Annotated in this window: 97 protein-coding genes, 7 pseudogenes and 1 riboswitch (1 of these 105 running past the window's edge); of the genes and pseudogenes, 44 read left to right on the plus strand and 60 right to left on the minus strand. The window is 71.9% G+C overall.

Features of this window, described 5'->3' with window-relative positions; all coding sequences use genetic code 11:
- A protein-coding gene (locus tag EV284_RS04885; protein WP_130330547.1) for a cytochrome ubiquinol oxidase subunit I crosses the window boundary here: on the minus strand, positions 1-1,314 show its 5' portion. It extends 222 nt beyond the left edge of the window; only the first 1,314 of its 1,536 coding nucleotides appear in the window; its start codon is at positions 1,312-1,314; its stop codon lies beyond the left edge, outside the window.
- A gap of 188 nt (positions 1,315-1,502) precedes the next feature.
- Here EV284_RS04885 and EV284_RS04890 point away from each other — a divergent pair, with 188 nt between their 5' ends.
- The gene (locus tag EV284_RS04890) at positions 1,503-2,957 is read left to right on the plus strand and encodes an NAD(P)/FAD-dependent oxidoreductase (RefSeq protein ID WP_130330549.1); all 1,455 of its coding nucleotides are present in this window, start codon (positions 1,503-1,505) and stop codon (positions 2,955-2,957) included.
- Here the strand turns inward: EV284_RS04890 and EV284_RS04895 are convergent.
- The 3 genes from EV284_RS04895 to EV284_RS04905 all read right to left on the minus strand — a co-directional run bounded on the left by EV284_RS04895 (position 2,942) and on the right by EV284_RS04905 (position 5,626).
- Positions 2,942-3,526, minus strand: coding sequence for a hypothetical protein (locus EV284_RS04895; protein WP_130330551.1), 585 nt, complete (start codon positions 3,524-3,526; stop codon positions 2,942-2,944). The genes EV284_RS04890 and EV284_RS04895 overlap by 16 nt on opposite strands.
- A 53-nt stretch (positions 3,527-3,579) precedes the next feature.
- Positions 3,580-4,575 (minus strand): type I glyceraldehyde-3-phosphate dehydrogenase, encoded by a 996-nt coding sequence (gene gap / locus EV284_RS04900; RefSeq protein WP_130330553.1) that lies wholly within the window; start codon positions 4,573-4,575, stop codon positions 3,580-3,582.
- 94 nt (positions 4,576-4,669) lie between these two features.
- A complete protein-coding gene (locus EV284_RS04905; RefSeq protein ID WP_130330555.1) occupies positions 4,670-5,626 on the minus strand; it encodes a helix-turn-helix domain-containing protein in 957 nt (318 codons plus the stop codon).
- 108 nt (positions 5,627-5,734) lie between these two features.
- Here EV284_RS04905 and EV284_RS04910 point away from each other — a divergent pair, with 108 nt between their 5' ends.
- The 5 genes from EV284_RS04910 to EV284_RS04930 all read left to right on the plus strand — a co-directional run bounded on the left by EV284_RS04910 (position 5,735) and on the right by EV284_RS04930 (position 10,966).
- Positions 5,735-8,497 (plus strand): BTAD domain-containing putative transcriptional regulator, encoded by a 2,763-nt coding sequence (locus EV284_RS04910; RefSeq protein ID WP_130330557.1) that lies wholly within the window; start codon positions 5,735-5,737, stop codon positions 8,495-8,497.
- 25 nt (positions 8,498-8,522) lie between these two features.
- On the plus strand, positions 8,523-8,909 hold the full coding sequence (locus EV284_RS04915) for a hypothetical protein (protein ID WP_130330559.1): 387 nt from the start codon (positions 8,523-8,525) through the stop codon (positions 8,907-8,909).
- A gap of 118 nt (positions 8,910-9,027) precedes the next feature.
- Positions 9,028-9,720 carry a DUF4232 domain-containing protein gene (locus EV284_RS04920; RefSeq protein WP_130330561.1) on the plus strand — a complete coding sequence of 231 codons (693 nt, stop codon included), beginning with the start codon at positions 9,028-9,030 and terminating at the stop codon, positions 9,718-9,720.
- Positions 9,721-9,796: 76 nt separating this feature from the next.
- Positions 9,797-9,929: riboswitch (cobalamin riboswitch) on the plus strand.
- 38 nt (positions 9,930-9,967) lie between these two features.
- Positions 9,968-10,189 carry a CbtB-domain containing protein gene (locus tag EV284_RS04925; protein ID WP_130330563.1) on the plus strand — a complete coding sequence of 74 codons (222 nt, stop codon included), beginning with the start codon at positions 9,968-9,970 and terminating at the stop codon, positions 10,187-10,189.
- 21 nt (positions 10,190-10,210) lie between these two features.
- Positions 10,211-10,966 carry a CbtA family protein gene (locus EV284_RS04930; protein ID WP_130330565.1) on the plus strand — a complete coding sequence of 252 codons (756 nt, stop codon included), beginning with the start codon at positions 10,211-10,213 and terminating at the stop codon, positions 10,964-10,966.
- 49 nt (positions 10,967-11,015) lie between these two features.
- On the opposite strand, the gene EV284_RS04935 is transcribed toward EV284_RS04930, so the two are convergent.
- The 3 genes and pseudogenes from EV284_RS04935 to EV284_RS04945 form a co-directional block, all read right to left on the minus strand.
- Entirely contained in the window at positions 11,016-11,585 is a 570-nt protein-coding gene (locus EV284_RS04935; RefSeq protein WP_130330567.1) for a histidine phosphatase family protein, read from the minus strand.
- A gap of 76 nt (positions 11,586-11,661) precedes the next feature.
- A pseudogene (locus EV284_RS04940) lies at positions 11,662-11,940 on the minus strand (5-methyltetrahydropteroyltriglutamate--homocysteine S-methyltransferase); the annotation flags it as partial.
- Positions 11,941-12,054: 114 nt separating this feature from the next.
- Positions 12,055-13,383 (minus strand): amidohydrolase, encoded by a 1,329-nt coding sequence (locus tag EV284_RS04945; RefSeq protein ID WP_242625567.1) that lies wholly within the window; start codon positions 13,381-13,383, stop codon positions 12,055-12,057.
- Positions 13,384-13,568: 185 nt separating this feature from the next.
- Between EV284_RS04945 and EV284_RS04950 the strand changes: the two genes are divergently transcribed.
- Positions 13,569-13,742 carry a thiazolylpeptide-type bacteriocin gene (locus tag EV284_RS04950; protein ID WP_031179489.1) on the plus strand — a complete coding sequence of 58 codons (174 nt, stop codon included), beginning with the start codon at positions 13,569-13,571 and terminating at the stop codon, positions 13,740-13,742.
- Positions 13,743-13,852: 110 nt separating this feature from the next.
- Here EV284_RS04950 and EV284_RS04955 read toward each other — a convergent pair whose 3' ends face one another.
- From EV284_RS04955 to EV284_RS04995, 9 genes are all read right to left on the minus strand, one after another.
- The gene (locus EV284_RS04955; protein WP_207228910.1) at positions 13,853-15,790 is read right to left on the minus strand and encodes a TOMM precursor leader peptide-binding protein; all 1,938 of its coding nucleotides are present in this window, start codon (positions 15,788-15,790) and stop codon (positions 13,853-13,855) included.
- Positions 15,787-16,539, minus strand: a complete 753-nt coding sequence (locus EV284_RS04960; protein ID WP_130330569.1) for an ABC transporter permease — start codon at positions 16,537-16,539, stop codon at positions 15,787-15,789. The genes EV284_RS04955 and EV284_RS04960 overlap by 4 nt, the downstream gene beginning before the upstream one ends.
- Positions 16,536-17,492 carry an ABC transporter ATP-binding protein gene (locus EV284_RS04965; protein ID WP_130331120.1) on the minus strand — a complete coding sequence of 319 codons (957 nt, stop codon included), beginning with the start codon at positions 17,490-17,492 and terminating at the stop codon, positions 16,536-16,538. The genes EV284_RS04960 and EV284_RS04965 overlap by 4 nt, the downstream gene beginning before the upstream one ends.
- A gap of 1,301 nt (positions 17,493-18,793) precedes the next feature.
- Positions 18,794-19,912 carry a lantibiotic dehydratase C-terminal domain-containing protein gene (locus tag EV284_RS04970; RefSeq protein WP_130330571.1) on the minus strand — a complete coding sequence of 373 codons (1,119 nt, stop codon included), beginning with the start codon at positions 19,910-19,912 and terminating at the stop codon, positions 18,794-18,796.
- Entirely contained in the window at positions 19,909-22,641 is a 2,733-nt protein-coding gene (locus EV284_RS04975) for a lantibiotic dehydratase (protein ID WP_130330573.1), read from the minus strand. Before EV284_RS04975 ends, EV284_RS04970 begins: the two co-directional genes overlap by 4 nt.
- Before the next feature lie 64 nt (positions 22,642-22,705).
- Positions 22,706-24,292, minus strand: coding sequence for a nitroreductase family protein (locus EV284_RS04980; protein WP_130330575.1), 1,587 nt, complete (start codon positions 24,290-24,292; stop codon positions 22,706-22,708).
- A gap of 92 nt (positions 24,293-24,384) precedes the next feature.
- Positions 24,385-26,301: a TOMM precursor leader peptide-binding protein gene (locus tag EV284_RS04985; RefSeq protein WP_130330577.1), complete on the minus strand. Its 1,917-nt coding sequence runs from the start codon at positions 26,299-26,301 to the stop codon at positions 24,385-24,387.
- Entirely contained in the window at positions 26,291-28,522 is a 2,232-nt protein-coding gene (locus EV284_RS04990; RefSeq protein WP_130330579.1) for a TOMM precursor leader peptide-binding protein, read from the minus strand. The genes EV284_RS04985 and EV284_RS04990 overlap by 11 nt, the downstream gene beginning before the upstream one ends.
- A gap of 30 nt (positions 28,523-28,552) precedes the next feature.
- On the minus strand, positions 28,553-29,641 hold the full coding sequence (locus tag EV284_RS04995; protein WP_130330581.1) for an AfsR/SARP family transcriptional regulator: 1,089 nt from the start codon (positions 29,639-29,641) through the stop codon (positions 28,553-28,555).
- Between the two features lie 269 nt (positions 29,642-29,910).
- On the opposite strand from EV284_RS04995, the gene EV284_RS05000 reads away from it, so the two are divergent.
- On the plus strand, positions 29,911-30,102 hold the full coding sequence (locus EV284_RS05000; RefSeq protein ID WP_130330583.1) for a hypothetical protein: 192 nt from the start codon (positions 29,911-29,913) through the stop codon (positions 30,100-30,102).
- A 21-nt stretch (positions 30,103-30,123) separates the two neighbouring features.
- Here the strand turns inward: EV284_RS05000 and EV284_RS05005 are convergent, their stop codons facing one another.
- Positions 30,124-31,101, minus strand: coding sequence for a DUF5996 family protein (locus EV284_RS05005; RefSeq protein ID WP_130330585.1), 978 nt, complete (start codon positions 31,099-31,101; stop codon positions 30,124-30,126).
- A gap of 278 nt (positions 31,102-31,379) precedes the next feature.
- On the opposite strand from EV284_RS05005, the gene EV284_RS05010 reads away from it, so the two are divergent.
- From EV284_RS05010 to EV284_RS05025, 4 genes are all read left to right on the plus strand, one after another.
- Positions 31,380-32,486 carry an LLM class flavin-dependent oxidoreductase gene (locus tag EV284_RS05010; RefSeq protein WP_130331122.1) on the plus strand — a complete coding sequence of 369 codons (1,107 nt, stop codon included), beginning with the start codon at positions 31,380-31,382 and terminating at the stop codon, positions 32,484-32,486.
- A complete protein-coding gene (locus EV284_RS05015; RefSeq protein ID WP_130330587.1) occupies positions 32,483-33,088 on the plus strand; it encodes a CE1759 family FMN reductase in 606 nt (201 codons plus the stop codon). Before EV284_RS05010 ends, EV284_RS05015 begins: the two co-directional genes overlap by 4 nt.
- 163 nt (positions 33,089-33,251) lie before the next feature.
- A complete protein-coding gene (locus EV284_RS05020; protein ID WP_130330588.1) occupies positions 33,252-35,111 on the plus strand; it encodes an arabinofuranosidase catalytic domain-containing protein in 1,860 nt (619 codons plus the stop codon).
- Positions 35,112-35,428: 317 nt separating this feature from the next.
- Positions 35,429-36,223, plus strand: a complete 795-nt coding sequence (locus EV284_RS05025) for an SDR family oxidoreductase (RefSeq protein WP_130330590.1) — start codon at positions 35,429-35,431, stop codon at positions 36,221-36,223.
- Here the strand turns inward: EV284_RS05025 and EV284_RS05030 are convergent.
- Positions 36,199-36,762 (minus strand): GNAT family N-acetyltransferase, encoded by a 564-nt coding sequence (locus EV284_RS05030; protein WP_242625568.1) that lies wholly within the window; start codon positions 36,760-36,762, stop codon positions 36,199-36,201. The two genes, EV284_RS05025 and EV284_RS05030, sit on opposite strands and share 25 nt — an antisense overlap.
- Before the next feature lie 214 nt (positions 36,763-36,976).
- On the opposite strand from EV284_RS05030, the gene pgm reads away from it, so the two are divergent.
- Positions 36,977-38,617 carry a phosphoglucomutase (alpha-D-glucose-1,6-bisphosphate-dependent) gene (gene pgm / locus EV284_RS05035; RefSeq protein WP_130330597.1) on the plus strand — a complete coding sequence of 547 codons (1,641 nt, stop codon included), beginning with the start codon at positions 36,977-36,979 and terminating at the stop codon, positions 38,615-38,617.
- A gap of 26 nt (positions 38,618-38,643) precedes the next feature.
- Here pgm and EV284_RS05040 read toward each other — a convergent pair whose 3' ends face one another.
- Positions 38,644-39,543, minus strand: a complete 900-nt coding sequence (locus EV284_RS05040) for an SGNH/GDSL hydrolase family protein (protein ID WP_130330599.1) — start codon at positions 39,541-39,543, stop codon at positions 38,644-38,646.
- Positions 39,544-39,731: 188 nt separating this feature from the next.
- On the opposite strand from EV284_RS05040, the gene EV284_RS05045 reads away from it, so the two are divergent.
- The 4 genes from EV284_RS05045 to EV284_RS05060 all read left to right on the plus strand — a co-directional run bounded on the left by EV284_RS05045 (position 39,732) and on the right by EV284_RS05060 (position 44,175).
- Positions 39,732-40,388 (plus strand): 1,4-alpha-glucan branching protein, encoded by a 657-nt coding sequence (locus EV284_RS05045; protein WP_130330601.1) that lies wholly within the window; start codon positions 39,732-39,734, stop codon positions 40,386-40,388.
- A 214-nt stretch (positions 40,389-40,602) separates the two neighbouring features.
- Positions 40,603-42,456, plus strand: coding sequence for a M1 family metallopeptidase (locus tag EV284_RS05050; RefSeq protein ID WP_130330603.1), 1,854 nt, complete (start codon positions 40,603-40,605; stop codon positions 42,454-42,456).
- A 116-nt stretch (positions 42,457-42,572) separates the two neighbouring features.
- Entirely contained in the window at positions 42,573-43,424 is an 852-nt protein-coding gene (locus EV284_RS05055; RefSeq protein ID WP_130330605.1) for a lysozyme, read from the plus strand.
- A gap of 151 nt (positions 43,425-43,575) precedes the next feature.
- Entirely contained in the window at positions 43,576-44,175 is a 600-nt protein-coding gene (locus tag EV284_RS05060) for a hypothetical protein (RefSeq protein WP_130330607.1), read from the plus strand.
- A gap of 82 nt (positions 44,176-44,257) precedes the next feature.
- Here the strand turns inward: EV284_RS05060 and EV284_RS05065 are convergent, their stop codons facing one another.
- On the minus strand, positions 44,258-45,304 hold the full coding sequence (locus EV284_RS05065; RefSeq protein WP_242625569.1) for an AI-2E family transporter: 1,047 nt from the start codon (positions 45,302-45,304) through the stop codon (positions 44,258-44,260).
- A 246-nt stretch (positions 45,305-45,550) separates the two neighbouring features.
- Positions 45,551-46,975, minus strand: a complete 1,425-nt coding sequence (locus EV284_RS05070; RefSeq protein WP_130330611.1) for a carotenoid oxygenase family protein — start codon at positions 46,973-46,975, stop codon at positions 45,551-45,553.
- Between the two features lie 213 nt (positions 46,976-47,188).
- Between EV284_RS05070 and EV284_RS05075 the strand changes: the two genes are divergently transcribed.
- The 7 genes from EV284_RS05075 (at position 47,189) to hypE (ending at position 55,186) form a co-directional block, all read left to right on the plus strand.
- Positions 47,189-48,898 (plus strand): hydrogenase maturation protein, encoded by a 1,710-nt coding sequence (locus EV284_RS05075; RefSeq protein WP_130330613.1) that lies wholly within the window; start codon positions 47,189-47,191, stop codon positions 48,896-48,898.
- Positions 48,895-49,482 carry a hydrogenase maturation protease gene (locus tag EV284_RS05080; protein ID WP_130330615.1) on the plus strand — a complete coding sequence of 196 codons (588 nt, stop codon included), beginning with the start codon at positions 48,895-48,897 and terminating at the stop codon, positions 49,480-49,482. The genes EV284_RS05075 and EV284_RS05080 overlap by 4 nt, the downstream gene beginning before the upstream one ends.
- Positions 49,483-49,543: 61 nt before the next feature.
- A complete protein-coding gene (gene hypB, locus EV284_RS05085) occupies positions 49,544-50,293 on the plus strand; it encodes a hydrogenase nickel incorporation protein HypB (protein WP_130330617.1) in 750 nt (249 codons plus the stop codon).
- Positions 50,290-52,641: a carbamoyltransferase HypF gene (gene hypF / locus EV284_RS05090; protein ID WP_130330619.1), complete on the plus strand. Its 2,352-nt coding sequence runs from the start codon at positions 50,290-50,292 to the stop codon at positions 52,639-52,641. Before hypB ends, hypF begins: the two co-directional genes overlap by 4 nt.
- Positions 52,642-52,687: 46 nt before the next feature.
- Complete coding sequence (locus EV284_RS05095) at positions 52,688-52,978, plus strand: HypC/HybG/HupF family hydrogenase formation chaperone (protein WP_130330621.1); 291 nt, start codon at positions 52,688-52,690, stop codon at positions 52,976-52,978.
- Positions 52,975-54,120, plus strand: a complete 1,146-nt coding sequence (gene hypD / locus EV284_RS05100) for a hydrogenase formation protein HypD (protein ID WP_130330623.1) — start codon at positions 52,975-52,977, stop codon at positions 54,118-54,120. Before EV284_RS05095 ends, hypD begins: the two co-directional genes overlap by 4 nt.
- Positions 54,113-55,186 (plus strand): hydrogenase expression/formation protein HypE, encoded by a 1,074-nt coding sequence (hypE, locus tag EV284_RS05105; RefSeq protein WP_130330625.1) that lies wholly within the window; start codon positions 54,113-54,115, stop codon positions 55,184-55,186. The genes hypD and hypE overlap by 8 nt, the downstream gene beginning before the upstream one ends.
- Positions 55,187-55,241: 55 nt before the next feature.
- On the opposite strand, the gene hypA is transcribed toward hypE, so the two are convergent.
- From hypA to EV284_RS05150, 9 genes are all read right to left on the minus strand, one after another.
- The gene (gene hypA, locus EV284_RS05110; protein ID WP_130330627.1) at positions 55,242-55,589 is read right to left on the minus strand and encodes a hydrogenase maturation nickel metallochaperone HypA; all 348 of its coding nucleotides are present in this window, start codon (positions 55,587-55,589) and stop codon (positions 55,242-55,244) included.
- A 7-nt stretch (positions 55,590-55,596) separates the two neighbouring features.
- Positions 55,597-55,797 (minus strand): hypothetical protein, encoded by a 201-nt coding sequence (locus EV284_RS05115; RefSeq protein WP_130330629.1) that lies wholly within the window; start codon positions 55,795-55,797, stop codon positions 55,597-55,599.
- A 20-nt stretch (positions 55,798-55,817) separates the two neighbouring features.
- Entirely contained in the window at positions 55,818-56,024 is a 207-nt protein-coding gene (locus tag EV284_RS05120) for a hypothetical protein (protein ID WP_130330631.1), read from the minus strand.
- 37 nt (positions 56,025-56,061) lie between these two features.
- Positions 56,062-56,646, minus strand: coding sequence for a DUF5947 family protein (locus tag EV284_RS05125; protein ID WP_130330633.1), 585 nt, complete (start codon positions 56,644-56,646; stop codon positions 56,062-56,064).
- On the minus strand, positions 56,643-57,215 hold the full coding sequence (locus EV284_RS05130; RefSeq protein WP_130330635.1) for a NifU family protein: 573 nt from the start codon (positions 57,213-57,215) through the stop codon (positions 56,643-56,645). The genes EV284_RS05125 and EV284_RS05130 overlap by 4 nt, the downstream gene beginning before the upstream one ends.
- Entirely contained in the window at positions 57,208-59,001 is a 1,794-nt protein-coding gene (locus tag EV284_RS05135) for a nickel-dependent hydrogenase large subunit (RefSeq protein WP_130330637.1), read from the minus strand. The genes EV284_RS05130 and EV284_RS05135 overlap by 8 nt, the downstream gene beginning before the upstream one ends.
- A 68-nt stretch (positions 59,002-59,069) precedes the next feature.
- Complete coding sequence (locus EV284_RS05140; RefSeq protein ID WP_130330639.1) at positions 59,070-60,161, minus strand: hydrogenase expression protein HypE; 1,092 nt, start codon at positions 60,159-60,161, stop codon at positions 59,070-59,072.
- An 84-nt stretch (positions 60,162-60,245) separates the two neighbouring features.
- Positions 60,246-61,709 carry a hypothetical protein gene (locus tag EV284_RS05145; protein ID WP_207228914.1) on the minus strand — a complete coding sequence of 488 codons (1,464 nt, stop codon included), beginning with the start codon at positions 61,707-61,709 and terminating at the stop codon, positions 60,246-60,248.
- Between the two features lie 128 nt (positions 61,710-61,837).
- The gene (locus EV284_RS05150; protein ID WP_130330641.1) at positions 61,838-62,494 is read right to left on the minus strand and encodes a DedA family protein; all 657 of its coding nucleotides are present in this window, start codon (positions 62,492-62,494) and stop codon (positions 61,838-61,840) included.
- A 195-nt stretch (positions 62,495-62,689) separates the two neighbouring features.
- On the opposite strand from EV284_RS05150, the gene EV284_RS05155 reads away from it, so the two are divergent.
- On the plus strand, positions 62,690-64,249 hold the full coding sequence (locus EV284_RS05155) for a hypothetical protein (protein WP_130330643.1): 1,560 nt from the start codon (positions 62,690-62,692) through the stop codon (positions 64,247-64,249).
- On the opposite strand, the gene EV284_RS05160 is transcribed toward EV284_RS05155, so the two are convergent.
- Complete coding sequence (locus tag EV284_RS05160) at positions 64,216-65,244, minus strand: LysR family transcriptional regulator (protein WP_130330645.1); 1,029 nt, start codon at positions 65,242-65,244, stop codon at positions 64,216-64,218. The two genes, EV284_RS05155 and EV284_RS05160, sit on opposite strands and share 34 nt — an antisense overlap.
- A gap of 208 nt (positions 65,245-65,452) precedes the next feature.
- Here EV284_RS05160 and snpA (EV284_RS05165) point away from each other — a divergent pair, with 208 nt between their 5' ends.
- Complete coding sequence (gene snpA, locus EV284_RS05165) at positions 65,453-66,124, plus strand: snapalysin (RefSeq protein ID WP_130330647.1); 672 nt, start codon at positions 65,453-65,455, stop codon at positions 66,122-66,124.
- Positions 66,125-66,347: 223 nt separating this feature from the next.
- A complete protein-coding gene (snpA, locus tag EV284_RS05170; protein WP_130330649.1) occupies positions 66,348-67,019 on the plus strand; it encodes a snapalysin in 672 nt (223 codons plus the stop codon).
- A 64-nt stretch (positions 67,020-67,083) separates the two neighbouring features.
- Here the strand turns inward: snpA (EV284_RS05170) and EV284_RS05175 are convergent, their stop codons facing one another.
- Positions 67,084-67,953, minus strand: coding sequence for a DMT family transporter (locus EV284_RS05175; RefSeq protein ID WP_130330651.1), 870 nt, complete (start codon positions 67,951-67,953; stop codon positions 67,084-67,086).
- A gap of 198 nt (positions 67,954-68,151) precedes the next feature.
- Here EV284_RS05175 and EV284_RS05180 point away from each other — a divergent pair, with 198 nt between their 5' ends.
- On the plus strand, positions 68,152-68,928 hold the full coding sequence (locus EV284_RS05180) for a family 16 glycosylhydrolase (protein ID WP_130330653.1): 777 nt from the start codon (positions 68,152-68,154) through the stop codon (positions 68,926-68,928).
- 91 nt (positions 68,929-69,019) lie between these two features.
- Here the strand turns inward: EV284_RS05180 and EV284_RS05185 are convergent, their stop codons facing one another.
- The 3 genes from EV284_RS05185 to EV284_RS05195 are packed head-to-tail and all read right to left on the minus strand — an operon-like array spanning position 69,020 to position 73,766.
- The gene (locus EV284_RS05185) at positions 69,020-70,387 is read right to left on the minus strand and encodes an MFS transporter (RefSeq protein ID WP_130330655.1); all 1,368 of its coding nucleotides are present in this window, start codon (positions 70,385-70,387) and stop codon (positions 69,020-69,022) included.
- Entirely contained in the window at positions 70,384-72,396 is a 2,013-nt protein-coding gene (locus tag EV284_RS05190; protein WP_130330657.1) for a PEP/pyruvate-binding domain-containing protein, read from the minus strand. Before EV284_RS05190 ends, EV284_RS05185 begins: the two co-directional genes overlap by 4 nt.
- Positions 72,393-73,766, minus strand: coding sequence for an ATP-grasp domain-containing protein (locus EV284_RS05195; RefSeq protein WP_130330659.1), 1,374 nt, complete (start codon positions 73,764-73,766; stop codon positions 72,393-72,395). Before EV284_RS05195 ends, EV284_RS05190 begins: the two co-directional genes overlap by 4 nt.
- A 299-nt stretch (positions 73,767-74,065) precedes the next feature.
- Here EV284_RS05195 and EV284_RS05200 point away from each other — a divergent pair, with 299 nt between their 5' ends.
- Positions 74,066-75,103, plus strand: coding sequence for a PAS domain S-box protein (locus EV284_RS05200; protein WP_130330661.1), 1,038 nt, complete (start codon positions 74,066-74,068; stop codon positions 75,101-75,103).
- Between the two features lie 35 nt (positions 75,104-75,138).
- Here EV284_RS05200 and EV284_RS32610 read toward each other — a convergent pair whose 3' ends face one another.
- Positions 75,139-75,282: a hypothetical protein gene (locus EV284_RS32610; RefSeq protein ID WP_165425457.1), complete on the minus strand. Its 144-nt coding sequence runs from the start codon at positions 75,280-75,282 to the stop codon at positions 75,139-75,141.
- A gap of 334 nt (positions 75,283-75,616) precedes the next feature.
- Between EV284_RS32610 and EV284_RS05205 the strand changes: the two genes are divergently transcribed.
- Both EV284_RS05205 and EV284_RS05215 read left to right on the plus strand, forming a co-directional pair.
- Positions 75,617-76,723, plus strand: a complete 1,107-nt coding sequence (locus tag EV284_RS05205; RefSeq protein ID WP_130330663.1) for a hypothetical protein — start codon at positions 75,617-75,619, stop codon at positions 76,721-76,723.
- 563 nt (positions 76,724-77,286) lie between these two features.
- Positions 77,287-78,048 (plus strand): hypothetical protein, encoded by a 762-nt coding sequence (locus tag EV284_RS05215; protein WP_130330665.1) that lies wholly within the window; start codon positions 77,287-77,289, stop codon positions 78,046-78,048.
- A gap of 139 nt (positions 78,049-78,187) precedes the next feature.
- On the opposite strand, the gene EV284_RS05220 is transcribed toward EV284_RS05215, so the two are convergent.
- The 3 genes and pseudogenes from EV284_RS05220 to EV284_RS05230 form a co-directional block, all read right to left on the minus strand.
- Entirely contained in the window at positions 78,188-78,790 is a 603-nt protein-coding gene (locus EV284_RS05220; protein ID WP_242625570.1) for a DJ-1/PfpI family protein, read from the minus strand.
- A 144-nt stretch (positions 78,791-78,934) separates the two neighbouring features.
- Positions 78,935-79,018 (minus strand): annotated as a pseudogene (locus EV284_RS33135) (AAA family ATPase); the annotation flags it as partial.
- A 2-nt stretch (positions 79,019-79,020) separates the two neighbouring features.
- Positions 79,021-79,364, minus strand: a pseudogene (locus EV284_RS05230) (transposase family protein); the annotation flags it as partial.
- 126 nt (positions 79,365-79,490) lie between these two features.
- Here EV284_RS05230 and EV284_RS05235 point away from each other — a divergent pair.
- From EV284_RS05235 to EV284_RS05250, 4 genes are all read left to right on the plus strand, one after another.
- Positions 79,491-80,231, plus strand: coding sequence for an HAD family hydrolase (locus EV284_RS05235; protein ID WP_130330667.1), 741 nt, complete (start codon positions 79,491-79,493; stop codon positions 80,229-80,231).
- The gene (locus EV284_RS05240) at positions 80,228-80,704 is read left to right on the plus strand and encodes a GNAT family N-acetyltransferase (protein ID WP_130330669.1); all 477 of its coding nucleotides are present in this window, start codon (positions 80,228-80,230) and stop codon (positions 80,702-80,704) included. The genes EV284_RS05235 and EV284_RS05240 overlap by 4 nt, the downstream gene beginning before the upstream one ends.
- Before the next feature lie 105 nt (positions 80,705-80,809).
- Positions 80,810-81,391, plus strand: coding sequence for a transposase family protein (locus tag EV284_RS32930; RefSeq protein ID WP_207228918.1), 582 nt, complete (start codon positions 80,810-80,812; stop codon positions 81,389-81,391).
- A gap of 9 nt (positions 81,392-81,400) precedes the next feature.
- Positions 81,401-82,003, plus strand: coding sequence for a hypothetical protein (locus tag EV284_RS05250; protein WP_130330671.1), 603 nt, complete (start codon positions 81,401-81,403; stop codon positions 82,001-82,003).
- Between the two features lie 45 nt (positions 82,004-82,048).
- On the opposite strand, the gene EV284_RS05255 is transcribed toward EV284_RS05250, so the two are convergent.
- From EV284_RS05255 to EV284_RS05260, 3 genes are all read right to left on the minus strand, one after another.
- A complete protein-coding gene (locus tag EV284_RS05255; RefSeq protein ID WP_130330673.1) occupies positions 82,049-82,285 on the minus strand; it encodes a hypothetical protein in 237 nt (78 codons plus the stop codon).
- 280 nt (positions 82,286-82,565) lie between these two features.
- Entirely contained in the window at positions 82,566-82,748 is a 183-nt protein-coding gene (locus tag EV284_RS33140; protein ID WP_242625571.1) for a helix-turn-helix domain-containing protein, read from the minus strand.
- A 38-nt stretch (positions 82,749-82,786) separates the two neighbouring features.
- Entirely contained in the window at positions 82,787-83,797 is a 1,011-nt protein-coding gene (locus EV284_RS05260; RefSeq protein WP_242625572.1) for a hypothetical protein, read from the minus strand.
- Positions 83,798-84,017: 220 nt separating this feature from the next.
- On the opposite strand from EV284_RS05260, the gene EV284_RS05265 reads away from it, so the two are divergent.
- From EV284_RS05265 to EV284_RS05285, 5 genes are all read left to right on the plus strand, one after another.
- A complete protein-coding gene (locus EV284_RS05265; protein WP_130330675.1) occupies positions 84,018-85,478 on the plus strand; it encodes an AMP-binding protein in 1,461 nt (486 codons plus the stop codon).
- Positions 85,479-85,543: 65 nt separating this feature from the next.
- The gene (locus EV284_RS05270; RefSeq protein ID WP_130330677.1) at positions 85,544-87,358 is read left to right on the plus strand and encodes a DUF3556 domain-containing protein; all 1,815 of its coding nucleotides are present in this window, start codon (positions 85,544-85,546) and stop codon (positions 87,356-87,358) included.
- Positions 87,359-87,386: 28 nt separating this feature from the next.
- Positions 87,387-88,850, plus strand: coding sequence for an NAD(P)/FAD-dependent oxidoreductase (locus tag EV284_RS05275; RefSeq protein WP_130330679.1), 1,464 nt, complete (start codon positions 87,387-87,389; stop codon positions 88,848-88,850).
- Between the two features lie 91 nt (positions 88,851-88,941).
- The gene (locus tag EV284_RS05280) at positions 88,942-89,268 is read left to right on the plus strand and encodes a hypothetical protein (RefSeq protein WP_130330681.1); all 327 of its coding nucleotides are present in this window, start codon (positions 88,942-88,944) and stop codon (positions 89,266-89,268) included.
- Between the two features lie 39 nt (positions 89,269-89,307).
- Positions 89,308-89,625, plus strand: a complete 318-nt coding sequence (locus tag EV284_RS05285) for a putative quinol monooxygenase (protein ID WP_130330683.1) — start codon at positions 89,308-89,310, stop codon at positions 89,623-89,625.
- A gap of 156 nt (positions 89,626-89,781) precedes the next feature.
- Here EV284_RS05285 and EV284_RS05290 read toward each other — a convergent pair whose 3' ends face one another.
- From EV284_RS05290 to EV284_RS05325, 9 genes and pseudogenes are all read right to left on the minus strand, one after another.
- Positions 89,782-90,216, minus strand: coding sequence for a VOC family protein (locus EV284_RS05290; protein ID WP_130330685.1), 435 nt, complete (start codon positions 90,214-90,216; stop codon positions 89,782-89,784).
- 308 nt (positions 90,217-90,524) lie between these two features.
- Complete coding sequence (locus tag EV284_RS05295; protein ID WP_130331128.1) at positions 90,525-91,934, minus strand: NAD(P)/FAD-dependent oxidoreductase; 1,410 nt, start codon at positions 91,932-91,934, stop codon at positions 90,525-90,527.
- 45 nt (positions 91,935-91,979) lie between these two features.
- Positions 91,980-92,965 (minus strand): annotated as a pseudogene (gene cydB, locus EV284_RS05300) (cytochrome d ubiquinol oxidase subunit II); the annotation flags it as partial.
- A 23-nt stretch (positions 92,966-92,988) separates the two neighbouring features.
- The gene (locus EV284_RS05305) at positions 92,989-94,566 is read right to left on the minus strand and encodes a cytochrome ubiquinol oxidase subunit I (RefSeq protein WP_130330687.1); all 1,578 of its coding nucleotides are present in this window, start codon (positions 94,564-94,566) and stop codon (positions 92,989-92,991) included.
- A 100-nt stretch (positions 94,567-94,666) separates the two neighbouring features.
- Positions 94,667-95,827 carry a hypothetical protein gene (locus tag EV284_RS05310; RefSeq protein WP_207228920.1) on the minus strand — a complete coding sequence of 387 codons (1,161 nt, stop codon included), beginning with the start codon at positions 95,825-95,827 and terminating at the stop codon, positions 94,667-94,669.
- 205 nt (positions 95,828-96,032) lie between these two features.
- Positions 96,033-97,535 (minus strand): CoA transferase, encoded by a 1,503-nt coding sequence (locus EV284_RS05315; RefSeq protein ID WP_130330689.1) that lies wholly within the window; start codon positions 97,533-97,535, stop codon positions 96,033-96,035.
- A 49-nt stretch (positions 97,536-97,584) separates the two neighbouring features.
- Positions 97,585-98,004 (minus strand): 3-hydroxyacyl-CoA dehydrogenase family protein, encoded by a 420-nt coding sequence (locus EV284_RS33660; protein WP_347402178.1) that lies wholly within the window; start codon positions 98,002-98,004, stop codon positions 97,585-97,587.
- A gap of 9 nt (positions 98,005-98,013) precedes the next feature.
- Positions 98,014-98,562 (minus strand): annotated as a pseudogene (locus EV284_RS33665) (3-hydroxyacyl-CoA dehydrogenase NAD-binding domain-containing protein); the annotation flags it as partial.
- Positions 98,563-98,619: 57 nt separating this feature from the next.
- Positions 98,620-99,357 (minus strand): acetoacetate decarboxylase, encoded by a 738-nt coding sequence (locus tag EV284_RS05325; protein ID WP_130330691.1) that lies wholly within the window; start codon positions 99,355-99,357, stop codon positions 98,620-98,622.
- 179 nt (positions 99,358-99,536) lie between these two features.
- On the opposite strand from EV284_RS05325, the gene EV284_RS05330 reads away from it, so the two are divergent.
- Positions 99,537-100,454: a LysR substrate-binding domain-containing protein gene (locus EV284_RS05330; RefSeq protein ID WP_242625573.1), complete on the plus strand. Its 918-nt coding sequence runs from the start codon at positions 99,537-99,539 to the stop codon at positions 100,452-100,454.
- A 19-nt stretch (positions 100,455-100,473) separates the two neighbouring features.
- Here the strand turns inward: EV284_RS05330 and EV284_RS05335 are convergent, their stop codons facing one another.
- Together EV284_RS05335 and EV284_RS05340 are read right to left on the minus strand one after the other, a co-directional pair.
- On the minus strand, positions 100,474-101,016 hold the full coding sequence (locus EV284_RS05335; protein ID WP_130330693.1) for a DUF6328 family protein: 543 nt from the start codon (positions 101,014-101,016) through the stop codon (positions 100,474-100,476).
- An 84-nt stretch (positions 101,017-101,100) separates the two neighbouring features.
- Positions 101,101-101,790, minus strand: coding sequence for a PAS domain-containing protein (locus EV284_RS05340; protein WP_130330695.1), 690 nt, complete (start codon positions 101,788-101,790; stop codon positions 101,101-101,103).
- A gap of 201 nt (positions 101,791-101,991) precedes the next feature.
- Between EV284_RS05340 and EV284_RS05345 the strand changes: the two genes are divergently transcribed.
- Together EV284_RS05345 and EV284_RS05350 are read left to right on the plus strand one after the other, a co-directional pair.
- Entirely contained in the window at positions 101,992-105,216 is a 3,225-nt protein-coding gene (locus tag EV284_RS05345) for a cytochrome P450 (protein WP_130330697.1), read from the plus strand.
- Between the two features lie 39 nt (positions 105,217-105,255).
- A complete protein-coding gene (locus tag EV284_RS05350; RefSeq protein ID WP_130330699.1) occupies positions 105,256-106,302 on the plus strand; it encodes a zinc-binding dehydrogenase in 1,047 nt (348 codons plus the stop codon).
- Between the two features lie 23 nt (positions 106,303-106,325).
- Here EV284_RS05350 and EV284_RS05355 read toward each other — a convergent pair whose 3' ends face one another.
- The 3 genes from EV284_RS05355 to EV284_RS05365 form a co-directional block, all read right to left on the minus strand.
- Complete coding sequence (locus EV284_RS05355; RefSeq protein ID WP_130330701.1) at positions 106,326-107,243, minus strand: hypothetical protein; 918 nt, start codon at positions 107,241-107,243, stop codon at positions 106,326-106,328.
- Between the two features lie 51 nt (positions 107,244-107,294).
- Complete coding sequence (locus EV284_RS05360) at positions 107,295-108,185, minus strand: 3-hydroxyacyl-CoA dehydrogenase NAD-binding domain-containing protein (protein WP_130330703.1); 891 nt, start codon at positions 108,183-108,185, stop codon at positions 107,295-107,297.
- 78 nt (positions 108,186-108,263) lie between these two features.
- Positions 108,264-109,763: a CoA transferase gene (locus EV284_RS05365; protein WP_130330705.1), complete on the minus strand. Its 1,500-nt coding sequence runs from the start codon at positions 109,761-109,763 to the stop codon at positions 108,264-108,266.
- 383 nt (positions 109,764-110,146) lie between these two features.
- Between EV284_RS05365 and EV284_RS05370 the strand changes: the two are divergent.
- A pseudogene (locus EV284_RS05370) lies at positions 110,147-110,650 on the plus strand (transposase); the annotation flags it as partial.
- Positions 110,651-110,665: 15 nt separating this feature from the next.
- On the opposite strand, the gene EV284_RS05375 reads toward EV284_RS05370, so the two are convergent.
- The 4 genes and pseudogenes from EV284_RS05375 to EV284_RS33145 form a co-directional block, all read right to left on the minus strand.
- On the minus strand, positions 110,666-111,217 hold the full coding sequence (locus EV284_RS05375; RefSeq protein ID WP_165425458.1) for a hypothetical protein: 552 nt from the start codon (positions 111,215-111,217) through the stop codon (positions 110,666-110,668).
- 197 nt (positions 111,218-111,414) lie between these two features.
- Positions 111,415-111,612, minus strand: a complete 198-nt coding sequence (locus EV284_RS05380; RefSeq protein ID WP_130330709.1) for a hypothetical protein — start codon at positions 111,610-111,612, stop codon at positions 111,415-111,417.
- Positions 111,613-111,896: 284 nt separating this feature from the next.
- On the minus strand, positions 111,897-112,829 hold the full coding sequence (locus EV284_RS05385; protein ID WP_242625574.1) for an IS256 family transposase: 933 nt from the start codon (positions 112,827-112,829) through the stop codon (positions 111,897-111,899).
- Positions 112,830-112,948: 119 nt separating this feature from the next.
- A pseudogene (locus EV284_RS33145) lies at positions 112,949-113,056 on the minus strand (hypothetical protein); the annotation flags it as partial.
- Positions 113,057-113,068: the final 12 nt, after the last annotated feature.

Raw genomic sequence — 113,068 nt, forward strand, 5'->3', positions numbered from 1 at the left:
CTTCAGGTGGAACACCACCCACGGCTGACGGCCCATCTCGGTGAAGATCCAGCCGAAGCTGTTGGCGAGCAGCGGGAAACCGAGGGTCAGCACGACGATCCGCCAGCTCCACCTGGTGAAGAAGTCGTTCATCCGGATCCTGTCGGTGATCATCAGGTTCGGCGGCTCGTCCTCGCCCGTGCGGAACCTGGGTCTGACCCAGAGCTTCCTGCGGGTGAGGTACAGGCCGAGCAGGCCGATGGTGAAGCTGGTCATGCCGAAGAAGATCATCAGCCGGAATCCCCAGTACGTCATGAAGATGTTGGGGATGTAGTCGGCGCGGGTGCCGCCGAAGAGCCGTACCTGCTCGTCGGCCCGGTCGTTGATGCCGGGGACGGGGGAGTGGAAGTTGCTCTTGGCCAGGAAGGAGAGCGCGCCGGGGACCTCCAGCGCGACGTCGTTGCGCCCCTTGCCGACGTTGCCCACCGAGAAGATCGAGAAGGGTGCCGGCCCTTGGGTGTCCCACAGGGCCTCGGCCGCCGCCATCTTCATGGGCTGCTGCTGGAACATGACCTTGGCCAGGCGGTCGCCGCTGAGCGCGGTGAGGAGGCCGGCGATCGTGCAGACGACCAGGGCCAGCTTGAGCGAGCTGCGCATGGCCGCGATCCGCTTGCGGTTGGTGTCCTTGCCGCGCTTGGCCCGCCACAGGTGGTAGGCGGAGATGCCCATGACGAAGGCGGCGCCCGTGATGAACGCCGCCGTCAGGGTGTGGAAGACCTGCACCAGGGTGGTGTCCTGGAACAGGACCCGCCAGATGTTGGTGAGCCGGGCCTTGCCGTTCGCCGGGTCGATCCGGTAGCCGACCGGGTGCTGCATGAAGGAGTTCGCGGCCAGGATGAAGTACGCGGAGAGAAGGCTGCCGATGGTCACGACCCAGATCGTCGCCAGGTGGACCTTCTTCGGGAGCCGGTTCCAGCCGAAGATCCAGAGCCCGATGAACACGGACTCGAAGAAGAAGGCGATCAGCGCTTCCATCGCCAGCGGGGCGCCGAAGACGTCACCGACGAAGCGGGAGTAGCTCGACCAGTTCATGCCGAACTGGAACTCCTGGAAGATGCCCGTGACCACGCCCAGCGCGAGGTTGATCAGCAGGAGCTTTCCCCAGAACTTGGTGGCGTGGAAGTACTTCTCCTTCCCTGTCCGCACCCAGGCCGTCTCCAGACCGGCGACGATGCCTCCCAGGCCGATGCTGAGCGGGACGAAGAGGAAGTGGTAGACGGTCGTGACACCGAACTGCCACCGGGCGATGGTCTCCTGAGCGATTGCTAGTTCCACTACGTCCTTCTCCCGCTCGATCCGGCCGCAATCTGGATAAAAGGTATCTCCGGTGCATAGTCGCGTCGACTTGGGGAAAGGCGCCCGGCCCAACCTAACGAGCCTGAACAGATGCGTGTTTCCTGATTGCCCCGGGCGCCGATCCGGAGGGAAGCCGGGGCACGCGCCGGTAGGGCAGACTCGGCACCATGACATCCACGACGCGGCCGCGGGCCACGGCCGTAGTCGTCGGCGGCGGGCCCAACGGGCTGGCCGGCGCCGCGCTGCTCGCCAAGGCGGGGCTCGACGTCACGCTGCTGGAGGCCGCCGACGAGGTCGGGGGCGGCACCCGCAGCTACGAGGGCCTGCTGCCCGGCCTGCTGCACGACCACTGCTCCGCCATCCACCCCATGGCCGTCGGCTCACCGGCCCTGCGCGAACTGGAGCTGGAGCGGCACGGACTGCGCTGGCTCCTGCCCGAGGTCGACTGCGTCCATCCCCTCGACGACGGCACGGGGGGCGTACTGATGCGCTCCGTCGCGGAGACCGCCCGCCTGCTCGGCCCCGACGGGGACCGCTACCGGGCGCTGGTCGAGCCCTCGGTACGGCACTGGGGCACGCTCGCCGGCGAGGTGATGGGCCCCTTGCTGCGCGTTCCCTCCCACCCGCTGCTGCTCGCCCGCTTCGGCCTGCCGACCACCCTGCCCGCCGCCGCTCTCGCCCGCCTCTTCCGTACCCCGCGGGCCCGCGCGCTCTGGGCCGGGATCGCCGCCCACGCCTACCGCCCGCTGGGCCGCCCGCTCACCTCGGCCATCGGCCTCGGCATCCTGGTCTCCGGGCACGCGGCCGGCTGGGCCGTGGCCGAGGGGGGCTCGCAGTCCATCGCCCGCGCGCTGGAGAAGGCGCTGCGCGAGTACGGCGGGCGCGTCGAGACGAACGTGCGGATCACCGACCACCGCCAGATCCCGGCCGCCGACGTGACACTGCTCGACCTCGACCCCGGCCAGGCCGCGGCCGTCTACGGCGACCGGCTGCCCGCGCGGACCCGGTCCGCCTACCGGCGGTTCCGCCGGGGTCCCGGCGCCTTCAAGATCGACCTGGCGGTGGAGGGCGGATTGCCGTGGACCCATGAGAAGGCGCGGCGCGCCGGGACCGTCCACCTGGGCGGCACGTTCGACGAGATCGCGCGGGCCGAGCGGGACGTGGCGGCCGGACGCATGCCCGAGCGGCCGTTCGTCCTGGTCGGCCAGCAGTACCTCGCCGACCCCGGGCGCTCGGTCGGCGACGTGCACCCGGTCTGGGCCTATGCGCACGTCCCGTACGGCTACACCGGGGACGCCACGGAGGCGATCCTGCGGCAGCTCGAACGGTTCGCCCCCGGCGCCCGCGACCGGATCGTGGGCCTGAGCGCCACCACCCCGGCCGGCTTCGCCGCCGCCAACGCCAACTTCGCGGGCGGCGACATCCTCACCGGCGCGAAGACGGTCCCGCAGCTGATCCTGGGCCCCCGCCCCACCCTCGACCCCTACTCGACCGGCCTGCCCGGCGTCTACCTCTGCTCGGCGTCCACCCCACCGGGGCCGGGCGCCCACGGGATGTGCGGAGCGGGCGCGGCGGCCTCGGCGCTGCGGTACCTGGGCGCCGCCGCTCACCAGCCGAGCTGAGCCTCGCCCAGGACCTCGCCGCCTGTGTGGGCGGCGAGCTTTCGTGCTCTGGGCAGGTCGCCCCGGTTGCTGACGTGGACGAAGACCGTGTGGTGCTCGGTCCAGCGGTCCGCCTGCGCCTGGTCGCCGTGGAACACGACCTGGACGCCGTCGTACTTCGCCGAGCCGTGCTGGTCCGCGTCCGGGTCCTCCGGCCACGAGCCCGACCACTGGACGGAGGCGGTGCCCTCACCCAGAGCCGTCAGGAAGCGCTGGTCCGCGCTCCTGGCAGGGTAGAACTCCCCGATGTGCAGCGGCAGACGCGGCTGGAGTTCGGAGTCGGCCGCCGTCGTGAGATCGAGGTCGGCCCAGACGGACCCACCCGAGGGGTCCGTCCGCACCTTCACGCAGACCTTCGTGCCGGGCAGGGCGGCGGCCATCTGCCGGACGTCCGCGACCGTCAGCAGATCGGCGGTGAGGTAGACCTCGTCGTCCCGCCTCGCCAGCAGCGCGCACAGGCGCACGGCCTGTGCGAACGCCGCCGGCTTGTCGGTGGTCCGGAACACGGGGTACGCCCTGGAGTTGCCCATGCGCCGAACCATCACACGTACCCGTCGGCCCAGGCGAGGAAGTTTCCCCGGGGTCAGCGCGCGAGCAGCTCCAGCGTGTCGATGACGCGGTGGGAGAAGCCCCACTCGTTGTCGTACCAGGCGACCACCTTGACGTGGCGGCCGTCGACACGGGTGAGGGCGGAGTCGAAGACGGAGGAGGCCGGGTTGCCGACGATGTCGGAGGAGACGAGCGGGTCCTCGGAGTACTCCAGGACACCGGCGAGCGGGCCCTCGGCGGCCGTGCGGTAGGCGGCGAGCACCTCCTCCCGGGTGACGTCGCGGGCGACCGTGGTGTTCAGCTCGACGATCGAGCCGACCGGCACCGGGACCCGGATCGAGTCGCCCGACAGCTTGCCGTCGAGGTTCGGCAGCACCAGGCCGATCGCCTTGGCCGCGCCCGTGGTCGTCGGCACGATGTTCACCCCGGCCGCGCGCGCCCGGCGGGGATCGCGGTGCGGGCCGTCCTGGAGGTTCTGCTCCTGGGTGTAGGCGTGCACGGTCGTCATGAACCCGTGCTCGATGCCCGCCAGCTCGTCCAGCACGGCGGCCAGTGGGGCCAGCGCGTTGGTCGTGCAGGAGGCGTTAGACACGATGGTGTGCAGCGCCGGGTCGTAGGTGTCGCTGTTCACCCCGTACGCCAGCGTCACGTCGGCGCCGTCCGAGGGGGCGCTCACCAGCACCCGCCCCGCGCCCGCGTCGAGGTGGGCGCGGGCTGCCTTCGCCGAGGTGAAGCGGCCGGTCGCCTCCAGCACGATGTCGACGTCCAGCTCGCCCCAGGGGAGCTGGGCCGGCTCCCGCTCGGCGAGGACCTTGATACGGCGGCCGTCGACCACGAGGGTGTCGCCGTCCACCTCCACCGGACGGCCGAGCCGCCCGGCCGTCGAGTCGAAGGCCAGCAGCCGGGCCAGCCCCGCGGGTTCGGTGAGGTCGTTCACCGCGACGACCTCGAGGTCACTGTCGCGTTCGAGCAGAGCCCGCAGCACGTTGCGTCCGATGCGGCCGAATCCGTTGATGGCGATGCGCGTCATGAATGGTGTCCCTTCCGTCCGCCCCCAGGTTCGCGGACGGGGGCCGGGCGCGGCAGTGGCAGGAGCGCCATGGTGCGCAAGGATCACGCCAGGGTCACTCGCCCCGCGCGAACGTCTGCCGGTACTCGCTCGGCGTGGTCCCGAGCACGCGCTGGAAGTGCAGCCGGAGGTTGGTGCCGGTGCCGAGCCCGACCTCGTGGGCGATTCTCTGCACGCTGTGCTCCGACCGTTCCAGCAGCTCGCGCGCCAGGTCGACCCGCGCCCGGGTCACCCACTGCATCGGCGTGTACCCGGTGTCCTCCGCGAACCGCCGGGAGAAGGTACGCGGCGACACCGCGGCGTGCCGGGCCAGCGCCTCGAGGCTCAGCGGCTCACCGAGCCGGTGCAGCGCCCACTCCCGGGTCGCGGCGAACCGCTCGCCCAGCGGCTCCGGCACACTGCGCGGCACGTACTGCGCCTGACCTCCACTGCGGTAGGGGGCCGCGACCAGCCGCCGGGCCGCGTGGTTGGAGGCGGCCACTCCCAGCTCGCCGCGCAGCATGTGCAGACACAGGTCGATGCCGGAGGCCGCCCCGGCCGACGTGAGCACGCTGCCCTCGTCCACGAACAGCACGTTCTCGTCCACCCGGATCAGGGGATGCCTGGCCGCCAGGGCGCGCGCGTAGTGCCAGTGCGTGGTGGCCCGTCTGCCGTCCAGCAGACCGGTGGCCGCCAGCGCGAACGCCCCCGTCGAGATCGCCGCCAGCCGAGCACCCCGTCCGTGCGCCGCGACCAGCGCCGCCACCACCGGCTCCGGCGGCTCCTCCCGGTCCGGGAACCGGTAGCCCGGCACGAACACCACGTCCGCCCACTCCAGCGCCTCCAGGCCGTGCGCCACGTGGTACGACAGGCCGTCGCCGCCCGTCACCAGACCCGGCGCGGCCCCGCACACCCGCACCTCGTAGGGCATGCTCGCGCGGGTCGTGAACACCTGCGCCGGGATACCCACGTCGAGCGGCTTGGCGCCCTCCAGGACGAGGACGGCGACACGGCGGAAACGGGAGGACGGCACGGGCAGCAGGGTACGCACAGGTCGGCGTGAATCCCCCGCAGGGCACCGGGCAACCCCCCGATATGCTGCTGTTTTCTCCAGTACCGGCCGCCTCGGAAGGAATGCCCCGTGGAGTTCCGGCTGCTCGGCACCGTCTCCGTCGACACCCGCCGGGGACCGCTGCCGCTCGGCCCCGCCAAGCGCCGCAGCCTGCTCGCGGCGCTGCTGCTGTCGGCCAACACCCCGGTGCCGATGGGCCGGCTGACGGCGTGCCTGTGGGACGACGAGCCGCCGAGCCAGGCGCGCGGAGTCATCCAGGGCCATGTGTCCCGGCTGCGCGCCCTGCTCACCGAGGGCGACGCGGAGGCGTACGGCGTCGAACTCCTCACCGCCGGGGACGCGTACGCGCTGCGGCTGCCGGAAACCCTGCTCGACGCCCAGCGGTTCGAGGAGCTGCTCACCCTCGCCCGCGAACAGCGCGACCCCGCCGACGCGGTGCTCATGCTCGGCGACGCCCTCGCGCTGTGGCGCGGACCCGCGCTCGGCGGCGCCTTCGCCGGACCGCCGCTCCAGGCCGCCGCGCACTCGCTGGAGGAGTCCCGGCTCTCCGCCGTGGAACAACTGGCGCTCGCCTACGGCAGGCTGGGCGAGCATCACCGGGCCGCCGCCGTCCTGCGCACCGAGGCCGTCGCGCATCCGCTGCGCGAATCGCTGTCCGCCGCGCTGATGACCGCCCTGTACCAGGCGGGTCGGCAGTCGGAGGCGCTCGACTGGTTCCACCGCACCCGCAGGCTTCTCGCGGACGAACTCGGCATCGACCCCGGCCGCGAACTCGCCGACGCCTACGGGCTGATCCTGCGCGGCGACCCCGTACCCGAGCTGCTGGCCGCGCGTCCCAAGCCCACGCCCAAGCCCGAGGCCGACCCCGTCCGGCCGCCCGTACCGCCCCGCCCCGCTCTCGTGCCCGCCGAGGCGCACGCCGACCTGCTGCCCCGCGCGCCCCGCGGCTTCCACGGCCGGGGCGCGGAACTCGCCGCGCTCGGCCGGGCCGCCGCCGGGGAGGCGCCGGTGTGCCTGGTGACCGGGCCCGCCGGCGTCGGCAAGACCGCCCTCGCGCTGTGGTGGGCGCACCGCAACGCCGACGCCTTCCCCGACGGGCGGCTCTTCGCCGACCTGCACGGCTTCAGCGACACCGGCGAGCCCTCGGTGACCGAGGTGCTGCGCGAGTTCCTGCTCGCCCTCGGGGTGCCGCCGCGCCGGATACCGGAATCGGCCCCGGCCGCCGCCGCGCTGTTCCGCACCCTCACCGACCGGCTGCGGCTGCTGGTCGTCCTCGACAACGCGCGTGACTCCGCCACCGTCCGCACCCTGCTGCCCGGCGGCGCCGACTGCGTCACCGTCGTCACCAGCCGCCACCGCCTGGAGGGGCTCATCGCCTCCGACGCGGCCCGGCCCGTCCCCGTCGGCACGCTGGACGCGCAGGACGGTACGGCACTGCTCGCGGGCGTCCTCGGGGAGGAACGGGTGCTCGGGGAGCCGGTGGCCGCGCGCAGACTCGCCGAACTCTGCGGAGGGCTCCCGCTGGCCCTCAGGGTCACGGCGGCCCGGCTCGCGGGCCGCCCGCAGTGGAGCCTCGCCCACCTCGCGGACGAACTGGCGGACGAGCGCGGCCGGCTGGCCCACCTCGCCGTGGACGACACCGGGGTCCCGGCCGCCCTCCGCCTGACCGTGCAGCACCTTCCCGGCGAGGCCGCGCACCACTTCGGCCGGCTCGGCCACCACCCCGGTACCCACTTCGACCCCTACACCGCGGCCGCCCTCGCCGGCACCGACCCGCCGGCCGCCGCCCGCGCCCTCGAACGCCTGGGCGCCGCCCACCTCGTCACCGAGACCGCGCCGGGCCGCTGGGAGCTGCACGACCTCGTACGTCTCTACGCCCGCGACCTCGACCCCGCGACCGGGCCCACGGCGCTCACGGGCGCCCTGGACCACTACATCGCCACCGCCCTCGCCGCCGCGGAGACGGCCCAGCCGGGCGGCGAGCCCTGTTTCGCACTGCCCGAGGACTTCCGGCGCCCCTCTGCCGTACGGGACTTCGCCGATCGCGCGGAGGCCATGGACTGGCTGGCCGCCGAGCGGGAGGACCTGGCACGGGCGGTGACCGCCGCGCGGGCCGCCGGGCTGGACGACCGTGCCTGGCGGATCATCCTCCTGCAGTGGCCCCAGGTGGTCTGGCGCTCGCGGGACAACTGGGTGCCGCTGCTGTACACGGCCCTGGAGTGCGCCCAGGCCGTGGACGACCCGTACGCCGAGTCCCGGGTCCGCACCCTGCTCGGCTGGGTCCTGAGCGAGGAGGGCCGCCTCGTGGACGCCCTCACCCTCCTCGAACCCTCACCCGCCCTGGCCCGTCGGACCGCCGACCGCCTGGGCGAGGCCACCGCCCTCGTCAACCTGGCCGTGGTCCAGTCCGCCCAGGGCGACCTCAACGCGGCCCTGGCCAACTGCGCCCGAGCCGCCACCCTGGCCCGCGAGGAGGGCAACCCCCACACGGAGATGCTCGCCCTGCTCCACCTCTCCCGCACCCACCTCTCCTCGGGCGACCCGGACCGCGCCCTCCACGTCGCCCGAACGGCCCTGGACCTCGGCCCCGAACACGAGGAAGCCGCCCGCACCTCCCTCCTCCACACCGTCTCCGGCGAGGCGCATCTGGCCCTCGGCAACAAGACCGAGGCCCTCCACCTCCTGGAACGCGCCGCCGACGAGGCGGAGTCCACGGGCTACGACGAAGGCGCGGTACGCGCCCTGGAGGCCCTGCTCCGGGTGAGCGGCCGCGCGGACCACCGCAAGCGCCACGAGGAGGCGGTACGGAGGCTGGCGGGGGAGGACCGGTAGGACTGGCTGTCGCTACGGTGGCCCCATGTGCCGCTACGCCGTGACCCCCTACAAGCTCCACTACGCGTGCCTCCCGTGCCGGGTCAGCTTCAAGCGGCACGCGGATCGGGAGCACGCGTGCCCGAACTGCGCCCGGCCGCTCGTGTGTGCCGGGCGGGACTTCGCTCCGCCGCGTCGGCGGGATGTCGCGGGGTGGTCGGTGGTCGCCGCGGTGCTGGGGGAGGGGCTGCGCTTCGACGGGCGGTCGGGGTGTGGGTGCGCGAAGGAGCCGAAGTACCGGCCCCGGACGCGGGCGGAGCTGCGGGTGCGGCGGATCGTCGCCCTGCGGGAGGGGGTGCCGCCGGCCGAGGTGCTGGGGCGGGTCGATCCGCTGGACGGCGGCGGCCCCGGCCCGGCGTCAGAAGGACGTTAGCCGGACGTCAGCGGGACGGCAGCGGGGGCGGTGAGAGTAGGGGTGTCAGCAGGTCAGTGGCTGGCCGGCGGTTCGGAAGGGCCGTCGTCGACGTTTCACCTCTCGGGGGAAAATCATCATGAACGCCTCGCGCCGTACGGCACTCTTCTCCGTCGCCGCTTCCGCCGCGCTCGCCCTGTCCCTGACCGCCTGCCAGAGCGGCGAGGGGACCAAGGCCGAGGGAGCGGCGCCGGTCGCCGGGGACACGGTCTCCGCCTCCGCCTCCGCCGCTGCCTCCGCGCCCGCCGCCGGTGCGGGCACCGGCGGCGACACCGGCTCGGGCACCGGCACCGCCGTGGGGACCGCGCACAAGTCCGGCGCCACGTCCTCCGGGGCCAAGAAGGGCACCGCCACCCCCCTCTGCCGGGCCCAGGACGTCAAGGTCAGCTCCGAGCGTCAGGACGGGCCGCCCTACACCCACATCATCCTGACCGCGCGGAACACCTCGGGCCACCGTTGCGAGATGGCCGGGTTCCCGCACATCCAGTTCCTGGAGAGCCACAAGCAGGACGTGCCGTCCGTGGCGAAGAGCAAGCCGGCCGTCCCGACCGTGCTGAACCCCGGTGACCCGGCGTTCGTCCTGGTCAAGCTGTCCGACGGCGGGGTGGACGAGGACAACGAGGTGGTGAACGCGTTCCAGTTGGTGCTTGAGGGCGACTCCGCCGTCATCGCGGTGGACTCCTCGGCCGGCGGCGGCCTCGCCGTCGACCCCGCGAAGACGCTCACCGGGTACTGGACGACCGAACTGCGCAACGGGGCCGACGACTTCTGACCCGTACCGCCGTGAGACCGCCCCCTCGGGAGAGGAAGATCACCCGTGGGGGCGCGGTCTTGGCCAGGCAGGGCGCACGCGGTACCGTCGGGGCGATATCGACGACGGCGAAACGGAAGCCGGTGAGAAACCGGCACGGTCGCGCCACTGTGTGCGTGGTCCCGCGAGGGGCCGCGCGAGTCAGACCCGTGGCCGTCGTCCTGTGCACCACCGAGATGGGACGCGAACTCCCAGAGGAGGTACTGCCATGGCGCAGACCGTCGCTCAGCCGACCGCCGGAAACCCCGCCGCTCCCGCCACCCTGCCGCTGAAGGAGATAGCGCCCTGGGCGGTCTTCTTCGGCGTCCTCATGCTGGTCCTGCTGTACTTCGTCGGCGCCGAGCAGGGCGCCACCTCCGTGTTCAACGGCACGGACGTCCACGAGTGGGTGCACGACGCCCGTCACCTGCTCGGCTTCCCCTGCCACTGACGCGAGGGACGCCGCACACCCATGAACTCCGCAACCGTGAGAAACCTCCTCGTGCGGGGCATGCTCGCCGGCCTCGGCGCCGGAGTGCTCGCCCTCGTCGCCGCGTACTTCCTCGGCGAGCCCAACGTGGACAGCGCCATCAGCTTCGAGGGCCACCACGCCCACGAGCACGAGGTCGAAGTCGTCTCCCGCTCGCTCCAGTCCACCGCCGGACTGGCCACCGGCGTCCTCGTCTACGGGGTCGCCTTCGGCGGCATCGCCGCGCTCGCCTACTGCTTCGCGCTCGGCCGCGTCGGCCGCTTCGGCCCCCGCGCGAGCGCCCTGCTGCTCTCCGGCACCGCGCTGCTCGCCGTGTACGTCGTGCCGTTCCTGAAGTACCCGGCCAACCCGCCCTCGGTCGGCGACCCGGACACCATCGGCAAGCGGACCACGCTGTACTTCCTGATGATGCTGCTCAGCGTGCTCCTGGCGATCGGCGCCACCCTGCTCGGCAAACGCCTCGCCCCCCGCCTGGGCAACTGGTACGCGACCCTGGTCGCGGTGGCCGCCTTCGCCCTGCTGACCGGTCTGGCGTACGCCTTCCTGCCCGTCGTCAACGAGGTGCCGGAACACTTCCCGGCCACCCTGCTGTGGCGGTTCCGTCTCTCCGCGCTGGCCATCCAGACGGTGCTCTGGGCCGGATTCGGTCTGCTCTTCGGCGAGTTGGCCGAGCGGCTGCTGAATCCGCGCCCCGCGGCGGCACGCGGCACGGGCCAGGCGGTCGCCGCCTCCCACTGAGCCGGTGACCTGACGCCGAAAGGGGCCCCGGAGATCTCCGGGGCCCCTCTCACCCACCCCCGACCGCGTGCCCCAGCCGCAGGTTCCAGCGTCCGGCCCGCCCGGACAGTTCCGTCGCGGTGAGCGGTGCCACGTCCAGCCGCCAGAAGGCTCCGGTGGGCAGCCCCAGCGCGTGGACCACGGCCGCGCGCACCACCTCGGGTTCCACGACGGCGACCGTGCGGCCCTCGGGCACCGACTCCAGCCAGCGCCCCACCCGTGCGCACACCTGGCGCACCGACTCGCCGCCCGGTGCCGGATACTCCGGGTCTCTCAGCCACCGGGCCAGCGCCTCCCCCTCCGCCGCGCCGACCTCGGCCAGCGCGCGCCCGCGCCACCGCCCGGCGTCCAGCGGCGCGAGCTCCGCCGCCACCGCGCCCCGCAGCCCCAGCGCCTCGGCCGTGTCCCGGCACCGCGCACCGGGCGACACCATCACCCGCGCCGCCTCCGGCAACGCCTTGGCCGCCGCCCGCGCCCGAGCGGCTCCCCCCTGGTCGACGGACGAGGAACCGTCGTAGAACCGGGCCTCACGCAGCGCGGGCCCGATGGCGGGCGACACGAGCACCAGCCGACTGCTCACCCGGGAAACCTCCTGATCACAAGGGTCCGTCCCGTCTCGCGGCCGGGCCGGAGGGTGGGACGAACGGTCGCTCGAACTAACGCAGTTCACCCCGCACGGTACGGGCCGCCGCCACCAGGTTCCCCAGCGACGCCCGCGTCTCCGGCCAGGCGCGGGTCTTCAGGCCACAGTCCGGGTTCACCCACAGTCGCTCGGCCGGGATCGCCTTCAGCCCCGTCCGCAGCAGCTCGGCCGCCTCCTCCGCGCTCGGCACGCCCGGGGAGTGGATGTCGTACACGCCCGGACCCCCCTCGCGGGGGTAGCCGTGCACGGCCAGTTCGCGGGCCACCCGCATGTGGGAGCGGGCGGCCTCCAGGCCGACACCCCGCCTGGCGGACGGGGCGAACCAGCTGCGGGGCTCAGCCTACGGGCCGTGACCGCGCGCCGCCGGTGCCGTCCGGCATCCGGAGGGTGATCCGGGCCACGCCCGTCACGCGGCCGCCGGGTCCAGCTGGGCCAGCGCGGCCGTGACCAGGGCCGCCGTGCCGGTGCCCAGGGTGAGGCGGACGCTGGGGAGGTAGCGGGGGGAGTGGTTGTGGGGGAGGCCGCGGAACTTCTCGGCGGGCCCGTCGCCGGGAGCGGCCGCCCACTGGGTGGGGCCGACCGAGCCGAGCATCCAGTAGGCGCCCCGGATGCCGGGGCGCCCGTGCAGATGGCCGCCCGCGCCGGTGAGCAGCGGGAAGTCCTCCGTCGCCGACGACGCGGGCCAGCCGGTGACGCGGGCGGCGCCGAAGGCCGCCTGGTGGGCGGCGCGTACGGCCGCGGTGACACCGGGGTCGGGCCGGGTGACCCCGGAGCGGGCCAGCTCGCGCACGGTGACCCGCGGCGCCGTCGCGGCCGAGGCCGCCTCCGCGCGCACCACCCGCTCCACCGCCGCCGCGCCCCGCACCAGCGCCGCCTCCGACAGGGCGCGGACGGTGACCCGCAGCTCGGCGCGGGTGGCTATGACGTTCCCGGTGCGCCCGGTGTCCCCGGCGCGCAGCGAGGACGCGGTGACCAGCAGCCGTTCGGCCGGGTCCGTCTCGCGGGCGGCGACGGCCGGGAACCGGGTCACCGCCCCGGCCGCCGCCAGCAGCGGATCGGCCGTCAGATGCGGGGTGGCCGCGTGCCCTCCGTCGCCCTCGAAGACCACCTCCAGCGTCACGCTGCCCGCCATCAGCGGCCCGTCGGCGTGCGCCACCATCCCGGCCGGGAACGCTGCGGTGTGCTGGGCGAGGACCACGTCCGGCGCGGTGATCCGGTCGTACAGACCGTCCTCCAGCATGGCGCGGGCACCGCTCAGCGTCTCCTCGGCGGGCTGCCCGACGACCAGCAGGGTGCCACGCCAGCGGTCCCGGTGCTCCGCGAGCCAGCGGGCCGCGGCCGCCGCGCACGCCAGGTGGGCGTCGTGCCCGCAGGCGTGCATCACCGGCACCGGCCGCCCGTCCGGGCCCGGTGCGGTCGCGGTGCTGGCGTACGGCACGCCGGTCTCCTCGGCCACCGGCAGCGCGTCCAGCTCGGCACGCAGCAGCACGGCCGGGCCGTCGCCGTTGGGCAGTTCGGCGGCGACCCCGTGGCCGCCGACCCCGCGCAGCACGCGGAAGCCGTCGGTCGTGAGCCGGTCCGCGAACCGGGCGGCGGTGCGCTCCTCGGCGCCGGACAGCTCGGGGTGCCGGTGCAGGTCGAGATACAGCTCGGCGGTGGACGGCAGCAGGGCGTCCAGACCGGGCGGCGCACCACCGGCCGCGGTCACGGACGGACGGGACTGGTCGCTGCTCACAGCGGGGGCTCCAAGGGTTCGGCGTACGGGGGTGTCAGCGAAGTGACAGCCATCGGTCAGGGAGTTGGTGCCGGACGCGCGTAGAAAGGAGATGTCGGGGGGCGCGCTCCTCCGGCTGGTTCAGCGCACCACCGGACGGGGCGGTCCCGGCCGGCCGCAGCTCACCTGACCCGGAAGGAGCCACCATGGCTGACAACACCCTCGCCTCCCTCGCCCAGGAGATCCTGGACCTGGAGTCGGAGACCTTCGAGATCACCGACTACTCGGACGCCAGCGAGGTCATGCTCGGTTCGTCCACGAGCTGTTCCTCCACCAGCACCTGCTCCAGCACCACCAGCACCACCTCCTGCACCGCCTGACGCAGGCGTTCGCACCCACGGTCCCCGGTCCGCCTCGGCGCGCCGGGGACCGCCGGTGTGCGCGGGCCCCTTCACGGCCCGCGCGCCGACGAGCGGAACGCCTGCCCCGCTCACGGGAACGGATGCGGCACCCGCCGCAACTCCTCCTCCCCGAGCGGCGCCGGGACCATGCCCGCCCGGTACGGCGCGGTACGCAGCCTCGGCAGGGTCAGGGCCCGCTGCCGCAGCCACCCGAAGTCGATCGGCAGCAGCCCCGGAGCCAGCGTGGCCACCGTGCGCAGCCCCATCCGGCGCTGCTCGGGCGTGGTCTGGTCGACGGCGATCACCTCGCAGCCCGCCTCGCCCAACAGGTCCCGCACCAGCAGCAGATCGTCGCGGAGGTCCCCGGTGCGCGGCCGCCGCTCCTCCCACCCGGCGAACAGCTCGTCCAGCGGAGCCGTGCGGGGCGGCTTCAGATAGCCGGTGGCGTGGACGCGCATCGCGGGCAGTCCGAACAGCGCCGCGTGGTCCGGAAGACGCTTCACCAGGTCGAAGTCCTCCGCCATGGCGGCGAGTTCGGTGGGCCGCTCGGCCACCTGGCCGGGCAGGTGCGGGATGTAGGTGAGGATCTCGGAGACCGCGGACTCCACCGCCGTCTCCGGGTCGAAGGAGGCGCCCGCCGCGAAGGCCAGGGAACCCGGCGCGTCGTCGCGGCGGACCGCGAGCCCCGTGACGACGGGCACCGGGAGGTCCACCCGGTTGTCGAAGACGTGCACGTCGTAGCCCTGGAGCGCGGCCCGTGCCACCATCGCCCGCACGCCCGGCGAGCGCACCGAGTCCAGGTCGATCTCGGGGAGCGGGAGATCGCCGTACCAGCCGAGCAGGAAGGCGTCCCGCTCGATCAGTTCGAGCAGGCCGAAGAAGACCGCTTCCTCCCAACTGCTGCCGGTGGCGCAGCCGTTGGAGCACTCGAAGACGAAGTTGTCGGCGGCCGTGCCCGCGCTGTAGTAGACGAGGCGGGCCGGGACCAGCACCGGGCGGCCGTCCCGCAGCGACCAGCCGGTGACCCACGGGATCGGCCGGGCCGGGTCGAAGGGCTCGACCATGGGGTCCTCGGCGTAGGTGCGCGGCCCGTACAGCCCGCAGGCGCGCGGATCGAGGGCGCGGTCGCCCAGTTCCTCCAGCGACGCCGTCACCACCGGCGCGCGGTGCCGGCGGTGGGTGCCCGCGTACCGCTCCAGGCCCTCCAGGAAGGCCAGGTCGCGGCTGTCCGCGAAGGAGTTGGCCTGGCCGCTCCAGGTGACGTCGGTGAGACCGGCGTACCCCCGCATGAAGACGCTGCCCGCGACCGGCGCGGTGGTGGGGGAGGTGACGTCGATCCAGGTGCCGCCGCCGAGCACCCCGCACACCGGGTTGGCCAGCGCCTTCACCGGCAGCGGGTGGTCCGACGCCCGGCGCAGCCGGTACGAGTCCGGGCGCGGCTTGGGCAGCGGGGCCGGGGCGGGCAGGGTGGCCTCCGCGGCCGCGCGCGAGGCCGCCTCCTCGGTGAAGGGACGGCAGCGCGGGCACGTCGGCTCCGGCAGCAGCGGGAACGTCCGTACCCGGAGCGTCTCCAGGTCCACCTCCGTGACCCGGGGCAGCTCGGCGTCCGGGCCCTCGGCGGTGTGCCGGGCGGCGCCGGAGGCGATCAGCCGGTGCAGCGACCACACCGCGTCCACCGTGTGGTCCGGCAGTACCGGCCAGGCCCCGGCCGCCGTCGTCCCCGTACCGGTCTCCAGCGCCTCCCGCTCGGTGCGGGTGCGCAGCCGCTGGCGGCGCATCGCCAGACAGGTCCCGCAGGCCGGGCCGGCCGCCGGGGTGCCGCCCCAGGGGCCGAGCAGCACGGCCTGCGCGGTCAGGTGCACGGTGGCCGGTTCGGCGGGGAGCCCGCTCCCGCCCTCGCCGAGCACGTTGGTGTCGCCGATCCGGGAGACGGCGGGCGTGTGCAGCCCGGCGGCGGTGGCACGCGCCGCCAGCCGGGAGTGGAGGTCGGCCCGCGCGGCCTCCAGTGGCGTCGTCGTGGTCGTCATGTCCGGTTGCTCCAGCGGAAGATCCGGGTGGCGACGACCCCGAAGACCAGGGCGAACACGGCGAGGCCCGCGCAGTCCAGCGCGATGTCCCCCAGGTCGCCCCGGCCGCCCATCGCGTCGGTGAGACCGTCGTTGAGATAGTGCAGCGGCAGTACCTTGGCGGCGGTGCGCAGCCAGCTCGGCATCAGGTCGTCCGGGAAGAACGAGCCGGACAGGAACGCCATCGGCACCATCACCAGGTTGGCGATGGCCGCGACCGCCTCCGGGGTGTCCGCCAGGCTGCCGACCACCAGCCCCATGGCGAGGAACGCGGTCACCCCCAGCACCAGCAGCGGCAGCGCCGCCCACCAGGGGCCCATCAGCCTCAGCCCGAAGAACGGCAGCAGCGCGACGGCGGTGAAGAGCACGGTCTGCGTCAGCGCCACGCCCATCGCCACCGTCCAGCGCGAGGCCAGCAGGGTGCGCAGCGGGGTCGGGGTGCGCCAGATCAGCCGGAGCAGGTCGTCCCGGCGCCACTGCATCAGCGCGAACCCCACCGAGAACACGGCCGCGTTGCCCACGCCCCAGGACAGCACGCCCGGCGCGATGTAGTTGATGGAGGCCAGTCCGCCGTCGACCTTGTCGCCCTGGAAGATCAGGCCGAACAGCACCAGGAAGGCGAGCGGGAAGGCGAAGGTGAAGAAGAGGGTGGTCTTGTCGCGCACGCTCGCGACATAGGTGGCCCTGGTCAGTGCGGCGTAGGCGCTCAACGGTGGTGCTCCGATCCGGTGCCGGTCAGTGAGAGGTAGGCGTCTTCGAGGGTGGGGGTGCGCACCGACACCGCGTCGATGTCCACCAGGTCGCCGAGTGCGGGGAGCACCCGGTTGGGTACCGCCGTCTCGATGACCAGGTCGGCGCCCCGCACGGTGGCCCGGTCCACGCCCGCCAGTGCGAGCGCCGCCTTGGGGGACACCTTGTCGGCGGGCACCAGCAGGCGGGTCGGCGCGGCCAGGGCGCGGATCAGGCTGCGGGGCGAGTCCAGCGCGACGACCCGGCCTCCGGCGATGATCGCCACCCGGTCGCACAGCGCCTCGGCCTCGTCCAGGTAGTGGGTGGTGCAGATGATCGTCCGCCCCTCCGAGCGCAACGACCGCAGCAGCTCCCACAGTTCGCGGCGAGCCTCGGGGTCGAGGGCGGCCGTCGGCTCGTCCAGGAAGATCAGCTCCGGCTCGTTGAGCAGCGCGGTGGCCACCGCGAGCCGCTGCCGCTGGCCGCCGGAGAGATGGTCGATCCGGGCGTCCGCCTTCTCGGTCAGGCCGACCCGCTCCAGCGCGGTCCTCGCGGCCTCCGGCGCCATGCCGTACAGCGCGGCCACCGTGCGCAGGTGCTCGGCGGCCGTCAGCCGGGCGAAGAACGCAGACGCCTGGGTCTGCACGCCGATCCGGGCCAGCAGCGCGATGTCGCGCGGCCAGGGACTCTGCCCGAAGACGGTGACGGTGCCGGAGTCGGCCTCCCGCATGCCCTCCACGATCTCCACCAGGGTGGTCTTCCCCGCGCCGTTCGGCCCGAGGATGCCGAAGAACTCACCGTGGCGCACCTCCAGGGAGACGCCGTCCAGCGCCGTCACCTCCCCGTAGCGCTTGCTGACGCCGTCCAGGGCGACGACGGTCTCGGTGGTGGTGCCGCGCGGGGCGGCCTCCGTCCTGCTCTCGGGTGCGCTCATCTCGCCTTTCCTCAACTGTGCTACCGCGGAGGCGACGTGCCGCCCCGGTTCGGACGTGGGGGAGGCGGCCGGGACCGCCCCGGTGGTACGACGGTCCCGCAGGCGCCGGCCGAGGCCGCCCAGCACCCACAGCAGCAGGACGGCGGCGAGCAGCGCGGGCGGCAGCGACCAGGCGAGCACCGCCGCGCCGTCGGGCAGCATCGCTCGCAGCGCCGCCCCGCACAGCACCAGCAGCGCCGCGCTCTGCACCGCCGTCAGCAGCGCGAACCCGCCGTACAGCAGCCGCAGGCGCGCCGGGTACGCGGCGAGGCCGGGACCGCGCCGGAACAGCGCCCGCACCGCGAGGCCGGTGAAGGTACGGGCGCCCTCGGACAGGCCGGTGACGCCGAGCGCGTGGCCGAGCGCCTTGTAGCCGTCCAGCGGAGGCAGCGGGAGGAGGTTGGCCACGCCGAGGACGGTGCCGAGCAGCAGCAGCGCGCCCAACGCGGGCCGGGCCTCGGCGCCGGCCGGGAGCAGCGCCCACACCGCGTAGAACGGCACCAGGAACAGGAGGTTGGCGAAGACGCCCGCGCACGCCGTGGCCACCTTCCGGCGCCGGCCGCCGAGGAACTGGACGTCCTCCACCTCGCAGTACAGATAGCTGGCGAAGCAGATCCAGCGCAGCCCGATCTCCGTGACCCGCCCGCCCCAGGCCCGCGCGAACAGCCCGTGCGCCAGTTCGTGCAGGGCCAGTCCGCACCAGAGCACACAGCCGATCGCGAACAGCAGCACCGGCTGGCGCGCCGTCTCCTCCGTCTGCCGCCACAGCGTCCCGGCCCGCACCACGACGGCGACGAGCACACCGGTCGCCAGTGCCGTCAGCACCGCGAGGACGGCCGGCCGGCGCGCCGGCGCGGTGAGCCGGTGCAGCCGGTCCATCAGCGCGGGCGCGTCGGCCACCATCCGGGTCCGCCCGGCCAGAATGCCGTTCGGCGGCCGCTCGGGCCCGGCCGGCGGTGCCGCGGCCGGGGCGGGGGAGCCCTCCAGCAGGCCCCGGCCGTGCAGCAGCCGGAGCAACTGCCCCCACTGCGCCTCCCCGAGCCGGGCACCGAACGCGCCCGCGTACTCCCCGCCGATCTCCTCCAGGGTGCGGGAGCCGTCCAGCCGGGTGATCAGGAAGTGCTCCTTCGGCCCCAGCTCCAGCCGCCGCCCCGTACGCGGGTCCTTCAGCAGATGGATGCGGGCCGTCCCGCGCACCAGCCGGGGCCCCTCGACCAGGTCGGGGCGCATCCGGGGGCGACTGGCGAGGAACGTCCCGGTGGTCACCCCTCACCCCCGGGGCGCCAGCCCGCGAGCGAGTCACCCGCGCCGGCCCCGGCGCCCCGCGCGCCGCCGTCCCTGAGGGCGCGGGCGAGCACGTACGACAGGAACGCCTCGTCGCGCACGGTCGTGCTGAGCCGGTTGTTGGTCATGTGCAGGTACGGCGAGAGCAGCATCGGCAGCGACTGGGCCGGGTCGGTGGGGCGCAGGTCGCGGGTGCCGTCCCAGGAGCGGAAGACCAGCTCGCCGTCCCGGGTCAGCGCGGTCGCCCGGTCGCGCAGCTCGGCGCAGTGCCCGGCCCAGCCGCGCAGGAACGCCGGGAGCCGCCCGGTCCCGCCCGCCGCGACCGCCGCCCGGATGTCCCGGAACCGGCCCGGCAGGCTCGTGCCCATGGCGGAGTAGGCGCGGTCGTAGCCGTCGTCGGCGGTGTAGTTGGTGGTGGAGAACGCCCGGTTCCAGAAGGTGTGGTAGCGGTCCAGGAAGGACAGCAGGGCCTCGTCGTCCCGCAGGAAGGTGCCGGCCATCACCGTCATCAACTGGGCCGACAGCCCGAGCAGTACGGTGCGCAGGTGGAGGTTCATCGAGCGGGCGGCCTCGATGACCAGGTCGCTGGAGTGCTGGAAGTGCCACTCCGCCAGCTCGGTCCCGGCCGGACCGCCGTACTTGCCGTACTCCGGCTCGTACGGGCGGTCCTCGAAGGAGTTGTTGGGGCGCAGCACCATCCGGCCGTCCGGGCCCAGGTACCCGGCGCGCTCCTCCTCGCCGAACTCCAGGGCGAACAGGGTCTCGTAGAGGTCGGCGAAGAAGCCGTCCTTCACCTCGTACAGCGCGGGCCGCTCGCGCAGGAACGTCTCCAGCGCGGCGTGCGCCCGCTCCCGGACCACGGGGGCGTCGGCGGCGCGGACCGGTTTCAGGCGCAGGCGCAGGTGCGGGCCCTCCAGCCAGTAGTTGATGAAGAAGTACCCGGCGAGCAGGCCCTCCTCGGTGAGGGCGTCGACCAGCGGGCGGACGCACTGGACGAGCAGCGGGCGGGGGCTGGCCGCGTAGAAGACGTGCACGGCCAGCCACTCGCCGGGCGCCCGGCCGGGCAGTGCCGAGGCTTCGGTGGGAGCGGTCGTCATCGGGTGGCGTCCTCTTCGGTCCGGGCGGCCGCTACGGGCAGCAGTTCGACGGCGAGTTCGGCCACGTGCCGTCCGCGCGGTGAGGTGACGTGCAGCTCGTCCTCGGCGGGGAGCATCTCCTCGAAGACGGTCCGGGCCTGTTTCCCGGCGAGGAGTCCTTCCAGGGCGGTGAGCGAGAGCGGGCTCTCGAAGTCGACGTACTGAGGCTTGGACCCGCCGGACCAGGCCGCGCCCCGGTCGCCCCCCGTCTCCTCGTGGACGGTGGCGAAGACACGGGCGGGCAGGCCGTGCCGGACCCGCCAGCGGTGCCAGGCGAGATACCAGTCGGCGTCCGTGGTGCCGGGCGCCCGCAGCGGGAGGTGGCCGTCGGCGACGGTCCAGGAGCGGCGCTGGAGCACCAGCGCGTGGTGGCGGACACGGGGGCGCCGGGTGACGCCGTCCGTCGCCTCGCCGGCCGGCACCCCGCGCCACACGTCCGGCACCGAGCGGGAGGTGGGCGAGAACAGCAGCAGGGTGCGCGGGATCTCGGGCAGCACCATCGGCACCAGATAGCCGAGGTACACCGGGACGACCTCGCGGTCCAGGCGCCGGGAACGCAGCAGCAGCCGGTCCTCGGTCTCGTCGTGCACGGCGTACAGGTCGTCCAGATGGAGGCGGGCCTGTCCGGGGGCGGTGCTGTTCTCGCCCGGGCAGACGATCTCGTAGTCGGTCAGCCGGCCGTGCAGGTTGAGGTTGGTGGTCGCGGCACCGGCCGTCACCTCCGCGAGGACCGCACCGGGCGGCAGCACCGAACGCAGGCCGTCGCGCAGCGTGTCGGTGAGCCCAGGTCCCCCCGCGCCGTCGAAGCAGTGCGTGAAGCGGGTGAAGGGGAAGCAGAGGCCGCCGTAGGAGTTGTTCAGCACGGCCAGCGGGCCGTCCGCGCGACGGGCGAGCTGGACGAAGTGGCTCTGCGGGCGGAACGCGGGCGCGGCCGTGCCGAGCGCCTCGGCCATCTCGTCCACGGTCGCGTCGTCGAGCACGAACTCCACCGCATCCGGCGGTAGTTCGGCCCAGCGCTTGCGCATCCGGGCCGTCAGCGTGGCGCGGGCACGGTCGATGGAGGTGATCTCCGGGACGCCGAGCCAGTTCTCCTCCGGGGCGTGGCTGCCGTCCGGGAGGTGGCCGTCCTTGGCCGCGGTGAACTGGAGGTACTGGCGGAAGATGTCCTCGTGGAAGTCGTGCACCAGCCGCAGCAGGTCCTCGCAGCGGCCGCCGCGCCCGTACCGGGCGACGAAGAAGCCCTTGAGGGTGAGCCGCTGGGGCAGCGCCACGTCGAAGGCGGGCAGCACCCGGCCGATCGACCGCAGCGGCGCGGCGACCGGCTCGGCCCACTCGGCGAGCGGCGCGCCGGTGGTGCCGGCCGACACGTCCTCGTAGAGCAAGGTCCGCGGCAGGACGGCTCGTTCGGCACCCAGCTCGGCCTGGAGAGCGGTGAGGTCGGTACGGAGTCCGGCCAGCAGGGCGCGCCGGGTGGGCACATCGGCGTCCCCGTACCGCGCGACCGCCTCGGCCGGGCCGTCCAGCCGGGCGGCGACGGTGTCCGCCCACTCCACTCCCAGGCTCCGCAAGGCCCGCTGGAAGGCGCGCAGCGGGTCGGGGCTGTGCACGCCGGTGTCGAGCAACGGAAGCTGGAGCATGCCCAGTTCACGCAGCGCCGTCAGATAGTGCCCTGCCTCCTCCTCGCCGGCACCCGTGGTGGCGCCCAGCCAGCGGGCCAGGTCGCCGTGGGTCAGGGTGCCGCCGGTGTCGCGCAGCAGCGTCAGCATCCCGTCGAGGGCGCCCTGCCGGCGCAGGAAGAACAGCCGGTCCTGGGCGGCGTCGAAACTGACCGGCGCGCTGTCGTCCCCGGCCGTCACCGCCCGCCGGACAAAGCGCACCCGGTCGTCGTCCCGCGTCCAGCCCGAGGCCGGTGCCACCGGCAGGTCGGCCCGGCGGGCCGGGTCGGCCACGATCAGCTCGGCGAGCCGGGTGAGGACGACCACGTTGAGCCGGGGGTGGCTCGTCCAGCCGTCACCCACCTCCGTCAGGTCGCCGCCCTCCCCGAAACCGCCCAGCGCCACCCCGGTCAGCGTGCTGAAGGGGCTGGTCTTGCAGGCGGTCCGGTACAGGTACGACAGCAGCGAGCGCTCCATCTTCCGGGCCCGCTTGCCCGGCGCCGGGGACCGGTCGGCGGCGAACGCGTCGAGCCGCTCCTCCAGCGTGGGCGAGGCCAGCAGCAGACCCCGGCGCAGCCGGTCGTCCAGCGCCAGCCCGCGCAGCGCGGCACGGGTGCGGGCGAGCGCGCCACCGAGCACGGTCTCGCCCTCGGCGCGCAGTTCCTCCCAGCGCCGGCGTGCGTTAAGCCAGGCGGTGAGGTCCGCGCCGGTGCCACCGCCCAGCCCCGAGGCCAGGGCGCGGGCGGCGGGGAGGTCGGCGGGGAGGCGGTTGTTGAAGACCTGGCGGCGCAGCGCGAGCAGGCGGCGGCGCAGGGCCGCGTCCTCGGTGGCGCCGACGGCGGCGGAGAGCGGGTCGCTCAGCCGGGCCCCCAGCGCGCGCAGCCTGTCCTCCTCGGCGGCCGCGCGGGCGGCCCAGTCGGCGGTCTCGGGGGCGCGCAGCGCCGAGACGGTCTCGGCCGGGAGGCCGGCCACGCGCAGCATGAAACGGCGGTGCAGGGTCACAGTGGTGTCGGCGGCTGTGGTGGCCGGGCTCATACCGTGCTGCCCCTCTCGTGTCGGGACTCCCGCGGACCGGGCAGGAGGCGGTCGGTCGGGCGGGTCATGGGGCGACGATGTCGTAGCGGTAATCGGCGGGCCGGGGCCGTTCCTCGCCGATCATCATGATCAGCAGCGGCACCTCTCCCCGGCCGGCCACCCCGAACTCCTCCGCGTACGACACGCAGTCGAAGCCGAGCGCCACCCCGCAGCCGGTCCCGGCGGCGGAGGCGGCGGTGTAGACGGCCTGGGCGATGGCGCCCACGGCGGCGTTGACCAGCCGCAGCCCCCGGTCGCCCACGGCGTCCAGCACCGCGTACGTCCGGGCCACCGGTACCAGCACGGCGGCCGCCTGCTCCAGGTTGTAGTTGGCGAGGAAGTAGTTCTCCTGGAGGAACGCCCCGAACCCGCCCGGCTTCAGCAGCACCAGGCCGCCGGTGTCCCGGTCGTACTCGTACAGCCCCGGCGGTACGTCACGTACGTGGTTGACGAAGACGTGGAACCGGGTCAGCGGCGGGGCGCCCGGGGTCTCCACGTCGCTGTCCAGGGTGGCGGCCGTGACGGCGGCGGCCAGTGTCACCGACAGCTTCGCCGGGTCCAGCGGCTCCCCCGCGCTGAACCGGCCGAAGCTGCTGCGCCGCTCCCGCAGCGCCCGTCGCACGGTGGTGTCCAGCGGCGCCGGGTCCGGCAGCGGCACCCGCTCGCCGTCCCCCGCCGCAGCCGCGAGCGCCGGGTCCAGCCGGCCGGGGGCGGGCCGGTCGGCGGCACCCTCCAGCGTGGCCTCGTGCACCCGGGCCAGCGTGGGGAAGGCCAGCGTCCGGCGCGAACGCTCGTCCGGCACCCGCCGCACCGCCGCTCCCGGCGTCTCGGGGGCGGCCGCTTCCGGCGCGGGCGCGTCCCAGCGCAGCGGCACCACGGCGAACACCCCGTCCTCGGCGGGGTCCAGCCCCAGCAGGCGCCCGACGCGCGGTTCGTCGAACCACAGGGCGGTGTCCAGCCGCAGCCCGTGCGCCCGCGCCCACATCCGCCAGGTCTCCAGCAGGGCGCCGATGTCCATCGTCACGGCGTGGTAGGAGAAGCTGTTGTACTTGAAGGCGTTCTGCCAGAAGGTCACGCCCAGCACCAGGAACTGGTCGGTGTCGGCCTCCGCCAAGTCGCCCAGCGCTGACCGGACTTCACCGGTCACGTCACCGGACAGCAGCCGGTTCAGCCGGTGGTGCGGGGTGTCGTAGTAGTAGACGCCCGGTGTGAGCGGGCCGCTCGCGCCGCTCACCCAGTGCACGCCGATCGGGTACAGGCCGCCGCCCGAGGCGGTGCCGCGCGACCAGTTGGCGTGGGTGTGGAACGGCAGCGAACCCAGGTCCGTGTTGGCCTGCACGGCCAGCCGGCGTCCGGTCAACCCGTAGGAGTCCCGGAGCATCGCACCCAGCAGGGGCAGCGTGAACGCGCCGGTGCCCGGCTCGCCGAACAGGCCCCGGCCCAGCGTGGCGTCGTCCGCGCAGCCGCCGTCGGGCAGCGGGAAGGAGGGCACGCCGGGGAAGTACTTGCCCTTGCGGGGCCGGTCGGCCCAGTCCGGCACGAAGTCGGCCGGCTCCATGGGGGTCCTGCCCCGCCGCATCACCGCGGTCGCGTACTCATGGGCGTATCCCATGGTCACTCCCTAGTCAGCTCGTCTGTGGCGGGCGCCCGGCGGTTCGGGCCGGGCGCCCGGGATGTCGTTGGTGCGGACAGCCGCGGGGGCGGTCAGGGGAAGGGGTGGGGCGCCGGATTGCATTCGTCCGGCGGCAGATCCGCCGTACGCAGCCCGGCCTCCCGCAGCGCTGTGCGGGTACGGGGCAGCCACGGGCCGCGCTGGCGGCTCCACCCGAAGTCGATCGGGAGGAGACCGGGCACCAGCACCTTGGCCGTGCTGAGCCCCAACCCCCGCTGCTCCGGGGCGGTCTGGTCGACCACCACCACGTCGAAACCGCGTGCGGTCACCTCCGCCACGACCGCCTCCACGTCCGCGCGCAGATCCGCCGGGCGGGACCGGGGGCGGTCGGGGGCGAGCGAGGCGAGCGGGACGCGGTCACCGTCGTCCCGGCCGCGCAGCAGGAAGTCGGTGTACCGGCCCATCTCCGGCAGCCCGTACAGCAGCGGATGATCGTGCAGTACCCGCACCTCGTCGAAGTCGGCCGCCATCCGGCGCAGCCGCCGCTCCTCGCGGGCGGTACGGCGGCGCAGGTTGACCGCGTCGGTGGCGATCTCGCACAGCCCGCCCGCGAGCGCGTCCTCCGGGTCGGGCGAGGCGCCCGCGCCGAAGCACAGCAGCCCCGGCCCGCCGTCCACCCGCTCGGCCACCGCGGTCACCACCGGCACGGGGAAGCTGACCCGGGTGTCGAAGAACCGCGCCCGGTACCCGTACATCGCCAGCCGGTCCACCATCGCGCGGGTCGCCGGCCGGGTACTGCTCGCGGGGTCGATCTCGGGCAGCCTGGCCCGGCCGAACCAGGCCAGCAGGAAGGCGTCGCGCTCGATGGTCTCCATCAGCCCGTGATGCACGGCCTCGGCCGGACTTCCGCCCGAGGCACAGCCGTTGGAGCTCTCCTGCACGAACCGGCGCCGGATACCGCCCGGCGCGTGGTAGTAGGCCACCACCTCGGGGACGAGGACCGGCCGGTCGTCCCGCAGCGACCAGCCCCACACCCACCGCACGGGCCGGTCCGGGGCGAACCGGGGCGCGCCGACCGCCTCCGCGTCGAAGGTGTCCGGGTACAGCCCGCTGATCCGGGGGTCGACCGCCGTGTCGCCCAGCTCCTCCAGCGTGGCCGTGACGACCGGGCGCCGGGCACGCGCCCGCATCCCCGCGTACCGCTCCAGCCCCTCCAGCAGCCCGACCCGCACACTCGTGCCGTACGCCCCGGTGTGGCCGCCCCAGTAGCACTCGCGCAGATAGGCGCCGGAACGGGTGGTGAAGGCGCCGACCGCCGACGAGGTGGACGCGGACGTCAGATCGGGCGCCACCAAGGGCCCGAGCATCCCGGTCACCGGGTTGGCGAACGCCTCCAGCGGGAGGTCGTACGCGGACAGGGGCCGGGTACGGAAGCTGCCCGGCGCGTGCTCCGGGGCGGGCTCCAGGGCGATCCGGGCGCCCTCGGCCGTGTCGTCCGGCCGGTCCGCGCAGGCCGGGCACTCACCGTCCGGCACCAGCGGGAACCTGGCGACCCGCAACGTCTCCAGGTCCAGCAGCCACACCCACGGATGCCGCGGGGCACGCGGGTGCGCGTCGGCCGCCGAGACCAGCGCGGCCAGCGCGTCCACCACGAAGCCGGCCTCCCACGGCGGGGTTCCGGTCGCGAGGGTGGGCCCGCCCTGCTCCAGCGCGTCCCGCAGGAACCCGGCCCGCACCGCCTGCCAGCGCCGGGCCAGACAGCCCGGACACCCGCGCCCGCCCACGGGGGCCACCGGGCCGACCACGGCGTGATGCCCGTAGAGACCCACCGGGATCACGCCGGGCGGGAACTCCACCACGGCATCACCGAGTTGGTCGCGCACGCCCAGTGCCCTCACCGCGGCGGCCCGGCCGGGGACCCGGCAGGCGAGCGCCGAGGTCAGCTCTTCGCACACGCGGTCCCAGGGCGCGTCGACGGCGGCCGGCGCCGCCTCCGTCTCAGTGGGCACCGGGTCCGCCACGGGTGAGCAGCACGCGCACGGCGTGGATCTCGCCCGCCGCCAGGTCCGGCGCGGCCACCGGCACCGCGAAGGCGTCCCGCCCGGCCGCGGCCAGCGCGTCCAGCACCTCGGCCCAGCCCGTCCCGTCGGCCCGCAGGGACACCGGCTCGCCCTCGGGGACCAGCGCCGCCGCCTCCAGGTCGGCCCACAGCGGGTCGCCGAGGTCCGGCTCGGCACCGGCCCGCCGCATCTGCTCCGCCCCGAGCAGATCGCGCAGCGCCTCCAGCACCGCCTCGCGCGGACGCAGACCGCTGCCCGGCGCCCACCGCACCGCCCCGCTCTCCGGGTCCGTGCTGCGGGCCAGGGCCACGGGCAGTGCGGTGGCCCCCGCCCCGGTCAGGTCCAGCACCTCCACCGTGACGCCCAGGTTCTCCGCCGAGCGCAGCAGGAACAGCAACTCGGCGTCAGCGGTGAGGGAGTCGAGGTCCACCAGTCGTGCGGGGGCCGCCCTGCGGACCACCCGGCGCAGGGCGTCGTGGGCGAGGGCGGAGCGCAGGGCGCGGGCGAGGGCGGCGCGGGGGGTGCCCGCCGCGCCCGTACCCGCCGAGGAGCGCTCGAACAGGCCCTGGTCGTTCCAGCCACTCAGGGTGCGCACCGCGCCGGTGGGCACCAGCACGGTACGCCCGTCCAGCAGCGAGGTCGCCTCCGACCAGGCGGAGACCCGGTCCACCGGCACCTGAAGCCCACTGGACAGGGCGAGTTCGGCCGGCGCGATCCGGCTCCCCTCGCCGCCCACCCGAGGCGGCACCACCTGCTCGGCGTACACCTCCGCGCCCCGGAACAGCGCGGCGAGCCGGGCCCCGGCCACATGGTGCACGTCGATCGCGGAGACCTCGCGCACCCGGCCGGGAGAGACGCCCAGGCGTACGGTGCTCACCTTGAGCGGGGTCTGCTCCCAGTCGTCGTCGGCATAGCCGCCGAACACCCCGGCCGCCTCGCGGACCAGCACGTCCCGCGGCTCCAGCGCGGCCAGCGCCCCCTTGGCCGCCGCCTCGTCCGCCGGGCCGTCGGCGGGCAGTGCCACCGGCTCGTCGTCCGCGTGCGGCACCCGCAGCGCGGCCCCGTCCGGGGCCTTGGGCTCCCCGGAGGCGCAGAACCGGCAGCGGGGGTGCGGCAGCAGCGGTTCGGCCAGTACGTCCAGGGAGTTCAGGTCCTGCACGATGACCTGGTTACGGGTCTCGGCGGGCAGCGCCTCCGTCACCAGCCGGAACACCTCGAACGACAGCAGGTTGCCGAGCATCCCCGCGAGCGGCCCGGTGGGCACTCGCGCGGGCGTCTCCAGCGGCGCGGCCGGACCGAGGCCGGACCACAGGTCGGCGCTGTCGGCCGCGTCCGAGCCGGCGCCCAGCCGCAGCGCGGCGCAGGACCAGCAGCCCGGCGTCCCGGCCGTCATCACCGGCCCGACCACCGCCCGCTCGCCGAACGTCCACGCCCCCAGCAGCCGCCGTCCCTCGGGCACGCCCTCGGTCAGCAGGCGCAGCAGCCGGGCGGGCGCGTTCGCCCCGGTCACCAGCACGGTGTCCCAGCCGTCCAGGTCGGCCCAGCCCGGCGTGGACCCGGCCAGCCGGGTCAGCGTGGGCGCGCAGCCCGCCTCGGTGAGACCCGCGACCTCCGCGTCCAGGCCGGCCGTGCCGCTGGGCTCGTGGTCGAGGGCGCCCTCCGCCGCGTCCTCGACCGTGACGGCCACCGTGGCACAGCCGTTGCGCAGCAGGCCCAGCGCGGCCCACCTCGCCGTCTCGTCGTCCCCGAGCACCGCGACCCGGGTGTCCCGGAAGCGGGCGAACCTGCCGTGGGCGTCGTCGGCGTAATGGTCCAGATAGTCCAGCTGATGGGCGAAACGTGCCGCCACCTGCGGTGACAGCGTGTCGCCGGTGGGTCTTGGCCCGGCGTCCCGGGCGAAACCACGCGCGTAGAGTGCGCCCACGAGTCGGACCACCATGTCGCGCTGCTTGTCCCCCAGGCCGGCGCAGAGTTCCTCGACCCGGCGCTCACCGTCCAGATGGGGCACGATCAGCGCGGCGAAGCGGTACGCGGACTGGGTGACGACGTTGAAGCCGCCGTGCGCGTTGTGGAACAGCACGCCGTCCGGCGTGCGGGTGAACAGGACGTCGCGGCGGATGCGGGGCCGCGAACGGGCGATCTCCTCGTGGGACGAGGGAGCAGGCGCCATGGACAACCTCCGGGAAGTACGGGGGAGCGGTCAGTCGGCGGGGGGTGGGGACGTCTCCGCCGGGTCGTGCGGTGCGGTGGCCGGGAGGCTGGTGCCGGCCGCCTGGACGAAGAGCCGCAGCAGGTCGTGGACCCGGTAGCGGCCCGACGGGTCCTCCTCCAGCAGCCCGGCGTCCACCAGTGCGCGCAGCACCAGCGCGCCCGGCGCCGGGGGAGAGGCCCGCTCCAGCGCGGACGACGCCCCGGCCGCCCTTGAGGGCGGCACACCGGCCGCGGGCAGCGCCGGGCGCCCGCCGTACGGCTCGCCGCGCAGCACCGCGAGCTGGAGCGCGCGCAGCGCCGCACCCGGCTCCACCCCCAGCTCGGAGGTGAGATGGGCGTGGATACGGCGGTACTCCGCGAGCGCCTCGGCCCGGCGGCCCGAGCGGTACAGCGCCTCGATGAGCAGCGCCGACAATCCTTCGTGGCCGGGCTGGCCGCGTACCGCCTCGCGGGCCTCGGCGATCATCTCCCGGTGTCTGCCCAGGCGGAGTTCGCCGTCGAAGACCCGCTCCACGGCGAGCAGACGCTCCTCGGCCAGGCGCGGCACGTGGTCGCGGTGCAGTTCGTCGGAGTGGACGTTGCCGAGCAGCGGGCCCTTCCACAGTCCCAGCGCCGCCCGCGCCAGCCGCAGCGCGGCCTCCGGGTCGTCGCCGGCCGAGGCCCGGCCGAGCAGGTCGCGGAAGTGGAGCAGGTCCAGGGACTCGGCGTCCGCCTGGAGCCGATAGCCGCCGGGCACCGCCTCGATGGCGTGGTCGGCGACCCCGTACTTGGAAAACAGACGGCGCAGTCGGAGAACACAGGTGTGCAGCGCCGATCTCCCGCCGGACGGCGGACGGTCGCCCCACACCACGCGCTGGAGCAGCTCGCCCGAGACCACGGCACCGGGGTGCAGCAGCAGGGCGGCCAGCAGTGAGGTCGGTTTGGAGGGCTGGAGGACGACGGTCTCGTGACCGTCGGTGATGGCCAGCAGGCCGAGGACCTGGAAACGGGGGCGGCCCGGATGCGCCGCGGTGGCCTGCTGATCAGGGAGGGCGCCGTGGGGCGCGGGAAGTCCGGTCTTCACCACAGCCTTTCGCATCGCACGGTGAGTGATGCAGCAACTGCCTGGCACAGCAGGGCACTTGTTCACACCAGGGGTGTAAGGCGTGAACAAGTGATCTGCTGAGACGGGAACTTAGAAGCGAACCGGTCGGTCCGTCCAGTGGTTGGCGCGAAACACCTGATGACGAGCGGGGGGCGCGGAGACTTTTGCGCCCAGCGGTGTTGGCGGGCGCCCTGCCAGGGCATACCCTCCCGGTGAAGTGGCGCGGCGCGCTCCCGTGACCGCCGCGCAGGGGAGGAACAACCATGCCGTGGTGGGCGCTGGTGCCGGTCGTCTCGATGATTACCGGACCGCTCGTGCTGTATGTCCTGAGCCGTCGGAAGCGTGACTCCGACGACGACGTCGAACGGTACGAGGAGCTGTCCCACAAGTACGAGGAGCTGCGGGCGGAGAACCGGCGGCTCGAACCCCCGGCCGCCGGGGACCAGCGCGGCTGAACCCCGGCGAGCCCGGTCCGCTCAGCCCCGCTGTCCCACGCGCTCGGCGTGCTCGGACGGCTGGTGCTCGCTCATGTACCAGCCGTCGACCCGCGGCCCGACCAGGTCCGCCGGCCACCCCGCGGTCCGCACGGCCGCCTCGTACACGGCGTCGCCGAACCTGACGATCGCCCCGTGCGGGTCCGGCAGCCGGCGCAGGTTCTGCCACGGCAGCAGCGCGAGCCCGAGGTCCGGGTGCCAGTCGGCGCCCTCGACACCCCAGGACCGCCCCGCCAGACCGTCCGGCTGCGGCCAGATGTAGGCGTACATCCCGATGTCCAGCGGGCTGCTGCCGTCGCCGTGGGTGTTGTCGAAGGAGAACCCCACCGACACGTACTCGTGCAGCTGCGCGTTGCGCATGAACGGGGGGCCCTCGGGTCCGGGGTCCGTCCGCTCGGGGCGCCAGCGGGTCGCCGACAGGTCGAACCCGCCCCACATCACGCCGACGCGCGGCCGGTGTCCGAGGAAGGGGGCCTGCCACGCCTCCAGGCCGCCCGCGGCGAGGTCGAACGCCTCCCAGATCAGCCGCGCCGAGTGAGCGTCCCAGACCCGCTCGGTCCGGTCGTCCTCGAAGTTCGGCGGGGCGGCGGGGATCTCGCAGATCCGCGCGCTGCGCGGGTGCGGGATGCCCAGCTCGGTGGCGGCCTCGCAGAAGGACGCGAAGAAGTCGGCCACCGACGTCCGCCCCAGCGACAGCGTCCGCGCCGCGCGGTCGGTCTCGATCACCACGTCCCCGTCGAGCAGCCGGTAGTGCACCGTGAAGGTCACCCCGTTCCGCCGGAACGTCGGGGTACGCAGCCCGCGCGGGGACACCTCCAGCACGATGTTGCCCCAGCCGACCTCGAAGGGGTCGTCCAGCGAGTACTTGCCCGCGACCTGCACCACCCGGTTCACGTACTCGAGCATGGGGCCCAGTTCCGCGTGGTCCAGCACCGGCCACGCCTCGGGACGTTCGCTCACGGGAGCCTCCCGGCGGATCGATCCACGTGTTCCCGGCGGCCGTACGACACCGGCTTCACAAACACCCGATTTCCGGCATGACGGTCGTACGATCGCACACCCCCAGATTCTCCCACGGGCCCCGGAGCCTCGCCTCCTTCCCGCCCGTGCCGGATCGCACCCGCCGTGCCACGATGACGGGACAGGGTGACGGGACACCTCACCTCAGTACGCCAGTTCCGCGGAAGCGTCCGAAGGAGCCCGACATGGCGTCGACGGAAGCGACCGGCGCGGCCGGGATGCAGTTCGGCATCTTCACCGTCGGGGACGTCACCCCCGACCCCACCACCGGCCACACCCCCACCGAGGCGGAGCGCATCCAGGCGACCGTCGCGATCGCGCGCAAGGCGGAGGAGGTCGGGCTCGACGTCTTCGCCACCGGCGAGCACCACAACCCGCCCTTCGTGCCGTCCTCGCCCACCACCCTGCTCGCGTACATCGCCGCGCAGACCGAACGGATCATCCTCTCCACCTCCACCACGCTGATCACCACCAGCGACCCGGTGAAGATCGCCGAGGACTTCAGTGTGCTCCAGCACCTGTCCGGCGGCCGCACCGACCTCATGCTGGGCCGGGGCAACACCGGCCCGGTGTACCCGTGGTTCGGCCAGGACATCCGCCAGGCCATCCCGCTCACGGTCGAGAACTACGGCCTGCTGCGCCGCCTCTGGCGCGAGGAGACCGTCGACTGGGAGGGCACGTTCCGCAGCGCGCTCCAGGGCTTCACCCTCGTGCCGCGTCCGCTGGACGACGTACCGCCCTTCGTCTGGCACGCCTCCATCCGCACCCCCGAGATCGCCGAACTCGCCGCCTACTTCGGGGACGGCTTCTTCGCCAACCACATCTTCTGGCCGGCCTCGCACACCCGACAGCTCGTCAGCCTCTACCGGCGCCGGTTCGCGCACTACGACCACGGCACCCCGGAGCAGGCCATCGTGGGGCTCGGCGGCCAGGTGTTCATGCGGCCCAACAGCCAGGACGCGGTGAAGGAGTTCCGGCCCTACTTCGACAACGCCCCGGTGTACGGACACGGGCCCTCGCTGGAGGAGTTCACCCGGCAGACCCCGCTCACCGTCGGGTCGCCGGCCGAGGTGATCGAGAAGACGCTGGGCTTTCGCGCATACGTGGGGGACTACCAGCGGCAGCTCTTCCTCATCGACCACGCCGGGCTCCCGGTGAAGACCGTCCTCGAACAGCTCGACCTGCTCGGCGAGGAGGTCGTCCCTGTGCTGCGCCGGGAGTTCGCCGAGGGCCGGCCCGAGGGCACCCCGGCGGCCCCCACCCACGCCTCGCGCCTGCGCGCGCGCGAGGACGCGACCGACGAAGGCGACACGGAGGCGCGATGAAGATCACGATCATCACGGGCGGACTGCGCGAGCCCTCCTCCACCCGGCTCCTCGCGGACCGGCTCGCGGCGGCCGTCACCCGGGAACTCGAGGCCGGGGGCGAGCCGGTGGAGCTGTCCTTCGTCGAACTGCGCCCGCTGGCGCATCCCATCATGGACGCGATGCTCACCGGCTTCACCGGCGAGGCGCTGGACACGGCCTTCGAGACCATCGCCGGGGCGGACGGCGTCATCGCCGTGACCCCCGCCTTCAACGCGTCCTTCAGCGGGCTGTTCAAGTCGTTCTTCGACGTGCTCCCCGAGGAGACCCTCTCCGACATGCCCGTCCTCATCGCGGCCAGCGGCGGCACCGAGCGGCACTCCCTCGTCCTCGAACACGCGCTGCGCCCGATGTTCTCCTACCTCCACGCGATCGTCTCCCCGCGCCCCGTCTACGCCGCCACCAGCGACTTCGGCACCCAGGACGGCGCGAGCCTCGGCGCCCGCATCAACGCCGCCGCCACCGACTTCGCCCGCCTCCTGCGCGCCTGCGGCCCCCGCACCCGCGAAACCCAGGAGGACGCGGACCTGGCGACGATGCGGGGGCTGCTGGGCGGCAGCTGACCGTCGGCCGCCCAAAGCAACAAATCACCACACAGGCAAAACCCTGGGCAAGTCTGAAGCAACAAATCTTGACGTGTTCGATCGTGCTTCGTACGTTCCCGAGCGGCCGTGAGGAGTCACCGACTCCGCCTCCCCACCACGCGGCCGGCCGAAGGAGCAGACGATGCGCGCCATCAGATCAGCCGTGTTACCAGGTCTCCGCGGGCGCTTCGGGGCCCTGGTGTCCGTGCTCGCCCTGCTGCTCGGCGCCCTCGCCGGACTGAGCGCCCCCGCCCAGGCCGCCGGGTCGGCGCCCTGTGACATCTACGCCGCCGCCGGCACCCCGTGCGTCGCCGCGCACAGCACGATCCGGGCGCTGTTCGCGGGCTACAACGGCCCGCTGTACCGGGTCACCCGTGCCTCGGACGGCGCCGCCACCGACATCGGCCTCCTGACGGCCGGCGGGTACGCGGACGCGGGCCGCCAGGACACCTTCTGCGGCGGCACCACCTGTCGTATGACCAAGATCTACGACCAGACCAGCCGCCACAACGACCTCAATCCCGGCCCGGCCGGCACCGCCGGAATGGGCGCCGACCGCGCCGCCGACGCGAGTGAACTCGCCGTCACGGCCGGCGGCCACAAGGTCTACGGCATCTGGATCTCGCCCGGCGTCGGCTACCGCTCCAACGGCGCCGCCTCCGGCGTCGCGGTCAACGGACAGCCCGAGGGCGTCTACATGGTGGCCAGCGGCACCCACGTCGGCTCCGCGTGCTGCTTCGACTACGGCAACGCCGAGCGCACCCCCGCCGACACCGGCAACGGCCACATGGACGCCGTCTCCATCGCCACCACCTGCTACTTCGCCCCCTGCACCGGCAACGGCCCCTGGGTCGAGGCCGACCTGGAGAACGGCATGTTCCAGGGCGACAACGGCTCCAACCCCGCCAACCGGGGCAACAGCAGCACCTACGTCACCGCCGTGCTGAAGAACGACGGCCAGACCCGGTACGCCCTCAAGGGCGGCAACTCCCAGTCCGGCTCCCTGAGCACCTGGTGGGACGGCGCGCTGCCCTCGCGCGGCGGCTACCGGCCCATGCAGCAGGAGGGCGGCATCATCCTCGGTACCGGCGGGGACAACAGCAACTGGAACATGGGCACCTTCTTCGAGGGCGCCATGGTCTCGGGCTATCCCTCCGACGCCGCCGAGAACGCGGTGCAGGCCAACGTCGTCGCGGCCGGCTACTCCGGCCAGACCAACGTACCCAACGGCCCCCAGGGCACCATCACCGGCCCCGGCGGCAAGTGCGTGGACGTCGCCGCCGACGACACCGGGGTCAACGGCGCCGCCGTCCAGCTCTGGGACTGCCAGACCTACGCCGAGGACCAGCACTGGACCCACAACCCGGACACCTCTCTCGGCACCATCTCCCGCTGCCTGGACATCAACGGGAACGGCACGGCCAACGGCACCGAGGTCGAGCTGTGGGACTGCGACGGGGTCGGGGGCCAGAAGTGGGTCCAGCAGGCCGACGGCTCGCTGCGCAACCCCCAGTCCGGCCGCTGCCTCGACGCGCCCAACGGCACCTCGGCCAACGGAACCCGGCTGCGGATCTGGGACTGCAACGGCTCCGCCGCCCAGAAGTTCTCCGTCAACGGCGGAGCACCCATCGCCGCGCCCGGCGCCAAGTGCGTCGACGTGGCCGCCGACGACACCGGGGTCAACGGCACCGCCGTGCAGCTCTGGGACTGCCAGACCTGGTCCGTCGACCAGCACTGGTTCCACCGCTCCGACTCCTCGCTCTCCACCCTCGGCCGCTGCCTGGACGTCAACGGCAACGGCACGGCGGGCGGCACCGAGGTCGAGCTGTGGGACTGCAACGGGGCCGGGGGCCAGAAGTGGGAGCAGCAGGCCGACGGCTCGCTGCGCAACCCCCAGTCCGGCCGCTGCCTGGACGCCCCCAACGGCACGACCGGCAACGGCACCCGGCTGCGGATCTGGGACTGCAACGGCTCGGCCGCCCAGAAGTTCCAGCTGAACTGACGGCCCGGCGCCGGGGCTTTCCCCGCCGGATACGGGGGAAGCGGCTGCGGGGGAGGGGTGAACACGCGGGCGGACGGCACTTCTCCGCCCGCCGCGCCCCGCCCCCGCACACTAGGAGGTGTCCTGTCGATCACGCCGGGCTCGCGACGCCCGGCACCGCACCTCGCCGCGTTGTCGTCGGTCCCCGATGCTCCGCGTCGACTCCCTCCTCCGCCGTGCGACGCACGGCACCGGACGCCGCTCCCCGGTCCGGCCTGATCGACAGGACACCCCCTAGGCGCAGCCGCCGCACCCGTACCGGAAGGAACCCCCGCACCATGCACCTCGATCTGAGCGGACGCACCGCCCTGGTCACCGGCTCCACGCAGGGCATCGGCGCGGCCATCGCGCTGGGCCTCGCCCGCGCCGGTGCCCGCGTCGCCGTCAACGGCCGCGACAGGGAACGTGTCTCCGCGAGCATCGCCGAGTTCGCCACCCAGGCCCCGGACGCGGAGTTCGTCGCGGCCGCCGCCGACGTGTCCACCGAGGAGGGCGCCCGGCAGTTGCTGCGGGAGCTGCCCCAGGTCGACATCCTCGTCAACAACCTCGGCATCTTCGGCACCGCCGACCCGCTGGAACTCACCGACGACGAGTGGCGCCGCTACTTCGAGATCAACGTCCTCGCCGCCGTCCGGCTCACCCGGCTGTACCTGCCTGGCATGACCGACCGGGGCTGGGGACGCGTGCTGTACATCGCCAGCGACTCGGCCATCGTCATCCCGGCCGAGATGATCCAGTACGGCATGTCCAAGACCGCCCTGCTCGCGGTGGGCCGGGGCTTCGCCAAGAAGGCCGCGGGCACCGGCGTCACCGTCAACTCCGTCATCGCGGGCCCCACCCACACCGCGGGCGTCGAGGACTTCGTCTACCAACTCGTGGACAAGGACCTGCCCTGGGACGAGGCCCAGCGGGTCTTCATGCGCGACCACCGCCCGCAGTCCCTGATCCAGCGGCTGATCGAGCCCGAGGAGATCGCCAACATGGTCGTCTACCTCAGCTCCCCCCAGGCCTCGGCGACCACCGGCGGCGCCCTCCGCGTGGACGGCGGCTACGTGGACGCCATCCTCCCCTGACCGTCCCGCAGCCGGGCGTGCAGGCACCCGTCGAGAGGAAACTCGGGCGGCGCGGCGGGCAGCACCCCGGCCCGCTCGAAGCCGCACTTGACAGCCACCCGGCAGGACGCCGTGTTGTCCATCTGGTGCAGCAGCTCCAGCCGGGTCAGCCCCCGGCCGAAGGCCCACCCGGTCAACGCCGTCAGCGCGCGCGGGGCCACGCCCCGGCCCCGCGCCCGCGCGGCCGTCCAGTAACCGACCTCGGCCCGGCCGTCCCCCGGGACCACGTCCTTGAGCGTGATGTGCCCCAGCAACTCGCCTTCCGCGTCAGGGGAGCAGGGTGTGCCGGGCGAGCCGGCGGCCACGACGGCGAACCCCAGACGGTCGCCCGTCTCCCAGCCCCGCGCCTGCCCGGCGATCCACGCGAGCGCGCCCGCCTCGTCGTCCACGGCCGCCCCCGTCCAGCGCCGCAGCGCGGCGTCGCCGCGCTGCACCCGCACCAGTTCCGCCGCGTCCGCCGCCCGCCAGGGCCGCAGCAGCAGAGCATCCCCGCGTATCACGCTTCCCCCTCGGCCCCTCGCGTCCCGGCCATGCTTGCACACGAGCCCGGTGGGGCAGATGAACCCGGACGCGGACTCCCCGCCGGTGGAGCAGGCGTGCCCGCCGTACGGGCAGCGGGTGCCGGGCCGGGTGGGTCCATTCGCCCGTACGGCCCCTGACGAGCCAAAATGGCTCCGAGCGTTTGAAGAAACACTGATGCGGAGGAGCGGATCCATGGCGCACGAGCGAGCCGGCCGTCCGGCCGGTCCCGAGGACCTTGTCGATGTGGCCCGCCTGGTGACGGCGTACTACGCCCTGCACCCGGACCTGGCCGACCCCGCCCAGCGGGTCGCCTTCGGCACCTCGGGACACCGGGGCTCGTCCCTGGCGGCCGCGTTCAACGAGGACCACATCGCCGCCACCAGCCAGGCGATCTGCGAGTACCGCGCCGACCAGGGCATCGACGGCCCGCTGTTCCTCGGGGCCGACACCCACGCCCTGTCCGAGCCCGCGAAGGTCACCGCGCTGGAGGTGTTCGCGGCCAACGGCGTCACCGTCCTCATCGACAGCGAGGACGGCTACACCCCCACCCCGGCCGTCTCGCACGCCATCCTCGCGCACAACCGGGACCGCGCGACCGGCCTCGCGGACGGCGTGGTCGTGACCCCTTCGCACAACCCGCCCGCCGACGGCGGCTTCAAGTACAACCCGCCGAGCGGCGGCCCGGCCCCCTCCGACGCCACCTCGTGGATCCAGGACCGCGCCAACCAGATCATCGCGGGCGGCCTCAAGGACGTACGCCGCATCCCCTACGCCCGCGCGCTCGCCGCCGACACCACCGGCCGGTACGACTTCCTCGGCGCCTACGTCCGCGACCTGCCCAGTGTGCTGGACCTGGCCCCGATCCGGGACGCCGGCCTGCGCATCGGCGCCGACCCGCTCGGCGGCGCCTCCGTCGGCTACTGGGGCCGGATCGCCGACGAGCACGGCATCGACCTGACCGTGGTCAACCCGCACGCCGACCCCACCTGGCGCTTCATGACGCTGGACTGGGACGGCAAGATCCGCATGGACTGCTCCTCGCCGTACGCGATGGCCTCGCTCATCGAGCAGCGCGACCGGTTCGGCATCTCCACCGGCAACGACGCCGACGCCGACCGGCACGGCATCGTCACCCCGGACGCCGGGCTGATGAACCCCAACCACTACCTCGCCGTCGCCATCGACTACCTCTACCGCCACCGCGACCAGTGGCCGGAGGCGACCGGGATCGGCAAGACCCTGGTGTCCTCCACGATGATCGACCGGGTCGCCGGCGACCTGGGCCGCAGGCTCGTCGAAGTGCCGGTCGGCTTCAAGTGGTTCGTGGACGGACTGCTCAGCGGGGACCTCGGCTTCGGCGGCGAGGAGTCGGCGGGCGCCTCCTTCCTGCGCCGTGACGGCTCGGTGTGGACCACCGACAAGGACGGCATCCTTCTCGCCCTCCTGGCCTCCGAGATCACCGCCGTCACCGGCCGCACCCCCTCCGAGCACTACGCCGGACTCACCGAGCGCTTCGGCGAGCCCGCGTACGCCCGCATCGACGCCCCGGCGACCCGCGAGCAGAAGGCGCTGCTCGCCAAGCTGTCCCCGGCCCAGGTCACCGCCGACACCCTGGCCGGTGAGGAGGTCACCGCCGTCCTCACCGAGGCGCCCGGCAACGGCGCCCCCATCGGCGGCATCAAGGTCACCACCGCCAACGCCTGGTTCGCCGCCCGTCCCTCGGGCACCGAGGACGTGTACAAGGTGTACGCCGAGTCGTTCCTCGGCCCGGACCACCTCGCGCGGGTGCAGGAGGAGGCCCAGGGCGTCGTCCTCGGGGCGCTCGGCGGCTGAGCCCCCGCCGCTGGGGCGCGGCCGGTTCAGCGCCGGCCGTGCCCCCGGTCCAGCCGGTCCAGCACCGCGCGTGCCATCGCGGCCTCGCCCTGTGCGTTGGGGTGGGCGGGTGCGGCGGGGGAGGCCGGCCGGAGCGGCTCGATCCAGCGCTCGCCGGGTGCCTTGCACATGTCGTGCCCGACCGTGGGTCCGTAGGTGTCGACGTACTCCACCCCGTTCCAGGCCGCGACCAGGCGCAGCATCAGGTTGACCCGCTTCCCCGTGTCACGCAGGTAGGGGAAGTCGCCGCGCGCGAACGGCACGCTCGGGAAGCAGCCGGAGCCGTCGTCGGGCAGCAGGTCCGGGTAGCCGACCAGCAGCACGCGGGCGTGCGGCGCCCGCGCGCGGACGGCCCGCAGCACCCGGTCCACCTTGGGCGCCGTACGGGCGGCGGCAGCCGTCAACTCGTCGTATCCGGCGGCCCGGTAGGAGCGTTCGCACGGGTTGCCCGCGGGATCGGCCGCGCCGAGGCGGGCGCAGGTGGCGATGATCGAGCCGAAACCGACGTCGTTGCCGCCGATCTGCACGGTGACCAGGTCGGTGCCCCGGTCCAGCGCGTCCAGCTGGGGGCCGTTGCCGCCCTGCGCCCTCCACATCTCAGCGGTCGTCGCGCCGGAACAGCTCACGTCCTCGAAGGCGCCCACCCGCCGCGCGGAGGCCACCAGCGAGGGGTAGTTCCGGTTCGAGCGGGCGCAGTTGGCGTCCACCTGGTCCGGTATCAGCGGGCCCGAGGTGTACGAGTCGCCGAGCGCCACGTACTCCGTGCCGTGGCCATGGGGCTGTGCCGCCGCCGGGACCACCGAACCGGCGACCAGGGCGCAGCCGCCGAGCAGCGCTCCCAGCCCGGCCCGCCGACGCCGCCTCGCCGTCTCCCTGCCACGCGCCATGAGATCGTCCCCCTCGGTTCGGGCCCGGCGCTCCCCGCGCCCTCGACCGGCCTTGTATACCTCCGGGGCGGCCCCCGCGACCAGAAGCCGGACCACGTCAACTGCGGCACCGCAGGTCACAGTTGTCCCAGCCCTGGTGTGGAAGACTCCAGAGGTTCCGTCACCGTACCGAGGAGGGGCACCGCTCGATGTCCGTCATCCACAAGACCACCCTCACGCCGACCAAGGTCGAACTCCTCACCTCCTGGCTCCCCGGCCGCCCCTGGTACCGGGGGCCGGGCACGCCCGAGCTGGAGCGCACCGGCGGCTTCCGGCTGGACGACCCGGCGGGCGAGGTCGGCATCGAGTTCGTGGTGGTCACCGACCGCTCCACCCCCGAGCCCATCGCCTATCTGGCCCCGCTCACCTACCGCGGCGCACCCCTCGCCGGTGCCGAGGACGCTCTGATCGGCACCATGGAACACGGCGTCCTGGGCAAGCGCTGGGTCTACGACGGCTGCCACGATCCGGTGCTGACCACCGAGCTGCTCGCCCTGATCGGCGGCACCGCGCAGGCGATGGCCCAGAGCGTCACCGACACCCCCGACCACGAGGTCACCCGCTCCCACACCGGCGAGCCCCTCCCGTCGGCCGCGCACACTCCGGCCCCCGTCGACGACGCGGACGGCACCGACCTGCCCGCGCCCCACGGCACCGTGCTGCACGTCCACCGCGTCCTGCGGCCGGTCCCGGGCGCGGGGACGCCCGGCCGTCCCGAGGGCGCGGTCGGCCATGTGGCGACCGGCTGGACCGGCCCGGACGGCAGCCGGCTGCGCGCGGTGTTCATGGAGCTGCGCACCGCCTGACCGGGCCCGGCACCGGTGCCGGCCGGCCGGCGGTACCGGCGCCCCGGGCGACCGTCTGGCATGCCCTGGTCAAATCTGTCACTCTTTCGGCAGCCACGCCCGCACGGGCGTGGCGCAGTGCTCGCGCAGCCCCGCCCCACGGCCGCCCCGGCGTATCCCGCCCGGCCCGGCCACCGAGCAGGCCGGACCCCGGCCGCCGCCAAAGGAGTAGCGTGTGAGACCCACCCCCCACCGGGCGCTCGCCACCGGCGTGTTCACCGCCGCCGCCCTGATCGCCCTCTCCCTCCCCGCCACCGCCGCCCAGCCCGGGCCCTCGGCCGCCGCCGCGTGCACCCCGACCCAGTCGGTCGTCAACGGCGGCTTCGAGAACGGCACTTCACCCTGGACCGAGTCCCCCTCCGGGCTCGTCACCAGCCGCACCGGGCAGAGCGCCCACGCCGGCACCTCGTTCGCCTGGCTGGACGGCACCGGCCGCACCCGCACCGACACGCTCACCCAGAGCGTCACCGTGCCGGGCGGCTGCACGAGCGCCACGCTCAGCTTCTACCTGCACGTCGACACCGCCGAGACCACCTCGTCCACGGCCTACGACAAGCTCACGGTCAAGGCCGGCTCCACCACGCTCGCCACGTACTCCAACCTCGACCGGGCCTCCGGCTACGTCCGCAAGACGATCGACGTCTCCTCCTACGCGGGCCAGACCGTGAACCTCGCCTTCACCGGCACCGAGGACTCCAGTCTGCAGACCAGCTTCGTCCTGGACGACATCGCGCTCGACACCTCGGGCGGCACCACCCCGCCCCCGGCCGACGCGGTGCGCACCCCGGCCGCGCCCGCCTACACCGTCAGCCTCAGCAGCGACAGCACGGGCACCGTCTGGAACGGCCACCAGAGCGCCACCTTCACCAACGCCTCCGCCACCGCGCTCGGCGAGGTCTACCTGAGGCTGTGGGACAACTACCACGGCAGCTGCTCGGCGCCGCCCATCAAGGTCAGCAACGTGACCGGGGGTACGGCGGGCGACCTCTCCGTCGCCTGCACCGCCCTGAAGATCACGCTTCCGGCCCCGCTCGCCCAGGGCCAGAGCGCCACCATCGGCTTCGATCTCGGCATCACCGTGCCCGACGGCGCCGACCGGTTCGGCCATGACGGCGCCTTCAGCTTCATCGGCAACGCGCTGCCCGTCCTCGCGGTCCGCGACGGCGCCGGCTGGCACCTGGACCCGTACACCAACAACGGCGAGTCCTTCTACTCGCTGGCCGCCGACTTCCAGGTCACCCTGGACCACCCCAGCACCCTGCTGGTCCCCGCCACCGGCACCTCCACCGACACCCCCGGCAGCAGCGGCCGTACGGTCACCACCGCCACGGCCTCGAAGGTCCGTGACTTCGCCTGGGCAGCCGGACCCTTCAGCAAGATCTCCGGTACCTCGCCCGGCGGGGTCCCGGTGAACGTCTACTCCGTCTCCGGCATCAGCTCCACCAGCGCCCAGTCGATGCTCAGCACCGCCAAGAGCGCGGTGGACGCCCACGCGGGCCGCTTCGGGGCCTACCCCTACGGGGAGCTGGACGCGGTCATCGACAACAACTACTGGTTCGGCGGCATGGAGTACCCCGGCTTCGTCCTCGACCTGGTCAGCACCACCGCCCTCACCCACGAGATCGCCCACCAGTGGTGGTACGGCATCGTCGGCGACGACGAGTACAACACCCCCTGGCTGGACGAGTCCTTCACCGACTACGCCACCGACCTAGCCCAGGGCAAGACCGGCTCCGGCTGCTGGAGCAGCGTCTCCTGGGCCTCCAGTACCGAGAAGATCACCAACTCGATGGCGTACTGGGACGCCCACTCCTCCCGCTACTCCACCGTCGTCTACGGCTACGGCAAGTGCGCCCTGCACGACCTGCGCCGCGTCCTCGGTGACACCGCGATGGCCAAGCTGCTGAAGGACTACGCCGCCGCCCACTGGTACGGCGTCTCCACCACGGCCGAGTTCAAGGCCGCCGCCCAGGCCGCCACCAGCACCGACCTCACCTCCTTCTGGACCCAGCACCGCATCGACGGCTGACGCGCCACCACTCTTCGGCCCGGCCGGGGCGCTCCCCGGCCGGGCCACCCACATGGCCCAAGAGGCGCCTTCGCCCGGCGGTACCCCGCGTGCGGTACGGCCCGATGACGGGTCAGATGGATGACGTGCGAAGCGACATACTCCTCCCCAGCGGCCGCAGCTCACGCCTTGGTCTCACCGGCGTCCTGACCGGCCTCCTCCTGTTCCTGTCGCCCCCCGCCGCCGTGCCCCACACCGGCGGGCCGACCGCCCCGCGCGGCAGCGCCTACATGGGTGTGGGCGTACGCGCCCACGACGGCGGCGCGCCCCTGGCGGCCGACCGGTCCGCCGGCCTCCGGGTGACCCAGACCGAGGGCGTGGACGTCTCCAGCCACCAGGGCAACGTCGCCTGGCCCACCCTGTGGAGCGCGGGCACCAAATGGGCCTACACCAAGGCGACCGAGGGCACGTACTACAAGAACCCCTACTTCACCCAGCAGTACGACGGCCCCTACAGCGTGGGCATGATCCGGGGCTCGTACCATTTCGCCACCCCCGACACCACCAGCGGCAAGACCCAGGCCGACTACTTCGTCGACCACGGCGGCGGCTGGTCCAAGGACGGCAAGACCCTGCCCGGTGTCCTGGACATCGAGTGGAACCCCTACGGGGCGTCCTGCTACGGCAAGTCCAAGAGCGCGATGGTGAGCTGGATCAAGGACTTCCTGAACCGCTACAAGTCCCGCACCGGCCGCTCCGCCGTCATCTACACCGCCACCAACTGGTGGAAGGACTGCACCGGCGACTACTCCGGCTTCGCCTCGTCCAACCCGCTGTGGATCGCCCGCTACGCCTCCACCCCCGGCACCCTGCCGGCCGGCTGGTCCACGCACACCATGTGGCAGTACACCTCCTCCGGCAAGACGGTGGGCGACCACGACAAGTTCAACGGCTCCCTCACCAGGCTGCGGGCGCTCGCGAACGGCTGACGCCCAGGCAGCCCACCGTGCGCGGGACCCGGCCCACGGGCCGGCCCGCGCATCGCCGTGCCACGACCACCACGGGGCCGCTACTTCGGGACGGCGGCGTCTGAGTACCCGCACTCAGGCGTATTTCCGGCTCTTCGGGCAGGCTGAGGGCATGACGACGCCATCACCGAAGACCCCGGCACCGAGGCTGTGGGCGGGACTGGCCGCGCTCGGCGTGACCGTCGCGTGCGGCGGGGCCGCGCTGTCCTGGTCCGGCGACGGCGGCGACCGCCCGCGCGTGACCGACACCCGCGCGGGTGTCTCCTACACCGTGCCCGAGGGCTGGCGTCACGACCCGGCGGCGGACCGGGAGTTGCTCGGCGCCTTCTCGTCCCGGATCAGCCGCGCCTCCGCGGCCGCCCCGGCCGAGGACGCCACCGTGCTGACCGGCGCGGCCGGGCGGCCCGTACCGGGCGCCGAACTCCGCCGGACCGCCGAGGGCGCCGCCCGCTCCAACGCCGCGTTCTTCTTCCCGGACGCGGCCCCCACCCTCACCGAGTCCCGCCGCACCGAACTGGGCGGCCACCCCGCCCACACCGTCGCCCTGGACGTCCCGCACGACGGCGGCACCGCCCGCGTGGAACTGACCGTGGTCGCCGGCGACCACCCGGCCTTCCTCCTCGCCCTCGCCTCGAACGCCGCCGACAGCCACGTCCTGGCCGACGTGCACGCCGTGGAGGCGAGCGTCGCGCTGGACGGGAGGGCGAGCTGAGGCCCTTCTTCTCTTCCCCCTCAGGCCGCGGTGGGCCCGAAGGCGCCGTCGGCCCGAGCCGGCCCGACCCGGATGCGAGACCCTAGGCCGGGGGAGGTGCTCGGAGCGCGCCCAGTACCGCCCACACCACCGAGACGAACGGGACGGCCACCACCGCGCCGATCACCCCGGCCACGATGCTGCCCGCGATCACGGAGACCGCGACGACCAGGGGATGCAGCCGCACCGCCCAGCTCATCACCAGCGGATGCAGGACGTGCCCCTCCAGCTGGCCGATGACCACGATGAGCACCAGTACCGCCGCGGCCGTCAGCGGGCCGCGGCCGGCCAGGGCCACGACCGTCGCCACGCCGAGCGCCACCGGAGAGCCCACCAACGGGACGAACGCGGCGAAGAACTCCAGCAGGGTCAGCGGCAGCGCCAGCGGCACCCGCAGGACGACCAGCACGATGCCGACCAGGATCGCGTTGGTCGCGGCGATGATGATGATGCCCCGCGTGTACCCGGCGAAGGTCCGCCAGGCGGCCCGGCCCGCCCGCTCCCACACCGGCCGGGCCCCGCCCGGCAGCAGCCGGACGCTCACCCAGCTCCACAGCTTCTCCCCGGAGTGGATGAAGAAGACCGAGGCGAACAGTGCCAGCGCGCCGCCCGTGATCACCTCCACCACCCGGCCGAGTCCGGACACCGCGCTGCTGAACAGGCTGGCCCGGTGCCGGGAGAGATAGTCCGTCACCTCCTGCTGCAACGCGGCCAGCCGCCCCGGACTCAGCCGGAAGGGCGGCTGCCGCAGCCACTCCTCGATGCGGTGCACCCCGCCCCGGAACTCCCCGCTCAGCCGCGTCGACTCGCCCGCCACCGCGTTGCCCACCAGCGCCAGCAGCCCCAGCACCAGCAGGATGCTGCCGATCAGCGCGACGGCCACACTGAGCGGCCGGGGCATGAACCGGTCCAGCACATCGGCGAGCGGGCGCAGCACCGAGGTGACGACCAGCGCCAGGAAAAGGGACACGGCGATGAGCTGGAAGCGGCCCAGCACGCTGAAGACGCCCCAGACGACGATCCCGACCAGGATGAGCCGCCACGAGTACGCCGCCGCGATCCGCAGCCATCCCACGGTGCGCTCGGCCACCGCGGTACGGGATTCGGGCCGGGGCACCGAGGGAAGCCGTACGGAGTACGCCGGACGGCTGCCCGGCACCGCGCCCCGCGCGCCCGGACGGGACCGCTCGCGTCCCCTCCGCCGCCCGTCACCACCCACCACGTGCCCGCCTCGCCTCCGCACCCGCCGGGCTGACCGCCGGTCACCTCCGACGCTACGGGCAAACCGGACACCGGGTGACGCCCACTGGGCCGCGTGGACTACGGACCCCTGTGCCTACTCCTCGGTCGGCAGCCAGTTCCCGTGCAGGCCGAGCGGAACGCGGACCGGGATGCGCACGCGGGCCACCGGGCCGCTCTCCGGTGCCTCGGCGGGAAACACCAGGAGGTGGGCGCTGTCGTCGGTGCGGTCGGTGGCGAAGGCCAGCCAGTGGCCCTGATCCTCGTCCGCGCGGCCCGGCGCGGGGGCGAACGCCGGCTCGCCCACCGACATGTCGCCGCCGTACCAGGTGCGGGACGGGGTGCCCGGCGCACCGGTGTCGTACCAGCGCAGCGCGTCGAACTCGCCGGGCAGCAGGTCCGGTGAGCGCCCGCTGTCCCAGGCGACCGCGACCTGCCCGTGCCGGGTGCCGATCCGGCGGTCGTCGATGCGCGGGAACTCCACCTGGGCGTCGTCCAGCGTGGTGCGCCGCATCCGGCCGGTCCCCGGGTCCAGCACCGCCCGCACCAGGGTGCTGCGGTTCGGGCCGCCCTCGACGTCACCCAGGGACAGCCGCGTCCACTGCACGTACTCCAACACCACCGTGCCGTCGGTCTCGTCGTGGGCGTTGACGGTGTGCCAGAGCCAGAAGGCGTCGTCCGCCGTCTCGCGGACCGGGGAGCCGTCGCGCGGGATCAGCAGCACACGGGTGCCCGCCTCGGGGCGCCAGTCGATCAGTGAGCCGCCGCGCATCGCCGCGGAGAGGTCGAAGAAGACGGGGGCGAGGACCAGCACCAGGTAGCGGGAGGTGAGCGCCATGTCGTGGATCATCATCGGTTCGCCGACCCCGTCCACCGGCACCGGACCCCGAGTCACCGTCCCGTCCGGGGCGATCAGGGACCAGGTCAGGTACGGCGGCTCCAGCGCGTAGCAGAACACCGCCAGCTCGCCGGTGACCGGGTCGGCCTTCGGGTGCGCGGTGATCCCGGCGGGCAGGACGCCGTCGAAGGTCTCCCGGCCGGCCGTCTCCAGCTCCGGGGTCATCCGGAAGGGGCAGCCCGACTCGGCGAGCGCCAGCAGCCGGCCCGCGTGCCGGACCACGTTGATGTCGGGCAGGTCCCGGAAGGTGCGGGCCAGCTCCGGTCCGACCTCCCGCTCGTCCGGGGTGATCATCGACTCGATGCCGCCCCACAGCGCCCGGCCCGCCCGCTCCTCGGCGACCACGGCGGGGGTGCGTACGAAGCGGTTGCGGTAGCGGGCCCGGCCGCCCTCGATCCAGACGCCGTGCAGCATGCCGTCGCCGTCGATCGGATACAGGAAGGAGCCGATCGGGGTGAAGCGCGGGTTGGGCCCGTTGCGCAGATAGACGCCGTCCAGGCCGGCGGGCAGTTCCCCGTCCACGACGAGGGAGACCTCGTCCACCTCCTCGGTGACGGGCGCGAACCGCCCGGACAGACGGGCCACTCGCGCCGGGTCGAAACGCCCGGTGGCGGATGCGGTCATGGGACCTCCCCGGCGGAGGAGAACGGGCCGACGTACCCCCATCGTCACCCGCTCGGCCCCTCCCCGCATCCGAACCCCCGACCGGTATTCGCACGCCTGTCTGCCTCGATGGGGCCGGTATGCCCAGGTACAGGCGGAAGCGGTAGCAAGAGGGCGAGGAAACGTTCCGATGGTCCTACATGACGTCCGGAACGTGGACGAATATACGGTCTCATGGACATTTTGCTGGTCGCCAGCGCGTTCAACAGCCTCACCCAGCGCGCCTACGCCGAACTCTCGGACGCCGGACACCAGGTGGACGTCGTACTCGCCACGCACGGTCCCGACCCCGTCCGCACCGCCGTACGCGACAGCCGCCCCGAACTGATCGTCGCGCCCATGCTGAAGACCGCGCTCCCGGAGGACGTGTGGCGGGAGCACACCTGCCTGATCGTGCATCCCGGCCCGCCGGGGGACCGGGGGCCCTCCTCGCTGGACTGGGCCGTCGACGGGGAGGCCGGCCAGTGGGGCGTCACCGTCCTCCAGGCCGAGGCCGGCTTGGACGCGGGCGCCGTCTGGGCCGACGAGCCCTTCGCCGTACCGGAGACCGGGAAGAGCGACCTGTACCGCAACGAGGCCGCCGACGCCGCGATGACCGCCCTGCACCGGGCCGTGCGCCGGTACGCCGACGGCGACCACAAGCCCCGCCCGCAGACCGGCGACCGGCCCGAGGCCGTCTGGCGCGACTACTTCCGCCAGGACCGGCGCCGCATCGACTGGGAGCGGGACGACACCCGTACCGTCCTGCGCAGGCTGCGCGGCGCCGACTCCCAGCCCGGCGTGCTCGACGAACTCCACGGCCGCGAGGTCTTCCTGCACGGCGGCCACCCCGAGGACCAGCTCCGCGGCCGCCCCGGCGACCTCCTCGCCACCCGCGCCGGAGCCGTCTGCCGTGCCACCCGCGACGGCGCCGTCTGGATTCCCGAGCTGCGTCCCCGCAAGAGCTCCGGCGACCCGGCGCCCTTCCGCCGCCCCGCCGCCACCGTCCTCGCCTCCTGGACCGCCCCGCACGCCCCCGCCCTGCCCGAGATCCCGGCCCCCCTCGAACTCCCCGCCGACCGGCGGACCTTCGCCGACGTGCGCTACCGCGAGCGGGGAGGCGCCGGCTTCGTGGGCTTCTCCTTCCCCGGCGGTGCGATGAGCACCGACCAGTGCCGCAGACTGCTGGCGGCCTACCAGTACGCCCTCACCCGCCCGACCCCGGTGCTCGTCCTCGGCGGCGCCCGCGACTTCTTCTCCAACGGCATCCACCTCAACGTCATCGAGGGCGCCCCCGACCCCGGCGAGGAGTCCTGGCGCAACCTCAACGCCATGGACGACGTGGTGGAGGCCGTCCTGCGCACCACCGACCGGCTGGTGATCGCCGCGCTCGCGGGCAACGCCGCCGCCGGAGGCGCGATGCTCGCCCTCGCCGCCGACGAGGTGTGGTGCCGCACCGGCGCCGTCCTCAACCCGCACTACCGGCGCATGGGCCTGTACGGCTCCGAGTTCTGGACCTACACCCTGCCCCGCCGCACCGGCCCCGAGACCGCGCGCCGCCTCACCACCGAAGCCCTGCCGGTGAGCGCGGCCCGAGGGCTACGGCTCGGCCTGGTGGACCGTCTCGTCCCCGCCACGCCCGGCGAGTTCGCGGGCACCGTCGAGGCACTCGCGGCCGAACTCGCCGCCGCCCCCGGCCTGGCCGACCGGATCGCCGCCAAGTCCGCCGCCCGCCACGCCGACGAGGGCGTACGCCCCCTCGCCGACCACCGGCGCGACGAACTCGCCCGGATGCACGCCATCTTCTCCGACCCCGCCGCCCCCTATCACGCCCTGCGCTCGGCCTTCGTCCGCAAGGTCCCCGCCGCCGGCACCCGCCCCCTGCGCCCCGGAGACCTCCGATGACCGCCCCCGAACCCCTGCTGGTGGCCGGAGTCGGCAACATCTTCCTCGGCGACGACGCCTTCGGCCCCGAGGTCGTCCGCGCCCTCGAACACCGTCCCCTCCCGCCCGGCGCCCACGTACGGGACTTCGGCATCCGGGGCATGGACCTCGCCTACGCCCTGCTCGGCGGCTGCGCCACCGCCGTACTCGTCGACGCCGCGCCCCGGGGACAGCGTCCCGGAACCCTCTTCCTGGTCGAGGCCGAACCCCCGGACGGCACGGTCGTGCCCGAGGCGCACGGCATGGACCCGGAGAAGGTGCTCGCCCTCGCCACCCACCTCGGCGACGAACCCCTGCCCCGCGTCCTCGTCCTCGGCTGCGAGCCCGCCGTGCTGCCCAGCCCGGACGAGGACATCGCCCCCGGCCTCAGCGCACCGGTGCGCGAGGCCGTCGGGCGGGCCGTCGACGCGCTGCACGTCCTGATCCCCGTTCTGCTGGCCGACCCGGCCGCGCCCGCGCCCCTGTTGGGCCGCACGATGGAATCCGGACCCCCGCACGCGGCTGCGCTGCCCGGCCCCGGGGCGGGCGGACCCGAAGATCGGTGAGATCCCTGGGCCGTGCCCGGCACGGCCCAGGGCCCCCGATCTTCCCCGAGGAGCTGTGCCCATGTGCCGGTCCGACGTCAAGCAGGCCGTCCTGGCCAAGAACGACGATCTCGCCGCCCGCCTGCGTGAGGACCTCACCGAACGGGGCGTCACCGTGGTCAACCTGCTGTCCAGCCCCGGCAGCGGCAAGACCGAACTCCTCGGCCGCGTCCTGGCCCGCGCCGTCCAGCGCGGGGTCCCCGTGGCCGCCCTCACCGCCGACCTCGCCACCGAGAACGACGCCCGGCGCCTCGCCCGCTCCGGCGCCCCCGTCCAGCAGCTCCTCACCGACGGGCTGTGCCACCTGGAGGCCGGCCAGGTCCGCGACCGCCTCGACGGCTGGCTCCCCGCCGACACCGAGGTGCTGTTCGTGGAGAACGTCGGCAACCTCGTCTGCCCGGCCTCCTACGACCTCGGCGAGACCCTGCGGATCGCCCTCATGGCCGTCACCGAGGGCGAGGACAAGCCGCTGAAGTACCCCACGGCCTTCGGCTCCGCCCACCTGGTCGCCATCACCAAGACCGACCTCGCCGCCCCCGCCGGTTTCGACGAGGCCGCCTTCCGCGCCAACGTCCAGCGGGTCAACCCCGGCGTGGAGACGGTACGGACCTGCGCGCGCAGCGGCGACGGCGTCGACGTCCTGCTGGAGCGGGCCCTCGCCGTCCGGCACGCACCACCCGCCCACCGCCCGCCGCTGGCCCCCGGACCGCACGGCCACTCCCACGGCGGCCACGGCCACGACCACGATCCGGCCGCGGCTCCCCTCGCATGACGGCCCCCGCGACGGACCGGGTGCGCCGCCGGCTCACTGTGCGGGGCACGGTGCAGGGAGTCGGCTTCCGGCCCCACGTGCACCGGCTCGCCGCCGAGCACGCCCTCGCCGGTTTCGTCGGCAACACCGCCGACGGCGTCCTCATCGAGGTCGAGGGCCCGCTGCCCGACGTGGAGCGGTTCTGCGAGCTGCTCGCCGCCTGTCCGCCCCCGCTGGCCTCGGTCACCGGCATCGGCCACGAGGACCTCCCCGCCACCGGCACGGGGGAGTCGTTCACCATCCGGACGACCCGGCACACCGCCGGCCGCACCCAGTTGCCGCCCGACACCGCCACCTGCGCCGACTGCCTCCGCGAACTCGCGGACCTCGCCGATCGCCGCCACCGGCACCCCTTCGTCACCTGCACCCACTGCGGTCCCCGCTTCACCATCGCCACCGCGATGCCCTACGACCGCGCGGCCACCACCATGACCCGCTTCCCGATGTGCCCCGCCTGCGCCCGCGAGTACGGCGACCCGCTCGACCGGCGCTTCCACGCCCAGCCCGTCGCCTGCCCCGCCTGCGGACCCGGCCTGAGCCTCATCCCGGCCGAAGGCACCGGTGCGCGCCCGGCCCGCGACGCCGAGGCCCTCGCCCGGACACGGACCCTGCTCGCCCAGGGCCGGATCGTCGCCGTCAAGGGCCTCGGCGGCTACCACCTGGCCTGCGACGCCACCGACCCGCGTGCCGTCGCCACCCTGCGCGCCCGGAAGGAACGCGGCGGCAAGGCGTTCGCGGTGATGTGCGCCGACCTCGCCACCGCCGAGAGCGTCGCGCACCTCACGGACGCCGAGCGGGCCGCGCTCACCGGCCCGGAACGCCCGATCGTCCTGCTGCGCGCCCGCACCCCCGGCGACGGACCCCGCCTGGCCGACGGCATCGCGCCCGGCAGCCCGCACCTCGGCGTCCTGCTGCCCTACACCCCCGTGCACAGCCTGCTGTTCGGCCTGCCCGGCGACCCGCCCGGACCTCGCGTGCTCGTGATGACCAGCGGCAACCGCTCGGGCGAGCCCATCGTCACCGACGACGCCCAGGCACTCATCCGGCTCGCCGGACTGGCCGACGCCTGGCTCACCCACGACCGCGCCGTCGCCGCCCCCTGCGACGACTCCCTGCTCCGCGTCCGCGCCGACGGCACCTCCCAGCTCCTGCGCCGCTCACGGGGATACGTCCCCCGGCCACTGCCCCTCCCGGTGCCGGTCGGGCCCGCCCTCGCCGTCGGTGGGGACCTGAAGAACGCGCTCTGCCTCGGCGAGGACGACCAGGCGTGGTTCGGCCCGCACATCGGCGACATGGGCGACCTCGCCGCCCTGGAGGCCGCCCGCCGTGCCGAGGCCCATCTCACCGCCCTGACCGGGGTCACCCCGCGCCTGATCGCCGCCGACCGCCACCCCGGCTACCAGTCGACGGGCCACGCCCGCCGCCGCGCCGCCGAGGCCGGGCTGCCCGCACCGGCGCTGGTGCAGCACCACCACGCCCACATCGCCGCCGCCCTGGCCGAACACGGCCTCGACGGCGCCACCCCCGTCATCGGCGTCGCCTTCGACGGCACCGGGTACGGCGACGACGGCACCGTCTGGGGCGGCGAGATCCTGCTCGCCGACTACCGGACGTACCGCCGCTTCGCCCACCTGGTCCCCGCCCCGCTGCCCGGCGGGGACGCGGGTGTCGCCAACCCGTGCCGGCAGGCGCTGGCCCGGCTCTGGGCGGCCGGTATCGGATGGGCGCCCGACCTGCCCAGCGTGGCCGCCTGCACCGACACCGAACGCGCCGTGCTGCAAGGGCAGCTGACCCACCGCATCGCCTGTGTGCCGACCAGCAGCATGGGCCGCCTCTTCGACGCCGTGGCCTCCCTCACCGGCGCCTGCCAGCGCGCGGGCCACGAGGCCGAGGCGGCGCTCGCCCTGGAAGCGCTCGCCCTCGAAGCCCGGGACACGGACAGCGGGGAGTACGCCTTCGGCTTCGCGCCCGGACCGCAGGCCGACCCGGCCCCGGTGCTGCGCGCCCTCCTCGCCGACCTGCGGCGGGGTGTGCCCGCCCCCGTGCTCGCCGCCCGCTTCCACCGGGGCGTCGCCGGAGCCGTGGCCGGCCTGTGCCGACAGGCCCGCGAGGCCACCGGCCTGACCACCGTGGCCCTGACCGGCGGGGTCTTCGCCAACGCCCTGCTGGAGGAGGACAGCACCGCCCGGCTCGCCGCCGACGGCTTCACCGTCCTGCGGCACGGCCTGGTGCCGCCCAACGACGGCGGACTCGCGCTCGGCCAGCTCATGGTCGCGGCCCACGTGCCCCGGCCGGCCCGCGCCCGCTGATCCGCCGACCCGGCCATCAGCCCACCCCAGACGAGACGGAGTGACCATGTGTCTTGCAGTGCCCGGCAAGGTCGTCGCCATCGACGAAGGCGCCGACCCGCTCACCGGGCTCGTCGACTTCGGCGGAGTGCGGAAACAGGCGTGTCTGGAGTATCTGCCCGATGTGCGGGTGGGGGAGTACGTCATCGTGCACGTCGGCTTCGCCCTCCAGAAGCTCGACGAGGAATCGGCCCGCGCCTCGCTGGAGCTCTTCGAGCAGCTCGGGCTGCTGGAGGAGGAGTTCGGCGACGCCTGGGAGCAGGCCGAGCGGCAGGGAAGCGGGAGTGAGCACCGGTGAAGTACATCGACGAGTTCAACGACCCCGCGCTGGCGCGCCGCCTGCTGGACGAGATCCGGGCCACCGTCACCCGGCCCTGGGCCCTGATGGAGGTGTGCGGCGGCCAGACCCACTCCATCATCCGCCACGGCATCGACCAACTGCTGCCCGAGGAGGTCGAGTTGATTCACGGGCCCGGCTGCCCGGTCTGTGTCACCCCGCTCGACGTCATCGACAAGGCCCTCGCGGTCGCCGCTCGCCCCGGCGTGATCTTCTGTTCCTTCGGCGACATGCTCCGGGTACCCGGCACCGACCGCGACCTGTTCCGGGTCAAGGGCGAGGGCGGCGACGTGCGCGTGGTGTACTCCCCGCTCGACGCGCTCGAACTGGCCCGCAGACACCCCGAGAAGCAGGTGGTGTTCTTCGCCATCGGCTTCGAGACGACCGCTCCCGCCAACGCCATGGCCGTCCACCAGGCCCGCAGGCTCGGTCTGGACAACTTCAGCCTGCTGGTCTCCCACGTCCGGGTCCCCCCGGCCATCGAGGCGATCATGACCGCCCCCGAGTGCCGGGTGCAGGGCTTCCTCGCGGCCGGGCACGTGTGCAGCGTGATGGGCACCGCCGAGTACCCCGGGCTGGCCGAGCGGTTCCGGGTGCCGATGGTGGTCACCGGGTTCGAACCGCTGGACATCCTGGAGGGCATCCGCCGCGCCGTGCACCAACTGGAGCGCGGCGAGCACCGGGTGGAGAACGCCTACCCGCGCGCCGTGCGCGAGGAGGGCAACCCCGCCGCGCTGCGCATGATCGAGGACGTCTTCGAGGTCACCGACCGCAACTGGCGCGGCATCGGCCCCATCCCGGCCAGCGGCTGGCGTCTCGCCGAGGCGTACCGCGCCTACGACGCCGAGCACCGCTTCGACGTCACCGGCATCCGCACCGAGGAACCCGCCGTGTGCCGGGCCGGAGAGGTGCTCCAGGGCCTCATCAAGCCCACCGAGTGCGAGGCGTTCGGCACCGCCTGCACCCCGCGCACCCCGCTCGGCGCCACCATGGTCTCCAGCGAGGGCGCCTGCGCCGCCTACTACCTGTACCGCCGCGTGGAAGGCGGCCCCATGCCGCGCGGATCGCGCGTTCCGCGTAAGGAGACGAACCCCGTTGGCTGACCTCACCGACGCCCCCGCGATCGACCCCGCCCGCTGGACCTGCCCCGCCCCCCTGCGCGACCAGGGCGTGGTCGTCATGGGCCACGGCGGAGGCGGTGCCCTCTCCGCCGAGCTGATCGACCAGGTCTTCGCCCCCGCCTACGGCAACCCCACCCTCGCCGGGCTCGCCGACTCCGCCGTACTCGAACTCGGCGGCGCCCGCCTGGCGTTCTCCACCGACTCCTACGTGGTGCGCCCGCTGTTCTTCCCCGGCGGCTGCCTGGGCGACCTCGCCGTCAACGGCACGGTGAACGACCTGGCGATGAGCGGCGCGCGCCCCGCCTACCTGTCCACGGCGTTCGTGCTGGAGGAGGGCGTGGAACTCGCCGTCGTCGACCGCGTCGCCCGCGCGCTGGGCGCCGCCGCCCGCGCCGCCGAGGTCATGGTCGTCACCGGCGACACCAAGGTCGTCGAGTCCGGCCACGGCGACGGCGTCTACGTCACCACCGCCGGCGTCGGCCTCGTCCCCGACGGCGTGGACATCCGCCCCCAGCGCGCCCGGCCCGGGGACGCCGTCCTCGTCAGCGGGCCGATCGGGCTGCACGGGGTCGCGGTGATGAGCGTGCGGGAGGGGCTGGAGTTCGGCGTGGAGATCGCCTCCGACACCGCGCCGCTCGCCGGTCTGGTCGCGGCCATGCTCGGCGTCACCAAGGACGTGCACGTCCTGCGCGACCCCACGCGCGGTGGCCTCGGCGCCTCACTCAACGAGATCGCCCGCGCCTCCGGCACCGGTGTCCGGATCACCGAGCGGGCCGTGCCGGTGCCGGACGAGGTGGCCAACGCCTGCGGGTTCCTCGGCCTGGACCCGCTGTACGTCGCCAACGAGGGCAGGCTCGTCGCCTTCGTACCCCGGGAGCACGCCGACGCCGTGCTCGCCGCGATGCGCGCCCACCCGCACGGTGCCGGAGCCGCGCTGATCGGGGAGTGCGTGGCCGAGCACCCCGGCATGGTCACCGTCGCCACCGGGCTCGGCGGCACCCGCGTGCTCGACCTGCCGCTGGGGGAGCAGCTTCCCCGCATCTGCTGACACACGAGGCGGCCCCGTCCGGAAGGGTACGGGGCCGCCTCGCGCGTCCAGGGGGTCAGGGCACCGCCTCCACGGCGGTGATCTCCAACTCCCGTCCGCTGCGCAGGTCCTGCGACGGCTGGTCGCAGGCGGGGCACCAGAAGAACGGCGGCATGCCCACCGCGAACTCCGCCGCGCACCCGCCGCACCAGGCCACCGCCGTCACCTGCTCCACCACCAGCCGGGCCGAGGCGAGCGAGGTGCCGTCCCGGGCCACCTCGAAGGCGAAGTGCAGCGCGTCCGGCACCACACCCGCCAGCTCACCCACCCGCACGGTCACCGAGGAGACGTCCCCGGCGCCGTCCGCGCGGGCGATCTCCCCGGCCTGCTCCACGATCGCGGTCGCGATCGACAGCTCGTGCACCGGGGCCTCACGGGTACCGGCGGACCGCGCGGCGGCCGCCGGTCATCCGGTAGATCTTGATCTCCCGGATCATGCCGGGGACCTCCTTCACGAGCAGCAGCAGCGTCAGACCGGCGAGCACGGCGGCCTGGGCGGCGAGCACCCGCCGTCCCGTCCACAGGGTCCGCTCCGTCTCCGCGACGGCTCGCGCGGCTTTTCCGATCTTCATGGCGCTCACTTCCTGCCCTCTCATCCCGGTGGGATGTTCGGCATGACGTCGAGGATGGCGTTGTGCCGCTTGGCGCGGACACCCGTGGAGCGGCGCGAGTCGGCGGTGCCGTCCTCGTGATGGCCGACCTGCTTCTGACAGGGGCCCCTGTTGCCCTCGTGCAGACCCGCCACGTGCGTCGGCGTGTCCGGCCTCACCTGGGGGCGGCCCACTCTGATCCTGCCCATGATCGTCTCCTCTCCGGGCTTCACCGGTCTCTGGGCTTCACGAACGCTCGGTGAGCTCCGCGAAGAACCGTTCGACGGCCGGCCACACCCGGCCGCCGCCGGACAGCCCCTGCCACTCCGAGCGGACCAGGGCCACCATCCGGAAGCAGTCGTCGACGGGCACGATCCAGTGCTCGTCCTGGCCGCGCACCGTGTTGACCAGCAGCGCCTCCACGTCGGGTACCACGGAGGCGAGCGGCGGACACGCGGCGGCCAGCCCCTGCCAGGCGTCGGAGTCCACCTCCCACCGCATGGCCCCGGCCGGGCTCGGCCCCTGCGCGGTCACCGTGCCGTCGGCGCGCGGCACGAAGAACACCAGACCCACCGGCACCCCCAGGGCCGCCGTGTCCACCGGTGCCAGCCGCACCCGTCGCCGGGGCACCAGCCGATACCGGCCGCCGCCCGCGCCCTCCCCGGCGAAGAGCACCGAGCAGGGACCGCAGACACAGCGCACCTCGTCGGCCGCCGTCTCGAACAGATGCGGATGCTCCTCGGCCACCGGCGCGGCACACAGCTCGCACGTCTCGGGCCGCCCGGCCCCGGCCGGGCCCGAGCGGATCAGCCGGGCCAGCGCCCCGCTCACCGCGCCTCCTGCGGACGCTCCGCCCGGCGCGTGGTCAGCGCGGCGAGCGGCACGAACGCGGGCGGCTTCGCCCGCTCGGCCGTGACCGCCTCCACCGCCCGCAGTTCCGGGGCCGCGGCCAGTACGGTCGCCCGCACCACCTCGGTGACGTCCCCGCCGCCCCCGCCGCACCCCGATCCGCAGCCTCCGCCGCCGGAGTCGACCCGCACGCGGGCCACCTCACCCTCGACGCCCAGCCACTGGAGGTCACCACCGCGCTCACGCACCGCCGGCCGCAACCGCTCCACCGCACGCTCGGCCCGCCGCTCCGGCGGCTCGGGGTGCAGGGAGTGCAGCACCAGCAGATGCGCCAGCAGCTCGTCACCGGCCGCCCGGTCCAGCAGGGCGGCGTCCGCCCCGTCGAGCATCCGGGCCAGCGCCTCCCCGTACACCTCGGTCAGCAGGCCCACCGACTCCAGGGCCTCGGCGGTCAGCGGGCCGCTGCCGGACTCCAGTCGCTCCAGCAGCCCGTCCAGCCGGGCGAGCCGGGCCTCGACCGCCGGGTCGGCGAGCCGGGCGCCGTCAGCCATGGTTCGCGCCGTAGGTGGGGGAGTGCACGACGTCGAGGGTCCTGCCCTTGCCCATGTACATGTGCACGCCGCACGGCAGACAGGGGTCGAAGCTGCGTACGGTGCGCATGATGTCGACGCCCTTGAAGTCGTCCGGCCCGTTCTCCTCGAAGATGGGCTGGCCCTGGACGGCGTCCTCGTACGGGCCGGGGGTGCCGTAGATGTCGCGGGGGCTCGCGTTCCACGGGGTCGGCGGGTACGGGTGGTAGTTGGCGATCTTCTTGTCCTTGATCACCAGGTGGTGCGAGAGGACCCCGCGCACCGCCTCGTGGAAGCCGCAGCCGATCGCCTCGTCCGGTACCTCGAAGTCCTGGAACACCTTGGTCTCGCCCGCCCGCAGCAGCTCCATGGACTCCTCCAGGAACTGCAGGGCCATCGCGGCCGCGTACGCCACGAAGTAGGGCCGGGCCCGGTCGCGTTCGAGGGTGTTGCTCCACTTCGGGATGGACCACTCCAGCGTGGTCTCCGGAAGCGACTCGCCCTTGGGGAGCTGGATGCGCACCTTGCCGTTCGCCGCCTTGACGTACCGGGTGTCGACCAGGCCGCTCAGCGCCGTCGACCACAGGCGGGCGAGCGGGCCGCCGCCGGTGTCCAGGGCGAGGTGCTTGTCCGTCTCCTGGTGGTACCAGCGCGGGCTCATGACCCAGCTGTAGTTCCCGTCGAACTCGCGCTTCTGCGGCACCGGGACGGTGGTCTGGTTCCACGGGTGCCGCATGTCGACCGGGTTGCCCAGCGGGTCGTGGGTGACGAACGGCTGCTCGTTGACCCAGTCGTCGTAGTACGAACTCCCCAGCATGATGCGCATGTTGAGGTTGATGTCGATCAGGTTGTTGGTGACCAGCTCACCGTCGACGATGACACCCGGCGTCACGTACATCGCCTTGCCCCACTCGTTCATCGAGGCGTAGCGGTAGTCCACGACGGCGGGGTCCTGCCAGGCGCCCCAGCAGCCCAGCAGGATGCGGCGGCGTCCGACCTCCTCGTAGCCCGGCAGGGCCTCGTAGAAGAAGTCGAAGACGTCGTCGTTCATCGCCACCGCCTTCTTGACGAAGTCGATGATGTGCATCAGCCGGCTGAGGTAGTCGGTGAAGACGCTCGGCTGCGGCATGGTGCCGACCCCGCCCGGATACAGCGTGGAGGGGTGCACGTGGCGCCCCTCCATCAGGCAGAACATCTCCCGCGTGACCCTGCTGACCCGGAGGGCCTCCTTGTAGACCTCGCCCTCGAAGGGGTTGAACGCCTTCATGATGTCGGCGATGGTCCGGAAGCCGTGGATCTCCCCGCGCGGGGCGTCGGTGCGCTCGGCGCGGGCGAGCAGAGTCGGGTTGGTCGCCTTGACCATGGCCTCGCAGAAGTCCACGAACACCAGGTTGTCCTGGAAGAGCGTGTGGTCGAACATGTACTCGGCCGCCTCGCCGAGGTTGGTGATGTGCTCGGCCATGGGCGGCGGCTTGATCCCGTACGCCATCTGCTGGGCGTAGTTGGAGCAGGTGGTGTGGTTGTCCCCGCAGATACCGCAGATGCGCGAGGTGATGAACCCGGCGTCGCGCGGGTCCTTGCCCTTCATGAACACCGAGTAGCCGCGGAACAGCGACGAGGTGCTGTGGCACTCGGCGACCTCGCGGTTGGCGAAGTCGATCTTCGTGTAGATGCCCAGGTTGCCGATGATCCTGGTGATCGGGTCCCAGGACATGTCCACGAGCTGTGCGGGTTTGCGCCCCGTGGGCCGGGATTCGGTGGTCGTCATCTGCGGTACTGCCCTCGCTGTCGGGGTGGGTGCGGGTGGGGTGCGGTGCTGCCGTGGCCGTGGCGGCGTCAGGGACGCCAGTACGGGTCGTAACCGCTGGTGAGCTTGGACTTCCTGTGCCGCCACTTGGGCTCGTGGTTGACCATCTCGTTGGTCACGCCGCGCAGTCGGCGCACGACCGCGCCGTACGGCTTGATGACCAGGGAGGACAGGGTGCCGCCGGGGGGCTCGTCCATGAACGGCATGAACGCGTCCGGGAAGCCGGGCATGGTGCACCCGATGCAGATGCCGCCGACGTTCGGGCAGCCGCCGATGCCGGCCATCCAGCCGCGCTTGGGCACGTTGCAGTTGACCACCGGCCCCCAGCAGCCGGTCTTCACCAGGCACTTGGGGGAGTTGTAGTCGAGGCCGAAGTCGCCCTGCTCGTAGTACGAGCCCCGGTCGCAGCCCTCGTGGACGGTCTTTCCGAACAGCCACTGGGGCCGCAGCATGTGGTCCAGCGGGGGCGGCGGCGCGTCACCGGCGGCGTGCTGGAGCACCCAGATCAGGGTCTCCATGAAGTTCTCCGGCTGGATCGGACAGCCGGGCACGTTGACGATGGGCAGCCCGGCCGCCGACTTGTAGTCCCAGCCCAGGTAGTCGCCGAGGCCCATGGAGCCGGTCGGGTTGCCGGCCATGCCGTGGATGCCGCCGTAGGCGGCGCAGGTGCCGGCCGCGACCGTGGCCCACGCCTTCGGGGCGAGCTGGTCGATCCACCAGTTGATGGTCTGCGGCTGCCCGGTCGCCGGGTCGTTGCCGAACGACGTCCAGAAGCCGTCGCCCTCGATGATGTCCTGGTTGGGCACCGAGCCCTCGATGACGAGGATGAACGGGGTGTCCAGCTCGCCGCGCGCCGCCGCCCGGTAGGGGGCGAGGAAGTCCTCGCCGCCCAGGCTCGGCGAGAGCACCTTGTTGACCAGGTTGACCTTGGGAAGGCCGGGGATCAGGCCGAGGACCACGTCCTCGATGGAGGGCTGCATGGCCGCCGTCAGGGAGACGGTGTCGCCGTCGCAGCTCATCCCCTCCGAGATCCAGAGGATGGTGATCTCGTCTATCCCCTCGTGCTCCTCGGACTGTTCGATCCGTTCACGGGCCGCGGTGGTGTGGCTCTCGGTGGTCATGTCGCCTGCCTTCGCTGCGGTCGGTCTGCCGCTGGGGAGTGGGTGTCGCCGTCAGGGGCGTCCGGTGCCCGGGTGCGGCGGGGCTCACGGCCGCGGTGCGGCGCCGTCCCCTAGGGGTTCGAGTTCGTCGGGCCGGAAGTAGTGGAAACGGCCGTACCAGCCGTGCAGTTCGGCCGCCGGATCGTCGTCGACGGTCACCGCCAGGTGCACGCTGCCGTCCACGTCGTGGAAGACCGCGGCCACCTCGGCGGTCCGTCCGACCAGGAACATGTCCTGGGCGTCCGCCCCGCGCAGCCGGGGGTTCAGCCGCACCCGGCTGCCGGTGCCGAGCGGGACGCCGGCCACGGTCACGGTGTCCGTCGTCGGGGACAGCCCGGCGTCGCCGCCCTCCTGCCACCAGGCGGGCCGCGCCCCGGAAGGCTCTGCGGCCGGGGCCAGCGAGCGGATCGCGCCGTGCAGGTTCGCGAACACCTCGGGCGGCATCGTGTCGACCCGGTCGAGGATGCGCGCCGCGCGCGGGTCGGTGGCCCGCGCCTCGGCCTTCTCCTCGTCGGTCAGCAGCATGGTGCGCAGCGTCAGGATCTCGTCGATCTCCGCCGCGTCGTGCAGATCGCCCGGACTCTCCGGCGCCACCTGCGGATGGTCCGGCAGGATGATCGGCGCGGAGAGCACCACGGGTCCGGTGGCGCCGTCCGCGCTCTGCCCGGCCGGCCCGCCGAGCACGGGGAAGGTGAAGGCACTGCGGCAGCCGCGTGCCCGCTCCCGCAGCGCGGCCGGCGGGTCGGTCTGCGACACGAACTCCAGTCCCTCACCGGTCAGCAGGGTGTGCGCGGCGAGCAGTGCCTGCCGCAGCGCCCGCCCGCGCGGGGCGCGGACGTCCGCCGCCTCACCCGCGTTCTCGGTGCGCACGCACAGCCGGTACAGGCCGTCCGCTAGCTTCTCGGCCCCGACCGTGGTGTGCGCTTGTACGTGCTCACGGCGGCGCACCACCCGCCCGGCGGCGCCCAGTTCCCCGGTGTCGACGGCCGGAGGCGCCGAGACCTCGGCCGTGCACGGGCCGTGCAGCAGCTCCGCCAGCGGCCAGGCGAGGTCGACCTCGTACGGGACCGCCTCGTCGAAGCTCAGGTGTGCCGTGCCGTCGTCGCCGCGCAGGGACTCCACCGGCCGGTACCGCCCGTCCTCTCCCGGCGCCTCCACCTGCTTGCGCTGGAGCTGGAGGTAGCGCACCCGTACCCGGAGCACCGCGTCCGGAGTGGCCCGCACCAGGCACTCGGTGCGCTGGTACCAGGAGTCGGCCGAACCGGAGACGCCCTCGGCGACCGGGCCGTCCGCCTCCACCCAGGCACGGGGGAGCAGCACCCCGAACTGCCAGCGGACCCGGTTCTTCGCCGAGGAACGCCGGTAGGGATAGAGCAGGTAGCCCTCGTACAGCACGGCGTCCGCGACCGCGCCCACCCCGGTGAACGGATCACCGGACAGTGCCTCGGGGATGTCCTGGCCGGGCGCGGCGACACACGCGGTGCCGCCCTCGCCTCCCGTGTCAGCCATGCCGCCTCCTCGCCGCCGGTGCATGGGGCCATGTATCCCACCGCGCTCCACCACCGTCACACCGCTCACGCACCCTCGCCCCTTAGGCGGACCCCGGTTGAGCCGGGCGGGTGACGCGTGAGGGCCCCTCAGTCGCCGGTGTCGCCCTGGCCCCCTCGGCCCCGGGCGCGGCGGGAGCGGACCACTTCCACGAGCAGCGGCAGCAGGGAGACGGCGACGACCAGCGCGATCAGCGGGAGCAGGTAGTCGTCGACGTGGTCGACCGACGCGCCCAGCGCCCAGCCCGCCAGGACGAGGCTCTGCGACCACAGCACCCCGCCGACCGTCTGCCAGACGGTGAAGACGCGCGTCGGCACCCCGAGCGCCCCGGCGGCGGGGTGCAGCACGGACCGCAGCATCGGCACGAACCGGCCGATCACCAGCGCCTTGCGGTACCCGTACCTGGCCAGCAGGCGTTCCGCCCGCCCCACGCCCTCCTTGACCCGGCGGCTGGAGGTGCGGGTGAGCAGCGCCCGGCCGCCGTGCCGTCCGATGAGGAAGCCCACCTGGGCGCCCGCCACCGAGCCCACGGCGGCGCAGAGCATCACCTGCCACAGGACCAGCCGGGGCGGCTGCCCGCCCTGCTGGGCCGCGCAGAGCACCCCGGCGGGGAACAGCAGCGTGTCACCCGGCAGGAAGAAGCCGACGACCAGCAGCCCGGACTCGGCGAAGGTCACCGCCAGCACACCCAGGGCGCCGAAGGCGGCCAGCAGGGACGCGCTGTCCGTGGGGTTGACGGCGTTCACCCGCCCATCGCCTCCCGGCCCGCCGATCGGTCGTCCGGCATCCAGTCTCACGTGAACCGCGCCCACGCGCCCCCGCATCCTCCGGCGCACCCACCTTCGCGCGGTGTGCGCACCTTGGCGCGCACCCTCTGTCGTGCACCCGACACTCGCCGTAGACTCATGGCGAGCGCGGGGCGGTTGACAGGGGGAGCCGACATGCCGGAAGCGCCGTACGGTCCGTACCAGGGGTTCGCCGTTCCGCCGATGCCGTCCGGGCCGCCGCCGGCGCCGCCGAGCGCGCTGCGCGCGGCCGCCGTGGCCCTGCTCAATCTGAGCGGACTCGGCCTCGGCTACGCCCTGCTGCGAAGATGGGGCGCGCTGGCGCTGTGCCTGGCGGCCACCGCCGTCCTTCTCTTCACCGCACTGCCCGCCGACGCCGACGGCCTGCCCGCCGGGGTGCTGGTCGGCTACCTCGTCGTCCTGCTGCTCGCCGCCGCCCACGGCGCCCGCCTGGGCCTGCGGACCCCGCTGTCCCCGCGCGCGCCCCTCGCTCTCGTGCTGGGCCTGGTGCTGCTCGCCGTACCGGCCGGCGGCGCGCTCTGGTACGACGGTGCCCGCGCGGAGGCCGAGCAGCGGGCGCTGCTCGACCGGCTGGACAAGGCCGACGACCTGGTGGCGGCGGCCGGCCGGCACACCTTCGCCGCGTCCCGCTCCGACTACCGCACCGCCCTCGCCGTCTACCGCGACCTCGCGGTCGACCACCCCGGCTCCCGCGCCGCCGACCGCGTCCCCGCCCGGCTGCGCGCCTACTACGCGAGCGTCGGCGCCGCGTACGGCCGCGGGGAGTACTGCGTAGCCGTGGAACCTCTCCAGTTCCTCCGTACGGTGCCGCGCACCATGCCCGCCGGCCAGCTCGGCTCGCTCACCCGCTGGCCCGACGACCGGCTGGCCACCTCGCTCTACGAGTGCGGCAAGGCAGACCTCGGCGACGGCGGGGCGGCGTGGGTCGACCGGTTCCGCGAGCTGCTCGCCGACTTCCCCGGCTCACCGGCCGCCGCCAAGGTGGTACCGGCCGTCGACGCGGCCGTACGGACCGCGCAGCAGGGAGTCGGCGGGAACGCGCCCTGCACCGCCGTGGACCGGCTGCACACCCTGGACACCCGGCTCACCGACCTCGCCGCCACGGCCGGCGACGCCTCCACCGGCCTCACCGCGGCCGCCGCCCGCGCCGGGAAGGGCGGGGACGCGGGCGCCTACGAGTGCGGGGTGGACCAGTACAAGGAAGGCGACTTCGCGGGAGCGCGGCAGAGCATGCGGAGCTACGTCTCCGACAGCAAGGCCGGCGGGAAGCGGGAGAGGGCGGAGAAGATCGCCATAGCCGCCGAGGTCGCCCAGACCCTCCCGGCCGCCGGGAAGAAGCTGCCCACCACGGCCTCGGGCGGCAGCATCTCCGTCACGGTGAAGAACGACAGCCCCCACGACATCACCGTGCTCTACACCGGCCCGGTCACCGGCAGCTTCACCCTCAAGGCGTGCGGCGGCTGCACGGCGTACTCGCTCACCGCGACCATCACGCCGGGCTTCAAGCCGTGCTCCGACAGCGGGCGGAACTACCCGCGGCGCACGATCAGCCTGCCCACCGGCACCACGTACTTCGTGCACCAGCCCCAGGGCACAGGCGCCGGTTCACCCGCCTCCGACACCGCGCGGCTCAGGTCGGGCTACGTGTACACCGAGTGCGCCTACACCACGCGGACGTTCGGGTCCGGTACCTGACCGGGCCCCGCGTCCGGGCCCGGTACCGTCCGGACGGCGGTGCCGCACAGGGCGGCGGGGCGCGGCTCCGGTCCGCGCTCCAGCCAGTCCCGGTACGCGGGTGCCTGGTGGGCCACCTCCCAGTAGGCGTCGGCCAGTTCCTCGAAACCCCGGTCGAGGTCGGTCTCGGAGCGGGCCGCGAGCAGCAGCCGCACCCCGATCGGGTCGCCGTGCAGCGGGCGGATGGCGAGGTCGGAGCGGGGGTGCGCGGTGGGCTGGCTGACCGTGACCACCTCGCCGGTGGCGGCCAGCGAGTACGCGGTGAGGTAGTCGCCGTGCAGCAGGTCCGGCTCGATCCCCGCCTCGCGCAGCACCCGGCAGATCGCGTCCCACTCGCCGTCCACCGTGGAGTCGACCATCCACCGGTCCTCGGCCAGCTCGGTGAGCCGCACCTCGCGCCTGGCCGCCGCCGGATGGTCGGCCGCCAGCGAGACGAACTGGGGCTCGCGTTCCACCAGCACCCGCAGGCGCAGCCCCGGCGGGACCCGCAGCGGACTGCCCTCCACCTCGTGTACGAAGGCCAGCTCCAGCGCGCCCTCGGCCACCTGGCGCAGCAGCGCGTTGGCGGAGGCGTCCATCTGGAGCGAGGGCTCGGCCGCCGGGACCCGGGAGCGCAACCGGCGCAGCCAGCCCGGCAGGGCGCGGCTGGCGGTGGCGCCGATCCTCAGCCGGGGCCCGGCCGAGGCGCGGGCGGCGGCGGCGCGGGCCTCGGTGACGAGGGCGTCGAGTTCCCCGACCAGCGGCCGGGCCCGGCTCAGCACCAGCCGGCCCAGCGGGGTGGCGCGGCAGCCGGTGTGGCCCCGGGTGAAGAGCGGGCCGCCCAGCGCCTTCTCGATGCGGCGCAGCTGGGTGCTCAACGAGGGCTGGGCCAGCCCGAGTTCACGCGCCGCCTGATGCAGGCTGCCCGCATCCGCGATGGCGCACAGAACCCGGAAGTGCCTCACCTCTAGCTCCATGACGGGAGCCTAGGGCGGGTTTGCATGCGCACGCCAGACGCATAAATCGCCGCGCACCGCCACGAGTTGCCGGTGATAGCCCCGTGCTATCGCAACTTGCCATTAGCCGGACGCTGTTGATCTATCCAAGACTCGGACGCAGCCGGTCGTTCACCCCCACTCGAACGACAGGCCACCCCCACACGCACCGAAAAGAGGAGCACCCCACATGCCGTCCTCCCGCAGGCCCGCGAAGAGCACCAGAATGATCGTCGCCCTCGGCCTCGGCGTGGCCGCCGCCACGTTCGGCGCCGCCGCCCCCGCGTCCGCCCAGCCCGCCCCCGTCGCCGCCCCGCACGCCGGGTACACCGGCTCGGCCCAGGAGGCGGCGAACACCAAGGCGTTCTTCGACGCGGTCCTGAAGTCGGTCGCCGAGAAGCGGGCCGAGAACCCGGGCCTGAAGTCGGTCACCATCACCTACAACCCGTCGGCCGCGCCGAGCTTCAGCTCCCAGATATCGAGCGCCGCCTCGATCTGGAACAGCTCCGTCTCCAACGTGAAGCTGTCCGCCACCTCCGGCACCGGCGACTTCTCCTACCGCGAGGGCAACGACTCGCGCGGCTCCTACGCCTCCACCGACGGTCACGGCAGCGGCTACGTGTTCCTGGACTACGCCCAGAACCAGGAGTACGACTCCGTCCGCGTCGTCACCCACGAGACCGGCCACGTGCTCGGTCTGCCGGACCACTACGAGGGTCCCTGCAGCGAGCTGATGTCCGGCGGCGGCCCCGGCCCGTCCTGCACCAACTCCAGCCCGGACGCCGCCGAGCGCGCCCAGGTCGACCAGCTCTGGGCCAACGGCTTCGCCAAGGCGCTGGCCAAGGTGAACCAGGCCCGCTGACACCCGGGCACGCCCGGCCGTACCCCCGGACCGCGGATCGTCGCACCCCACGCGACGGTCCGCGGTCCGTCGCGTCCCCGGTCCGGGCCGCAGTGCCGCCGATAGCACGCTCCTATCCCAACTTGCCATCATCCGGACGTCGTTGACCTGCCCGAGACTCAGGGACAACCGGCCGTTCACCCCCAATGGGCGGCCCTCCCCACGTACGAAACGAGGACCCCACATGACGTCGTCCCGTACGTCCGCCAAGACCGTCAGATCCCTCCTCGCCCTCGGTCTCGGCGTGGCCGCCGCCGCGCTCGGCGCCGCCACCCCCGCCTCCGCCCAGCCCGAGCCCGTGGCCGCCCCGCACGCCGGGTACACCGGCTCGGCCCAGGAGGCGGCGAACACCAAGGCGTTCTTCGACGCGGTGGTGAAGTCGGTCGCCGAGCAGCGGGCCGAGAACCCGAGCCTCAAGGCCGTCACGGTCTACTACAACGCCAGCCAGGCGCCGAGCTTCCGCTCGCAGATATCGAGCTCCACCTCCATCTGGAACAGCTCGGTCTCCAACGTCAAGCTCGCCTCGACCACCGGCACCGGCAACTTCTCCTACTACGAGGGCAACGACTCGCGCGGCTCCTACGCCTCCACCGACGGCCACGGCCGGGGCTACGTCTTCCTCGACTACGCGCAGAACCAGCAGTACGACTCGATCCGGGTCACCGCGCACGAGACCGGCCACGTGCTGGGCCTGCCCGACCACTACAGCGGCCCGTGCAGCGAGCTGATGTCCGGCGGCGGCCCCGGCACCTCCTGCACCAACCGCTACCCGAACGCCACCGAGCGCTCCCGCGTCAACCAGCTCTGGGCCAACGGGCTCGCCAAGGCGCTGGCCAAGGTGAACCAGGACCGCTGAGCGTCCCTGTGACACGCGCGGGCCGTCGTCCACCGGGTGGGTGACGGCCCGTCCGCGTGAAGGCTCAGTCGTCCGAGCCCGGCGGTGGCCGCTCGATGAGGTTCTGCACCGCCCGGCTCAGCACCAGCACGCCGCCGACGATGAGGAGCGCCCCCAGCGCCTCCGGCACCAGCCACCAGCCGGTGCGGATGCGCTCGTGGAAGAGGAAGACGCCCAGGGCCAGGCTCACCACCGCGTCCCCGATGGTCAGCGCCGGCTGGGCGGCGGCCAGCGGACCCGCCTGGAGCGCGTTCTCCAGCAGCAGCACCGCTCCCGTGCCCGCCAGCGCGAACCCGTACGTCTGCCAGGCCGTGAGGAAGGCGACGAACCCCTCGTCGGCGAACGTACCCGTGGCCGACTTCAGCAGAGCCGCCGTCAGCGCGTTGGCGATCGCCGAGCCCGAGGCCAGCAGGGCGGCGCGACCGGTCGCCGGACGCTCGCGCCGGGCCAGCAGCGTGACCACCACGACCGCCCCCACGCACAGCACCAGCGCCGGGACCCAGCGGGTGAGCGGCGCCTGGTCACCGGCCCCGTGCGGCGCGGCCGCCGCCAGCAGCACGGCCAGGCCCACCACCACCGCGCCCACCCCCCACCAGCCGTAGCGGGGGAGGTGCCGGTGCAGCAACGGGCCGACGATCAGCAGCGCGAACGGCAGTTCCAGGATGAACAGCGGCTGCACCAGCGCCAGCGGCCCGTTGACGAGCGCAAGGCTCTGGAACACCGCGGCACCGATCACCCCGGCCATGCCCAGCAGCCACGCCGGGCGGCGCACCAGCTCCGCCAGCAGCTTCACGCCGCCGCGCTCGCTGGTGGAGGCGGCCTTGCGCTGGAACGCCGTACCCATGGCGTTGCTCGCGGCACCCGCGACGGCGAAGGCCGCGGCCAGTTCGATCACTGATTTCTCCCGCCTGCGTAAAGGCTGTGAAAAGCCTACGAAAGCCCTGCCCCGCGCGCCGCCCGACCGCGCCGCGCACACCCGTCCGGCGCGGGGCCCTGCCGGAAACGTCCTCCCGTATTCACTCGTTCGGGTACTTTCTGTGCTCATGTCCGGGTCCGGGTGCATGGCGCGTCGCTGGACGGAGAGAAAACGGGCATGCACGAACCGAATCCGGGCAGCCCCCTCCCCGGTCAGCGGTCCGCCGCCGCTCCCGACGTGGTGTTCACCGCCGACTTCACGTCCGAACGGCAGTGGGTGGCGGGCCGGTCCTGGGCCTATCCCGACGGCGGCCCGGTGAATCCGGGCGACGACAAACTCGACTACCTGGTGGCCGACCCCGCCTTCAGCCGCTCGGGCGTCTTCCGGGCCCGGCGCAGACCGGACGGCCGGTGGAACACCGGGCTGCTCACCACCGAGGGCAGCCAGGACGGCTTCGAGGTCCGCACCGGCGACATCCTGGAGGCACGCGTCCGGCTGCCCCGGGAGATCGGCGCCTGGCCCGCCATCTGGACCTGGCGGGACGGCGGCCAGGAGGTCGACGTCTTCGAGTACCACCCCGACAACCCCGACCTGCTGGAGTTCACCAACCACGTACGCGGCAGCAACCGGTACTTCCGCGACGACATGATCAGCCCCGGGGCCTGGGCCGACCTGCGCACCGAGTTCGGCGCGCGCTCGGTGGTCTGGTGGGTCAACGGCAGACGGGTCTTCGCCGACCGGCGCGGCACCGGACGCAACTGGCACGCGTACCTCATCGTCAACCTGTCCGTGTGCGGCGGGCGCTACCATCCGCCGCCCCGCCGGGAGACCTCGGAGATGTCGTACACGGTGAGCAGACTCGTCGTCCGCCGCCCGGACTTCGGTCTCGCCGCTCAGCCCCAGGGTGCCACCGCCGAGCAGGAGGGGGCCGACGAGAAGAGGGCCGGAGCCTGACGCGCCGGCACCCGCTCGGTCGACCGGTCAGGCGTAGTCGGTGGTGGAGGTGAAGTAGCCGGTCAGTGCCTTGTCCAGATCTGACTCCAGGTCAGGGCCCGGGGGCCGTTCCTTCGTCGGCGGGCAGGGCGACCGGTCCGCGAGCCGGGAGCCACCCCGTCCTGCGGGGTCCCGGCTCCGCCCCGTCCGCCCCCTGGCGCGCCCGTCGTGCCCGGTGCGCGTGGCGCAGCGCCAGGTGCAGGACCAGGACCAGCGCGCACGTGGCGACGGCCGACTGCCACAGCAGCGTGTCGAGCCGGTCCGCCGCCAGATAGGCGCCCGCGGCCACCGCGGCCAGGGCGCACACTCCGCGGTCCACGATGCTCTCCACCGACAGCAGGGTGGCGCGCGGGGCGTTCTCGGGGATCGCGTCGTTGATGAGTTTGCGCTGCACCGGGTAGCAGAAGCCGGTGGTCGCGGCGAACACGCACAGCAGCCCGGCCACGGTCCACGGACCGCCGACGGTGGTGGCCGCCAGGGTGGCCGCGAGCGCCACGCTCAGCAGCGAGACCCAGGCCGTGGGAGAGAGCCGGGATGCCAGCCACTGAGGGCGCGCCGAGGCGATCGCCTCCGCGACCGTCATGGCCGCGAGCACCGTGCCATGGCCGCTCTCGGCGATGCCGTGGTGCAGCAGCACCGGCTGGAAGAGGTTGACCTGGCAGATCCGGGACAGCGTGAAGACACCGACGCCCTGGACCATGAGCAGGGCCAGCCAGGGCGACGACCTGAGCACCCGCAGTGCGGCCCCGGTGTCGCGCAGCAGCGCCGGGCCGCGCCGCCCGGAGTCGTCCGTCGCCTTCCCCGTGTCGCGCCGGGCGGTCCGCGGCAGCGCGAGGGCGCACCCCAGCGAGCCCGCCGCGCTCACCGCGCTCAGCACGTACGGGGACTGAGGCGCCAGCGCCATCAGCGGTCCGACGAACGGCCAGCAGACCACCTTGGCGGCCAGCCCCAGAGCACGCGCGCTGCCCTCCGCACGGAGATAGTGGGAGTCCGCCCCTTCCGCTCGCAGCCCGTCGTACAGGCAGGCACTGGCGGCACCCGACGCCAGGGAGCGGCCGGCGGCGATGGCCAGGAAGTGGAGGAGGAAGCCGGTGTAGGAGGGCGAGAACACCGGCATCAGGTTCGCCGCGGTCATGACCGCGGCGCCCGCCCACAGGCAGTTGCGGGGGCCGATGCGGTCCGCGACGAGTCCGGTGGGGATCTCGAAGAGGCAGAAAGCGATGTAGTAGACGCTCTGGATGCCGAAGATCTGGCCGTCGGACAGGCCCGCGTCCCGCTGGTACGCGTAGAAGACGGGCATCCACCACAGCAGGTTGAACAGCAGCTGGAAGCCGTTGTTGAGGCGGATGATCCGCCGGGCCGCCGGGGTCAGGTCGCCCTGGGGCGCTCGGCGCCACGGGGTGAGCGTCCGGCGCCTCATCGGGCGTACGGGCGTACCTGGACCAGTTGGAACGCCCCCTCACCGGTCATGAGCCATTCGACGTCCAGGGGGTCGTCCGGGTCGCCCTGGCTGAAGTGCGACTGCAACAGCCGCCCGGCCAGGGCCAGTCGGGCCAGGACCGCCCGTGTGTCCGCCGTCAGGTCCGTGCCCGACGATCCGACGGCGACCGTACGGCCGCCGCCCTCGACGGTGTTGTACAGGTACTGGTGCGGCAGCACCGTGCCGTCCACCACCCCCTCGGGTGAACCGATGGTGCAGTTGAGGTAGACGTTGCGGAAGTCCTCCCGGCGGGTGGGGTTGCAGGTGACCAGGACACCGCCGAGGTCGGCCGGCGCGTACTCCTGGATGATCACTCCCATGTAGGTGTCGTCGAGCGGGATGCCCACCTGGTGACGCATCCGCACACTGCGCGGCGAGAGCAGTGAGGCCCAGACGTGGACGACGGCGGACATCAGCTGCTGTGCGCCGCGCACGGTCGTCACCGAGTCGTAGATGCCCGCTGCCGAGAACCCCGGCAGATCCTCGGCGTTGGAGGAGGAGCGCACCACGAGGCGGCGTCCGTCGGCCAGCAGCCACGGCACCGAGCCGGTGATGGCTCGCGCCACCTCCTCGGGTACCGGGGTGCTCCGCATCAGGTGCTGGAGGTCCAGCGCGAGCGAGTCGATCATGTCGGTGGCGTCGAGTTCGAGCGCCATCTTCAGTTTGCCGATGCCCTGTTGGAGACCGGGCGACGAGGTCAGATAGAGATGGTGCAGATGGAACGGCAGCGCGACACCCCGCGGGGCCCGGACCGTTCCGGCCACGCGTTCGAGGGCCGCGGAGCGGAGTTGGTCCAGGGGCGCTCCCGGCTCGCCGAGCCGCGCCCCCAGATGGGCGAGCAGGTCCGGCCGTGGCGGGCGCGGGCGGGCGTAGAAGGCGGTCAGATCCGCGGACCGGCTGTCCAGGACGTGGTGCAGTTCGCCGAGGTTGGCGGCCTTGGTGCCGTAGCTGTCGCGGTCGTCGGCGCGCAGCCGGTGCAGTTCCATGATCGGCGCGTCCCCGATGAGCGGGGGCTCGATGTGGATGCGCTGGGCGTCCCAGACCGGCCGCTCCAGCTCCGGGGCGCGGTCCAGCCGTTCCAGGGTGATGGTGTCTTCCCGCACGCGGTAGTCCACCCACGTGCCGTCCAGGTCCTGCCGCTCCACGAGAGCGTCCAGGTCGCGGATGATCGCGTTCGGGATGCCCCAGCCCGAGGCCAGCACATTGGTGTGCGAAAGCGGTGTCGTGGCGGCGGTGTTGATGAAGCCCGCCACCCGGGGCACGTCGTCGGGCAGGCCCGCCATGGCTACGATGTCCGACCAGCCGAGGTCGGCGGCGCCCGCGCGGTACTCCCGCTGACTGCGGAAGTACCGGAGCCGGCCCCGCGCCGCCCCCGGGTTGAGGCAGGTCCTGGTGCGGTTGCCGAAGAGTTCCTGGCTCAGGATGCGGGGGAGGCGGGCGTCGCTGACTCCGGCGAGCTCGTGCTCCTGGCCGTGGTTCGCGGGCTTGAGGAGCAGCGGGAGGCGTCCGTCCACGCGCTGCCGCACGTAGTCGTAGAAGTCCTGGAGCAGGGCGCCGTGCATGGTGTCCGCCTCGGTCGTCTCCAGGACGAGGAAGGGGCGTTCGGTACCGTCGGCGTCCTCGTCGCTGTGCAAGGAGAGGACTCCCAGCAGGAAGCGGCGGTCCGGCGCCATGTACACCGAGGCGTTGAAGGCGTCCAGCTCCGCGTCGAGCTGTCCCGGTGTCATGCCGAGGACGCGGGTGGCGATGTAGTCGACGTGGAAGGGGTGGACCCGGGTGTCCAGCACATGCCAGGTGTCCTCGGCCCGGTCCACCACGACCTTCAGGTACGGGTGTCCGGCGAGCACGCCGGACAGCGTGCGGAACAGCGGCAGCGACAGGTTGGCCCCGACGACGGTGCCGTCGGCCGCCGCCTCGGGGACGGGCGTCATGTCCTGTGCGAGCGTCATGCGCGGACCTCCTCGACGGCGTCCGCCGACAGGATGTCCGGCAGCGCGTCCACCAGGGCGGTGAAGTCGCGTACGACGGTCTGCGGCCGGTCGGCCGACAGCAGGCACAGTCCGGCCATGGTGTTGGCGCCGCCCGCGGGATCGTAGACCGGCACCGGCGAGCCGTCCGGCAGGGAGCTCTCCCGGACGACGGACAGCGTGCTGCCGGCGGCGACCGGTGCCTCGCGGACCACCGTCGAGGAGTCCCACAGGCCCCGCCGCGCCCACGGCGTGCCGTCACCGTTGACCGCGAGCACCACCAGCGACCCCGCCGCGCGCCCGGCGTCGGCGGGGGTCAGCGCCCGGGCGGGCCAGGCGGGCGGACGGCCGAGCATCTGGTCGGTGAAGATCCCGACGAGATCGAGGCCGAAGACCTCTTCGATCTGCGGCACGGTCATCGCGCCACCGAACCGGGCCGCGGTCTCGATGACCCACATCCGGCCGTCCGAGCCGAGTTTGATCTCCGTGTGGGTGCCGCAGTTCTCCAGCCCCAGCGCGTCCACGGCCTGCCGCGCGAGCCGCACGATCCGGTCCTGCGCCGCGCTCTCGACCGCGGCCGGCGTGATGCCGGCGCGTTCGGTGAACGGTGGCACCGTCGGCATTCGCCCGGTCAGGCAGACCGGCCAGAACTCGCCGTCGACGACGGCGCCTTCGACGCTCACGTAGTCACCCCAGCCGGGGTCGTCGAACCAGTCCTCGGCCCGTCCGGTGACGATCTCCTCGACGATGAAGTCCTCGGAAGCCCCCCGCACATGCAGTTCGGCGAACCCGAGTCGCGCGGACTCCGCCATCACCTGTCCCGAGCGGCTCCACGCCTGCCGCGCCCGCTCGGGCCCGTCGATGATCTGGTGCGCGGTCGACCCCGCACTCCAGGCCGACTTGAGCAGCAAGGGACATGACAGTTCACGAGTCGCGGCCTCCAGTCCGGCGAGGCTCGTGACGGCGCGGAACCTGGGCTGCGGCACGCCGCGCCGATCCCAGGCGGCGCGCATCAGCCGCTTGTCGCGGGCGAGACCGGCGGCGGCGCCGGCACCCCGCAGACCGAGCCGTCGGCACGCCTCGGCCACCGCGACCACGGCGTACTCGGAGAAGGTGAGGACGGCGTCCGCCCTCACCTCGCGGGCCCGGGCGGTGATCAGCTCGACCAGATCCCGCTGCTCCGCCCCGGACGGCGCGACCACGGAGGCGCACAGCCGCGCCGCGTCTTCCTCCATCCCCTCGGGCAGCTGGCTCAGCAGCAGGAGGTGCACCGTGGACCTCGCGGCCACCCGGTCCAGCGCATGGCCCACCGGGGGGCCGCCCTTGGCATGCACGTACAGCACCTGGCTCATGCGGTTCCGTCTCCTTCGAAGTCGCGGTCCTCGACGCCCACAGCACCCCTGCCTACCGACCGCCTCCTTTCAAGCGAACCAGTCCGAACCCGCCGCTTACCCGGGGTCGCGGGTTCGCCGCTCAGGCAAATGCCCTATTCGGAAAGGCGGTCCGCGTCCCGTGAAGGTTCGGTGATGCCCTAGCGGACAGGCGGTGCGGGCAGTGAGGACGACCGGCGCGCCCGCCTCTCCCGGGTGCTACGGCTTACACGCGAGGCATCACCGAACGTCACACAGCGCAGCGTCGAAGGAGTGGGGCCGTGAGCGAGACGGAGTCCAGGACGTGGCCGGTTCACCCGGCGGGTCCGCCCGACCACAACCCGTTCGGCGCCCTCGCCGAACTCGCCCCGGCCCCCGCGTTCATGCGCGACGACACGGGCTGCTATGTATGGGCCAACCACGCCTACGCCCATCTGTACGGGACGACCCGTGACGCGTTGATAGGCCGCCACCTGTCCGATGTGGACGAACCAGCCGACGTGGACCGCTTCCTCGCCATGGACCGGCAGGTGCTGGCCGAAGGCAGGTCCGTGCGGCACACCCTCACCTACCGGCGCCCCGACGGGTCCCTCGCCCACGCGGCGGGCTACCGCTTCCCGGCCACCTGGAGCACCGGGCGCTGCGTCGCGGGCATCTACGTCGACGTGACCGACTACGTCCGGGCGACGGACCAACGGCACCACGCCGAGGCGGACTTACGCGCACTGCGCGACCACAGCGGACTGGCCTGCGTCAGACTGACACGGGACGGGCGGGTGAGCGAGGCCGGCGTAGCGGCGGCGGAGGTCCTCGGTGTCCGGCTCTCCGACCTGGCCGGCATGCGCGCCGACTCGCTCCTCGCGGACACCCGCGAACACGCCGACCTGTTCCGGGCATGGACAGACCTGATCAGCGGACGGCGCAGGAGCGCCCGCGCCCTGGCGGTACTGGTCGACGCGGAGGGCGCACAGCGCCGGGCCCGTATCCATCTGACCACCGTCAGCACACCGGCGCCGGGCGGGACCGGAGTGTGGGCCGTCGCCACCCGCCTGAGCCGACGTCAGCGGACCCAGCCGACTCTGACGCCCGCCCAGCTCCGCATCGTCACCCTGCTCGCCGCCGGTCGCACCAACACCGACATCGCCGCGGAACTGCGCCTGTCGCGTCAGACCCTGGACTACCACCTGAGCCGCCTGCGCCGGCTCCTCGAAGCACCGACCCGCCCCGCGCTCGTCGCCCGCGCCTACGTCCTGGGCCTCCTCTCCCCGCAGATGTGGCCGCCCCAGGCCCCCTCGGGAGCGGGCGCCTCCGGCCCGTGACCGACACCGAGGTGACCGGCTGCTGGCCGACGCTCTCACACGGGCTCGTGCTGACCCAGGACCTCGGCGGCGGCGCCGCCCTCGCCGAGCGCTACCAGACCGGCACACCGGCGGTCCGGGCCCTGCTGGAAGCGGCATTGGACGCCCGCCGTCTCGGGGTCGGCCCACACCCACCTCACCCACCCCGGCGAACTGCCCGCTGTAAATCCCACGTCCTCCCCAGCGTGTCCAGGCCGGGTGCTGGCTGCTGGCCTTGTTCGCGAGTTTGAACCGTGCCGCCTCTGGAGGCGCCGGAGCACGGCGAGAAATCCAACGACGGCGCCTGCTCCCGGCCCCTTCCGCCCTGACCTTCTCCGGGAGCCAGTCATCGAGGGGGAAAGTCCGTCAACCCCGCGCGCATGACGCATCGTGGTCAGGTAAGCGCATACGGTAACTGGGCGTGCGGGAGCAGCTCGACCGGTGGCCACAGTCGCCACGCGCCCGCGCTCTCGTTCCCCATCAGGAAGGCATCACATGGCTGCGAAGAGACTGAAGTCCTGGGGCAACAATCGGGCCGGGCAGCTCGGCGACGGTACCTGGACGGACTTCCGCCCCACCGCCACCACAGTGCTCGGGCTCACGAGCGACGAGGTGGTGAAGCTCGCGGCCGGCGGTGCTGGCTCGGCTTCCGGTCACGGACTGGCGCTGCTGACCGATGGGACCGTGCAGTCCTGGGGCGCCAACAGCTCCGGGCAGCTCGGCGACGGCTCGGTGTTCAGCCACAACGCCCCCGGCCAGGTCGTCAACCTGTCCGACGCCACCGAGATCGCCGCGGGCGGGTCGCACAGTGTGGCCCTGCGCGCCGACCGGACGGTGGTCGCCTGGGGGCCCAACAACTACGGGCAGCTCGGCAACGGCAGCAACACCGACAGCAGCGAGCCGGTGCCGGTAGAGGGCTTGACCAAGGTGATCGCGATCGCCGCCGGACTCAACCACAGCCTGGCGCTGCGCGAGGACGGCACCGTTTGGGCCTGGGGCTACAACATCAACGGCCAGCTCGGCGACGGCACTTCGGCCAGCAGAAACGTGGCCGCCCCGGTGAGCGGTCTGACCGGTGTCACCCGGATCGCCGCCGGTGCCGATCACAACCTCGCCCTGGTCGGGCCGCCCAGCAACGGCGGCGTGGTCATGGCCTGGGGCTACAACGCCACCGGCCAGCTCGGAGACAACAGCACCATCAACCGCTACACACCGGTCAAGACCCAGGACACCTGGTCCGGCGAGGTCTCGCACATCGCAGCAGGCGCCAAGCACAGCATGGTCGTCACCGGCGGCGACAAGGGCCTCCACACCTGGGGCCAGAACACCTCCGGCCAGCTCGGCGACGGCACCACCGATTACCGGATCACCCCCACCCCGGTGCCGGGCCTGACCGGCATCCAGATCGTGGCCGGCGGCCGCGAACACACCATCGTCCTGCTCAATGACGGCACGGTGCGCTCCTGGGGCAACAACGGCTCCGGCCAGCTCGGCAACGGCAACACCACTGACAGCGGCACCCCGGTCACCACCCAGACGGCACTGACCGGCGTCGACAAGATCGCCGCTCCCGTCGGCGGCGACTTCAGCCTGGCCAACTGACGCACCGACACCAGCACCGCCAGGGTCGGGGTGCAGAACGCGTCCCGACCCTGTCGACTCCCTCTACGCTCCACGCAACAATCACCGGCCCGACGTCACGACACTCGAGCGACCAGCACTCCAAGCGCCTTCCGCAGGGGTGAACATCTGCTCGGCCGTCACATCGGTGCGGAGACGAACGATCCGTACGGGATGCCGCCAGATTCCGTAGCGCTGGACCCCGTCCGGGCCTTGCGCCCCAGAGTGTGACTGCGCGCTTCATTCGGCGAACCTGAGCGTGGTGGTCGGCGCCTGTGGAACCGGCTGTTACCGACTTCGGCTTGTCAGGGTGAGGCTGGATCAGCGAGGGTCAGGCCGGTGCCGGCTATGAAGCCGTCAAGGGTGCCGGGCCAGTACTGGTCAGGCTGCGCCTGACGTGTGCCCAGCCCAAGAGCGTCCAGGGATCACGTTGCCCGGATACGGCAAGGACCAGTGACTCCGACCGCCGGTCGATCTCCTTGCCTGCTTGATCGCGGCTGGAGAAGACTGGTGGCCTTTCGGTGGGGAACGGCGGGAGACGAGCGATGACCACGATGAGAAGCGGCACCGCATGGGTGGCAGACGGACAGCCGCCGCCTCAGCCGAGGGCCCGCCGGAACCTTCTGGTGGGTGCGGCACTGGTCCTTGTCTCCGTGGCCGCCGGACTGACCTGCCAGGCCGTCTTCACCAGCTGGCTGCCCAGCGATCGCACCCAGTACCGGGAGTACAAGGCGGCCGAGGCGTGCCCTGCCCGCAGCGTGATACCGAGGGTGGAGGACTGCCTGCGGGAGATCACCTTCACCGTTGAAGACACCTCGCTCGGCGCCAAGAGGACAACGGCTACCCTGCTCGGCCCGGAGCCCTTCCCGAGGATGGTCGTGCCGTTCGGCGACACGGAGCCGGCGCTGAGCGGGCTTCAGCATGGGGACCGGGTCACTGGCACCGTGTGGCGCGGCGTCGTCGTGGTGGTTGCCGAGCGAGGCATCCGGCAGAATTCCAGCGACGCACCTCGCGACGAGCCTCAGATGATAGCCGCCGTCGGCACGTTCGCGGGGCTGCTGGCAGCGTGGGCGCTGATGTTCGGTGCGATGCATCTGGCCAGGCCGCGCGACCTCGGACTCTTCACCTGGCGCCCCTACGGCAAATGGCTGCTCATCGTCACGGCGGCAACCTGCGCCGTCGTGGGTCTGTCCGCCGTGTGGACGGGCCTCCCGTGGTGGGTCGTGCCCACGGTCTGCGGGGCAGTCGTCGCAGGCACGGCGTGGTTCCTCCACCGAGACCTGCGACTCGGACGGGTCGGCCGGTAGATCGGGCATGACATGGCGAACAGCGAACGTTCAGAACTTCGGCTCGCCAGGGTGAGGCTGGATTGTCGAGGGTCAGGCCGGTGCCGGCTACGAACAGCGGGCATGGCCTGCGCGACTGGCCGTCTTGGACGTGGTCAGGTCACACCGGTGGCTGCGGATCGTACTGAATACCGCGGCGCACCTGACGCGCGCGTTCCGGAGACGACAGCCGGGCGACGAGGTGAAGAGCCATGTCGATGCCGGCCGAGACCCCCGCGGAGGTGACCGTGTCACCGTCATCGACGAACCGCTCGTCGGGCCGGACGTCGATCGTCGAGTCGAGTTCCCTGAGCCGTTCCAGCGAACCCCAATGGGTGGTCGCCGGACGCCCGGTCAAAAGGCCGGCTGCGGCGAAGACCAGCGAGCCGGTGCACACGCTCGTCATGAGCGGAACCGAGCGGCGCTGGCGGCGGACCCACTCCAGGTGCTGGCTGTCGTTGAGCCGAGGCCGGGTTCCCCGACCGCCGGGATACAGCAGAACGTCCAGCGCGGGCATATCGTCCATCGAGTAGTGCGATCCGATCGTGAGCCCCTTCGAGCAGGTCACGGGCTTGCCTTCGGCGGAGAAGCAGAACACCGCCCACTCGTCCTCAGGGAAGACCCGCGTCCAGTACGACAGGACCTCCCAGGGACCGACCGCATCCAGCTCCTCGACGTCCGGGAACAACAGGATCCCGATCTGCCGCACGCTTTGGTTGCTCATACGGCGATCCAAGCAGGCTCGACCTCGCACAGCCACGAGATTTCGCCCAGCCCTCAAGCTGATTCCCGCGCAGCACGTCACCGATGCGTCAGTAACGTTTCCACCGGGGAATTCGCCGGTCTATCGAACTCCAACCCCAGATGACCGCAGCGACTTCTCCCGCGGGAATCCCGCTGCCTTGATCCGCCTCTCCGACCGACGACGGGCCCGGTCGTCGCAATCGGCCAGCGGCGGCGGTGGGGCATGACGAGCCCGGTGCCGGGATAGCCGCCGTCGGCGATCGTCATAGTCCTGCCGACGGCGGCTTTGGCACCACGACGACCAAGCGGGTGTCGGCGTCGACGACGGCCTGGTGATTGGTGGAGTACCTGTAGTTCTTCGACCGCTCGGCGACGGTGTGGTCGCGGGTGGGCACGAGCGTGCCGTCCACGATGAGCACGGTGTCCTGAGCGAATCGCTTGCGGGGCTGGAGCGCAAGCATCGGCCCGAGATGGTCGATAATGCGGTCCGCGGCCGACTTCGAGACCCCAAAGAGCGTGACGAGCTGGCGCATCGTCAAGTTTGTGCGCCAGTAACGACCCCGGGGGAAATTGAGGTCCGGACGTGCTGGCCTGCCGCGATATAGAACCCGCTGAATGTAGCCAGTGTTTGGGAAGTGGCCCTGGCGCCGAACGCGACGGCGCAGTCAGGATGGTGAGGCATGCGTGCAGTTGTGTTTGACATGGATGGGACGCTTCTGGACAGCGTCCCCACGGTGTCCCGCGCGTACGCCGACGCGATTCGTTCGCTCGGCGGCCCGCCGGTCTCGCCGGATGAGGTGGTCGCCGGCTGGCATGTCGGCCACACAGAGCTGGTTCTTGCACACTTCCTCGGCCGCACCTGCGGCCCCGCCGAGGTCGAGCGCTTCCACGCCCACCTGGATCCGGCCGTCGCCGAGCTGCGGCCGTTCCCTGGCATACCGGCCCTGCTCGATGAAGTCGCCGATGCGGGCCTGCTGCTGGGCGTATTCCCGGCGGCCACCCGGCGAGTGGCTTTGAGTATGCTCGCTGCCGCCGGAATCGACGCTCGATTTGGAGTGGTCGTCGCAGGCGACGAGGTTGACAGGCCCAAGCCGGCGCCGGACGGGTTGTTGCTGGCACTGCGGCAGCTCGGGGTTCCGGCCGAGGCAACCGCCTATGTGGGTGACGCTGAAGTGGACCTCGACTGTGCCAACGCCGCGGGATCGCTGGGAGTGCACGCCAGGTGGGGTGCACGCGCCGGTGTCCGTGCCGGGGCTCACCCGGTCGCGGCGCGTCCGTACGACGTCCTCAGCCTGCTGGCGGCGCCTCCGCAGCCGCACGGGGGCAACGGCACGGCCCGCCAGGGCGACTCCGACAGTGTTCGACCGATCGGCAGTTCGGCAGACCAGCTGAGGCTCGCGGGTGAGGATGGGCAGTCGTGATCAACATTGGTTCGTTGCGCGAGGAGGATCGCGCCGCCTGGGAAGTGCTGGCGCGCGGTTACAAGGCGTTCTACCGCACCGCGGTGCCGGACGAGGGCTACGAGGAGACGTGGCAGCGGCTACGGGGCGACACCGAGTTCCACGGCATCGGCGCCTGGTCGAAAGGGAAGCTGGTCGGCATCGCGCACTATCTGTTCCACCCGACGTTCTGGATGGAAGACAGCTGCTACCTCCAGGACCTCTTCGTCGACGAGGCGGCACGCGGCCGAGGCGCGGCGCGGATGCTGATCGAGAAGGTGGCCGATGCATCGCGGGAGCGGGGGGCATCCCGCTTCTACTGGACCACTCAGGAGGACAACACCGCCGCCCGCGCACTGTACGACAAGGTGGCGAGCTTCAAGGGGTTCGTACGCTATGACTACCCCATTGACTTGCGACCTGGAGGAAGTGCTGGCGGGGCCGGTCGGCAGTGACGTGGGAAGGGCCGCGCGGGTTAGGTGAGTTGTGAAGCTGACCTGGGCCCGCACGGCCTGCTCCCATCCTGCCCTGTCTGGTGACTCCCGCGCACACTTCGCGAGTTGTTCGCCGAACTCGCCGACCCGTGGGAGGCGGCCCGACAGTCCACGCTGCGCGAGGCGCGGGGTGGTGAACGCAAGCGGGCGGCCGGGGCAGGACGCAAGCCGAAGCTGGTTCTTCACGACAGGTTGCTTCTCACGCTGCTCGGGATACGACTGCGGACGCTGGCCGACGTCTTCGCCTACGCCGAGGCCGAGGCCGTCGAACTGCGGCTCGACGGAGCCGAGACCCAGGTCAGACGCCCGCAGACGGGCCGCCCCGGACGCCGGGCCTTCGTCGCTGGCAAGCGGAAGCAGCACACGATCAAGACCACCACGTTCAGCGACGGACAGGGCCGGATGCCGCTGTCCGGGGTCGTACGGCCCGGCCGAACGCACGACCAGACCGCCGTGCGCACTGAGGGCATCGCCGAGCAGTTCAGGCTTCACCCGTCGGTGAAGTCCCAGGCCGACGCCGGGTATGCCGGGCCGGCCAAGGAGTTCCCCGGCATCCAGGAGGTCTCCGACGCCGTGATCACGCCAGCCACACCAAGATCGTCTCATCTGCGACCGGCAGCTTCTGGACAGCCTGTGTGCCGCCCGTAGAGTGCGGTCATGGATGAAATCCCCTGGTTCGAGTATGCCGAGGACGACCTGGACAGCGCGCAGCGTGCGTTCGTGGATGTTCTGGCCGAACGCGCGGGATCCTGGTTGGTGGACCCACTCGACACTGTCGTTCTGCCATCGGCACACACCTCCGACGGCCAGCTGATCGTCTGTCTGGACATCGGTGACCGGCAACGCAGCCAGGGAGTTCTGACCGTGGGCGCCCACTTCGACGGCTCTGTCGTCCGTGGCGGCGAACTCCACAACCAGGACTTCACTATCCAGCAGACCGCGAGTGAGTTCACCCTCGAAGCCGCAGGCAGCCCTACGGAGCTGGCGAACAGAGCGGCAGAGTGGTTCGAAGCAGTCCTCGCGCGACCGCTGGTTCGCTGCGAATGGCGTCACGAGGGAAGGACGTACGCGGTCCGCTACGAGTACGCAGACACGGGGCGAGGCCTCAGCGAGGGCTTCCAGACACCCCTAGCACCCGACGCACTGAGGAAGAGACTGGCCGCAGATGGCGTGATCCGAGGCCGAGGCCGGATCAACCGAGTCGGCCTGGGCCAACCAGACGTGATCACCCACGTCCGAGGCGCCCGCCCCGATGTGTAGTTACGGGACAGCCCTTGGAAGCGCTCGATGCCGAATTCGCTGAACTCATTGTCGGGCCTTGCTGGTGGCCACGATGTCGATGGCGACTTGAAGCGGTGTCTCGCTATTCCCAAGCAGCGCCCGAGTGATGGCGATCGCCTGGATGATGCCCAAGCCGCGCTCGGCCAGGAAGGTCTGGACGGCCTCCATTCCGTCGCTCTCAAGGACTGGTCGGGACTGCTCGACCAGATCGGTCCAGCGTGCTGCCTCCTCGGGGCTCAGCCCGATGACGTGGTCAAACACGACGTACTCCTGGATCCTCTTCGACTGCCGGCCCCACGCTGCAACCAGCCGGAGACGCTAACGGAGGTCATGTCCCGCAGGGAGCAGGCAGATTCACGTTCCCACCCCCAGACCCTTCCCCGCTCACCCAGCTGTGACCCACGCGCTGAGATCATGTACATGATGCGTCGGCCCCTTCAGAAGCTCGGCGGGGGCTCTCGGCGGCGACTGCGTCAGTCGGTCCGGTAGGGACCGGCGGGATCACGGTGAGTGCCGAGGCCCGATGGCGGTTGCCCGCCGGTCACCGGTGCCGCCACAGCAGGGTCCTGGCCAAGAGGGCCACCTCGACGTCGAGACGGTCCTCGGCCAACGGACGGCCGAGCAGTTCCTCGGCTTTGCGGATGCGGTAGTGCACGGTGTTCTTGTGCAGGTGTAGCCGGGTCGCCGCTTGCGTGTAGCTGCCCCCCGAATCGAGGTACGCCATGAGGGTGTCGCGTAACTGACCGATACCTGGGGCATCGGTCACGAGTGTGCCAAGCACCCGGGTGATCCAGCGCTCGAGGTCCTCTGACTTCTCCGTGAGCAACGCGGCGACCGCGATGTCGTCGAAGGCGACGACCCTGAGAGAATCGTTCTGTCCCGTCTCGGCAACTGCCTTGGCGCGCAAGGCCTCACGGAGCGAGCCGCGAAACCCGTCGATGCCAGGTGCCTGGCTGCCGAGCGCGACCCGCACTCCGGTACCGAGGCCGCCCACGCATTCACGCAGCGTGTCGAGGTCGAGGCGGCGGGGGCCGGGTGCTGCGTCCAGATCCACATCGTGCGCTCATCGTTGAGCAGCGTCAGAGGTGTTCCGGTCCCGGAGACCTCCTGCATCAGACGTGCGGCGGCATCGAGGGTTCCGGCCGGGCTCGGTCCCTCCGCCGGCAGCCACGCGACCGCGGCGGTGTGCCAGCAGGTCATGGGAATGCCGAGGAGATGATGGACTTCCGCCTCCGACAGGCTCTCCGAGTCCAGAACGAGGCGGATCTGCGCGGCTCGGGCAGCTCCGATGCGGCTGTTCCAGAGCCGTCGCTCCGTCTCGTAGATCTCGATCAAGCCTTCGATGACCTGGTCGAGATAACGGTGCGTGCGAAGGGACAACTCCGCGACGGCTGCGAGCGCCAGGCCGGTCGGTACCCCGTCGATCCGGTCCAGTGCCGTGATGCCCCACTTGGTGAACCGGTTCTCGCCGAGGCGGTACGCCCGTAGGAGAGCCTCCAGGGACAGGGAGTGCTGGGCGAAGCGGCGAGCGTACTCCGCGGCGGCCGTCGGGACGGAGATCTGTTCTACCGGGATGGAGTGCTTGAGCAGATCGACGATGGCCACCAGATTCGACGACGTGCTCGCCACCATGAGTCCGCGGACCGTCTCGTCGTGCTGGAACTCCGGGATGACTTCGGTGAACCAGGTGGTCAGCTCCTCGGTGAGCGCGGGCAGGTCGGCCTCGATGGCACGCGCCACCTCGGCAACGAGCGGGTCGACAGCAGTGGGCATGGCGCGCACCGTAGCAAGCCCTGCCCTGATGCAGGAGATGCGCAAGTAACCGCGCTGCAATGCCGTTGTGACGTCGGCACAACGTCTCGCGGAAGCTTGGGTTCCCGGGCCCATGGTTCCCGTCACCTGTGCTTTCTACCGTCCTGTCACACAGTGGACGCGATGAAGCGGCTCACGGTGACGATGCGGTGTCCCAGCCGCACCTGAGAGGACGACGCCCATGCACCTTGCCCTGCTGCCCGACGACCGCGCCACGCGCGACCCGCTGGGGTCCTGCCTGTCCGACGACCTGACGTCCCTGGACAACACCGCGTTCGCCGTCCGGGTGCGTGCGGCCGCGAACGTACTGCGGGCCCACGGGGTGTCGAGGGGAGACGTCGTGGCCGTCGTGCTGCCCAACCGCCTTGAGCTGGTGATCGCTCTGTTCGCGGCGTGGCGGCTCGGTGCGGCACTCACTCCGGTCAATCCCGCCCTCACTGAGGCCGAGGCCCGCCATCAGATCGCGGACGCCGGCGCCCGCGTCGTTGTCGGAGAGGCCGGCGGGAAACTGGTCACGCTGGATGTGGACGACCTGGCGGGCGCTCAGGAGCCCGGGGAAGCGCGGGGCGTAGCGGCTTCCGACGACCTGGACGACTCCGCGCTCGCCCTCCTCATCTACACCAGCGGCACGACGGGCCGTCCCAAGGGCGTGATGCTCGACCACGGAAACGTGCTGGCCATGACGGAGATGATCGTCTCTGGCCTCGGTATCGGGCCCCGTGACCACAGCCTGCTCATCCTCCCGCTGTTTCACGTCAACGGGATCGTCGTGAGCGTCCTGTCCGCGCTGTATGCCGGTGGACGGGCGAGCATCGCGGGGCGATTCAGCGCGACGACCTTCTTCGAGAAGGTCGCCCGGGTGCGGCCCACCTACTTCTCGGCCGTCCCCGCCATCTACGCGATGCTCGCCGGGCTCCCGGCCGACGTCCGGCCGGACGTGTCGTCACTGCGTGTCGCCGTGTGCGGCGCCGCACCGATGCCCGCACAGCTCATCGCGCGGTTCGAGGACCGCTACGGCGTACCGCTCGTGGAAGGCTACGGGCTGTCGGAGGGAACATGCGCGACGACGACCAACCCGCTCGACGGCCGCCGCAAGCCCGGCACCGTCGGGGTTCCGCTGGCCGGTCAGCGTGTCGCGCTGATGGACCCGCAGGGGCGCATCGTCACCGACGGTCCCGGTGAGGTCGTCGTCCAGGGTCCGAACGTCATGCGGGGCTACCTCAACCGACCGGAAGCGACAGCGGCCACGATCGTCGACGGCTGGCTGCACACCGGCGACGTCGGCCGGTTCGACGAAGACGGCTATCTGATCCTCGTGGACCGCATCAAGGACATGATCATCAGGGGTGGAGAGAACCTCTACCCGAAGGAGATCGAGAACGTGCTGCACGACCATCCCGCGGTTCTCGAGGCGGCCGTCGTCGGAGCCCCCGACGCCGTCCTCGGCGAGGTACCCGTCGCCTTCGTCACGCTGTACCCAGGAGCGCACGCCGCCGTCGACGACTTGATCGCCCACTGCGGTGAACGGCTTGCGAAGATCAAGATCCCGACACGGATCGACATCCGGGACGAGCTGCCCAGGAACCCGGTCGGGAAGCTCGACAAGCCGACGCTGCGGCGCGAGTTGACGCCTACCGGCTGACAGGCCCGATAACGGCCCCTCGGTACTTCCGCTCTGCCCTGACACACGCTCAAAGGAGAGCCAGAATGGGCTTCAAAACGGGCAACTTCCCCCCGGTCGACCCCGAGACCTTCCTCGATCAGCCGCTGTTCGAACGAACGAAGACGCTCGCATTGCACTGGGTGCAGTACGGCTTCGGCAGCCCGAAGATGATCCACACCGTGTACGTGGTGAAGCTGCTCGTCCTGTACGTGGCCGGCGGTACCGCGCTGGCCACCCTGACCTCCGGCACCGCCCCCTTCTGGGACGTCGCCGGTTGGTGGAACGAACCGATCGTCTACCAGAAGCTCGTGCTCTGGACCCTCCTGCTGGAGGCCATCGGGCTGGCGGGCTCCTGGGGGCCACTGGCAGGCAAGTTCAAACCGATGACCGGCGGCGTCCTTTTCTGGGCGCGCCCCGGCAGCATCAGGCTACGGCCGTGGAAACGGGTGCCTTTCACCGGCGGCGACACGCGCGGCGTCGTCGACGTGATCCTCTATCTCGCGTTCCTGACCGCCCTGTTGACCGCCCTCGTGCTGCCCGGCGTCCACAGCGACACACTGACGGCGGCCCTGCCGCACAACAGCACCGGTCTGGTCGACCCGAGCCTGCTGTACGCGCCGATCACGCTGTACGTCCTGACCGGCCTGCGGGACAAGACGCTCTTCCTCGCCTTCCGCGGCGAGCAGTACCTGCCCGCGGTGGTGTTCTTCGCCTTCCTGCCGTTCGTCGACATGATCGTCGCGGCGAAGCTGCTCATCGTGTGCGTCTGGGTCGGTGCTGGGGTGTCGAAGTTCGGCCGGCACTTCAGCAACGTCATCCCGCCCATGGTTTCCAACAGCCCCTGCGTCCCCGGCAAGTGGATCAGGCGGGCGCACTACCGCGACTTTCCCCGCGACCTGCGCCCGTCGCGGCTCGCGACCTTCATGGCGCACGTCGGCGGCACGACCGTGGAGGTGGTCACGCCGCTGGTCCTGCTGTTCTCCACCGATCACCGGCTGACCGTCGCCGCCGTGGTGCTCATGGTGACGTTCCACCTGTTCATCACCTCGACGTTCCCTCTGGCGGTGCCCCTGGAGTGGAACATCCTGTTCGGCTACCTCGCGGTGTTCCTGTTCCTCGGATTTCCGAACGACGGTGGCTACGGCGTCACCGACATGTCCTCCGCATGGCTCGCGCTGCTCATCACCACCGGACTCATGGTCTTCCCCGTCCTCGGCAACCTGAGGCCGGACCTCGTCTCCTTCCTGCCGTCGATGCGGCAGTACGCGGGGAACTGGGCCTCGGCGCTCTGGGCCTTCGCCCCGGGCGCGGAGGCCAAGCTCAACACGGTGGCCCACCGGCCCACCGTGAACCAGATCGATCAGCTAGGGGCGATGGGATACTCCCCGGAAGCAGCCGAGATCACCATGCAGCAGCCGGTGGCATGGCGGTCGATGCACAGTCAGGGACGGGGTCTGCTCAGCGTGCTGGCGCATGCCCTCCCCGACCTGGACTCCCGAACCGTCCGCGAGGCCGAGTTCGGGTGCAACTCGCTGGTCGGGTTCAACTTCGGGGACGGCCACCTCCACGACGAGGATCTGATCCGCGCCGTGCAGAGGCGCGTCGGCTTCGCGCCGGGGGAGTGGGTCGTCGTCTGGGTCGAGTCCCAGGCCATCCACTCCCCAGTGCAGCACTACAAGGTGATCGACGCCGCTCTCGGAGTCGTCGAGCGGGGCCACTGGAAGGTCGCCGACGCGGTGAACGAGCAGCCGTGGTTGCCGAACGGGCCCATCCCGCTGACCGTCACCTTCCGGCGCGACGAGCCGGAGGCAGACCCTGTCGCGGGCCACGACGGCGCTGCGCTGGAAGGTTCGGCGTGACCGGCGATCGCCGCACAGCGGAGGAACGGTGACCACCGCGACCGTCGTCGGCAGTGGACCCAACGGCCTGGCCGCCGCCGTCGTGCTGGCCCGCGAGGGGGTCGACGTCACCGTGCTTGAAGGCGCTCCCGAGATCGGTGGCGGCACGCGTACGGTCGAGGCGATCGCGCCGGGCCTCCTGCACGACCACTGCTCGGCCGTCCATCCCATGGCCGTGGGCTCACCCCTCCTGCGCGAGCTGGGGCTCGACCGCTACGGGCTGCGGTGGCGGCTGCCAGAGATCGACTGTGTCCATCCGCTCGACGACGGCACGGCTGGGGTGCTGTACCGCTCGGTCACCGAGACCGCCGCCGGTCTCGGGCCCGACGAGCGACGCTGGCGCAGCCTGTTCGAGGCACCGGTGAGGGGCTACGACGCGCTCAGCGAGGACATCCTCGGACCGCTGCTGAGGCCGCCCGCTCATCCGCTGAGGCTCGCCCGCTTCGGCGCGCCGACCTTGCTGCCCGCGCTCGCTCTCGCCCGGGCGTTCCGCACACCGCAGGCCCGTGCCCTGTGGCTGGGAGTGGCAGCCCACGCGTTCCGGCCTCTGAACGAGCCGCTCTCCTCGGCGATCGGGCTCGGTATCCTCACCGCCGGACACCAGCACGGCTGGGCGGTGGCCGAAGGCGGATCCCGGGCGATCACCGGCGCACTGGCCGCGCTGCTGCGTGATCTCGGCGGCAAGATCGAGACCGGCGTGTGGGTGAGGTCCGCGCCCCAGGTGCCCCCCTCGGACGCCGTCCTGTGGGACGTGGCCCCGACCGCGCTGGCCGAAGCGCCCGGCGATCTACTGCCCCCGCGCGTCCGGCGGGCCTACGAACGGTTCCGCTACGGTCCGGCAGCTCACAAGGTCGACTTCGCGGTCGAGGGCGGGGTGCCGTGGCGAGCCGAGTCCGCCCGCAGGGCTGGGACCGTGCATCTCGGCGGGGCGCCCGCCGAGATCGCCGCGGCCGAACGCGCGGTGCACACCGGACGTCTGCCCGAGCGGCCGTTCGTCCTCGTGGGCCAGCAGTATCTGGCGGATCCCTCCCGCTCGGCCGGCGACGTCCATCCCGTCTGGTCCTACGCCCACGTCCCTCACGGTTACGAAGGCGACGCCACGGAAGCCGTCATCGCCCAGATCGAACGGTTCGCTCCCGGCTTCCGTGAACGAATTGTCGGGACCGTGTCCCGTCCGCCCGCCGCCTTCGCCGCCGGCAACCCCAATTTCGTGGGCGGGAACATCCTCACCGGCGCGAAGGACATCCGGCAGATGCTGCTCGGACCCGGCCCGACGCCGCACCCGTACGACACCGGCGTGCCGGGGCATTTCATCTGCTCGGCGGCGACACCACCCGGTCCCGGCGCTCACGGCATGTGCGGGGCCCACGCTGCCGCGAGGGCGTTGAAACACCTCGGTGGGCGGAACAGAAAGGTACAGGTCACGGGCAGTATCAAGGACTTTTATCGGTGACGGCCTACAGGAACATGTAGTAAAGCCGCGCTGCGGTGGAGGGGCTGGCGCGTACGGTCGTAGTGAAACTCAATCGCTTCCATTTCCGAGGGTGAATCAGCGCAAATGGAGCAGCGAACAAGGCAAGGGGATGACTATGGGTAAGCTGACATTGCGCATGGCATCGGCGGCCACCTCTGTAATGATTGCCGGAGGTGTCTTGTTTGCCGCGGGCGGCTCTGCCTCAGCGGCTGTCGCGCCGGTCGGCGGACACGGTTCTCATGTGATCACGGCAGAGCACGCCGATGAAAGCGGCCTCAGTCGTCGGCACATCACCCGATGTGAGGACCCGTACAGCCTCGACAGTCGCTACTACCCCTGGGTGTACGACCAGTTGGTGCAGTTCCGTGGTGAGGTACCAGCCCTCTGTCACGGCTGAGGCAGTCGAAAGAAGAACTCGGTTCAAGGAGTAGTTGTCATGCCGGTTGTCATCGTTGCCCATCTGATGGCGAAGCCCGGACAAGAGGGGCTCGTCGAGAAGGTGTTTCGGGAGGCGGTGCCGGAAGTGCACGCCGAGCGCGGCTGCTCCCGTTATTCCCTGCACAAGAAGGCGGGGTCGGACGGCCACTTCGTCATGGTGGAGAAGTGGGATTCCGAGCAGGACCTCCAGGCGCACCGCGAGGGAGCCGTGATGGCCAGGGTCGGAAAGGCCCTTGGCGCCGCCTTGGAAGGACCGCCGGATGTGGTCGTCCTCGAAGCGCTCCCGGCCGGAGAACCGGGCAAGGGCGCTCTCTGACAGACGCAGCGCGATGGGGCGAGAAACTGACCGTTTCTCGCCCCATCGACGTGTGTGCATCAGCTACTGGCGAACGAACTTGACGATGCGTCAACTTGCCCCGGACCTGAGAGGTCCCCGGGGAGACGGCTCCCCCCTCGCAGTCTCGGAGAAGAATCAGTCGAGGCAGAACTCGTTGCCCTCGATGTCCTGCATCGTGATGCAGGACTCGTTGACGCCATCGGCGCGCTGCGTCAGCACGTGTTTCGCGCCGAGCGCCATCAGCCGTGCGCATTCGGCCTCAAGTGTGGCCAGGCGCTCGTCACCCACGAGCCCGGCGCCGGCCCGCACGTCAAGATGCACCCGGTTCTTGACGACCTTGCCTTCGGGAACTCGCTGGAAGAGCAGGCGCGGCCCCACACCCGAGGGATCCGTGCACGCGAAGTAGATCTCCTGCTCCTCAGGCGGCAGGGAGTGGTGGTACTCCTCCCACGTGGCAAAGCCCTCCGGGACTGCCGGTACGACGTACCCCAGCACCTCGCACCAGAAGGCGGCGAGACGCGCAGGTTCCGCGCAGTCGAAGGTCACTTGGAACTGCCTGATCGTTGACATCGGCGCACGATAACAGGGGCCCTGCTCATCTCCCTGGGCGGGTGGCTCCGCACGTTGCCGGGCCCGCGAGCAGCAGAGCGGTGACCACCCAGGACGCGTCGGAGGTCGTGGTGTGCAGCAGCCGGGGCAGAGCACCGATGAGCGGCAGCACCAGGTCTGCATCGAAGCGACGACGATGCCCGCGAAGACGAGCACCGCGACAACGGGCCCTCCGGTGCGCGAGCTCGCGCCGGAGGGCTGGGGCAGCATGGAGGACCCGTCGGCGCGCGGGACGGCTGAGGCCTCCTGCGCGCCGACGGGCCCGGTTGTCATGGAGTGGTGGTCACACCACCGGAGCGGTCGTTGCCGGTGACGAGCGACAGGCCGTTGCCCCGTTCGGCCCGGCGCAGTTGCGGCTCAGGCAAGGCGGCGTCGATGAACGCGTCGCGGGGGTGGGCCATTTCGGGGAGCCCGACGGTCTCGCGGCGCAGGAACACGGCAAGGGTCCAGTCGAGGAAGACGCGGACCTTGCGGTTGACGGTGGGCATCATCGCGCCGTGGTAGAGGCGGTGGAACCACCAGGCCGGCAGGCCCTTGAGCTTGATCTTGCCGAACATGATGGCGACGCCCTTGTGCAGACCGATGCTGGCGACCGCGCCGAGGTTGGCGTGCTTGTACTCCTTCTGCCGGCGGCCGCGCAGTCGGGCGACGATGTTGTCGCCGAGTACCTTGGCCTGGCGGTAGGCGTGCTGGGCGTTGGGCGGGCACCAGGCGCCGTCGCCGACGGCGAGGTCGGGTACCTGGGCGTTGTCGCCGGCCGACCAGACGTAGTCGAAGCCCTGGACCTGGAGCGTGGCCGCGGTGTCGATGTGCCCGCGGGGGCCGAGCGGTAGCCCGAAGCCGGTGAGGAGCGGGCTGGGCTTGACGCCGGCCGTCCAGACGATGGTGGAAGCGGGGGTCTCGACCCCGTTCTTCAGCAGCACCTGCTGGTCGGTGCAGGACTCCATCGAGGTGTTCAGATACACCTCGACGCCGCGCTCTTCGAGCTTCTTCTTCGTCCATACACCGAGGTCGGGGCCCATCTCGGGCAGGATGCGGTTCGCGGCCTCGACGAGGATGAAGCGCATGTCCTCACGGCCGATGTTGCGGTAGTTCTTCGCCGCGTCGCGGCACATGTCCTCGATCTCACCGACGGCTTCGACACCGGCGAAGCCGCCGCCGACGAAAACGAAGGTGAGGGCCTTGCGGCGCGCCTCGGGGTCGGTGGTCGAGTCGGCCTTGTCGAGCTGCCACAGCACGTGGTTGCGCAAGGAGACGGCTTCTTCGACGGTCTTCAGGCCGATGCCGTGCTGGGCGAGGCCGGGAATGGGGAAGGTCCGGGAGACGGAGCCGGTGGCGACGACGAGATAGTCGAAGCCGAGTTCGTACTCGTCGCCGGCCGGGGGGACGATCGTCGCCGTCTTTCGGGTGTGGTCGACGGCGACCACGTGTCCGGTGACGACCTCGGCCTTCTTGAGGGTGGTCCGCAGCGGGGCGACGAGGTTGCGGTCGGCGACGTTGCCTCCGGCGGCCTCCGGCAGGAACGGCAGGTAGGTCATGTAGGAGCGAGGGTCGACCACGGTGACCGTGGCCTCGTCGCCGCGGAGCTTCTTCAGCACGCGCAGGGCGGTGTACAGGCCGGCGTAGCCACCGCCGACGATCAGAATGCGGGGCGGCTGGGCCGCGTGAGCGGGGGACATGGCGGTTCCTTTCGGGGAGTGCGCGGCGGATGTCGTCGCGCCGGGGATGTGCTGGACGCCGATGCGGCGGCGGAACACCCAGTAGGTGAACGCCTGGTAGGACATGACCAGCGGGGTGAAGATCAGGGCGACCCACGTCATGATCGTGAGCGTGTAGTGGCCGGACGCCGCGTTGGTCACGGTCAGGCTCCAAGCGGGGTCGAGCGTGGAGGGCATCACGTCCGGGAAGAGGGACAGGAACAGCGAGGCGAACGCGGCGACGACAGCGGTGCCGGACAGCCCGAAGGCCCAGCCCTCCCGGCCACGCCCGTTCAGCAGGAGCGCCGCTGCCAGCGCGACACCCGCGACCACCACGGCGACCAGGCTGCGGTCCCCGCCGTACTCGGCCTGGGTCCAGATCAGGAACGGCGCGCCCAGGGCCAGGGTGAGGAGGCCCAGCACGCGGGCCTGGCTCCGGGCCCGTACCCGCACGTCGCCGAGCGTCTTCAGAGTGGCGAACACCGCGCCGTGGAAGGTGAACAGTGCCAGCGTGACGATGCCGCCGAGCAGGGCGTAGCCGCCCACGAGGTCGCCCAGGTCCCCGGCGTAGTCGTGGTCCGCGCCGATGGGGACGCCGCGGACGATGTCGGTGAAGATGACGCCCCACAGGAAGGCGGGGATCAGGGAGCACCAGAAGATGGTGTGTTCCCAGTTGCGCTGCCAGCGCTCCTCACCGCGCTTGTGGCGGTACTCGAAGGCGACGCCACGGAGGATGAGGCAGCCGAGGATGAGCAGGAAGGGCAGGTAGAGCCGCTGAGCAGGGTGGCGTACCAGTCGGGGAAGGCGGCGAAGGTGCCGCCGACCGCGGACAGCAGCCAGACCTCGTTGCCGTCCCACACGGGTCCGATGGTGTTGATCAGGACCCGCCGCTCGGCGCGGTTCCTGGCGAGGGTCTTGGTGAGGACGCCGATGCCGAAGTCGAAGCCCTCCAGGAAGAAGTAGCCGATCCACAGGAAGGCGATCGTTACGAACCAGAGGTCGTGCAGGTGCATGACCGGATGTCTCCTTTCGGGTGTCAGTACGCGAACGACAGGGGCTTGTCGGCGTCCGTGTCCTCGCCGGAGCCGGTGCCGCGCGGTCCCCGCAATCGCGGGTCCCTCACGGGCTGCTTCTCGTTGATGTCGGGGCCGGCCTTCGCGTACTTGGCCATGAGCCGGACCTCGATGACAGCGAGGACCGCGTACAGGAGGGTGAACACGCTCATGGACGTGATCACCTGGGCGTCGCCGACGCCGGGGGAGACGGCGTCGGCGGTTCGCATCAGGCCGTTGACGACCCAGGGCTGACGGCCCATCTCGGTGAAGATCCAGCCGAAGGAGTTGGCGATCAGCGGGAAGCCCATGGTGAGGACGCCGATCCGCCAGAACCACTTGGTCAGGGTGGGGTGCAGCTCGCGCTCGGCGGTGAGCATCAGGCGAGGCACCTCGTCCGCCTTGGTGCGGAACCGCGGTGCCACCAGTCGGCGTTGGCGGGTGAGCCACAGGCCGGCCAGTCCGAACGCGAAGGACGCCATGCCGAACGTGATCATCAGGCGGAAGGCCCAGAAGGTCATGAAGATGTTCGGCAGGTAGTCGCCGGGGGAGCCGCCGTAGAGCTTCGCCTCGTGTTCGGCGATGTCGTTGATGCCCGGCACGGCCTCGTGGAAGTTGTGGTGGGCGAGGAAGGACAGCAGGCCGGGGATCTCCACCTCGACACTGTTGCGGCCCTGGTCGACGTCGCCTACGGCGAAGGCGGAGAACGGTGCCGGGCTCTGGGTGTCCCACAGCGCTTCGGCGGAGGCCATCTTCATCGGCTGCTGCTCGAACATGACCTGGCCCATGCGGTCGCCGCTCAGTGCGGTACCGAGGCCCGCGATCACCGCGATGACCAGACCGGTCCGCAGTGACATGCGCAGTGCCGAGATCTGCTTGGACCGCTTCTCGCCCGGCTGTTCGCCCGCGGTTTCGGCCCGCTTGGCCCGCCAGAGATGGAAGCAGGAGATGCCGACCATGAAGGCCGCGCCGGTCAGGAAGGCCGCGGTGAGGACGTGGGCGAACCCGACGAGCGTGGTCTCCTGGGTGAGGGCGAGCCAGACGTCGGTGAGCCGCGCCTTGCCCGTCTTCTCGTCGATCGTGTAGCCGACGGGGTGCTGCATCCAGGAGTTGGCCGCCAGGATGAAGTAGCCGGAGAGGATCGTGCCGAGCGAGACCATCCAGATGCAGGCGCAGTGGAGCTTCTTCGGCAGCTTGTCCCAGCCGAAGATCCACAGCCCGATGAAGGTCGACTCGAAGAAGAAGGCGATCAGCGCCTCCATGGCGAGCGGGGCGCCGAAGACGTCACCGACGAAGCGGGAGTAGTCCGACCAGTTCATGCCGAACTGGAACTCCTGCACGATGCCCGTGACCACGCCCATCGCGATGTTGATCAGGAAGAGCTTCCCCCAGAACTTGGTGGCGTGGAAGTACTTCTCCTTGCTCGTGCGCACCCATGCGGTCTCCAGGCCCGCCGTGATCGCCGCGAGGCTGATGGTGAGCGGGACGAAGAGGAAGTGGTAGACGGTGGTGATGCCGAACTGCCAGCGTGCGAGCGTTTCCGGTGCCATGGCCAGGTTCATCGGGCACTCCTCACGCCCGTGAAGGCTCGCTCGTGAATGTGAACACATTCACTAGCTAGGGCCGAGGAAACGCCCTGTTGCTGGAAGGAGAGGCGGCGCGTCATCGGTCCTCCCGCTCTGCGGCTGCCAGCTCCTCGGCGACGGTCGCCTCGAAGAGTTCCGCGCCGGGGTGGGAAAGCGGCACCGCAGCTTCCGGCTCATGCCGGGCATCCGGCTCGACCGCCTCGGGCTCGGGCCCGAGGACGCCCTGGCGCCGCGTCTCGGTGCGGGCGGCCAACAGGGTCAGGAGGACTCCGGCAGCCAGCCACAGCCACAGGGAGAGCAGGTGCGAGCCGAGATCGTGGTGGTCGAAGTAGAGGATGCTGTGCGCGCCTTCGACGAATGCGGCACCGTTCCAGAAGGAGTGCAGCGCTCCGAAGAAGTCGTTCTGCATCTCCGGGCTCATGAGACCGCCTGCGCTGGTCAGGTTCAGCATGACGAACAGGCCCATCAGCACCAGCGGCGTGAGCTGCTTGAGGAAGGTCTGCAGCCCGAGACCGACGGCGAAGACACCGACGCAGTAGAGCAGGCTCATGGCCCAGACGGAGCCGTAGGAGTGGTCGACGACATCGAAGACGGGGCCGGCGAGAAGGATTCCGACACCACTGACGGCGAGGCAGGCCCCGAGCCCCATGATCGCGCGGGCCCGCATGCCGAGCACCTTCTCCAGGGGTGCCAGGACGAGCACGCAGCAGTAGGACGCGACGCTGAGGGTGATCAGCAGGAAGAACAGGCCGCCACCATTGGGGTCCTGCGGCGCGGGCGGCGCGACGTCGGTGACCTTCAGGGGCACGCCCTGCTTGTCGGTGACCATCCGGAAGATGGACTGCGCCGCGTTCGCGTTGGAACTGGAACCGGCCCGGGCCACCAGGAGTTCGGGGTGCTTCGGGGTCGGCACGTAGGCGCCGACGAGGTCGCGGTCCAGCAGGTGCTCACGGGCCTGTTGCCGGGTGGGCACCGTGGTGACGTCCAGGCCGTTGCCGGCCTTGTCCTTGATGGTCTGCGCCAGGACCTTGGTCTTGGGCGAGGAGCCCACGACCGCCACCTTCATGTCATGGGGCTGCGGGTTGTGAAACGCGCCGAGGTAGCTCAGCCCCAGGCCCAGGCACACCAGGACCGGGCCGATCATCAGGGCGACCAGCCGGACGACGGTGAAGCGCGGGCTGGGGGAGGCGTGGTGTATTCGCGCGGGTGTGGGGTGGACGGCGGTCGGAGTGGTCATGAAGGCCGGCTCCTTTTACGTGGATGCGAGCGCGCGGCACTGGCGGGGTGACACGGCGCGGGAGGATGTGGCGCGGGCCGCCCCAGGAACCACCGTGCCCGGCTCCGTTTCGCGGGGTCGGGCACGGTGGTGACCTGTGGGGCGGCCGGCCCGGTCAGCCCGTCAGGGGTTCTGCACGGACGAGTCGACTGTCGGAGACCGACGGTCAGGCGGTGGTCAGCCACTCCGGGCGCTGGGAGCCGCGCGGGACGAGGATCTGACGGTAGGCGCCGGGGGTGTCGGACATGCGCACCTGGTCGGTGATGCCCTGGTAGTGGCCGAGGGGGGTCTCGGCGGTGAACAGTTCCGGGTCCGGGTAGGCGTGCAGCTCGCCCGTCCCCGCGATCTGCTTCGCGTACTCCTGGTCGAAGATGCCCATGGACAGGATCCACAGGGCGACCCGGGACAGGGAGACGTGGACGCGGTAGCTGCCACCGTCCTTGGCGCGGCGGCGCAGGGCCTCGGCGATGCCGGCCGTCATGAACCACGACACGAGGTAGTCGTTGACGACGGTGATGGGCGGCAGCGCCGGCTGGTCGCCGTCGCCCTCCAGGTGCAGCAGGCCGGTGAGGGCGCCCGCGGTCTGGTCGAAGCCGAGGAAGTCCTTCCAGGGGCCGGTCTTGCCGTTCAGCGACACGGTCGCGTAGATCGCGCCGGGGCGGCGGGCGATGACCTCTTCCTCGGACAGTCCGACGCGGTTCAGGAAGCCGGGGCGCCGGTTGGCGTAGAAGACGTCGGCCTCGGACTGGAGCTTGTGGATGAGGGCGAGGCCCTCCTTGGTGTACGGGCTCACCGTGGCCGAACGCACGCCCACACTGGTGGTGTTGTACGTGACGTCGTGCTCGAGCTCGTAGGGCCGCCACAGGTTCAGCACGTCGGCGCCGTGCAGTGCCATGGCGCGTCCCGCCCCGGCACCGGCGATGATGTGGCCCATGCCCAGCGCCTTCACGCCGTCGAACGGGGCGACGGGGTTGGCGGGCAGCGGCTCGGGGTCGCTGTCGCCGATGCGGGTGATCTCCACCAGCGGCAGCTTGGAGAGCACCTGCTTGTACTGCTCCTCCTGCAGGATCTCCTGAGGAGTGCGCACCATCGGCATGACACAGCCGGCCTCGGCACCGGCCTGCTCCAGCTCCCGGGCGTTCCACTTCGAGATCGCGGCCGCGACGTGCTCGGGGACGTCACCGACGCCGAGCAGGCGCTGGGCGGCGACCTTGATGTTGGGGTAGATGTTGAACGGCATCATCCAACGCTCGTCCGCAGTGCGGTAGAAGTTGTTGGCGTACGCCATGTTGATGATGGACGGGGTGCCGCTGGTGTAGCCGTTGAGCAGCTCCCACTTGCCCTCGTAAAAGGGGCACAGGCGGTGCGGGCCCTTGCGCAGGTCCATGTGGATGTCCTGACCGCGGCCGGTGCGGTCCTTCCACAGGGCCGCGATGGCCGCGGACTTGGCGACCAGCGAGATGCCGGAGGCGGCGCCGAGGCGCAGGGTGCTGGGGACGACCGGGTCGGCGCCCTCGAAGGTGATGTGGCCGCCGGTGTCGCCGGGCTGCAGGCCGATGCCCGCGAGGACCTCGTTCGTCTCGGCGTGCACGTCGAACGCGTCGTCCGTGGCCGGGTTGGCGATCGCCTTCTGGATCTTGCCGGTGAGGGACTTGTCAGGGAGGGACATGATCTCTTCGTTTCTCACGTGTGGTGCGGTGGGGGGAGGGAGGTGCTGGTCAGGCGTTGCTGGTGGTGGAGTCCGGCGTCTCGCCGAGGGCGCGCATGAGGGCGATCTGCGCCCGGTCCCGCTCGGCGGCGAGCTCCTCGACGGTGCCACCGCCGAAAGCTTCGTTCGCCTGGTTGACGAGGGTGGCGACGGTGGTGTCGTCGAAGGTGGGGTTGCCCAGGGCCGGCCACATGTTGGCCTCCATGGCGCGGCCGAGGTGCTCGATGAAGTGAGGCAGCCCGGCCGGGCCGCCACCGAGGTGGAAGGTGCGGAAGGGTCCGCCGACCGCCCAGCGCAGACCGATGGAGGAGGTGACGATGTCGTCCAGCTCCTGCTCGGTGACCACGCCCTGGGCCACGAGGTAGACGCACTCGCGGAAGATCGCGGACTGCAGGCGGTTGGCGACGAAGCCGGGGATCTCCTTGCGCAGGACCTGTGGCTTCTTGCCGAGGGCGGCGTAGAACGCCTTGGCCTGGCGGACGGTGGCCTCGGAGGTCTTCTCGCCGGGCACGATCTCCACCAGCGGCACGAGGTGCGGCGGGTTGAAGGGGTGGCCCACGATCAGGCGCTCGGGCTGTTCCATCGCCTTGGCGATGGCAGTGGCCGGGATGCTGGAGGTCGAGGTGGCCAGCAGCGCGTGGGCCGGAGCGTGTCACTCGATGGTCTGCCAGATCTGCTGCTTGAGCTCGAGGCGCTCGGGGCCGTTCTCCTGGACGATGTCGACGTCGGAGACGGCCTTGGCCAGGTCGGCCTCGAAGGTGAGCCCGTCGGCGAGGTTCTCGGTGGGCAGACCGAGCTCGGCCAGGGCGGGGGTGATCTCGTCCAGGCCGGCCAGTACGAGGTCCTCGATGTCGCTGCGGGGGTCGTTGATGACGACCTTGATGCCGCGGGCGAGGAAGAGGCCGGCCCAGGAGATGCCGATCACGCCGCCGCCGATGATCGCGGCGCGCTTGTAGGAACCCGGCGCGGGCTCAGAAGTGGGGGTCATGGTTCGAGCCTTTCTCGAGGAGTACGAGGTGGTGGGGGTTGTCCGGCCGCCGCGGGATCAGGCGGCGAGGTAGTCGTAGACGGGCTTGACCGGGTTGAGCGTCAGGTCGGTGACGATGTGACTGGCGCTGACGACCTCGAGGACGGGCAGGTCCGAGAGCGGAGCCATCACGTGAGCGAAGAGCTCCAGGCGGGCGGGGCCGGTGAAGGCGCTCTTGACGGTGACGTCGGTGACCTGAGTGCGGACGAGATCGCACACCCGCAGGCTTCCGTCATAGTTCGGCACGGTCTTGATCATGAAGTTCGGCGAGCAGATCTCCGCACGGGCCTCGTCGAGGTCCATGGCATGGTGCTTGTAGCCCATCGTGGCGGTGGCCACCCGCAGCGTGCCGTAGTCGAGCGTGCCGACCAGCGTGTCGGAGTCGACGTACAGGGAGGGCGAGCCGCCCTTCTTCGGATACGCGCTGTACTCGCGGCCGCTGGAGATCGCCGGGACGCTGTCGACGTACATGGCGAGGTTGAACTCGCCCGCCTCGCCCTCGTGCTCGACGGCGATCAGCTGGCCCGCCTCGGTGTAGTCGCCCAGGCCTGTGACGTCGGGCATCCGCATGATCTCGAACCGGACGATCGGGTTGGTCACCGTCAGCGGTTCGGGGACCAGGCGGCGCAGCGCCTCGGGGTCGGTGCGGTAGTAGATGTTGAGGTACTCGCGGTTGGTGAACTGGTACCTGGTGGGTGCGTAGGCGGGGGCATCCACGGGGGTGGTGAAGAGCCGGGCGACATCCTGCTTCTGCATCAAAGCCTCCAGGGAGAGGAGCGCGCCACTCAGCCGACGGCGTGGGTGGCTGGTGTTGTCCGCGAGGATGTGCGGACCTCTCCCGCATCAGATTTTCTGGGGGAAGGGCGCTGCGTGCTGAGCACCCACGACTCAGTGGACACCCCGCAGGAGAGGTCTGTCCAATATATGATCACGTCATGGACGATATGGTTGACGATATTCAGCTGACCAGGCGCCTGCTGGAGCAGTTCCTGGCGGTGGCGGACGAGAAGCACTTCGGCCGTGCGGCGGAACGCCTGTCCATGAGCCAGCCGCCGCTCAGTCAGTCGATCCAGCGCCTGGAGCGGGGGCTGGGAGTGCGACTGTTCGAACGTGGTCCGGGCGGGGTGTCGCTGACCGCGGCCGGCGAGACGTTCGCCGTGGACGCGCGGCGTCTGCTCGATTCACAGTCCGCGGCCATCGAGCGGGTACGCCGAGTCGCCAGCGGCCTGGCCGGTGACGTGCGGGTAGGGTATGTGAGCATTCTCAGCCACCACTACCTGCCCCGGCTCCTGAGGGCGGCTGCCGAGGAACTGCCCGGCCTGCGCGTACACCTGCACCAGGACTCGCCCGCCGCCCTCGCCGAGATGGTCCGCTCCGGCACGCTGGACCTGGGGTTCCTGCGCGACCCCTCGCCTCTGTCGGCGGACCTCGTCACCCGCGGCTTCGCCGTCGAGCGCATCGCTGCTGCGGTACCGCACGACCACCCGCTGGCCGGCGCCACCGAGATCGCGCTGGGCGACTTGAGTGAAGAGGACTTCGTCCTGCCCGATCCCGCAGTACTGCCGGCCCTGGCGCAGCAAGTGCAACTGGCCTGCCACGAAGCGGGGTTCACTCCGCGCAGTCGTGCCGTGTCCGACGACCTGACCGGGCTGTTCAGTTACGTCGCCTCCGGACTCTGTGTCAGCCTCCTGCCCGAGCGGCTGCGCGACTTCCGTGTCCCCGAAGTCACCTTCGTGCCTCTACGGGGGGACTCGCCCTACCTGGAGACCTCCCTGGTGGCGGTGCACCGGCCGGAAGCGGACCCGGCCGTACTGCGCCTGCTGGAGCTGATCACCCGCCACATGGCCTCGTGACCGGCCCCTGTTCCGCTTGTCACGGGGCGCGTGAGGCCTTCGCACGCTGACCGGCGCCGGAGTGGCGGTGCGACACCCTTGCGGCCCGTGTGGGACGCAGCACCCACGGGAGTACGAGCCACAGCGCGACGAAGACCGAGGCTGTCATGATCGTGATGCAGATGCCGGCGAGACGCCCCAGTACGAAGGTCGTGACGAGCAGGATCGCGCCGTTGAGGGCCAGAGCCAACAGGACAAACCCGATCTCTGCCATGAGCGCCGCGATGGGGACGATGCGAGAACTGGATCCGTCGTGGCCCATCCGGCGATGCAGCGCGATAGGAGTGGCGATGAGGGCTGTGGTGATGACCGTCAGAACGAGGGTCGCGACGTAGATACCGAGCTCGACATCGTCCAAATCCGTGAAACGACCGCTGAAAGCGAGGCCGAGGAGAAAAGCGAAGAGGATCTGCACGCCCGTTTGCACCGCGCGCAGCTCTTGAAGGAGTTCCGCAACGCTGAGGCTCTCCCGTTCCCGCGCCTTTTCGCGGCGCTGGGCCTGGAGCTGGTGGCGAATTTGCATGGGTCTCCCGGCGCATGCGAGGGACGGGCTCCGCCGTCTTCGTCAGACTAGAGCGTCAGTCTTCGGACGGCACATGCTGCGCGCTCATCGGGGTGCGGCCGGGGTGGGGGGCCAGTTCGTCGAGTCCAGGGCCCCCAGTGAATAGGCGCGGGCCACCAGCGCAGCCTTCCCGCGCACGCCCCAGCGCTGAGACAGTCGTGCCAGGTGGTAATTGACCCCGTCCGATGTCAGGCCGACCGTCTTGGCGATGCGCGCGGTCGTTTCTCCGGCCGCCGTCGAAGCGAGGATCCGCGCTTCGAGAGCGCTCACCCGCGCGTACTCGGCCGCTTCCGCGGCCGGTGACTCGCCGCGTTCACCCCCGACCTTCAAAAGCAGCATCAGTGCCAGCGGCGCGTCCGGGCTGTCACTCACCGGGTCGATGTCCATCTCGCCGTACCGCTCGACACCGTTCGAGGTCAGCCAGGTCACCTCGACGGGGTAGCGGGCCCGGCGACGCAGCCGCACGGCTTCCGCGATCGGCTGGAGCAGGGTGCCGGCGCGGGGGCGGAAGAAGTCCAGGGCGTTGTGCCCGACCATCTGCCCCGAGAACATCCCCCACTCCGCGGCCATCGCGGGGTTCGCCAGGAAGATCACGCCATCGCCGTCGCAGAAGGCGACCGGGAACGGCAGATGGTCCAGCAGCATGAGGGCGCGGTTACGCCATGTGATCGCGAGCTGTCGCCAGGCTTCCGCTGCCGGGGAGTCGCTCGGGGGGCCGCTCGCCTGGAGATCCATCCGGCGCTCCTCCAGTCATGTGCCGTTCGTCCACCGCGCTCCTCTGCCGACTTCGCAAGCCTGTCAGCAGATGTGGCACTACACAAATATTTAGCACTGTGGAGGTCCCCGCCTCTCCAGCGGGGTCACTGTGGAGCAGGCCGCTGAAATCGCTCCGGCAGCGGTTCGACACTCCTGACGCACGGAAGGCGGTTCGCCTCGATGTCCGCGACTCTGCTCCCCCCGCAGCCCGAAAGCCACGACGGAACACCGCTCGTCGACGTATCCGACTCTCCGACCAGCACCCCCATCCTGAGGACCATGGACCTGGCCCGGAAGAACGGTCCGGCCTTCATCCAGCGCCTGCACGGACAGGACACCCTCTTCGTCAGCAGTCTGGACCTGGTCACCGAGCTCTCCGACGAGCAGCGGTTCGGCAAGGCCATCGGGCCGGCGCTGGAGAACGTCCGCGAGTTCGCGCACGACGGTCTGTTCACGGCGTACAACGACGAGCCCAACTGGGCCAAGGCGCACGACATCCTCATGCCCGCCTTCGCGCTCGGGTCGATGCGGACGTACCACCCGGTGATGCTGAAGGTCGCCCGTCGGCTGATCGAGAGCTGGGACGTCCACAGTGCCGCCGGCACCCCGGTCGACGTGCCCGACGACATGACCCGCATGACCCTGGACACCATCGGTCTGGCTGGTTTCGGGTTCAACTTCGAGTCGTTCGACCGCGACGAACCGCACCCGTTCGTCGACGCCCTGGTGCGCGCCCTGCAGTGGTCGATGAACAAGCTCAGCCGCACCCCCGGCGTCGACCACACGGAGGCCGACGAGGCGTTCCGCACCGACTCCGCCTTCCTGGCTTCCGTGGTGGACGAGGTCATCGAGGCGCGCACCGCGCCGGGCGCGGCCGCCCCGGAGCACGAGGACCTGCTGGGTCTCATGCTGAACGCCACCCACCCTTCCGACGGCACCACCCTGGACCTGGAGAACATCCGCAACCAGGTCATCACCTTCCTGATCGCCGGGCACGAGACCACCTCCGGCACCATGTCCTTCGCCCTGTACAACCTCGTCAAGGACCCCGCCGCGCTGCGCCTGATCCAGCGCGAGGTGGACGAGCTGTGGGGCGACCGGACGGACCCCGACCCGACCTTCGAGGACATCGGCCGCCTGCAGTACACCCGCCAGGTGCTCAACGAGACGCTCCGGATGTTCCCTCCGGCCCCGCAGTTCTCGCGTCAGGCCCGCCAGGACACCGTCCTGGGCGGCATCCCGATGAAGGCGGGCCAGTGGGCGGCGGTCGTGACCCCTATGCTGCACCGCGACCCGGCCTGGGGCGACAACCCCGAGCTGTTCGACCCCTCCCGCTTCGCCCCGGAAGCGGAGTCGGCCCGCTCGCCGCACGCCTTCAAGCCGTTCGGCACCGGCGAACGCGCCTGCATCGGCAGGCAGTTCGCCCTGCACGAGGCCACCATGCTGCTCGCCATGCTGGTCCACCGCTACCGGCTGATCGACCACGCCGACTACCGGATGAACCTCAAGCAGGCGCTTACCATCAAGCCCGAGGGCTTCGCCCTCACCCTCACCCCGCGCACCCCGGCCGACCGCGCCGCCAACCGTGCCGCGCTGCCCGCGACCGGCGCCGCCGCGTCCGTCGAGCAGGCGCCCGCCGACACCGTCGGCCTGCCCACCCGGGTCCAGCAGGGCACGGGACTCCTGCTGCTGCACGGGTCCAACTACGGCACCTGCCGCGACTTCTCGGCCCAACTGGCCGACGCCGCCGCCGAGATCGGCTGTGACACTGCCGTCGCCCCGCTCGACGCCCACACCGGCGCACTGCCGACCGACCGGCCGGTCATCATCACCGCAGCCTCCTACAACGGGCAGCCCACCGACGACGCGGCCGCCTTCGTCCAGTGGCTGGAGACCGCCGAACCCGGCGCCGTCGACGGCGTCACCTACGCCGTCCTCGGCATCGGCGACCGCAACTGGTCCGCCACCTACCAGCGCATCCCCACCCTGGTCGACGACCGCCTCGCCGCCCTCGGCGGAACCCGCCTCCTCGAGCGCGCCGAGGGCGACGCGGCAGGCGATCTGACCGGCGCGGTCAAGGCGTTCACCGCCACGCTGCGCACCACCCTGCTAGAGGAGTACGGCGACCTCGCCACGGTGGGCGCCGCCCCCGAGACGGCCTCCGCCGAACCCTCGTACACCGTCACCGAGGTCACCGGCGACCCGCTGGACGCCCTCGCCGCCAGGCACGGCATGACGGCGATGACGGTCACCGAGACCGGCAGCCTCACCCGGCCCGGCTACCCGCGTGCCAAGCGCTTCGTGCGCGTGGCCCTGCCCGAGGGTGTGACCTACCGCACCGCGGACCACTTCACCGTCCTCCCGGCCAACGACCCGGCCCTCGTCGAGCGCGCCGCCCGGATTCTGCGGGTGGACCTGGACACCGTCCTCAACATCTCCGCGAGCCGCCCGCGCCGCGACGGCATCGCGGTCGACCGGCCGGTGACCGTCCGCGAACTGCTCACCCGGTACGTCGAGTTGCAGGACCGCCCGACCGCCGAGCAGTTGGCCGTCCTCGCCGCGCTCAATCCGTGCCCGCCCGAGAAGAAGGCTCTCGAGGCCCTGGCCGGGGACGCCGAGGCCCTCGCCGCCGACCACCGCGGCCTGCTCGACGTCATCGAGGACAACCCGGCACTGGGTGAGTTCCTGACCTGGCCGGTGCTGCTGGACCTGCTGCCGCCGATCCGGCCGCGCCACTACTCCGTCTCGTCGTCGCCGGCCACCGACCCCCGCCACGTCGACCTGATGGTCTCCCTGCTCCAGGCTCCGGCACGCTCGGGCCGGGGCGTCTTCCGCGGCACCGGTTCGGGCTACCTGAACACCGTGCGCCCCGCCGACACCGTCTACGCCCGCATACAGCCGTGCCGGGAGGTCTTCCGGATCGACCACGACGCCGCGTCCCCGGTGATCATGGTCTCGGCCGGCACCGGCCTCGCCCCCTTCCGGGGCGCCATCGCCGACCGGCTCGCTCTCGCGGCGAACGACATCGAACTCGCCCCGGCCCTCTGCTATTTCGGCTGCGACGCCCCGGACGCCGACTACATGCACAGCGACGAACTGCGCACCGCCGAGCTCGCCGGAGTGGTGAAGATGCGTCCGGCTTTCAGCGAGGCGCCCGTCGACGGCCACATGTTCGTCCAGCACCGCATAGCCGCCGACAGCGACAAGGTGTGGAAGCTGCTCGGCGCCGGAGCCAAGGTCTACGTCTGCGGCGACGGCGCCCGCATGGCCCCGGGCGTGCGCGACGCCTTCCGCTCCATCTACCGGGAACACACCCCCGGCGCCGGTGACACCGACGCCACCGCGTGGCTCGACGCGCTGGTCGCTGACGGTCGCTACATCGAGGACGTCTACGCCGCCGGCTGAGCCGCAGGCCCTCATTTCTCACCTGGAGGAACCATTCTCATGGACACCATGCTTGCCGGACGTCTCCACGTACCCACTGGGCGGTTCCGCGTCGAAGAGGTCCCCGTGCCCGTCCCCGGTCCGGGTGAGGTGCTGATCGAGGTCAAGGCCGCCGGTGTGTGCCTGTCCGACGTGCACCTGATCGACGGCAGCCTGAAACCGTTCGGGCAGATCGAGGAGCTCACCCTCGGACACGAGGTCTCCGGAGTGATCGACACCCTCGGTCCCGATCTGCTCGGCGACTGGACCCCGGGCACGCGCGTCGCCCTACAGGCCGGTCAGAGCTGCGGCGTGTGCGACAACTGCCGGCTCCGCCGCACCCCGTGCCTCAACACCCGCACCCGAGGCGTCGACTACGACGGCGGCTGGGCCCAGTACACGATTGCCCGCGAGGACACCCTCGCCGTGATTCCGGATCACCTGCCGTTCGACCAGGCGGCGATCATCCCGGACGCCGTCTCCACCCCCTACGCCGCCATCGTGGCCACCGGAGATGTCCGCCCGGCGCAGTCCGTGGGCGTGTGGGGCGCGGGCGGCCTGGGCGCCCACGGCATCCAGCTCGCCCGGCTGGCCGGTGCCGCGCCGGTGATCGCCGTCGACCCGCTGGGCACCGCCCGGGAACGCGCCCGCGCCTTCGGCGCCGATCTCGCCCTGGACCCGGCCGACCCCGGCTTCGCCGAGGCGGTGCTCCAGGCCACGGCGGGCCGCGGCCTGGACGTCGCCTTCGACTTCGCCGGCGTGCCGGCCGTACGGGAGCAGGCCGCCACCGTCCTGGGCCGGGGCGGGATCATGGTGCTGGCGGGGCTCACCCCCCGGCCGCTCACCATCAGCGACGGCACGCAGTTCAGTTGGAAGCGCAACCAGATCCGCGGCCACTACGGCTCCGGCCCCGAGTACGTCGAGCAGTTGATCCGCCTGGCCTCCGTCGGCCGCCTCGACCTGTCCCCCTCCATCAGCGGCCACATCCCGCTGGCCGACGCCGCGGAAGCGGTCCACCGGCTGGAGAACAAGATCGGGGACCCGATCCGCCTGGTGCTCATCCCCTGAGGCTCTCAAGGGGGGCCTGTGCCCTAGCGGTCGGGAGTACCGATCCCGGCCAAGCCGGTCAGCGACCCCAGTGAAGCGATTTCGCGGGGTGGCTGCCCGGCGGCCGGCCCACCGGGAACCGGCACCGCGCGCAGGTGTCCGCCGAGGTCGGAGACGTAGGCGATACCCGCCTCCCCGTCGACGGCGAGGCCGATCGCCTCCCGGAAGCCGTCGGCCAGGATCTCGGGCGCGTTGCCCCGTTCTCCGGCCGGCGGAAGAGGGGCCCGGTTGAGCGTGTTGCCGTTCGGCGGGGCACCGCGATCGGTCCAGTACAGCCAGTCGTCCACGACATGCAGGTCGATCGGCTCGGGCAGCTCGCTCCACAACACCTCGATGTCGGACCGGTTCGCAGCGGTCTGGCCCGCGGGAATCTCCAGCCCCGCACGGAGAATCCGGCCTTTGCCGCCCTTGGCCGGCCCCTTCTGCGTCCAGTACAGATGATTGCGGGCGGGGTCCACCGCCACGCCGACGCACTCGCCCATGATCCCTTGGTCGGCGGCGTTCACGACCAGATCGGCCAGCCCAGTGCCATCCACGCGGACCGTGCTCACCCGGCGGCCCTCGCGATCGCCCCAGTAGAGCCTGCCCCTGCCGTCGGAGGCCAACTGCTTGCCCGTCGTCATCGCGCCGAGCGGGACGAGGTCACGCCGCGACTCGCCATCCAGGCCCACGGCGTGCACGCCACCGTCCCGCGCCGAGAAGTCCAGGCCGGCTTCCCCGGGAGCGGCCGGGTCCACTTCAGGCGCGCCCATGGTGGTCCAGTAGACAGTTCCGTCCTCCACCACGATGCCGTCCGGTGCGGGACCCGCATCCGACAGGAAGGTCGACACCCGCCCGTCCGGGACGCTCACCCGCAGCACGCTGCCCGACTTGATCTCCAGGGCCAGCAGTTCCTGCCACATGGCGGCCATCCTTTCTCGCCGTCACTCGCCGTACGGCCCGCGCGGGGCGGGTCACTGCTCCTGGTCGTCGGCGGACGGCGGCTGCGGCCAGCCCAGCGGTTCCAATGCGCCGCGGGTGCGCCCGTCCCGCAGGGCGACCAGCTTCTCGTAGGCCGATTCGCCGGTGCCGTAGGCCCCTTCGACCGCGTCGAACACCTCGCCCATCCGCGCGGGGTCCGGTTGGCCGCTGTCGAAGGTCATCTGCGAGCCGACGTGTTCGGCCAGGTGCCGAAGACCTGCTGGGCCACCACCGAGGACGCCGCTCTGGAACGGGCCGACGGTCGCGTAGCGCAGGCCCAGCGAGGCCCGGACCAGGTCGTCGAGGTCTGCGACGTCGATGACACCCTGCTGCACCAGGTAGGCGGCCTGCTCGTTGAAGACCTTCTGCAGCCGGTTGCCGACGAAGCCCGGAATCTCCTTCTTCAGCCGGATCGGCAGTTTGCCCAGCCCGCGATAGACCTCGACCGCCCGCTCCATCGTGCTCGCGGAGGTGTCGGGTCCCGGCACCACCTCGACCAGGGGCATCAGCTCCGGCGGGTTGAAAGGGTGGCCGATCACGATCCTGTCGGCCGCCGTGTTTCCCGCCGCGATGTCGGACGGCAGCAGCGAGGACGACGAGGAGGCCAACACCACGTCGTCGCGCGTGTGCGCGGCGAGCGTGGCGAACATCTGCTCCTTGATCTCGATCCGTTCCGGCCCGGACTCCTGCACGAAGTCCGTACCGTCGGCGGCGGCGGCCAGATCGGAGAAGAGCGTGACCGGCAGGCCGGCGAGTTGTTCCGCCACCACATCCGCCAGGTCCGGCCGGGGGTCGCTGATCCGCACCTCCCACCCGGCTGCCCCGAACAGGCGAGCCCAGGACAGCCCGATCACGCCCGCGCCTACGAGTGTCACAACTGCCATGACGAAACCCTTCTACCGAGATGAAGGAGAGGAGAGGCGCGCCCTTCCCACTGGGCGTCCGACAGGGGGCGAGAGGGGTCAGCGGGGTGTGTCGCGCCAACCCGGCTCGTCGGCACCCATGGGGCTGAGCACCGTCGTGAAGTCCCCCTGCCGCAGGGAGGAGAACTTCAACTGGTCGGTCATGCCCTGGTAGAAGCCGAGCGGGGTCTGCGCGGTGAAGAGGTCGGGATCGACAAGGGTGTGCTCGGGCGTCGAGTCGACGGCGGCATGGAGATAGTCCCGGTCGAAAATGCCGAGGGACATGAGCCACAGGCAGACCTTCGTCAGCGAGACCCGGACGCGGTAGGAGCCGCCCTCGCTTGCGCGCCGTCGCAGCGCCGCCAGTACCCCGGTCGTCCCGAACCAGCCGACCACGTTGTCGACGATGGGGAGGATCGGGGGCTGACTAGGATCTTCGAGGGTGCCCTCGAGCGCGAAGATTCCCGAGACGCAGGCACCGATCTCGTCGAATCCGGGGCGGTTCATCCAGGGGCCCGCAGGGCCGTGCAGGGTCACCTCGGCATGAATCAGTCCGGGGTGCCTCGCGGCCAGGTCCTCGGCCGTGAGTCCCTCCCGCGCGAGGTAACCGGGATGCCGATTCGAGAAGAACACGTCGGCGTCGGCGAGCAGTTGATCGAGGCGCTCCCGGTCCTCGGCGGAGTCCCCGATATAGGCCGAGCGCATGCCGACCTGGGTGTCCCAGTAGATCGGCTCGACCTCTACGTCGTCGGGACGCCAGAGGTTGAGTACGTCCGCGCCGAAGGAGGCCAGGTCGCGCCCGATCGCCGCGCCCGCGATGACGTGTCCCATGCCGAGCGCCCGGATACCGTCGAGCGGCTGGCGCGCCCCGTCGGTGAACGGCACCGGCGCACTGTCCCCGATCTTCTCGATCTCGATCAGCGGGAGGTCGGCGAGCACATCGGTGTACTGCGGCTCGGCGAGGAACTCCTCGGGGGAGCGCACCTTGGCAAGGACGATGCCCGCCTCCGCGGCCGCCTCTTCGAGTTCGTCGGCATCCCGGCCGGCGATGGCCGCGTTCACGGCCTCGGAGGTGTCCGGGCAGTCCAGGAACGCGAGTGCCCTGCTGCGGAGCCCGGGATAGATGTTCAGCGTGACGACGCTCCGGCCGTCCTTGGTCCGGCGGAAGAACGGCGTGTCCGTGAAGGGGTTGCGCTTGTTCCACTTGATCGACGGCTTCCTGCCGTTGATGAGTTCCCATCGGAGATCCGCGAAACCGGCGAACCGGCGGAACGCCTTCCGTACGTCGATGCCGACATCCTGGGGGTCCCCTCCGCGGTCACGCCAGATGGCCGACGCGGCCACCCCCTTGGCCGCCAGGGCGAGCGCGGCGGCGGACCCGAAGCGGAAGCGGCCTGGCACCAGGGGGTCCGCTCCACCGGTGAACGACACAGAGCCCCCGCAGTCGGCGGGTGTCAGACCGACCTCGCGCAGAATTTCCTCGAGGTGACCGTCGAAATCGAATTCATCCGACGTGGCCGGGTTCTCCAGCGCATGACGAATTCGCTTGGTCAAATTCATCGCCTCACCTCTTTCCGCTGCACTGGCACCAGCAGACGGCATATGCGCTCGCGTGTCCGACACTCGAACATGCAAGTGCCGATTCTATCCGTCGGGGAGGGGATCGCCTGTTGGGAAGATGTCGCACGTTGAGGCGCGGAAAGGCGAGCGCTTCTTGCTGATCGGCGACCCGAAAAGCCCGGTGCCGAAGCCGGGCACTCTGGAGAGGCGCCGTCGGTGCCAAGAGGTTTCCTTCGCCAGCCCTCCCGCTCCCGCCCCCGCGGCGCTGCTGCGTCGGGCACACCGAGTTCGTCGAACAGGCCCACGGTGACGCAACCGACTTTCGAGGCGGCGTGGGCGTTTGTTGAGAGGGGTGAGCAGGATGGCGAAAGTGGCTGGCCAGTCACCGCAAGATGATCAACGGCATCCTGTTCCGGGAGCGCACCGGCGTCCCCGGGCGTGATTTGCCAAGGCGGTTCGGAAAAAAAGATCACGGCCTCGGTAGCACCGCCCTGATGAGGGACTCGGACGCTCCCGGGGCGGACTGACTTGCAAGATCCACCTTGCCAGTGAGGGATGACGTCGCCCGCTTGCGTTCCTGGTTACACCGGGCCAGTGGGGGGATGCCCCACAGTTCATCCCGCAACCGCCGCTATCTGCGGAGACGGCAGATCAAGCACACCCTTCCTGAGCCACGAGACCGGCGGCCCAACTGCCGCCGCCGTGGTAGCAAGGGCGGTCGACCCGCCGGATTCGACAAGACGATGTACAAGCGCAGGAACGAGGTCGAGCGGACGATCAATGCCCTGAAGAACTTCCGGGCTGTGGCTACGAGGTACGACAAGCGAGCCCATGTCTTCCACGGCACGGTCACCGTCGCTGCGATCCGGCTCTGGTTCCGCACATGAGCTTTCAGGCGCTCTTCATCGCTGCCAGAGGAAGGCGGCCTCGCTACAGGGGTGGCAGTGAAAGACGTAGCCGCGGCCACCTCCGCCGAAGTTGGCGGAGGTCGCGAAGTCGGATCCTTCTTCGAGTTCGGCCGTGAAGGTCATACGGGTTGTGCAGGAGGGACAGTCGGGGGTCTCGTCACCTTGGAGCCAGTCGGGTTCGCCACCCAGCCGTCCCAGAACCGGCTCTGCGGTTGGGGTGTCGGCTGGGCGGGTGTGCAAGGCGGTCACCGCACCGAGCAGCGTCTCGCCCTCGGCGGGGACGGTGGCCGCCGATAGCTGACCTTCGAACACGAAGGCCCGGTTGGCGCCGGCGGTGGCGTCCCAGTCGTCACACATGCCCGGGTCGTTCTGGCAAAAGAAGACCGCGACGGCCCCCAGATCGAGGGGCAAGTGAGCCAGGAACTGCATGGGCTCGCCACATTCGCGGCAGTTCGGCCAGAGGAATCCATCCGGGACGAGTGGGACTCCCCCCGTCCGCAGTACGGGAGCGTCAGCTACGGCTTCTCCGCCGTTGACCAGCAGCATGGCCAAAGCCTAGGTGCAACGTTCCCCACTCCAACCTGAGGGGGGCGACCGGACGCAAGCCAAGATCCGCCGAACAGGCCCTAGGCGGGCAGGCGAGCGGTGGCGGCGTCAGCGAGCAATCGTCAAGACCTGTGGATTAGTTGTAAGGCTCGGATCGTTCCTCGGCTGCGTGATGCTGGAGGCCGGAGTGTGCCGGCTCAGTCCTTGATTGGCTCGACCTGAATGGGGTCTGATCCCAGGTAGAGCATGTACCCCGCGTACTCCATGTCCACGTCCATCCGCTCTGGTGGCACGACGTAGAGTCTTGCGATAGGTGCGGGGGCCCAGCCCAAGTTGCGTGGAGGGTCGTACTCCTCGTAGTGCCCTACGTAGAGCCTGGTCGGCGGGATGGACACGTCGCAAGCGTCTCCAACCCGGAGCGTGGAGGCTGCCGGCGAGAGATGAAATGGGCTCCATTCCTCATGAGAATCCGCGTGCGGGAGTGCGACTTGTCCGTTCCAGCGGAAATTGGAGGAATTGTCGATCGCTCTCCACGGCCATTCCAGTGTGATGTAGCGATCTACCCCGACCACCCGAGTGGATGCTGGCTCACAGGAGACGATCACTTGGTCGCCGATCCGAGGAACCATGTCTGATCACCTTTGTTCCGGTGGGTGAGAGGGGTGTCTTACCTTCGCGCTTACGCGGCCTGCTCCTGGCGCTCGACCAGGATGCCACTCTCGAACCTCGCGCCTGCCCGGACCAGGGACACCAGGTGTGCTCCGGTGATCGCCCGCCAACGGGCTTGCGCGGATTCGACGAGCTTGAAAACCATCGCGAGTGCTGCGGCGGGGCTGCCAGCGCCGCGGGTGACCTTCGTCCGCAGCTTGAGCGTGGAGAACGTCGACTCGATTGGGTTGGTCGTCCGCAAGTGGATCCAGTGCTCGGCCGGGAAGTCGTAGAACGCGAGCAACTCGTCCACGTCATCGGTGATCTTCGCGACGGCCTTGGGCCATTTGGTTCCGTAAGTGCGGGCGAACCCCTCGACCGCTCTCTCGGCGCGAGCTCGGTCCTCGGCGTTGTAGATCTCTTGCAACGCTTTCGTCGCGCCTGGCTGCGCGGACTTCGGCAGACAGTTGGTGACATTCCGGGCTTTGTGAACCCAACACCTTTGATGCCGGGCGGCCGGGAACACCTCGACGAGCGCCTTCCACAGACCCATCGCTCCGTCGCCGACGACCAGCTCCGGATCGCGCATGCCACGTCGGCGGCAGTCGCGCAGCAGGTCGGCCCACGACTCGGTGGACTCTCGCAGCCCCTCGGCCAGAGCAATCAGCTCCTTGGTGCCGTCCAAACGGACACCGAGCAGGACCAGGACACAGGAGTGGGTCTGCCCGAGCCGGACCTTCGGGTGCACTCCGTCCGCCCACACGTACACGAAGTCGCGGTCCGAGAGGTCGCGTTGCTGAAAGGCAGCGCGGTCGTCCTGCCACTGTTTCGTCAGCCGGGTCACGGTGGCTGGCGACAGGCCGGCCGTGCCGCCAAGGAACTGCTCCAGCGCGGGCACGAAGTCGCCGCTGGACAGGCCGTGCAGGTAGAGCAGCGGCAGCACTTCGGCGACTTGCGGCACCACGGTGCGAGGATCTTCGAGGAGAACCGCTTCCGCTCGCCAGTTGCCTCGTCCGTCCGCCGGTCGTTCACCCGTGGTGCCCTGACCTCGACCGGCCCGGCGGCGGTGACCACGGTCCGAGGCTGATGGTGGCCGTTGCGGACCACCAAGCGCCGGCCGTGTTCGTCGGTTTCGGCAGCCAACTCGGCTATGTACTGGTTGACTTCCGTCTCCAACGCGGCAGCGAGCATGCGACGGGCGCC

Origin of the sequence: Streptomyces sp. BK022 (assembly GCF_004217355.1) — a bacterium.
Lineage (GTDB): Bacteria > Actinomycetota > Actinomycetes > Streptomycetales > Streptomycetaceae > Streptomyces > Streptomyces griseoluteus.

What these genes read in the sequence shown, in the direction of transcription:
- EV284_RS04890 (WP_130330549.1), top strand. Translation starts at nt 1,503, where the DNA reads ATGACATCCACGACGCGGCCGCGGGCCACGGCCGTAGTCGTCGGCGGC.
- EV284_RS04895 (WP_130330551.1), bottom strand. Translation starts at nt 3,526, where the DNA reads ATGGGCAACTCCAGGGCGTACCCCGTGTTCCGGACCACCGACAAGCCG.
- gap (WP_130330553.1), bottom strand. Translation starts at nt 4,575, where the DNA reads ATGACGCGCATCGCCATCAACGGATTCGGCCGCATCGGACGCAACGTG.
- EV284_RS04915 (WP_130330559.1), top strand. Translation starts at nt 8,523, where the DNA reads ATGTGCCGCTACGCCGTGACCCCCTACAAGCTCCACTACGCGTGCCTC.
- EV284_RS04920 (WP_130330561.1), top strand. Translation starts at nt 9,028, where the DNA reads ATGAACGCCTCGCGCCGTACGGCACTCTTCTCCGTCGCCGCTTCCGCC.
- EV284_RS04925 (WP_130330563.1), top strand. Translation starts at nt 9,968, where the DNA reads ATGGCGCAGACCGTCGCTCAGCCGACCGCCGGAAACCCCGCCGCTCCC.
- EV284_RS04930 (WP_130330565.1), top strand. Translation starts at nt 10,211, where the DNA reads ATGAACTCCGCAACCGTGAGAAACCTCCTCGTGCGGGGCATGCTCGCC.
- EV284_RS04950 (WP_031179489.1), top strand. Translation starts at nt 13,569, where the DNA reads ATGGCTGACAACACCCTCGCCTCCCTCGCCCAGGAGATCCTGGACCTG.
- EV284_RS04955 (WP_207228910.1), bottom strand. Translation starts at nt 15,790, where the DNA reads ATGACGACCACGACGACGCCACTGGAGGCCGCGCGGGCCGACCTCCAC.
- EV284_RS04965 (WP_130331120.1), bottom strand. Translation starts at nt 17,492, where the DNA reads ATGAGCGCACCCGAGAGCAGGACGGAGGCCGCCCCGCGCGGCACCACC.
- EV284_RS04970 (WP_130330571.1), bottom strand. Translation starts at nt 19,912, where the DNA reads ATGACGACCGCTCCCACCGAAGCCTCGGCACTGCCCGGCCGGGCGCCC.
- EV284_RS04975 (WP_130330573.1), bottom strand. Translation starts at nt 22,641, where the DNA reads ATGAGCCCGGCCACCACAGCCGCCGACACCACTGTGACCCTGCACCGC.
- EV284_RS04980 (WP_130330575.1), bottom strand. Translation starts at nt 24,292, where the DNA reads ATGGGATACGCCCATGAGTACGCGACCGCGGTGATGCGGCGGGGCAGG.
- EV284_RS04990 (WP_130330579.1), bottom strand. Translation starts at nt 28,522, where the DNA reads ATGGCGCCTGCTCCCTCGTCCCACGAGGAGATCGCCCGTTCGCGGCCC.
- EV284_RS04995 (WP_130330581.1), bottom strand. Translation starts at nt 29,641, where the DNA reads ATGCGAAAGGCTGTGGTGAAGACCGGACTTCCCGCGCCCCACGGCGCC.
- EV284_RS05000 (WP_130330583.1), top strand. Translation starts at nt 29,911, where the DNA reads ATGCCGTGGTGGGCGCTGGTGCCGGTCGTCTCGATGATTACCGGACCG.
- EV284_RS05010 (WP_130331122.1), top strand. Translation starts at nt 31,380, where the DNA reads ATGCAGTTCGGCATCTTCACCGTCGGGGACGTCACCCCCGACCCCACC.
- EV284_RS05015 (WP_130330587.1), top strand. Translation starts at nt 32,483, where the DNA reads ATGAAGATCACGATCATCACGGGCGGACTGCGCGAGCCCTCCTCCACC.
- EV284_RS05020 (WP_130330588.1), top strand. Translation starts at nt 33,252, where the DNA reads ATGCGCGCCATCAGATCAGCCGTGTTACCAGGTCTCCGCGGGCGCTTC.
- EV284_RS05025 (WP_130330590.1), top strand. Translation starts at nt 35,429, where the DNA reads ATGCACCTCGATCTGAGCGGACGCACCGCCCTGGTCACCGGCTCCACG.
- pgm (WP_130330597.1), top strand. Translation starts at nt 36,977, where the DNA reads ATGGCGCACGAGCGAGCCGGCCGTCCGGCCGGTCCCGAGGACCTTGTC.
- EV284_RS05040 (WP_130330599.1), bottom strand. Translation starts at nt 39,543, where the DNA reads ATGGCGCGTGGCAGGGAGACGGCGAGGCGGCGTCGGCGGGCCGGGCTG.
- EV284_RS05045 (WP_130330601.1), top strand. Translation starts at nt 39,732, where the DNA reads ATGTCCGTCATCCACAAGACCACCCTCACGCCGACCAAGGTCGAACTC.
- EV284_RS05055 (WP_130330605.1), top strand. Translation starts at nt 42,573, where the DNA reads ATGGATGACGTGCGAAGCGACATACTCCTCCCCAGCGGCCGCAGCTCA.
- EV284_RS05060 (WP_130330607.1), top strand. Translation starts at nt 43,576, where the DNA reads ATGACGACGCCATCACCGAAGACCCCGGCACCGAGGCTGTGGGCGGGA.
- EV284_RS05070 (WP_130330611.1), bottom strand. Translation starts at nt 46,975, where the DNA reads ATGACCGCATCCGCCACCGGGCGTTTCGACCCGGCGCGAGTGGCCCGT.
- EV284_RS05075 (WP_130330613.1), top strand. Translation starts at nt 47,189, where the DNA reads ATGGACATTTTGCTGGTCGCCAGCGCGTTCAACAGCCTCACCCAGCGC.
- EV284_RS05080 (WP_130330615.1), top strand. Translation starts at nt 48,895, where the DNA reads ATGACCGCCCCCGAACCCCTGCTGGTGGCCGGAGTCGGCAACATCTTC.
- hypB (WP_130330617.1), top strand. Translation starts at nt 49,544, where the DNA reads ATGTGCCGGTCCGACGTCAAGCAGGCCGTCCTGGCCAAGAACGACGAT.
- hypF (WP_130330619.1), top strand. Translation starts at nt 50,290, where the DNA reads ATGACGGCCCCCGCGACGGACCGGGTGCGCCGCCGGCTCACTGTGCGG.
- EV284_RS05095 (WP_130330621.1), top strand. Translation starts at nt 52,688, where the DNA reads ATGTGTCTTGCAGTGCCCGGCAAGGTCGTCGCCATCGACGAAGGCGCC.
- EV284_RS05115 (WP_130330629.1), bottom strand. Translation starts at nt 55,797, where the DNA reads ATGAAGATCGGAAAAGCCGCGCGAGCCGTCGCGGAGACGGAGCGGACC.
- EV284_RS05120 (WP_130330631.1), bottom strand. Translation starts at nt 56,024, where the DNA reads ATGGGCAGGATCAGAGTGGGCCGCCCCCAGGTGAGGCCGGACACGCCG.
- EV284_RS05130 (WP_130330635.1), bottom strand. Translation starts at nt 57,215, where the DNA reads ATGGCTGACGGCGCCCGGCTCGCCGACCCGGCGGTCGAGGCCCGGCTC.
- EV284_RS05135 (WP_130330637.1), bottom strand. Translation starts at nt 59,001, where the DNA reads ATGACGACCACCGAATCCCGGCCCACGGGGCGCAAACCCGCACAGCTC.
- EV284_RS05140 (WP_130330639.1), bottom strand. Translation starts at nt 60,161, where the DNA reads ATGACCACCGAGAGCCACACCACCGCGGCCCGTGAACGGATCGAACAG.
- EV284_RS05145 (WP_207228914.1), bottom strand. Translation starts at nt 61,709, where the DNA reads ATGGCTGACACGGGAGGCGAGGGCGGCACCGCGTGTGTCGCCGCGCCC.
- EV284_RS05155 (WP_130330643.1), top strand. Translation starts at nt 62,690, where the DNA reads ATGCCGGAAGCGCCGTACGGTCCGTACCAGGGGTTCGCCGTTCCGCCG.
- EV284_RS05160 (WP_130330645.1), bottom strand. Translation starts at nt 65,244, where the DNA reads ATGGAGCTAGAGGTGAGGCACTTCCGGGTTCTGTGCGCCATCGCGGAT.
- snpA (WP_130330647.1), top strand. Translation starts at nt 65,453, where the DNA reads ATGCCGTCCTCCCGCAGGCCCGCGAAGAGCACCAGAATGATCGTCGCC.
- snpA (WP_130330649.1), top strand. Translation starts at nt 66,348, where the DNA reads ATGACGTCGTCCCGTACGTCCGCCAAGACCGTCAGATCCCTCCTCGCC.
- EV284_RS05180 (WP_130330653.1), top strand. Translation starts at nt 68,152, where the DNA reads ATGCACGAACCGAATCCGGGCAGCCCCCTCCCCGGTCAGCGGTCCGCC.
- EV284_RS05185 (WP_130330655.1), bottom strand. Translation starts at nt 70,387, where the DNA reads ATGAGGCGCCGGACGCTCACCCCGTGGCGCCGAGCGCCCCAGGGCGAC.
- EV284_RS05190 (WP_130330657.1), bottom strand. Translation starts at nt 72,396, where the DNA reads ATGACGCTCGCACAGGACATGACGCCCGTCCCCGAGGCGGCGGCCGAC.
- EV284_RS05195 (WP_130330659.1), bottom strand. Translation starts at nt 73,766, where the DNA reads ATGAGCCAGGTGCTGTACGTGCATGCCAAGGGCGGCCCCCCGGTGGGC.
- EV284_RS05205 (WP_130330663.1), top strand. Translation starts at nt 75,617, where the DNA reads ATGGCTGCGAAGAGACTGAAGTCCTGGGGCAACAATCGGGCCGGGCAG.
- EV284_RS05215 (WP_130330665.1), top strand. Translation starts at nt 77,287, where the DNA reads ATGACCACGATGAGAAGCGGCACCGCATGGGTGGCAGACGGACAGCCG.
- EV284_RS05220 (WP_242625570.1), bottom strand. Translation starts at nt 78,790, where the DNA reads ATGAGCAACCAAAGCGTGCGGCAGATCGGGATCCTGTTGTTCCCGGAC.
- EV284_RS05235 (WP_130330667.1), top strand. Translation starts at nt 79,491, where the DNA reads ATGCGTGCAGTTGTGTTTGACATGGATGGGACGCTTCTGGACAGCGTC.
- EV284_RS05250 (WP_130330671.1), top strand. Translation starts at nt 81,401, where the DNA reads ATGGATGAAATCCCCTGGTTCGAGTATGCCGAGGACGACCTGGACAGC.
- EV284_RS33140 (WP_242625571.1), bottom strand. Translation starts at nt 82,748, where the DNA reads ATGGCGTACCTCGATTCGGGGGGCAGCTACACGCAAGCGGCGACCCGG.
- EV284_RS05260 (WP_242625572.1), bottom strand. Translation starts at nt 83,797, where the DNA reads ATGCCCACTGCTGTCGACCCGCTCGTTGCCGAGGTGGCGCGTGCCATC.
- EV284_RS05265 (WP_130330675.1), top strand. Translation starts at nt 84,018, where the DNA reads ATGCACCTTGCCCTGCTGCCCGACGACCGCGCCACGCGCGACCCGCTG.
- EV284_RS05270 (WP_130330677.1), top strand. Translation starts at nt 85,544, where the DNA reads ATGGGCTTCAAAACGGGCAACTTCCCCCCGGTCGACCCCGAGACCTTC.
- EV284_RS05285 (WP_130330683.1), top strand. Translation starts at nt 89,308, where the DNA reads ATGCCGGTTGTCATCGTTGCCCATCTGATGGCGAAGCCCGGACAAGAG.
- EV284_RS05290 (WP_130330685.1), bottom strand. Translation starts at nt 90,216, where the DNA reads ATGTCAACGATCAGGCAGTTCCAAGTGACCTTCGACTGCGCGGAACCT.
- EV284_RS05295 (WP_130331128.1), bottom strand. Translation starts at nt 91,934, where the DNA reads ATGTCCCCCGCTCACGCGGCCCAGCCGCCCCGCATTCTGATCGTCGGC.
- EV284_RS05305 (WP_130330687.1), bottom strand. Translation starts at nt 94,566, where the DNA reads ATGAACCTGGCCATGGCACCGGAAACGCTCGCACGCTGGCAGTTCGGC.
- EV284_RS05310 (WP_207228920.1), bottom strand. Translation starts at nt 95,827, where the DNA reads ATGACCACTCCGACCGCCGTCCACCCCACACCCGCGCGAATACACCAC.
- EV284_RS05315 (WP_130330689.1), bottom strand. Translation starts at nt 97,535, where the DNA reads ATGTCCCTCCCTGACAAGTCCCTCACCGGCAAGATCCAGAAGGCGATC.
- EV284_RS05325 (WP_130330691.1), bottom strand. Translation starts at nt 99,357, where the DNA reads ATGCAGAAGCAGGATGTCGCCCGGCTCTTCACCACCCCCGTGGATGCC.
- EV284_RS05330 (WP_242625573.1), top strand. Translation starts at nt 99,537, where the DNA reads ATGGACGATATGGTTGACGATATTCAGCTGACCAGGCGCCTGCTGGAG.
- EV284_RS05335 (WP_130330693.1), bottom strand. Translation starts at nt 101,016, where the DNA reads ATGCAAATTCGCCACCAGCTCCAGGCCCAGCGCCGCGAAAAGGCGCGG.
- EV284_RS05340 (WP_130330695.1), bottom strand. Translation starts at nt 101,790, where the DNA reads ATGGATCTCCAGGCGAGCGGCCCCCCGAGCGACTCCCCGGCAGCGGAA.
- EV284_RS05345 (WP_130330697.1), top strand. Translation starts at nt 101,992, where the DNA reads ATGTCCGCGACTCTGCTCCCCCCGCAGCCCGAAAGCCACGACGGAACA.
- EV284_RS05350 (WP_130330699.1), top strand. Translation starts at nt 105,256, where the DNA reads ATGGACACCATGCTTGCCGGACGTCTCCACGTACCCACTGGGCGGTTC.
- EV284_RS05355 (WP_130330701.1), bottom strand. Translation starts at nt 107,243, where the DNA reads ATGTGGCAGGAACTGCTGGCCCTGGAGATCAAGTCGGGCAGCGTGCTG.
- EV284_RS05360 (WP_130330703.1), bottom strand. Translation starts at nt 108,185, where the DNA reads ATGGCAGTTGTGACACTCGTAGGCGCGGGCGTGATCGGGCTGTCCTGG.
- EV284_RS05365 (WP_130330705.1), bottom strand. Translation starts at nt 109,763, where the DNA reads ATGAATTTGACCAAGCGAATTCGTCATGCGCTGGAGAACCCGGCCACG.
- EV284_RS05375 (WP_165425458.1), bottom strand. Translation starts at nt 111,217, where the DNA reads ATGCTGCTGGTCAACGGCGGAGAAGCCGTAGCTGACGCTCCCGTACTG.